This window comes from Variovorax raffinosi (assembly GCF_051216615.1).
In the GTDB taxonomy this organism is placed as follows: domain Bacteria; phylum Pseudomonadota; class Gammaproteobacteria; order Burkholderiales; family Burkholderiaceae_C; genus Variovorax.
The window spans coordinates 1-111,190 of sequence record NZ_JBPJZR010000003.1 but is presented as its reverse complement, the minus strand read 5'-3'; the positions used below and the strand labels follow the sequence as shown (position 1 = coordinate 111,190).

Below are 111,190 nucleotides of genomic sequence, written 5' to 3'. Positions count from 1 at the left end.
AGCGCTGGAACTCGTCAAGCACCAGGATGCCCGGCGTGCCCTCGGCAATGCCCGACTCGGCCAGCATGGCCGAGATCGAACCGCCGCTGTGGTAGCCCGAACCGTGGCTGAAGCCGTCCATCTGCACTTCGATGAAGCGGTCGTAGAAGCCCAGGTGCTGCGCGAGCTTGCGCACCAGTTGCGTCTTGCCGGTGCCGGTCAGGCCCCAGAGGCAGACGATGACGGGGCGGCTGATGAGCTGGGGCAGCACATACCAGGCGCGCAGCGAATCGACCACGCGATCGATGATGTCGTCGATGCCGAACAGCTCGGTCTTCAGCGCCTCGGCGATGGTCTGCAGGTGTCGTGTGCGTTCAGACAGCTGGACATGCAGGTTGGAATGAATGTCTTTGGACATGGTTTTTCTTCTATGAAACGAACAGGTACGAAAAAGCGGCCGCTCCTTCGGGACGAAGGACACGGCGGGCAGACGCTGTGGGATTCAGTTGCGGCGCTTCTGTGCTCGAAGCGCGCACAAGGGCGCGGGCTTCAGGCCGGGCGAGGCAACTTGACCCGTCCATGCGCGGCGAGCGCATGGCTTGCGCAGCGACGGCGCAAGGTGGTGGGGGCAAGGCGATAGGACATGGGACGCGATCGTAGTGGCGGTTTGTGTCGGAGTAAAGACTATTTACACCACCTGTTGCAACGAAGCCGCGCGCTGTGGATGTCGTGCAACAACCGCGGTGGCCGCCGATAATCGACGGTTTGCCTGCCTGCCACCGTGCCACCGGCGCGCGCGACCGACGACTGCCTTCCCTTGACGACCACGACACCCCTTCGCATCGAATTCCCCGAATCGCTCCCTGTCTCGGGCAGGCGCGACGAAATCATGGCCGCCATCCTGGCGAACCAGGTCGTGATCGTTTGCGGCGAAACCGGCTCGGGCAAGACCACGCAGTTGCCGAAGATCGCGCTGGCACTCGGCCGCGGCAAGCTCAATGCCGAGCCGGGCAAGGGCCGGCTGATCGGCCACACGCAGCCGCGCCGCATCGCCGCAAGTTCGGTGGCCAAGCGCATTGCCGAAGAGCTGAAGACGCCGCTGGGCGACGTGGTCGGCTTCAAGGTGCGCTTTCAGGATCGCCTGAGCCGCGACGCCTCGGTCAAGCTGATGACGGACGGCATCCTGCTGGCCGAGACGCAGACCGATCCGCTGCTCAAGGCCTACGACACGCTCATCATCGACGAGGCCCACGAGCGCTCGCTGAACATCGACTTCCTGCTGGGCTACCTGCGCGAGATTCTTCCGCGCCGTCCCGACCTGAAGGTGATCGTGACCTCGGCCACCATCGATGCCGACCGCTTCGCGCAGCACTTCGCCTCGGCCAAGGGGCCGGCGCCGATCATCTACGTGTCGGGCCGCACCTTCCCGGTGGAGCAGCGCTACCGCCCGTTCGAGGAGTCGCGCGAGCACGACATGAACGACGCGATCGCCGACGGTGTCGATGAACTCTGGCGCGATCCGCACAACGCGGGCGACATCCTCGTCTTCCTGCCCGGCGAGCGTGAGATTCGCGAGGCGGCCGACCATCTGCGCCGCCACCTGAGCCACCAGCCGCTGTTTCGCAATGCCGAGGTGCTGCCGTTGTTCGCGCGACTCTCAGGCCCTGAGCAAGACCGCATCTTCGACAGCCACACGGGCCGCCGCATCGTGCTCGCCACCAACGTGGCCGAGACCTCGCTCACCGTGCCGGGCACCCGCTATGTGATCGACACCGGCACGGCGCGCGTCAAGCGCTACAGCTTCCGCAGCAAGGTCGAGCAATTGCTGGTCGAGCCGATCAGCCAGGCCGCGGCCAACCAGCGTGCGGGCCGTTGCGGTCGCGTGGCGAACGGCATCTGCATTCGTCTCTATGACGAGAAAGATTTCGACGGGCGTCCGCGCTTCACCGATCCGGAAATCCTGCGCTCATCGCTCGCGGGCGTGATCCTGCGCATGAAGTCGCTGCGGCTCGGCGATGTCGCGCGCTTTCCGTTCCTGGAAGCACCGTCGCCGCGCGCCATTGCCGACGGCTACCAATTGCTGAACGAACTGGGCGCTGTCGACGACGCCAACGAACTCACGGCCACCGGCGCCGAGCTGGCCAAGCTGCCGCTCGATCCGCGCGTGGGCCGAATGATTCTGGAAGCCCGCACGCGCGGCGCGCTCGAAGAAGTGCTGGTGATCGCCTCCGCCCTCAGTGTGCAGGACGTGCGCGACCGGCCGATGGAAGCCCAGCAACAGGCCGATCAGGCGCATTCGAAGTTCGACGACGAGAAGAGCGAGTTCAGCGGCTACCTGCGGTTGTGGAAATGGATCGGCGACGCGCGCGGCGGCCACGGCGACACGCACAAGCTCAGCAACCGCCAGTACGAGCAGTTGCTGCGCCAGAACTTCATCAACATCCGCCGCGTGCGCGAATGGCGCGACATCCATTCGCAACTGCTCACGGTGGTGACCGAGCACAAGTGGCGCATCAATGCCGAACCTGCCGGCTACGAGCCGTTGCACCTGTCGATGCTCGCGGGGCTGCTGGGCAACGTCGGCTGGAAGCTCGAAGACGACGAGGCCTACCTGGGCGCGCGCGGCATCAAGTTCTACAAGCACCCGGGCGCGCACCTGAAGAAGAAGCCCGGCCGCTGGATCGTGGCCGCCGAGCTGGTCGAGACCACGCGCCTTTTCGGGCGCGGCGTTGCCAACATCGAGCCGCAGTGGCTCGAACAGGTGGCGGGGCATCTGCTGAAGAAGCAGTTGCTCGACCCGCACTGGGAGAAGAAGGGCGCGCAGGTTTCCGCGCTGGAGCGCGCAACGCTCTATGGCCTTGTGGTCTACAGCGGGCGCCGCGTCGATTTCACGAAGGTCGATCCGGTCGCGGCGCGCGAGATCTTCATCCGCGAAGCGCTGGTCGGTGGGCAGTGGGAAAGCAAGTTCCCGTTTCTCACGGCCAACCGCAAGCTGGTGCGCGAGGTCGAAGGACTGGAGCACAAGGCACGCCGGCAGGACGTGCTGGTCGATGACGAACTGATCTTCGCCTTCTACGACGCGCAACTGCCCGCCGATGTGGCGAGCGGCATCACCTTCGAGAACTGGTACCGCCACGCATCGAGAGAGCAGCCGCGCCTGCTGTACCTCACGCGCGACGAGCTGATGCGCCATCAGGCGGCCGGCATCACGACGCAATCGTTCCCGGCCACGCTGCGGCTCGGCGGTGTCGATTGCGCCGCCACCTACCTGCACGAACCCGGCGACGCAAAAGACGGCCTGACGGTCAGCGTGCCGCTGTTCGTGCTCAACCAGGTCAACGAAGAACGCTGCGAATGGCTGGTGACGGGCATGCTCAAGGACAAGATCCAGGCGCTGCTCAAGAGCCTGCCGCAGCGTCCGCGCTCGCGGCTGGTGCCGCTGCCCGAGTCGGCGTCCAAGCTGGCCGAGGCGCTGTCAGTGCCCGAGCTGTTCGGCACCGGTTCGCTGACCGACGTGCTGCTCAAGCGCGTGCGCGACATGACCAGCATCGATGTGAAGCGCGCCGACTTCAAGCTCGACATGCTGCCGCCGCACATGTTCATGAACCTGCGCGTGATCGACGAACACGGCCGGCAGCTCGGCATGGGGCGCAATCTTGGTGCGCTGAAGGCGGAGCTTGGTGCACAGGCGCGTGGCGCGTTCCAGGCGCTGGCAGGGCTCAACGTCAAGGCATCGTCGGAGAAGAAGGCACCGGCAACGGCAACGGCCGATGGACAGCAGCAGGCAGCGGCGAAGAATGGAGCAGTGGCCGAGCCAGCCGTTGCCGCCTTGCCTGCGGGCCAGCGCTACACCGCGTGGACTTTTGGCGAGCTGCCCGAGCTGATGGAAGTGCGCCGCGGCGCGCAGTCGCTGATCGGCTTTCCGGCGCTGCGCGATGAAGGCGACGCCGTGACCATCGAGGTGTTCGACGAGCCGGCCGTGGCCGCCGTCAAGCACCGCGCCGGCCTGCGCCGCCTGTTCGCATTGCAGTTGAAGGACGCGCTCAAGTACCTCGAGAAGAACATCCCCGACCTGCAGAAGATGTCGGTGGCCTACATGCCGCTCGGCACGTCCGAAGAACTGCGCACGCAGGTCATCGACGTGGCGATCGACCGGGCCTTCCTGCAGGAGCCGCTGCCAACGGACGAGTTCGCCTTCAAGAAGCGGCTGGAGGAGGGCCGTGGCCGCCTCACGCTGATCGCCAACGAGGTGGCCCGGCTCGCGTCGACCATCCTCGTGGAGTACGCCGCCGCCGCGCGAAAGATCAAGGACACGAAGATCCAGCCCGACGCCGTCCAGGACGCTGCGCAGCAACTGCAACGCCTGGTCGGCAAGCGCTTCATCGCGGATGCGCCGTGGACGCAACTGCAGCACTTCGCGCGCTACCTCAAGGCCATCGTGCTGCGGCTCGACAAGCTGCGGGCCGACCCGGCACGCGACACCGCCAAGCTGGCCGAGCTGCGTCCACAGGAGCAGCGCTACTGGCGCCTGGTGGCGGAGCGAAAGGGCGTGGTGGACGACCGCATGCTCGAATTCCGCTGGCTGCTCGAAGAGCTGCGCGTGAGCTTCTTCGCGCAGGAACTGCGCACGCCGCAGCCGGTGAGCGTGAAGCGGCTGGACAAGGCCTGGTCCCAGTTGCAGGCATGAAAAAGCCCGCGGCGAGCGGGCTTCTTCATCAGGTGGCGCGTGGCGCTATATGCGACCCATGAGCACCAGGATCACGACGATCACCACCACGAGGCCCAGGCCGCCGCTGGGCCCGTAGCCCCAGGTCCGGCTGTGCCCCCAACTCGGCAATGCGCCGATCAGCAGCAGGATCAGGACGATCAGCAAGATGAACGAGAGGGACATGGTTTTCTCCTGGGGCGTTTGTTGTAACGAGCCTCCATGCTCCGTGCCTCGGCGCGTGCAAAGCGCGGGAGAGCCGCCCCTTCGGCGGTCAGGGCTGTCCTACCGTGTCGTCGGCGCTTTGCCGGTGCGTCTGCAAGCGGGAAGTGCGTGGCCGCGGCGAAGCGCCCTTCAGCTTCGCAACTGCTCGACCAACAAGGTCCCGACGGCTGACAGCACGAGGCCTGCCACCAGGAAGCCCGCGGATTTGAGCGAGGCGCCCAAAGCCTGCCGCCAGGGGCGGGTGCGGAAGAAGTAGATCGGCAGGCCCAACAGGGGAAAGAGGCCGGCGACCAATGCCGAGCGGCCGGGCGGAACGACGCCGCGTGCCAGCCCTTCGGCCCTGCACCACGTGTAGCTCAGAGCCCCGATGAAGAAAGCGTGAACCGCATCCAGCGCGGTGTAGTCCTTGCCCCGCAGCAGGGGAAGGAAGGCGTCCGCCGCGCCCACGACGAAAAAGGACAGGCCCAGAACCAGCAGGATCCAACGCGGACGGTTCATCGTCATGCCGGCGTTGGAACCGTGGGGGCTGATGTCAGAGCTTGGCGAGCCGCTCCAGCGCGGCGAGCAGCGTCTCGTCTTTCTTGGCGAAGCAGAAGCGCACCACGCGCTGGTCGAAGCCGTCGCCGTAGAACGCGGACAGCGGAATCGCCGCCACGCCGATCTCGCTCGTGAGCCAGAGGCAGAAGTCGGCTTCCGAGAGATCGCTCACGGCCGAGATGTCGACGCACTGGAAGTAGCTGCCTTCGCTGCGCAGCAGCTTGAAGCGCGTCTTCTCGGCCAGGCCGGCGGCGAACAGGTCGCGCTTGCGCTGGTAGAAGGCCGGCAGTTCGAGGTACGGCTTCGGGTCGGCCATGTACCGCGCCAGTGCGTGCTGCATCGGCGTGTTGACGGTGAACACGTTGAACTGGTGCACCTTGCGGAACTCGGCCATCAGCGGCGCCGGCGCGGCGACGAAGCCCACCTTCCAGCCGGTGACGTGGTAGGTCTTGCCGAAGCTGCTCACGATGAAGCTGCGTGCCGCGAGACCGGGGTAGCTGGCCACGCTCTCATGCCGTGCCTGGTCGAACACCATGTGTTCGTAGACCTCGTCGGCGATCACGAACACGTCGGTCGGCGCGAGCAGCTCTTCGAGCTTGCGCATCTCGGCTTTGGTCCACACGGTCGCGCTGGGGTTGTGCGGCGTGTTGATGATGATCGCGCGCGTGCGCGGGCTCAGGGCCGCGGCGATCTTGTCGAAGTCGGGGCGGAAGGTGCCGGGCACCAGCGGCACGCGCACCACGCGGCCACCGGCCAGGTCGATGTTGGGCACGTAGCTGTCGTAGCAGGGTTCCAGCACGATCACTTCATCGCCCGGACGCACGATGGCGAGGATGGCGGTGATGATGGCTTGCGTGGCGCCGGCCGTGACGGTGATTTCGGTGGCTGCGTTGTAGCTGCGGCCGTAGAGCGCCGAGATCTTGGCGGCGATGGCGTCGCGCAAGGCCGGGATGCCCGGCATCGGCGGGTACTGGTTGTGGCCGGCGGCCATGGCGGCCGTCACGTCTTCGAGCAGTTTCGGATCGCAGTTGAAATCCGGAAAGCCCTGGCCCAGGTTGACCGCGTTCTTCTCGACGGCCAGCGTCGACATGACCGTGAAGATGGTGGTGCCGACAGCGGGCAGCTTGGTGGTGATTTCGGGCGTGCGTGGGGAAGGCACAGTACTCATAGCTCGTAGTCTTGTTGATGGCCGCTCAGGGCTTTTGCGATCAGGTTGCGGTCGAGCCGGTCGGACAGCAGCTCGGCGAACTTGAAGACGAAGTTGCGCAGATAGGCGCTGCGCTTGAAGGCGACGCGCGCGATATTCTGGCCGAACACATGGCCCATCGGGCGCACCACGAGGTCGGCATTCGACTCGTCGCGCACGGCCATTTCGGCCACGATGCCCACGCCCAGGCCCAGGCGCACGTAGGTCTTGATCACGTCGGAATCAATGGCTTCGAGCGCGATGCGCGGCGAGAGCTTCTTTTGCGCGAAGGCATGGTCGATGCGCGTGCGGCCGGTGAACGACGGGTGGTAGGTGATGATCGGCTCGAGCGCCAGGTCTTCGAGCGAAATGCGCTCCTTGGCCGCCAGCGGATGGTCCTTGGGCAGCACCAGCACGTGCTGCCATTCATAGCAGGGCAGCGTCACCAGTTCGGCATAGCCGTCGAGCGATTCGGTGGCGATGCCGATCTCGGCGATTTCGTCGATCACCATGCGCGCCACCTGGTCGGGCGAGCCCTGGTGCAGGCTCACATTGACCTTGGGGTAGGCCTCGCGCAGGTTGGCCACGGGCACCGGCAGCACGTAGCGCGCCTGGGTGTGGGTGGTGGCGATGGAAAGGGTGCCGCTGTCCTGCGCGCTGAACTGTTCGCCGATGCGCTTGAGGTTGCCGACCTCCCGCATGATCAGCTCGATGCTGGCAATGACATGCTGGCCGGGTTCGGTGACGCGCTTGAGGCGCTTGCCGTGGCGCGCGAAGATCTCGACGCCGAGCTCTTCCTCGAGTTCGATGATCGCCTTGGAGACGCCGGGTTGCGAGGTATGGAGCGCCTTGGCCGCTTCGGTGAGGTTCAGGTTGCGCCGCACGGCCTCCTGAACAAACTTGAACTGATGCAGATTCATATCAAATTCCGTCTTATTGCGGAATTCATTATGCCTTCGGAATCTATCGAAATTGCCGGATGTTCAGGGTTTGATGGCAATTCTGGCCATCAGGTCGACCAGTTCGGGCTCTTCGCCCACGATGCGGGCGAGCGAGAAGTCGATGTCCGGGCGGGATTTCTGCAGCGCTTCGAGCTGCAGCGGCAGGTCTTCGCGGGCGTGCTTGCCCATGCCCAGGAACAGCGGAACCACGCGGATGGCGCGGGCGCCGCTGGCAATCAGCGCGGCCGCCGCCGTCGGCAGGTCGGGCATGGCCAGTTCCATGTAGGCGCAGGTCACGCGGGCGTCGGGCGCGTACTGGCACACGCGCGCGGCGACGGCCTCGATCGGCTCGCGCCAGCGCTCGTCGCGCGAGCCGTGCGCCAGCAGGACGATGCCCAGCACCGATCCGGATGCGGTGGTCATCTTCGCAAGACCAGCCAGCTGAAGGCCGTCAACGACATCACCGAATAGATCATTCCCGGCGCGGCGGCGGTCAGCCATGGCGACCAGTTGCTGAGATTGCCCAGATAACCGAACACGTTGTTCAGCAGGAAGAAGCTGATGCCGATCATCACGCCGCCGAACACATAGGTGGTGATGCCGGCCTGGCGAAAGTGCAGGTAGGCGAAGGGCAGGGCGAGCACCACCATCACCAGACACGAGAGCGGGTAGAACACCTTGCGCCAGAACTCGATTTCGTAGCGCTGCGCGGTCTGTCCGTTGGCGTCGAGGTGGCGGATGTAGTCGAACAGGTCGATGGTGCTCATGCGCTCCGGCCGCAGCAATGCGACCGACACCATTTCGGCGGTCAGCGAGGTGGGCCAGTCCATCTGCGGGACCTTGGTGGTGGTGATGCGGGCCGTGTCGGTCTTGCCGCGCGTGTCGTAGTCCTGTTGCTCGACGTCGGACAGCAACCAGTGCCCGTTGTTGATGCGTGCGGTACTGGCGACCAGTTGCTTGCTCACGTAGCCGTTCTGGTCGAATTCAAAAATGCGTGCGTTCCGGATCTCGCCATTGCGGGAAATCGCCAGCACGTTGACGGCATAGGACACGTCGTCGCGCTTCTCCTTGAGCCAGGCGCCGGTGTTGCCGACGAACGAGTAGGTTCCCTGGTAGCGCGACTTGATCAACTGGGCCGTGCGGCCGGAGTTCGGCGCCACGTAGTCGCCGATGGCGAAGGTCAGGATGACGAAGCCCATGCCCAGGAGCAGCAGCGTGCGCAGCGCACGCCAGGGACCGAGGCCGCTGGTGCGCAGGATGGTGTATTCCGAACTCTGCGCGAGCCGCGCCATCACGAAGATGCAGCCGATCAGCACGGTGATCGGCAGCAACTCGTAGAGGTGGTTCGGAATCATCAACGTGACGTAGATGAGCGCCTGCACGGGCCCATACGCCAGGCTTTCCGGCCTGCCGACCGATTGCAACTCGTCGACGAAGTCGAAGAAGAAGAACAGGCTCAGGAAGCCGAGCGTCACGAAGGCCACGGCCTTCAGTGCCTCGACATAGATCAGTCGTCGGATGGTTTTCACGCGGTGGGGTCGATCTTTGGAGGCGAAAGCGTCTGCAGCGAGGCCGCGCCCTGGGCGGCGCTGAGCGTCTTCTTGCGGCTCCAGTTGTTGTTGCGCAGGGTCAGCCATGCCACGGCGACGAGGAACACGCCACCATGCAGGAGGAACATGAACGAGCCCAGGCCATAGCGGCCGGAGCTGACCCAGCTTTGCCCGAGGTTGAGCATGTTGTAGTAAAGAATGAACGCGAAGAGCGCCAGCACCAGGTTGCCGCTGCGGCCCACGCGCGGGTTGCCGCTCGAGACGGTCAGAGCCAGCAGGACGAAGTTGACGGCGGCCAGCAGCATGCCGATGCGCCAGCCCAGTTCGCCGAGGTTGGCGCTGCTGGGGTCGCGCAGGAGGGCCAGGGTGTTCAGGGCGCGTGGCGGGGTCGAGTCGCCGGTGAGTCCGGGATCGCCGCCGGACCGGGTGCCGTAGGACTTGAACTCGCTGATCTTGAGTCCTGCTGTCGGCAGAAAGGGGCGCTCCAGCCGCTGGCCGTTTTCCAGAATCAGGTAGCGGGAGTTGCCGATGGTGTCGATGTGGCCGCTGCGCGCAGACGTGGTGACTTGCTTGAGGGTTTCCATCGACCAGATGAAAACGTTCGTGGCCATGGCGTCACCGGGCGTTTCCTTGTCGACGAAGAAGACGCGGATGCGTCCGGCCGACTCGCGGAACTCGCCGGGCGAGACCCGCTCGATGTCGCTGCGCTGCTCGTACTGCTGGCGCATGCCGATGGTCTGCGAATTGGCCCAGGGCCAGCCGATCAGCGCCATGGCGGTGATCAGCACCAGCACCGGCCAGGAAAATCGGAACAGCGGCTTCACGAAGTCGACGAGCCCGCGACCACTGGAAAACCAGATGACCATTTCGCTGTCGCGGTACATGCGCGAGAGCGTGCCGACGATGGCGATGAACAGGCTCAGGCTCAGGATGGTCGGCATGTAGCCGAGCACCGTGTAGGCCATCACGAGGAACACCTCCTGCGGATTCACACTGCCCTTGGACGCGAGCCCGAGGGTACGGATGAGCATCATGGTCATCACGATGGTGACCAGAACCACGAGGGTCGCTCCGAAGCTGCGTGACAGCTCCTTGCGTAGGGAAGAATGGAATAACATCGTTCGAGGAAAAAAAGGATTATGGACTTTCAACTCAAGACCCTCACCGTCGCCCAGGCCGCAGCCGAGAAATCCGATGTCCTGATCGTGCTCGTCGGCAGCGCTGCCCTCACCAGCAAGGACCCGCTTTCCGTGCTCGCCGCCAGTGCCCGCAAGGCCGGCGACCTGCCCGACAAGGCCGGCAAGCTGCTCACGCTGTACCGCCCCGACGACGTCGTGGCATCGCGCGTCGTGCTCGCAGCCATCGGCGACGGCAAGCCCGCGTCGGTCCGCAGTGGCGTGACCGCGGCGGTCAATGCGGCCAAGGCCCATGGGCCGAAGCGAGTGGTCGTGGTGTTCGCGCAAGCCGCGGACGGCGCCTCGGTGGCTTGTGCCGTTGTGGCGGCGGCCGACGCCAGCTACGTCTACACCACCACCAAGTCGAAAGCCGAACCGCGCAGCATCCGTCACCTGACCGTCGGCGTGGCCGATGCGTCCGGCGTGAGCGACGCTTTCAACGAGGCCCGCGCCACCGTGTCGGGCATCGAGCTGGCCAAGGAGTGGGGCAACCGTCCCGCCAACCATGCCACGCCCACGCTGCTGGGCGAAGCCGCCAAGGACCTGGCCAAGCTGCCCCGTATCAAGTGCGAGGTGCTGGGCCCGAAGGAAGTCGAGAAGCTCGGCATGGGCTCGTTCGCCGCCGTGGCGCAGGGCTCGGCCGAACCACTGCGCTTCATCGTGCTGCGCTACCAGGGCGCATCGAAAGACCAGGCGCCTGTCGTGCTGGTCGGCAAGGGCATCACCTTCGACACCGGCGGCGTGTCGCTCAAGCCCGCCGCCGAGATGGACGAGATGAAGTTCGACATGTGCGGTGCCGCGAGCGTGCTCGGCACCTTCCGCGCGCTGGGTGACATCCAGCCCGCCATCAATGTCGTCGGTCTCATTCCCTCGTGCGAAAACATGAACGACGGCAAGGCGGTCAAGCCCGGCGACGTGGTGACCAGCATGAGCGGGCAGACCATCGAGGTGCTCAACACCGACGCCGAAGGCCGCCTCATCCTGTGCGATGCGTTGACCTATGCCAAGCGCTTCGATCCGGCCGCCGTGATCGACATCGCCACGCTGACCGGCGCCTGCGTGGTGGCGCTCGGCGGTGTGCGCAGCGGCCTGTTCTCGAGCGACGAGACGCTGGCTGCGGCGCTCGAAGCGGCCGGTGAGGCGTCGCAAGACCGTTGCTGGCGCCTGCCGCTGGACGACGACTATGCCGAAGGCCTCAAGAGCAACTTCGCCGACGTGGCCAACATCGCGGGCCGTGCCGGTGGCGCGATCACCGCCGCCAAGTTCCTGCAGCGTTTTGCCAGCGACTTCCCGTGGGCGCACCTGGACATCGCGGGCACCGCGTGGAAGAGCGGAGCGGCCAAGGGCTCGACCGGCCGTCCGGTGGGCCTGCTGGTGTCCTACCTGACGAACCGCGCGCGCAGCGGTGCGGCCGACAAGGCAGCGAAGTCCGTGCGCAAGGCATCGGAAGCCGCGCCTCGAAAGGCCCGGTCCGCGAAGTGACGGAAATCGGCTTTCACTACAACGCGCCCGACAAGCTGAACTACGCCTGCCGGCTGGTTCGCAAGGCCGTGAATGCGCGCGGCCTGCGCGTGGTGGTCGTGGGCGACCCGCAGATGCTGGACGCGGTGGATGCCGCGCTGTGGCAACTGTCGCCGGTGGACTTCGTCGCGCATTGCCGTGGCGATGCGCCGGCCCATGTGGTCGCCCGCTCGCCGGTCGTTCTTTCCGCGGACGGCGCCGATGCGTCGTTGTTGCCGCACCGCGAGATGCTGGTGAACCTCGGGCTCGAAGTGCCCGCCGGTTTCGAGCGCTACAAGCGCCTCATCGACATCGTGAGCGACGAGTCCAACGATCGGCAGATCGGCCGATCGCGCTGGCGCCACTACGCCGACCGCGGCTACACCATCCAGCCGCACGACTTCGCAAGGAGTTCCTGACATGGCCAGCACGCTGCGCACTCCGCCCCGGTTCGTTCCCACCCTGACCACGGTGCTCGAGATGCCGGCGGAGCCCGCCGCGGCCGAGGCATCGCATGGGGCGTCCACCGCGCCGACGCCCCAGCCCGATCCGGCGAGCGCCGTGGCCTTGCCCCCGGCGGCACAGCTTTCGCAAGCAGAAATCGTCAGCCTCGAAGAGCAGCTTTTGCATCGCGTGCTGCAGCGCGTCGACCTGTCTCTGGAAGAGCGTTTAAGCGACACCGTGTCAGCTGCCATTCAGCATCAACTCGATGCAATGGTGCCGCGTTTGCGCAATGAAATCGAAGCTGTCCTGCGTGCTTTGGTGATCGAGGCGATGGCCGCCGAACTCTCCGAAAACACAGGGTCTACGCCAGCTTCCGGCGCGTAAATCCTCGGCTAAACTGCGCCGCAGGTCGGAAGGGCGTGAGGGTGCCACTGGTCTGCGGCGCGAAACTTGCGAGGTCTGCGCGCCCGGATCAAACGACCGGTTTTTATTCTTTTCATCCAAGTTCTGGAGGTTCCCATGCAATTGAAATGGACTGCGGTCGCACTGGCTGCAATCACGCTTGTGGCTTGCGGCAAGAAAGAAGAAGCTGCTGCACCCGCGGCAACGCCCGCGCCCACGGCTGCGGCTCCCGCACCTGCAGCACCTGCCGGAGACACCCTGGTCGTCAAGATCGGTCACGTGGCACCTACCAGCGGTCCCATCGCCCACTTGGGCAAGGACAACGAGTTCGGCGCCAAGATGGCCATCGAAGACCTGAATGCAAAGGGCCTCAAGATCGGTGACAAGGTCGCCAAGTTCGAACTGGTCGCCGAAGACGACGCAGGCGATCCGAAGCAAGGCACGGCAGTCGCCCAGAAGCTTGTGGACGAAAAGGTCAACGGCGTGGTCGGTCACCTGAACTCGGGCACCACCATCCCCGCCTCGAAGCTGTACAGCGACGCAGGCATTCCGCAGATCTCGCCATCGGCAACCAACCCGAAGTACACGCGTCAAGGCTTCAAGACCACGTTCCGCGTGGTGGCCGACGACACGCAACTCGGCGGCACGCTGGGCAAGTACGCTGTCGAAACGCTCAAGGGCAAGAACATCGCCGTGATCGACGACCGCACGGCCTACGGCCAAGGCGTTGCCGAAGAATTCGAGAAGTCGGCCAAGGCCGCTGGCGCCACCATCGTGGGCCACGAATTCACCACCGACAAGTCGACCGACTTCAACGCCATCCTGACCAAGCTCAAGGCCACCAAGCCCGACGTTCTGTTCTTCGGCGGCATGGACGCTGTCGGCGGCCCGATGCTCAAGCAGGTCAAGCAACTCGGCCTGAACGTCAAGTTCATGGGCGGCGACGGCCTGTGCACCGGCGAACTGCCGAAGCTGGCTGGCGATGCCATCGGCGAAGACATGGTGGTCTGCGCCGAAGCCGGCGGTGTCGACGGTGACTTCAAGCAGCCGCTGGAAGACTTCAAGGCCAAGTTCAAGACCAAGAACGGCGTCGATGTACAGATCTATGCACCGTACGTGTACGACGCGGTCAACGTGCTGGCCCAGGCAATGGTCGCTGCTGGTTCCTCGGACCCGGCAAAGTACCTGCCCGAAGTCGGCAAGATCTCGTACAAGGGCGTGACCGGCCCGATCGCCTTCGACGAAAAGGGCGACATCAAGAATGGTGCACTGACGCTGTACACCTACAAGGGCGGCGTGCGTACGCAGATCGCCGTGGTGCGCTGATCGCATTGGCAACTGCGCGGCCTGGCCGCAAAAGAGAAAAGGGCCTTCGGGCCCTTTTTTTTATGCGCTGCTCTTTGAGCGACCTCAGAGCGTGGCAAGGCCCGAAGGGCGATCGGTGTTGCAGTACTCGATGAAGGCATCGAGGTCGCGCGACTTGTCGAACACGGCGTCGGCACCCAGGGCCTCGCAGCGTGCACGGATGTCCACTGTCACGTAGTTGCTCAGCACCACGACACGCTGGCCCGGCTTGCGCGTCTTGCGTCCGGCCAGCACGCCGAGGCCGGAGCCTTCTTTCAGGAAGAGATCGACGATCAGCAACTGCCAATCGTCCGGATGGTCGGCCAGCCAGGCGAGCGCGTCCGACTCGGTCTCGGCAAAGCCGACCACATGGCCATTGACCAGGTCCTCGAGTGCCGGGACCAGGTTGTCCCTGATGGTCTTGTTGTCCTCGACGAGGAACGTGATGAGGGCCATGCCGTGGTTTCGCTTTGAGAACCAATAGCGTAGCTTGCCTGGCGCTGCCTCAGCGTAGGAGAAGGGAGACGGACCGAAGGATCGGAGGGCGATCTGTGCCGGTCAGCCCTTGCCCTCGGCGCGGATCTTGGCCTTGAGCTTTTCGGCCAGCGCCTGGCTTTCGTCGCGCTCGGCCGTCACTTCGAGCCGCTTCTCGATTTCCTCGCTCAGGGCCGCATTGACCTCGGCCAGCTTCTTGGCCGACTTGGCCAGCTTTTCCTCGAGCTGGCTCGTGTGCTCGATGGCCTGCGCCACTTCGCCGACCTGCACTTCGTCCGGCAACTCCTGTTCGAGCACCGTGCTCACCACGGCGAGGTTGTCCGATGCCCGTTGCACGTCGGCCGCCACCTGTTCGCTTTTGGCGAGGGTCTTGTCGAGCGATGTCGTGCCACGCGGCGAGGTTTCGGATTGTCCAGCCATCGAGGCTCCTTTGCAGGCTTGAAAGTAAAACCTTTGGATCGTACGCCAGACGAAAAAGCCTGTGCCCGAGATCCCCAGTTGTTGCAAAGCAACGCGCCGTCTTGCAGGCCGGACAACAAAAAAGCCCAAGTGCTTGTGGCGACTTGGGCTTCTTGCTGTCTGCATGTTCGCGAACGGTTACGAACAATCAATCTCTGGCGGAGCAGGCGGGATTCGAACCCGCGGAGGGCTATTAACCCTCACACGCTTTCCAGGCGTGCGACTTAAACCGCTCATCCACCGCTCCTGAGCCCACGATTGTAGCGTGGCTTTGGGGCCGTTTCAGGTCGGGCCGGAGCTTTTGCCTGTCTGGATCATGCGCATGGCCGATGAGATCAGCGCAGCCGTCTCGGTCATGTTGCTCGGCACGATCAGCGTGGTCTTGGAGTCCGCGGCGACCTTGCCGTAGGCATCGACGGCGCGCTCGGCCACCTTGAGCTGCACGGCCTGCTCGCCGCCCGGCTTCTGGATGGCGGCTGCCACGCGCTCGATGGCGTCCGCCGTGGCGGTTGCCACGGCGGTGATGGCCGCCGCCTCGCCCTGGGCGTTGTTGATCTGGGCCTGCTTTTCACCCTCGGAGCGGGCGATGAAGGCTTCGCGTTCGCCGGTCGCGATGTTGATCTGTTCCTGGCGACGACCTTCCGATGCCGCGATCAGCGCGCGCTTGCCGCGCTCGGCGGTGATCTGCGCCTGCATGGCCAGCAGAATTTCCTTCGGCGGCGTCAGGTCCTTGATTTCGTAGCGCAGCACCTTCACGCCCCAGTTGAGCGCGGCCTCGTCGATGGCGGCGACCACCTGGGCGTTGATGACATCGCGTTCCTCGAAGGTCTTGTCGAGTTCGAGCTTGCCGATCACGCTGCGCAGCGAAGTTTGTGCGAGCTGGGTCACGGCCACGATGTAGTTCGAAGAGCCGTAGCTCGCGCGCATCGGGTCGGTCACCTGGAAGTACAGGATGCCGTCGACCTGCAGCTGCGTGTTGTCGCGCGTGATGCAGATCTGGCTCGGCACGTCGAGCGGGATTTCCTTCAGGCTGTGCTTGTAGGCCACCCGGTCGATGAACGGAATCAGGAAGTTCGGGCCGGGCGTCATGGTGCCGTGGTACTTGCCCAGGCGCTCGCGCACCCATGCGTTCTGCTGCGGCACGAACTTGACCGACTGGCTGATGAAGATGATCGCGATGACCAGGATGATGAGAGGTACGGAGAATTCCATGGTGCGCTTCCTTTTCTGAGTTCTGTGTTCTGACTGACTAGACTTTGTCGACGACGAGCCGGGAGCCGATCATCTCGACCACGCGGTGCTCGCCGGTCGAGGGCGTATGCCCCGCGCGCTGCACCACGGTCCATTGCGCGCCGCGATAGCGCACGGTGGCGGTGCCATCGGGGTTCCATGCATCGACGAAGACGCTTTCGCCGATGTCGAGGTTCACGTCGCGGTTGGTGCCTGTCGGCGGTGCCGCCGGGCGCTTGCGCTGGATCGAATACCAGACCAGCACGGCGCCCACGCCGATCACTGCCGCCACCAGCAACTGGGTGACGATGCCGAAGCCGAGGTGCGCCGCAATCGCCGCGGCCGCGAAGCCGGCGGCCAGCAGCAGCAGGTAGACCGTGCCGGACAGCAGCTCGACCACGATGGCGGCCCCTGCTATCAGCCACCAGACGGTGGAATTCGCCATGACAACTCCTCTTTGTGCTTGTTCGATCCGCGCCATTCTGAGGCATAGCGTTTCATGCGCTTGTGTTACGTAGGGGTACTGTCTCCACGGAAATGCCCCTTGCCGCCACCGCTGGAATGTCTTGCGCCAGGCTGACCAGATTCTTCATCTGAATTCCGTACACTTCGCGCCTCGCCTTATTGCCTGTCCGGAGCCCCGCTCATGAAATTTCGCTTTCCCATCGTCATCATCGACGAGGACTTCCGTTCCGAAAACACTTCGGGCCTCGGCATTCGCGCGCTCGCGCAGGCCTTCGAAAGCGAGGGCTTCGAGGTGCTGGGCGTCACGAGCTACGGCGACCTGAGCCAGTTCGCCCAGCAGCAAAGCCGCGCCAGCGCGTTCATCCTGTCGATCGACGACGAGGAGTTCACCGTCGGCCCCGACCTCGATCCGGCCGTGCTGAACCTGCGCACCTTCATCGGCGAAGTGCGCCGCAAGAACGCGGACGTGCCGATCTACATCTACGGCGAGACCAAGACCGCGCGCCACATCCCGAACGACATCCTGCGCGAGCTGCACGGCTTCATCCACATGTTCGAGGACACGCCGGAGTTCGTGGCGCGCCACATCATCCGCGAGGCCAAGAGCTACCTGGAAGGCGTGCAGCCGCCGTTCTTCAGGGCGCTGATCGACTATGCGGAAGACGGCTCGTATTCGTGGCACTGCCCGGGCCATTCGGGCGGCGTGGCGTTCCTCAAGAGCCCCGTGGGCCGCATGTTCCACCAGTTCTTCGGCGAGAACATGCTGCGCGCCGACGTCTGCAACGCCGTGGAAGAGCTGGGCCAGTTGCTCGACCACACCGGCCCGGTGGCGGCCAGCGAGCGCAATGCGGCGCGCATCTTCAACGCCGACCATTGCTTCTTCGTGACCAACGGCACCAGCACCAGCAACAAGATGGTCTGGCACCACACGGTGGCGCCCGACGACGTGGTGGTGGTCGACCGCAACTGCCACAAGTCGATCCTGCACGCGATCATCATGACCGGCGCGATTCCGGTGTTCATGAAGCCCACGCGCAACCATTTCGGCATCATCGGCCCGATTCCCCAGAGCGAGTTCGAGCAGAGCGCGATCAAGGCCAAGATCAAGGCCAACCCGCTGCTCGCGCATGTCGATTCCGAGACGGTCAAGCCGCGCGTGATGACGCTCACCCAGTCGACCTATGACGGCGTGATCTACAACACCGAGACCATCAAGAACATGCTCGACGGCTACGTCGACACGCTGCACTTCGACGAAGCGTGGCTGCCGCACGCGGCGTTCCATCCGTTCTACGGCGCCTACCACGCGATGGGCAAGCGTCGCGTGCGCCCCAAGGATTCGCTCGTGTTCGCCACGCAATCCACGCACAAGCTGCTCGCCGGCATCAGCCAGGCCAGCCACGTGCTGGTGCAGGATTCGCAGAACCGTGCGCTCGACCGCGACCTCTTCAATGAGGCCTACCTGATGCACTCGTCGACCAGCCCGCAGTACGCGATCATCGCGAGCTGCGACGTGGCCGCCGCCATGATGGAGCCGCCCGGCGGCACCGCGCTGGTCGAGGAGAGCATTCTCGAAGCGCTCGACTTCCGCCGCGCCATGCGCAAGGTCGAGGAAGAGTTCGGCAAGGATGAGTGGTGGTTCAAGGTCTGGGGCCCCGAAAAGCTCGTCGAGGAAGGCATCGGTCGCGCCGAAGACTGGATCATGAAGGGCGAGAAGGACGGCCCGGCTTCCAAGCGCGGCAAGAACAAGAACTCGCCGCGCAACTGGCACGGCTTCGGCGACCTGGCCGACGGCTTCAACATGCTCGACCCGATCAAGTCGACCATCGTGACGCCGGGTCTGGACCTCGAAGGCAACTTCGCCGAGACCGGTATCCCCGCCAGCGTGGTGACCAAGTTCCTTGCCGAGCACGGCGTGATCGTGGAGAAGACCGGCCTGTACAGCTTCTTCATCATGTTCACCATCGGCATCACCAAGGGCCGCTGGAACACGCTGCTCACGGCGCTGCAGCAGTTCAAGGACGACTACGCGCGCAACCAGCCGATGTGGCGCATCCTGCCCGAGTTCTGCCAGCAGCACCCGGGCTACGAGCGCCTGGGCCTGCGCGACCTGTGCCAGCACATCCACCAGCTGTATGCGCGCTACGACGTGGCGCGCCTCACGACCGAGATGTACCTGAGCGACCTCACGCCGGCCATGAAGCCCAGCGACGCCTTCGCCCACATCGCGCACCGCAAGACCGAGCGCGTGGAAATCGACGAGCTCGAAGGCCGCATCACCACCAGCCTGATCACGCCGTACCCGCCGGGCATTCCGCTGCTGATTCCGGGCGAAGTGTTCAACAAGAAGATCGTCGACTACCTGCGGTTCTCGCGCGAGTTCAACACCCAGTGCCCGGGCTTCGAGACCGACATCCACGGCCTGGTGGCGCGCATCGACGAGACGGGCAAGAAGCGCTACTACGCGGATTGCGTGCGCAAGACCAGCTGACAGTGATAGATGGATAAAGAGGCGCCACCGTGGCGCCTCTTTCACGAACGCGGTGCGTCTTCGCGAATGCGCATGAAGCGCGCGAAGCGGGGCAGGCCGCTCGGGTTGACGCCGTTGTAGCGGTAGGTGACCCAGCTGCCGATGGGCGGCGGGTTTTCCCGTTCGGCATCGGTCAAGCCGGTGCCGAGTTTGAAGCGCTTGCCTTCGGGCGTCTCCACCACCAGCGCGCCGAGCCGGCCGCTGTGCTTGCCCTTGCCGGGCACGTGCTCGATCACGCGTGCTTCGGCATCGTCGAAGGGCTTGACCTTGAGCAGATCGTTGTTGCGGCCACCGAGGTAGAGCGAGCCGCCGCGATGCAGCATCAGGCCTTCGCCGCCCATCTTCACCGTCTTGTCGAGCAGGGCCTGCAGTTCTTCGTGCGTGGTCGCGCGCTCCTGCGGCACGGGCACGACCCAGGGTGCATCCGTGACCGGCAGCAGCTTGCGCAGTGCCGCCAATCGCGCGGTGAAGTTGCCGCCATGCGCCGGCAGGTCGAACACCATGAAGCGCATCTCGTGCCAGGCGACGTCGTTCGGGGTCTGGCTGCGCACGGTGGAGACCGCGTGAGAGAAGCGGCCACGGCCGGCCCACAGCTCTCCGTCCAGCGGCTGCTTCGGCAGCGGGGCGGTGAACCACGCCGGCGCCACCACCTTTTCGCCGCCACGCGTCCAGAGCTGCTTGCCGTCCCAGTAGCCGCGCACGCCATCGAATTTTTCGCTGACCCAGTAGTCGCCCAGCGACATGCCGCGACGGTAGACCTCGGCAAGCATCAGCGACGGCGCGGCGTCGCGCGCGAACGCGTCGCGCAGCAAGGTCGCGCCAAGGCCGGCCAGAAGAAGGGTGCGTCGATTCAGCATGATGATGCTACGAAATGAATAGCGAAAAACGGCCGCTGGGCGGCCGTCTCAAGCCGGTCGATTCGCAGGGTTATTCCGCCATGCCGCCGACCACATTGCTGAAGCCGCCGTCCACGTAGGTGATCTCGGCGGTCACGCCGCTGGCCAGGTCGCTCAGCAGGAAGGCGGCCACGTTGCCGACTTCCTCGATCGTCACGTTGCGCCGGATCGGCGAAGCGTCGGCCACGGCGGCCAGCATCTTGCCGAAGCCCTTGATGCCGCTGGCTGCCAGCGTCTTGATCGGGCCCGCGCTGATGCCGTTCACGCGCATGCCCTTCGGGCCGAGCGACGAAGCGGTGTAGCGCACCGAGGCTTCGAGCGAGGCCTTGGCCAGGCCCATGGTGTTGTAGTTGGGCAGCGCGCGTTCGGCGCCCAGGTAGGTCAGCGTGAGCAGGGCCGACTTGTCGTTGAGGTAGGGCAGGGCTGCCTTGGCCATGGCCGGAAAGCTGTAGGCGCTGATGTCGTGCGCGATCTTGAAGCCTTCGCGCGAGAGGCCTTCGAGGAAGTCGCCTGCGATGGCTTCGCGCGGTGCGAAGCCGATGCTGTGCACGAAGCCGTCGAAGGTGGGCCAGGTCTGGGCGAGATCGGCGAAGAGCTTGTCGATCTGCGCGTCGTCGCCCACGTCGCAGTCAAAAATCAGCTTCGAGCCAAAGTCTGCGGCATATTCGGTGATACGGTCCTTGAATCGCTCGCCGACATAACTGAAGGCGAGTTCGGCGCCCTGTTCATGACAGGCCTTGGCAATGCCATAAGCAATGGAGCGATTGCTCAACACACCGGTGATCAACAGTTTTTTGCCGGAAAGAAAGCCCATGAAGTTGCCTTGTGAAAATCTTGGGCAGAATTCTCGCATGCGAGGTTGGCTGCTCTGGATGTTGGCGTTCCTGGCGCTGCCCTCGTGGGCAGCGCACGGGTTGGGCATGGGTTACGAGCCGAAGTACCCGGCGTCGTTCACGCATTTCGACTACGTGAACCCGAACGCGCCGAAGGGCGGTGACCTGACCCTGTCGGCCCCCGGCAGCTTCGACAAGCTGAACCCCTTTACCTTGCGCGGCGTGCCCCCGGTGGGCATGGGCTACAGCGCCAATGGCTTCGTGTTCTCCGAGTACGGTCTGCTCTTCGATTCGCTGACCACGCCGAGCGAGGACGAGCCCTTCTCACAGTACGGCCTGCTGGCCGAAGACATTCAATTGGCCGCCGACCGTCTCAGTGTCACCTTCCGGCTGAATCCCAAGGCCCGGTTTTCCGACGGTTCGCCGGTGCTGGCGAAGGACGTGAAGTATTCCTTCGACACCTTGCGCAGCAAGCTGGCCGGACCGGCCTTTCGCTCGTACTGGGCCGACATCAAGGAGGCCGTGGTGGTGGGCGAGCGCACCATCCGCTTTGACTTCATGCGCCAGAACGCCGAACTGCACATGATCATTGGCGGGCTGCCGGTGTTTTCGAGCGCCTGGGGCAAGGGCAAGTCGTTCGACCAGATCGTGACCGAGCCGCCGATTGCGAGCGGGCCGTATGTCGTGGACAAGGTCGATTTCGGCAAGTTCATCTCGTACCGTCGACGACCGGACTACTGGGCCGCCGACCTTGCGGTGCGCAAGGGGATGTTCAACTACGACACGGTGTCCTACCAGTATTTCAAGGATGCGCTCGGCGAGGAAGAGTCGCTCAAGGCCGGCGCTCTCGACGCGATGGAAGAGCGCTCGATCATCGCGTGGGTTCGCCGCTACAAGGGGCGTCGCTTCGATTCCGGCGAGCTGATCAAGGAAGAGATCGAGCATCGCCGCTTCACCGGCATGCAAGGCCTGGCGCCCAACTTGCGGCAGCCCCGCTTCGCCGACATGCGCGTGCGCAAGGCCTTGGCACTGGCCTTCGACTTCGACTGGCTCAACGCACACCTGTTCTATGGGCGCCGCGGGCGCACCCAAAGCTACTTCCAGAACAGCGACGACCTCATGGCCCAGCCCGAAGTCAGTCCGGAAGAGCAGGCACTGATCGGTCAACTCAAGAACAAGCGGCGATACATCGACAACACGCAGGGCGAGCTGCCGCGTCCTGACAGCAGCGGTGACACTGCCGATGGCCTACGGCGCAACCTTGTGAAGGCACAGGAACTGCTTAAGGATGCCGGCTGGAATTACCGTGACGGCGCGCTGCGCGACAAGGCCGGCACGCCGTTCGTGATCACCATCGACATCGCTGATCGCAGCTCGGGTGTGGTGTTGGCGCCCTATGCGCGCAACCTCGGCAAGCTGGGCATCCGGTTGGAGTACCGCCTGCGGGACCCGAGCCTGTTGAAAAAGAAGCTGGACGACTTCGATTTCGATATGGCCATCAGCCTTGTGGGCGGGTCGTCGAGCCCTGGCAACGAGCTGTACGACGACTTCAGCTCGAAGTCGGCGAGCGAGAAGGGGAGCCAGAACCTGAGTGGCATCAGCGATCCGGTGGTCGACGAGATTGTCGAAGTGATCGTCAATAGCCACGACCGCGCCTCGCTCGCGGCGGCCGCGAGGCTGCTGGACCGCTACTTGCTCCACCAGCACTACATGACCCCGATGTACTACGGCAAGCAGTATTTCATTGCCCACAAACGAAAGCTGCATCGCCCGGATGCGCCCTTGCCGCAGCGTCTGCTGGCGGGATCAGCTCTGCTGACGATGTGGTGGATTGATTCGACCGCCAAGTAAAAGAAGAAGCAGATATACCGCATGGCCGCCTACCTGATCCGACGCCTCCTGCTGATCATTCCCACGCTGTTCGGCGTGCTGCTGCTCAATTTCGCCATCGTTCAATTCGTGCCCGGAGGTCCGGCCGAGCAACTGCTGTCGCAACTCACCAATAAAGAGAATCGCATCTCGGGTGGCCCTACCGGTCGCACGCTCGATGCGAAGCAGGTGGCCGAGATCAAGGCGCTCTATGGCTTCGACAAGCCTGCCCCCGAGCGCTTCTGGCAGATGCTCAAGCAATTCGCCCGCTTCGACTTGGGCAAGAGCTTCTTCCAGAGCAAGGACGTCTGGCAGCTCATCAAGGAAAAGCTACCGGTGTCAATAAGCCTGGGGTTGTGGACCTTCTTCATCAGCTATCTGATCGCGGTACCGCTGGGAGTGGCCAAGGCGGTGCGCGCGGGCTCGCGCTTTGACTTCCTCACGACGCTGCTGGTGCTCGTCGGCTATGCCATCCCCGGCTTCGTGCTGGGCGTGGCGCTGCTGGTTATCTTCGGCGGCCAATTGCAGTGGTTCCCGCTGCGCGGGCTGACGTCCCCAAACTGGGAGTCGCTGAGCTGGGGCGCTCGCATCGTCGACTACCTGTGGCACATCACTTTGCCGGTGACGGCCATGGTGCTGGGTAGCTTCGCGATCACCGCGATGCTTACCAAGAACTCTTTCCTCGAGGAGATCCGCAAGCAGTACGTGCTGACGGCGCGCGCCAAGGGTCTGGCGGAGCGGCAGGTGTTGTGGAAGCACGTGTTCCGCAACGCGCTGATCCCGATCATCACGGGATTTCCGACGGCCTTCATCGGTGCGTTTTTTTCGGGGGCACTGCTGATAGAGACGCTGTTCTCACTCGATGGGATGGGCTTGCTCAGCTACGAGAGTGTTTTGCGACGCGACTACCCGGTGTTCCTGGGCACGCTCTATCTGTTCACGCTGATCGGTCTGGTGACGAAGCTCATTTCCGATCTTTGCTATGTCTGGGTTGATCCGAGGGTGAAGTTTGACTAAAGCGCCTGCCGTGTCCGTAAGTCCCGGGCGCCGTGCCTGGCGCCGTTTCCGCCGCAATCCGCTGGGCTTCTGGAGCCTCTTGATCTTCTCGGTGCTGGTGGTGCTGAGCCTTTTCGCCGATGTGCTTTCCACCGACAAACCACTCGTAGTGCGCTACGAAGGCAAGACCTATTTCCCGGTACTGCGGGATTATTCCGAGAAGACCTTCGGCGGCGATTTCGAGACCCCGGCTGACTACCTTGATCCATTCGTCGAGCAGCGCATCACGCAGGGCGGCAACTGGGCGCTTTATGCGCCCAACCGCTACGGTCCGAGCACACTCAATTATTTTTCAAAACCTCCGAACCCTGCGGCACCCTCGCGCGAGAACCTGCTCGGCACGGACGAGCGAGGCCGCGATCTGTTGGCCCAACTGATCTACGGCTTTCGCGTGAGCGTGCTGTTTGCACTGGCGCTCACGGTGATCGGGGTGGTCGTGGGTATTGCGACCGGTGCCGTGCAGGGGTTCTTCGGCGGGAAGATCGACCTGACATTCCAGCGCCTGATCGAGATCTGGGGGGCGATGCCCGAGCTTTACCTGCTGATCATCTTCAGCGCGATCTTCACGCCTAGCGTGACGCTTTTGCTGATCCTGCTGAGCTTGTTCGGCTGGATGGGGCTGTCGGACTATGTGCGCGCCGAGTTCCTGCGCAATCGCCAGATGGACTATGTGCGCGCGGCGCGCGCACTCGGTGTGGGCAATCTGCAGATCATGTGGCGCCACATCTTGCCCAACAGCATGGTGCCCGTCGTTACTTTTTTGCCATTCCGCATGAGCGCTGCCATTCTTGCGTTGACCTCCCTCGACTTTCTCGGCCTCGGCGTGCCGCAAGGCACCCCATCGCTCGGCGAACTGCTGAGCCAGGGCAAGGGCAACATCGACGCCTGGTGGATCTCGCTGTCCACCTTCGCCGTGCTGGTCGTCACGCTGATGCTGCTGACTTTCATGGGCGACGCGCTGCGCGATGCGCTCGACCCGCGGAAGGCAGACAAGTAATGATGAGCGACAAGAAAAACCAGCCCCTGCTCGACGTGAAGGGCCTGCGCGTCGCATTCAGCGGCAAGGAGGTGGTGCACGGCATCGACTTCCAGATCGCCGCTGGCGAAAAGCTCGCGCTGGTCGGTGAGTCGGGTTCGGGCAAGACCGTCACGGCGCTGTCGTTGCTGCGCCTGGTGCAGAACGCCGACCTCACCGGTGTTGCGAGGCTTTTCGGCCCGGAACGGACGCAGGACGTACGCGACCTGCTATCGATTCCAGAGCGGGAGCTGCGCGGCATTCGAGGCAAGGAGATCGCGATGATCTTCCAGGAGCCGATGACCGCGCTCAATGCGCTCTACAGCGTCGGCGACCAGATATCCGAGGTGCTGGAGCTGCATGAAGGGCTGTCGGCGCGTGCCGCGCAGGCGGCGGCCGTCCAGTTGCTGGCCGACACCGGCATTCCCGAGCCCGAGCGGCGGGCGAGGGCGTTTCCGCACCAGCTCTCGGGTGGGCAGCGGCAGCGCGCAATGATCGCGATGGCGCTTGCCTGCAAGCCGCGCCTGCTGCTGGCCGACGAGCCGACCACGGCGCTCGATGTCACGGTGCGTGCGCAAATCCTTGAGTTGCTGGCCGACCTGCAGCGCAAGTACGGCATGGCCGTGTTGCTGATCACGCACGACCTGAACCTGGTGCGCCGCTTCGCCGACCGCGTGGTGGTCATGGAGAACGGCCATGTGGTCGAGCACGGCGCGGTGGCGCCCGTGTTCGACGCGCCGCAACATCCCTACACCCGCAAGCTGATCGACAGCCATCCGCAGCGCGATGTGGCCGCCGTGGCGGCGCGGGCCGATGCAATGCCGGTGCTCGAAGCCAGGGCGCTTCGGGTGATCTATCCGGTGCCGCGCCCAGGCTTTGCCGGCTGGTTTCGCAAAGGCGAATTCGTCGCGGTGCAGGGCGCGGACTTCCGCATCGTGCCCGGCGAAACGCTCGGCGTGGTCGGTGAATCGGGGTCGGGCAAATCCACGCTCGCGCTTGCTGCGCTGGGGCTCTTGAAGCACAAGGGCACGCTGACAGTCGATGGCAAGGGCTGGGCTGTCGATCGTGCGTCCGACCTGGGCCTGCGCCGTGTGATGCAGGTGGTGTTCCAGGACCCGTTTTCCTCGTTGTCGCCGCGCATGACGGTGGAGCAGATCGTGGGCGAGGGGCTGCGCGTGCATGCACCCAAGCTCAACACCGAGGCGCGCCGCGCTCGTGCGCTTACGGCGCTGGCCGATGTGGGGTTGACCGAGGCGCAATTTCCTTCACTGCTCGACCGCTATCCGCATGAGTTCTCGGGTGGGCAGCGCCAGCGGCTGGCGATTGCCCGTGCGCTGATCGTCGATCCGCAACTGCTGGTGCTCGACGAGCCCACGAGCGCGCTCGACGTGACGATCCAGAAGCAGGTGCTGAGCCTGCTGCAGCGCCTGCAGCGGGAGCGGGGGCTGAGCTATTTGCTGATCACGCATGACGTCGAGGTGATCCGGGCGATGGCGCACCAGGTCATCGTGATGAAGGACGGGGCCATTCTTGAAACCGGGCCGGTCGAGCGCGTGCTTGACGCGCCAGAGCATCCCTATACAAAAAAGCTGGTGGCCGCCGCGCTGCTGGAATAAACGGAGACTGCAAGAAATGTCGGAAATCGGACGCGACCGGCGTGGAGCCTGGCGCGCGGCACTGGCCTGCATGGTCACCCTGGCGGTGGCGATGGGCCTGGGGCGCTTTGCCTTCACGCCCATGCTGCCCATCATGCTGCACGAGGGAAAGCTGGAACTGGCGGCCGGCGGCGTGCTGGCGTCGCTCAACTACCTGGGTTACTTCTTCGGGGCCGTCAGTTGCGCGGCCATCGGGATCAAGGCGTCGACCATGGTGCGCGGCGGGCTGGTCGCCACGGCGGCGCTGCTGCTCAGCATGGGGCTGCTGCACAGCTTCATCGGATGGGGTGTCCTGCGCACGGCGGCGGGCGTGATGAGCGCCTGGGTCTTCGTCTTCGCTTCGGGCTGGGGCATGCGGCGGCTGGCCGAAACCAATGCACCGACGCTGGCGGGGGTGATCTACACGGGGCCGGGCATCGGGATCGCGATGACCGGATTGCTCGGTGGCGCCCTGGGGCGCTGGGGTTCGGAAGCCGGGTGGATCGGCCTCGGCCTTCTGGCGATCGTGCTGATCGCCACGATCTGGCGGGTGTTCGACGACCGCGAAATGCCTGCGGTCGGCAATGGCGGTGCGCCGGCGCCTGCCGCAGCAGTCGGTGTTGCGGGTTCGGCATCGGCCCGCAGCGACGCGATCTGGCTGGTGGCGCTCTACGGCCTGGCCGGCTTCGGCTACATCATCACCGCGACCTTTCTGCCCGTGATCGCCCGGCAAGCGCTGCCAGGTTCGTCGTGGCCCGATTTCTTCTGGCCCCTGTTCGGGCTGGCCATCATTCCGGGCGCCCTGATCGGCGCGCGCGCGCCGACCCATTGGGACAACCGACTGCTGCTGGCCGTGGCCTATGCGCTGCAGGCGCTTGGCGTGGTGCTGTCGGTGGCCTGGCCGACCATCGGCGGTTTTGCGCTCGGCAGCCTGCTGCTCGGCATGCCGTTCACTGCCATCACGCTTTTTGCGATGCGGGAGGCGCGCCGCCTGCGGGGCAATGCCGCCGCCGGGCTGATCGGCTATGCCACGGCGTCCTATGGGGTGGGGCAGATCATCGGCCCGTTGTTTGCCGCACCGTTGGCGCAGCGGACCGGCTCTTTCGAGCTGCCATTGCTGGTTGCCGCCGCCGCCTTGGCCCTCGGTGCGGTGCTGTTTGCGGTGGTTTGGTCCAAATCTCGTGCGCCCGTGGCTGCTTGAGTGCGAATGCCCCTTCATTTATCACACGAATAGCATATAATTCGAGGCTCACGACCAAACGGGCGGGTACCAACCGCCCGTTTTTTTTGGTCTATTCATTCTTGAGCATTCATTGAGATTGTTGGGATTCGGGCATCCGTGGCGGGCGGATGAAACGAATTCGGCATTTAAAAGGCACTTTCAAACACGTGGCATTGCAGCAAATAGTTGAACAAACCGTGGCCGGTCTTGGCTACGACCTGGTCGAGATCGAACGCTCGGCCGGGGGATTGCTGCGCGTGACGATTGATTTGCCGTGGACGGCCCCCACCTCCGAAGACGTGGCTGCCGGCGTGCCGGAACCCTTCGTGACGGTGGAAGACTGCGAAAAAGTCACGCGCCAATTGCAGTTCGCGCTGGAAGTCGACGGTGTCGAATACAAACGGCTCGAGGTTTCCTCGCCCGGTATCGACCGTCCGCTGCGCAACGAACAGGATTTCGAGCGTTTCGTGGGTGCGGTGATCGACCTCACGCTCAAGGCGCCCATGGGTGCAGCGGCTGCAGGCCAGGTCTCGGCCGCCCGCAAGAAATTTCGCGGCACGCTCGAGCGTGCTGAAAAGGCAGAAGGGGTTGCAGCGGATGCAGCTCCGGTTTGGCAAATCGTGTGGAGCGACGAGCCCAAGACCAAGCCAGGTCAAAAAGTGAGCAAGAAACGCGCGCCTGCACCGTTGCATGCGCTGGGCTTCGTGCTGGGCGAGCTGCGCGATGCGCGGCTTGCGCCCATTGTGGATTTCAAGGGCCGCAAGGCCAAAACCCAACCGGGTTTTTCGGATATTGACGACGGAACGAATGTTCCGGACTGAACAGAGGAGTGGTGGCATGAATCGCGAAATGTTGATGTTGGTGGATGCGATCTCGCGCGAGAAGAACGTCGAGCGTGACGTCGTCTTCGGCGCGGTCGAGTCCGCACTGGCGCAAGCCACCAAGAAGCTCCATCAGGGTGACGTGGACATCCGCGTCTCGGTCGATCGCGACAGCGGCGACTACGAAACCTTCCGCCGCTGGCACGTCGTTCCCGATGAGGCCGGCCTGCAGTTGCCCGACCAGGAAATCCTCCTGTTCGAAGCCAAGGAAGAAATGTCGGACATCGAAGTCGGCGAGTACATCGAGGAATCGGTGGACTCGGTGCCGATCGGCCGCATCGGCGCCATGGCTGCCAAGCAGGTCATCCTGCAGAAGATCCGCGACGCCGAGCGCGAGATGCTGCTCAACGACTTCATGTCGCGCGGCGACAAGATTTTCGTGGGCACCGTCAAGCGCCTGGACAAGGGCGACATCATCGTCGAGGCCGGCCGCGTCGAAGGCCGTCTGCGCCGCAGCGAAATGATCGCCAAGGAAAACCTGCGCAATGGCGACCGTGTGCGCGCCATGATCATGGAAGTCGACCTGACGCTGCGCGGCGCGCCGATCATCCTGTCGCGCTCGGCGCCCGAGTTCATGATCGAGCTGTTCCGCCAGGAAGTGCCGGAAATCGAACAAGGTCTGCTCGAAATCAAGAGCTGCGCCCGTGACCCGGGTTCGCGCGCCAAGATCGCCGTGCTCTCGCATGACAAGCGTGTCGATCCGATCGGCACCTGTGTCGGCGTGCGTGGCACCCGCGTCAATGCCGTGACCAACGAACTCGCCGGTGAGCGCGTCGACATCGTGCTGTGGAGCGAAGACCCGGCCCAATTCGTGATCGGTGCCCTGGCTCCGGCCAACGTGTCGTCGATCGTCGTCGATGAAGAAAAGCACGCCATGGACGTGGTGGTCGACGAGGAAAACCTCGCCATCGCCATCGGCCGCGGCGGCCAGAATGTGCGCCTGGCTTCCGACCTCACCGGTTGGAAGATCAACATCATGGATGCCAACGAGTCTGCGCAAAAGCAGGCCGTCGAGACCGATGCCAGCCGCAAGCTCTTCATGGAAAAGCTCGATGTCGACGAGGAAATCGCCGACATCCTGATCGCCGAAGGTTTCAACAGCCTCGAGGAAGTGGCCTATGTGCCGATCTCCGAATTGCTCGAAATCGAAAGCTTCGACGAAGACACGATCAACGAGCTGCGCACGCGAGCCAAGGACGCGCTGCTCACCATGGAAATCGCCAAGGAAGAGGGTGTCGAGGTGCAGCCGCAGGTGTCTCAGGACCTGCATGACCTCGAGGGCCTGGACCCCGAGCTGATTCCCAAGCTGGTCGAGGCGGGTGTGAACACCCGTGACGACCTCGCCGACCTCGCGGTCGATGAACTCACCGAGATCACCGGCCACAGCGCCGATGACGCCAAAGCCCTCATCTTGAAAGCCCGCGAACATTGGTTCGCCGGCCAAGAGTGACGGTCATGGAGGCACGAAACCAATATGTCCAGTACCACTGTCGCCGAGTTCGCGAACGAGCTCAAGAAGACTCCCGAAACCTTGCTTGACCAGCTCAAGAGCGCAGGCGTGCCCAAAGCGGCCGCCACCGATGCGCTCACGGAGGCGGACAAGCAGCGCTTGCTCGGCCACCTCAAAGCCAGCCATGGCACCGTCGAGCCCGAGCGCAAGAAGATCACGTTGACCAAAAAGTCGACCAGCGAGATCAAGCAGGCCGACGCCACCGGCCGCGCCCGCACCATCCAGGTCGAGGTGCGCAAGAAGCGCACCTTCATCCAGCGCGATGAAGGCCACCCGGCCACGCCCGAACACGCACAGCAATCCGCCGAAGCTCCGGCAGCCGCACCGGCCGCTCCCCAGGTCGACGAGGCTGAACTGGCCCGCCGCGAGGAAGAAGCGCGCCGCCAGGCCGAGCTGATTCGCCGCCAGGAAGAAGAACTGGTCGAAAAGCGCCGTCTGCGTGAAGAAGCCGAAGCCCGCGAACGCGAGCAGGCCGAAAAGGCCGAGCGCGCCGAACAGGCCGAGCAGGAAGCCGCACGCGTCGCCGCCGAAAAGAAGGCTGCCGCTGTCGCCGCTGCTGCAACCGTAGCGGCCAAGGACACGCCTGCCAAGCCGGTCGCCACCCCTGTTCCCGCAGTGACGGCCGCAGCCGCTGCCGCCGAACAGCAGGCCGCCGACACCAAGCTCGCAGCCCAGACCGCCGCGACGCAAGCCAAGGAAGACGCGAAGGCCAAGGCCGCCGCCGAATCGAAGGCCCGCGCCGACGAGGAAGCCGCGCGCGCCAAGGATCTCGACGAGCGTCGCCGCAAGGCCCTCGCCGAAGCCGAAGCAATTCGCGCCATGATGAACGCACCGGCCCGCGTGCTGGTGCCGCACAAGGCGCCCGAGAAGCCGCAGCCTGAAAAGGCCGCGGTCAAGGGCACGCTGCACAAGCCGGCCACTCCCCCGGCCCGCCCCGGCGCGACTGCTGCGCCTGGCGCGCCCGCAGCACCTGGTGCCGCTGGTGCTGGCAAGGAAGTCAAGTCCGCAAAGCTCTCGTCGAGCTGGGCTGGCGATCCTGCCAAGAAGAAGGAAATCAAGACCCGCGGCGATGCCAGCGGTGGTGTCGGTCGCGGCAATTGGCGCGGAGGCCCGCGTGGCCGTCGTGGCAACGACCGTGGCGGTCATGACGAGCAGCACGCACCGGCCGCACCGGTCGAGGCACGCGTGCTCGAAGTGCACGTGCCTGAAACCATCACCGTGGCCGAACTGGCGCACAAGATGGCCGTCAAGGCGCAGGAAGTCATCAAGCAGCTCATGAAGCTCGGCATGATGGCAACCATCAACCAGTCGCTCGACCAGGACACCGCGATGATCATCGTGGAGGACATGGGTCACAACGCGGTGGTTGCCGCGCTGGACGATCCGGAAGCCTTCACCGACGAGGACGTGTCGGCGCAAACCGCCGAAGCACTGCCGCGCGCACCTGTCGTGACCGTCATGGGTCACGTCGACCACGGCAAGACCTCGCTGCTCGACTACATCCGCCGCGCCAAGGTCGCAGCGGGCGAAGCCGGCGGCATCACGCAGCACATCGGCGCGTACCACGTGCAGACCGAACGCGGCATGGTGTCGTTCCTGGACACCCCGGGTCACGAGGCCTTCACGGCCATGCGTGCCCGCGGTGCACAGGCCACCGACATCGTGATCCTGGTGGTGGCGGCCGACGACGGCGTCATGCCCCAGACCAAGGAAGCCATCAAGCACGCGAAAGCGGCCGGTGTGCCGATCGTGGTTGCCATCAACAAGGTGGACAAGCCCGACGCCAACCTGGACCGCGTGAAGCAGGAACTGGTGGCCGAAGAGGTCGTGCCCGAAGAGTACGGCGGCGATGTGCCGTTCGTGCCGGTGTCGGCCAAGACCGGCCAGGGCATCGACGACCTGCTCGAACAGGTGCTGCTGCAAGCCGAAGTGCTGGAACTCAAGGCGCCGGTGGATGCCGCCGCCAAGGGTCTGGTCATCGAAGCCCAGCTCGACAAGGGCCGCGGCCCGGTGGCAACGGTGCTGATTCAATCCGGCACGCTCAAGACCGGCGACGTGGTGCTGGCGGGTTCGACCTATGGCCGCGTGCGCGCCATGCTGGACGAGAACGGCAAGACCATCAAGGCCGCGGGTCCGTCGATCCCGGTCGAGATCCAGGGCCTGACCGAAGTGCCGCAAGCGGGCGACGAGTTCATGGTGATGAGCGACGAGCGCCGTGCGCGCGAAATCGCCACCTACCGTGCCGGCAAGTTCCGCAACACGAAGCTGGCGAAGGCCCAGGCCGCGAACCTGCAGAACATGTTCACCGACCTCTCGGCCGGCGAAGTGCAGACGCTGCGGATCATCATCAAGGCCGACGTGCAGGGCTCGCAGGAAGCGCTGGCCCAGTCGCTGCTCAAGCTGGCGACCGAAGAAGTCAAGGTGCAGATCGTGTACGCCGGTGTCGGCGGCATCAGCGAAAGCGACATCAACCTCGCCATCGCCTCCAAGGCGGTCGTGATCGGTTTCAACGTGCGTGCCGATGCCGGTGCGCGCAAGCTGGCCGAAAACAACGGCGTGCAACTGAACTACTACAGCATCATTTACGACGCTGTGGACGAGATCAAGGTTGCGATGTCGGGCATGCTGGCACCGGAACGCCGCGAAGAGATCATCGGCTCGGCCGAGATCCGCACGGTGTTCGTGGCCTCGAAGATCGGCACCGTGGCTGGCTCGTACGTCACTTCGGGCTCGGTCAACCGCAGCGCGCATTTCCGCCTGCTGCGCGACAACGTGGTGATCTACACCGGCGAAATCGATTCGATCAAGCGCATGAAGGACGATGTCCGCGAAGTCCGCGAAGGTTTTGAGTGCGGTATCAAGCTCAAGAACTACAACGACATCAAAGAAGGCGATCAGCTCGAATTCTTCGAAATCAAGGAAATCGCCCGGACGCTGTAAGCGTTCGATGCGAAAGAGTCCATGCCGAAAAGAAAAGCCGCCGCCCCCAACCGCGCGTTCAAGGTTGCCGACCAGATCCAGCGGGATCTGACGGAGCTGATCGCGCGCGAGTTGAAGGACCCGCGCGTGGGCATGGTCACGATCCAGGCGGTCGAAGTCACGCCCGACTATGCGCACGCGAAGGTCTTCTTCAGCGTGCTCACGGGCGACGTGGCGGAGACCACCGAAGCGCTCAACCAGGCCGCCGGCTTCCTGCGCAACGGCCTGTTCAAGCGCCTTCATATCCACACCGTGCCCACGCTGCACTTCATGTTCGACCGCACCACCGAGCGTGCGGCCGACATGAACGCGCTCATTGCGCAAGCCGTCGCTTCGCGTTCGAAAGACGACTAGCCATGAATGCGCCACGCACAAGGGTGCAGCGGCGCCCTGTGCATGGGGTGTTGTTGCTCGACAAGCCGCTGGGACTCTCCAGCAACCAGGCCTTGCAAAAGGCCAAGTGGTTGCTGCGCGCCGAAAAGGCGGGCCATACCGGCACGCTCGATCCGCTCGCCACGGGGGTTCTGCCGCTTTGCTTTGGCGCGGCCACCAAATTCAGCCAGTTGCATCTGGACGCCGACAAGACCTATGAGGCCACGGCCCGTCTGGGTGTCAAGACCGCGACCGGCGATGCCGAAGGCGACGTGATCGCCGAGCGGCCAGTCGATGTCACGCCACAAGACCTGGCGCGTGTGCAGGCGCAGTTCACCGGCCCGATCCGGCAGGTGCCTCCGATGCACAGCGCGCTCAAGAAGGACGGCAAGGCGCTGTACGAGTACGCCCGCGAAGGCATCGAAGTCGAGCGGGCGCCGCGCGACGTCGTCATCTACAAGCTGGACCTGACCGAGCTGGCCGGGTCGGCCGCACCGCAACAAGGGCAGCGCGCCATCAGGATCGCTGCGACCGTGAGCAAGGGCACCTACATCCGCACCCTTGGTGAAGACATCGGAGAGGCACTCGGCTGCGGTGCGCACCTGACGTCACTGCGCCGCACGGCAACCGGCGACTTCGGCCAAGCGCAATGCATCACGCTCGAAGCGCTCGAAGCCATGGACGAAGACGAGCGCCTGGCGCAGCTCCTGCCAGCGCAGGCGCTGGTGGACGGCCACAGCCGCGTCACGCTCGGCGCGGAAGATGCGGCTCGCTTTCTCTCGGGCCTGCGCCGTCGCGGCGGCTGGGCCGACGCGACAGAGGTGGCCGTGTTCGGCAGCGAACCGCATGCCTTCCTTGGCACGGCCCACGTGGTGGCCGGCGAACTGATCCCGGGGCGCTTGCTGAACCCCATCGAAATTCAGCAAATTCTTTTGAACGCACAACAGACCGAAGCGACACCATGAGTACCAAGCAAATCCGCAATATCGCCATCATTGCCCACGTGGACCATGGCAAGACCACCATGGTCGACCAACTGCTGCGCCAGTCGGGCACCTTCGCCGATCACGAGAAAGTGGTCGACACGGTGATGGACAACAACGCGATCGAAAAAGAACGCGGCATCACCATCCTGGCCAAGAACTGCGCCGTGACCTGGGAAGGCACGCACATCAACATCGTCGACACCCCGGGCCACGCGGACTTCGGCGGTGAAGTGGAACGCGCGCTGTCGATGGTCGACGGCGTGGTGCTGCTGATCGACGCCCAGGAAGGCCCGATGCCGCAGACGCGCTTCGTGACCAAGAAGGCACTGGCCCTGGGCCTGAAGCCGATCCTGGTGGTGAACAAGGTCGACAAGCCCGGTGCGAACCCCGACAAGGTGGTCAACGCCGCCTTCGACCTGTTCGACAAGCTCGGTGCCACCGACGAACAGCTCGACTTCCCCGTGGTGTACGCCTCGGGCATCAACGGCTGGTCGTCGATGGAAGAGGGCGCTGCCGGTGAACAGTGGGGCCCCGACATGTCGGCCCTGTTCAACACCATCCTGAAGCACGTGCCTTCGCAAAAGGGTGACCCGGCGGCACCGCTGCAGCTGCAGATCTCCGCCCTCGACTTCTCGACCTTCGTCGGCCGGATCGGCGTGGGCCGCATCAGCCAGGGCACGCTGCGTCCGATGACGGACGTGGTCGTGATGGAAGGCCCGGACGGCAAGGCCATCAAGGGCCGCGTCAACCAGGTGCTGACCTTCCAGGGCTTGGACCGCGTGCAGTCGACCGAAGCCGGCCCCGGCGAGATCGTGCTGATCAACGGCATCACCGACATCGGCATCGGCGTCACCGTGACCGACCCGGCCAACCCGGCGCCGCTGCCGATGCTCAAGGTCGACGAACCGACCCTGACCATGAACTTCTGCGTGAACACCAGCCCGCTGGCCGGTCGCGAAGGCAAGTTCGTCACCAGCCGCCAGATCTGGGACCGCCTGCAAAAGGAACTGCAGCACAACGTCGCGCTGCGCGTGAACGAGACCGACGAAGAAGGCATCTTCGAAGTGATGGGCCGCGGCGAACTGCACCTGACCATCCTGCTGGAAAACATGCGTCGCGAAGGCTATGAGATGGCCGTGTCGAAGCCGCGCGTGGTGTTCCGCACCGTCAACGGCGAAAAGCACGAGCCCATCGAACTGGTGACGGCCGACATCGAAGACCAGCACCAGGGCGGCGTGATGCAGGCACTGGGCGAGCGCAAGGGCGAGCTGGTCAACATGGAGCCGGACGGCCGTGGCCGCGTGCGCCTCGAATACCGCATTCCGGCGCGTGGCCTGATCGGTTTCACCAACGAATTCCTGAACCTGACGCGCGGCTCTGGCCTCATCAGCAACATCTTCGACAGCTACGAGCCGCACAAGGGCGACATCGGCAGCCGCAAGAACGGCGTGCTGATCTCCATGGACGACGGTGAAATCTTCACCTACGCCCTGGGCAAGCTGGACGACCGCGGCCGCATGTTCGTGCGCGCCAACGACCCGGTGTACGAAGGCATGATCGTCGGCATCCACAGCCGCGACAACGACCTGGTGGTGAACGCCACGCGTACGAAGCAGCTCACCAACTTCCGTGTTTCGGGCAAGGAAGATGCGATCAAGATCACGCCCCCGATCGAACTCACGCTCGAATACGGCGTGGAATTCATCGAGGACGACGAGCTGGTCGAAATCACGCCGAAGAGCGTTCGCCTGCGCAAGCGCTTCCTGAAGGAACACGAGCGCAAGCGCGCCGGCCGCGACACGTCGCAAGGCTGATCGGCTTCTTCGATCGGCCATGCGCCTGACGCACGGCGGCGCCGTTTGGCTGATGGTCGTCGTGACCCTGATGTGGGGCACGGCGGGCGTCGTCACACGGCACCTGGCGCAGGCGCAGAGTTTCGAGATCACCTTCTGGCGCAGCTTCTTCACGATGCTGTCGCTGCTGGTGATCTTGCCGCTTTGGCGGGGACGGGCGGTGTTCTCTCAACTGCGCAGCGGCGGGCGCGAGCTCTGGATTTCAGGCGTCTGCTGGGCCGTGATGTTCACGGCCTTCATGGTCGCGCTCACGATGGCTTCCACGGCCAGCGTGCTGGTCACGATGTCGCTGGGCCCGCTGCTCACTGCGCTCGCGGCCCGTTTCTTCATTGGGCACAAGCTGCCCGCGCGCACCTGGCTGGCGATCGTGGTCGCCGGCCTGGGCATCGGCTGGATGTACGGCTCGCAGCTTTTGAATGGCGGCGGTGCCTCCGTGATCGGGACGCTGCTTGCACTGTGCGTGCCGCTGGCCGGTGCTGCCAACTGGACCGTGGTTCAGCATGCCCAGGCGAAGGGGCATGACATCGACCTGGTGCCTGCGGTGCTGATCGGTGCGGTGCTTACCGCGCTGTTCACGCTGCCGTTCGCATGGCCGTTCCGCGCGAGCGCGCATGACCTCGGCCTGCTGGCCTTTCTCGGCGTGTTCCAGCTCGCCATTCCCTGTGTTCTCTCGGTTCTCTGTGCCCAGGTGCTGAAGGCGCCCGAGGTCGCATTGCTGGCCTTGCTCGAAGTCATCTTCGGCATCGCGCTGGCCTGGATCGGTGCGGGCGAGGAGCCTGCGGCCAGCGTGCTGACCGGCGGCGCACTGGTCATCGGTGCGCTGGTGTTCAACGAACTGCTCGCACTGCGCGGCCGGCGAACCACGGTCGCCGACACGGCGCTGCCGGGCGCGCACTGAGCGAAGCGCTTCGGCGCGGCGCTAACGCGATGCAGGAGCCGGCGGCGGAAGGGGCCGCGTCTCCGGCATGGCGGCGTCCATGACGCCCAGGCTGGTCATCCGCGCCTCGACCACCTTGCGCATGAAGGTCTGTGCGAAGTCATCGCTCATGCGCCAGCCGCCGTTGTCCCGCACGAAAGTGAATTCTCCGGTGACCGGGATCGAGTTGTCGCCGCTGCCGGACAGGGCGCCCAGCAGGCGGTCGTTGTATTCGATGACCAGCGGGCAGACGTGGCCCGCGCCGCCTTCGAGTGCCTTGCAAGGGCCGGTCAGTTCGATCTCGGCAATCTCGCGTGAACGATCGGGGTCGCGCGTCAGCAGGCCGGAGTCAGCGCGCTGGCGCATGCGCTCCCTGGCCGGGGACGAACGCATGCTCAGCGGGGCCGCGCCTTCGCGAAACGCCTTTTCCATCGCCTCGCGGCCGATCGGCTCGGCGTTGTAGAGCGGCTTGCCATCGGCATCGAGATGCCCGAAACGGGCTTCGACGATGGCGACATCCGCGCCCCGCACCACCATCTCGTCGCCTTTCGGCGATGACGGACCGATGGTGTAGGCCATCGACTCGGTGCTGTCGCCTTGCTTCATGAGCGCGATGCAACCGCGCACGCGCTCCGGCTTGCGGTAGCCGACCTCGCGCATGCTGCTGACCGAGGGCGTCTGGATGGAAGAACGGCTGCTGGGGTCGAGGTTGCGCATGCGCACGTCCATGGCTGCGCGAACCATCAGGCTGTTCAAGGTCTTGCGCGTGGAGCTGGCGTCGCAGGCGGGCACGCTGGCCGGCGCGAAGATGTACCAGCCGAGCCCGCCCGCCACCACCAGCGTGCTCAGGATGAACTTCCATGCGCCAACCCGCCGGGTGCGTTGCGCCTGGCTCTTCCAGGCGCGAACGGCCTGCTCGTCGGCGTCGATGAGGACTTGCGCTTCGGCAACGATGCGCTGGCGCTCGGCGGTCATTGCGAAGGCCGGCTCAGCAGCGACCTGGGCGCGGGTGGCGTCGAAGCGTTCTTTTTCGAGAAGCCCCTCGGTCACCAGCCAGGCCAGCGCGATGGCGGGCGCCGCCGGCACGCTGCCCACGATGGGCGTTTGCTGCAACGCCTCGTCGCGCATCCCGGCGTCGATGAGACCGTCTCTGTAGAGCGATTCGACGGCTTCGTGCGTGATGCCACGCCCGGCCAGTTCGACCAGATCGTCGGCGTCGAAGGCCGTGCTTTCCGCGTCGCCCAGATTGGGGGCAGGGGGCGTGACGGCTTCGAGCTTTTCGAGCGCTGCATCCTGCTGCTCTTCGGTGACCAAGCCCCGCACGCGCATCCAGGCCAGCGCATGGGCCGGGCCCGGAAGCGGGGGCAGGGTGGCGGTCTCGGGATGGGCCAGCACGGCATCGTGCTGCGCGTCGGTGATGAGGCTCTGCGTCAACAGGGCCAGGAACGCATCCGGATTGGCGTCAGAAGTCATTCGGGGATTCTGCCGTGGGCGGCAGCGGCCTCCGTGCCAGGAAAAGCGGACAAAAAAACGCCGGCAGATGCCGGCGCTTCTTTTGAGATCCTCAGCAGGGGATCAGGGGCGGGCGACCTTCCAGGCGCCGTTGGCCACGCCGTCACCGGTCTTGTCGCCAGCCTTGGCGTCCTTGGCCCAGTAGTACAGCGGCCAGCCCTTGTAGGCCCACTGGCGCTTGCCATCTTCGCGAATGATGATGGTGTAGCCGCCCATGGGCTTGGCGGTGTCGGCCACGCCGAGCGCGGGCCAGTTGGCGGCGCACTGCGCGTTGCAGGCGGAGGTGCCGGCGCCGGCCGTGTCCTTGGCGAAGGTGTAGAGCGTCATGCCGTTCGGTCCGACCAGCACGCCGTCGGCGGTGCGGGTGGGCGCGTCGGGAGCGCTGGCGGTCTTGTTGGACATGCCGCCGCAGCCGGCGAGCAGGGCCGCCGCGAGGATCGAGGCGCTGAGCAATTTCATGCAGTTTCTCCTTCAGTTGAAAAATCGCGAAAACAAGCCAGGTGATTGCGCGAGCCGGCAGTTTATGCGGTTGCTAAGACAAATCGCGGTAGGCCAGCGTCGCCAGTTTGAGCAAAACTTCTCGCGGCAGCTTGCCCGCGAGAGCGTAGCCGAAGCCCTGGTCGACCCAGTAGAAGCTGGGCACGGGGCCTTCGGAGGCGAAGCGGAAGGCCGTCTCGCGCGATGCGGTGGCATCCGCGGCGCGGGCGTCGAGGGTGCCGATGTACAGCGTCACGCGCTCGCCGCTGGCGTTCTCGAACATGAACTGGGCGCGCGCGCCGGTTTCTCCGGGCAGCAGGCGTCCGCCAACCAGGGTGTAGCCCTGGGTCGACAGGTCGGGCACCTTGAGCGGCCTGTCGAGGCGCCTGGAGAGCCACTGCACCAGATGCTGCTGCTCGGTGGCGGCCACCTCGACGGGGTGGCGTTTCTCGGGGGCATAGACGGCGTGCGCGACGGATGCGTCGTGCACGAACTCGCGCACGGCGGGGGCACGTGCCAACTGGGCGCCGGCATGCGAGGCGCCGGACCACTGGACATTGCCGAGCCAGCCGGCGGCAAAGGCGACCAGCAGGCCGGCCGCCATGCCGCCCCAGCGCAGCCAGGCGCCGCGCCGGGTGTGCCGAGGCAACTGGCGGTCGAGCGCGCTCATCAGGGCGGGGGGAATGGGTTCGTCGAGCAATTCGCCGTGCAGCCGCCGCAAGGCATCGCGCTGCGTGTGCCACGCCGCCACCTTGGCGGCCACTGCCGGATCGCGCGCCAGCGCCTCTTCGACCGCGCCGTGGCGATCGGGGGCCAACTGGCCATCGACCCAGGCGTGCAGCTCGTCGTCGTTAGGGGGCGGGGCGGGGCGGTTCATGGTGGTGCGGCGGCGGTTGTCATTTGAGGCGGCGCAGGCCGGGGCGAACGGGCGCGGACGCGCCATCCATCAGCTCCTGCAACCGGACGCGGGCTCGCGAGAGGCGCGACATCACGGTGCCGGCCGGAATGCCCAGCACCTTGGCCACCTCGGCATACGACAGGTCTTCGAGCGTGACGAGGAGCAGCACGGCGCGCTGCTCCTCGGGAAGCTGCATCAGGCAGCGCTGCAGGTCGATGCCCGTGCCCTGGTCGCGGCCCGGATCGACGCCGCCGTGCAGCTCGTGCGGCACGTCGTCGAGCGACACCACGCTGTGCGGCGGCGGCGTGCGCCGCACCTGGCTCGCGAAGATGTTGTGCATGACGGTGAAGAGCCACGCGCGCAGGTCGCTGCCCACCACCCAGAGCCGCCACTTGCTGCAGGCGCGTTCGAGCGTGTCCTGCACCAGGTCGTCGGCCGCCCACGCGTTGCCCGTGAGCGCCCGCGCATAGCGGCGCAGGCTCGGGATGTGCTCGACCAGCAGGCGTGCGTCCATGGGCGGGCGGGGTGGGTGCGAAAGATCGGCCGATCAGGGCTTGGCGGTTTTCCAGGTGCCGTTGACGCCGTCGCCGGTCTTGTCGCCCGGCTTGCTGTCCTTGGCCCAGTAGTAGAGCGGCCAGCCCTTGGCGGCCCATTGCTTCTTGCCGTCGTCGCGCGTGACGACGGTGAAGTCGCCGGCAGGCTTGTCGCTGTCGGCGGCCATGAAGGGCGGCCAGTTGGTCGCGCAGCCTCCGTTGCAGACCGACTTGCCGTTGCCGGCCGTGTCCTTGTCGAAGGTGTAGAGCGTCATGCCGTTCGGGCCGACCAGTGCGCCGTCAGCCGGCTTGGGCTGGGCGATTGCCGGGAGGGCGAGAACGCCGCCCAGCAGGAGGGTGGCGAGGCCGAGGGAAGAGGCGCGAAAAGGCGACATGGAAAGACTCCTGTGTGGGTGTTGGCATCGGCGATCCGATGACAACTGCACAAACGCCCGCAGCCGGCCTTTTATTCCATGGCCTGCAAAAAAAGATCTAGCGGTTGCGGCTCTTCATCGCGCGTTCGACCTCGCGCTTGCCTTCGCGGTCCTTGATGGTGTCGCGCTTGTCGTGCTCGGCCTTGCCCTTGGCCAGGGCGATGTCGCATTTGACCTTGCCGGCCTTCCAGTGCAGGTTGAGCGGCACCAGCGTGTAGCCTTTTTGCTCGACCTTGCCGACCAGCCGCTTGATCTCTTCCTTGTGCAGCAGCAGCTTCTTGGTGCGGATCGAATCGGGACTGACGTGGGTCGACGCGCTCTTGAGCGGGTTGATCTGCAAGCCCACGACGTACAGCTCGCCGTCGCGGATCACCACGTAGCCGTCGGTGAGCTGCACCTTGCCTTCGCGCAGGGACTTGACCTCCCAGCCTTCGAGGACCATGCCGGCCTCGAAGCGTTCTTCGAAGAAATAGTTGTAGGCGGCCTTCTTGTTGTCGGCGATGCGGGAAGAGGTATCTTGTTTCTTTGTGGCCATGACTCAGGAATGTTGGGGCTGCATGGCTTCAATACAATCCGTCGCGCACGCTGCACCGATTCTATGAAAACAGTCAACAAGTCCGTCCTCATCTGGTACAGCGCCGAAGAGATGTATGCGCTCGTCACCGATGTGGCGAAGTATCCGCAGTTTCTTCCGTGGTGCGACAAGTCGCGAATCATCGAAGAAGACGAGGCCGGCATGACCGCTGAAGTCGGCCTGTCCTTCGGTGGTTTCCACCAGAGCTTCACCACCCGCAACACCCACGTCCCGGGGCGCGAGGTGCAATTGAAATTGGTCGATGGGCCGTTCTCCAACCTCGATGGCACGTGGAAGTTCGTGCCCGTGGGTGAGCAGGGCGAGCGCGCCTGCCGTGTCGAGCTGCACATGAGCTACGGCTTCAGCAATTTCGCCTTGCAGGCGCTGGTGGGGCCGGTGTTCGACACCATTGCTTCCAGTCTTGTCGAGGCCTTCGTCAAGCGCGCCGAGCAGGTCTACGGCGCGACCTGATCGATGATCGAGGTCACGCTGAGTTGCTCGCCCGCGGCGCGCGAGGTGTTCGAGCAGGTCCTGCAACTCGCGTCTGGAACAACGCTGGTGAACGCAGTGCAGGCCAGCGGCCTCGCATCACGTTTCCCCGACCTGGACTGGCGGCATGCCATGACGCCGGGCATCTGGGGCAGGGCGGTCGAGTGGGATCAGGCCTTGAAGGAAGGCGATCGCATCGAGCTGTGCCGGCCCCTCAAGGTCGATCCGAAAGTGGCGCGCCGCGAGCGCTTTCAGCGGCAGGGCGCGCGGGGCACGGGTCTTTTTGCGAATCGCCGCAAGGGCGGCAAAGCCGGCTACTGACCGAGCCTGTCGGCGATGCTTATTTGCAGTCGCTGTTGATCACGGTCTGCAGGCGCTTCTGCTCTGCGGCACGGGCCGTGTCGTCCATGATTTCTCGCTCGCCTTGCGCATTGACCTTCGCGATGCGGATACCGCTGTCGACCGTGGCCTTGCCCTGTCGCGCGAGTGCGCAGTTGTCCGCCTTGGCCTTGGCGATCTTGGCGGCCTCCGCGGCTTCCTTGGCCTTTTGCTCGGCCTCAGCCTTCTTCGTCCTCTCTTCGAGTTCCTTGTCGACGCCCGTGGGCTTAGGAGCCTTCGGTGCCGCGCCGCCGGCGGCATCGGCTGCCGGTGCCTCGGCGTTCGACGTGTCGACAGTCACGCGTGCCGGCGGTGGCGAACCGGAGCGGCGCAGGATGTTCTTCTCGGGAACGTCAGGCGGCGGCGCCTGGTCGCTGAAGACTTTCTTTCCGTTCTTGTCGATCCATTGCCATTGCGCGCTCGCACAGAGCGGCATCGCGGCAATACATCCCAGTAGCAGCCAGTGTGCGAATTTCATCCCCGAAGTTTAGCTGTGCCTTACTTTTTGCAACATCCGGATTGGGTGCTTTTGCAACGGTCCTGAAAGTCCTGCGCCAGCGAACTGCCCGGCCCCCTCGTTACAATCCGTCTTTTGGAGCTTCACCCATGCGCCTTCTCGGCAAAGCGCTCACCTTCGACGACGTGTTGTTGGTGCCAGCGTTCTCCCAGGTCCTGCCCAAGGACACCTCTCTCGCCACCAAGTTCTCCCGCAACATCACGCTGAACCTGCCGCTCGTCTCTGCGGCCATGGACACCGTGACTGAAGCCCGCCTCGCAATTGCCATTGCGCAAGAGGGCGGTATCGGGATCGTGCACAAGAACCTCACCGCGCAACAGCAGGCCGCCGAAGTGGCCCGCGTGAAGCGCTATGAGTCGGGCGTGCTGCGCGACCCGGTGGTGATCACGCCGACGCATTCTGTGCGCCAGGTGATGGCACTGTCCGACCAGCTCGGCATCTCGGGTTTCCCGGTGGTCGACGGCGGCAAGGTCGTCGGTATCGTGACGGGGCGCGACCTGCGCTTCGAAACGCGCTACGACGTGCCGGTCAGCGAAATCATGACCCAGCGCGACAAGCTCATCACCGTGCCCGACGGCACCACGCTTGCCGATGCCAAGGCGCTGCTGAACAAGTACAAGCTCGAACGGCTGCTGGTCATCAACAGCGACTGGGAGCTCAAGGGCCTGATCACCGTCAAGGACATCACCAAGCAGACCAGCTTCCCCAACGCAGCACGCGACGCCAGCGGCCGCCTGCGCGTGGGCGCCGCTGTTGGCGTGGGTGATGGCACCGAAGAGCGCGTCGAAGCACTGGTGAAAGCCGGCGTCGATGCCATCGTGGTTGACACCGCGCACGGCCACAGCGCCGGCGTGATCGAGCGCGTGCGCTGGGTCAAGCGCAACTATCCGCAGGTCGACGTCATCGGCGGCAACATCGCCACCGGCGACGCTGCGCGTGCGTTGGCCGACGTCGGTGCCGATGCGGTCAAGGTCGGCATCGGCCCCGGCTCGATCTGCACCACCCGCATCGTGGCCGGCGTGGGCGTGCCGCAGATCATGGCGGTCGACAGCGTCGCCACCGCGCTGCAGGGCACGGGCGTTCCGCTGATCTCCGACGGCGGCGTGCGCTACTCGGGCGACATCGCCAAGGCGATTGCCGCCGGTGCCAGCACCGTGATGATGGGCAGCATGTTCGCCGGCACCGAAGAGGCCCCCGGCGAAATCGTGCTGTACCAGGGCCGCAGCTACAAGAGCTACCGCGGTATGGGTTCCATCGGCGCGATGCAGCAGGGCAGTGCCGACCGGTACTTCCAGGAGTCGACGACCGGCAACCCCAACACCGACAAGCTGGTGCCCGAAGGCATTGAAGGCCGCGTGCCCTACAAGGGCTCGATCGTCTCCATCGTCTACCAGATGGCCGGCGGCGTGCGTGCCAGCATGGGCTACTGCGGCTGCGCGACCATCGAGGACATGCAGAACAGGGCCGAGTTCGTCGAGATCACCACGGCCGGCATCCGTGAAAGCCACGTGCACGACGTGCAGATCACCAAAGAAGCGCCGAACTACCGCGCTGAATAAGCCTGTTCTGGCCAGATCTTGAAAGTCAGGCCAGACTAGGTTTAAAATTTGGGCCAGATTCAAATTTTCTGGCCCAAATGCAATCCATCGGCATCGCTGAAGCCAAGAACAACTTCTCCGCCTTGATCGACTCGGTCGAAAAGGGCGAGGAGGTTCGCATCACCCGCCACGGCAAGGAAGTCGTGCGCATGCTGCCGGTGCGGCGCAAGCCGGTCATCACCGACGAGCAGATCGAGCGCGAACTCGGCCAGATCGACGCACTGCACGCCACCATCCAGCCGGGCCTTTCGGTGCGTGCATTGCTCGACGAAGGGCGCCAATCGTGACAGCCTTCGTCATGGACGCTTCCGTCACCGCCGCCTGGCTCCTGCCCGACCAGGCCAGCGAACACACCCGCAAGCTCTACGCCGCCATCCGCCGCGACGAGGTCGAGCCGCAGGCGCCCAACGCCTGGCAATGGGAGTGCGCCAACATCCTCGCCAACGGCGTGCGCAGCGGCCGCATTCCGTCGTCCGCGGTCGAAGGGCTGTGGAGCGTGCTCGATGCCATCCGTCACCGCGTCGAACTGCACGAGCTTGCACCGGCGCAGCACAAGGCCGTGCTGGCCGTGGCCATCGACGCCGGCGTGTCGCTCTACGACGCAGGCTACCTCTGGCTCGCCAAGTCGCTCAATCTCCCGCTCGCCACTTTCGACGAGCACCTCATCAAGGCGGCGCCCCAAGCGGGCGTCAAGCTGTTCGACATTTCAACGCTCTGAGTCAACGCCCATGCAACACGACAAGATCCTCATCCTCGATTTCGGCTCGCAAGTCACCCAGCTCATCGCACGCCGCGTGCGCGAAGCGAATGTGCTGAGCGAAGTGCATCCCTGCGACGTCACCGACGAATGGGTGCGCGAATACGCTGCCGATGGCCACCTGAAAGGCGTGATCCTTTCGGGCAGCCATGCGAGCGTCTATGAAGAAACCACCGACAAGTGCCCGCAGGCCGTGTTCGACCTCGGCATTCCGGTGCTGGGTATCTGCTACGGCATGCAGACCATGGCGCATCAGCTCGGCGGCAAGGTCGAAGGCGGCCACAAGCGCGAGTTCGGCTTCGCGGCTGTGCGCGCCCATGGCCACACTGCGTTGCTGAAAGACATTGCCGACTTCACCACGCCTGAAGGCCACGGCATGCTCAACGTGTGGATGAGCCACGGCGACAAGGTCACCGAACTGCCGCCGGGCTTCAAGCTCATGGCCAGCACCGACAGCTGTCCCATCGCCGGCATGGCCGACGAGGCGCGCCGCTACTACGCGCTGCAGTTCCATCCCGAAGTCACGCACACGGTGCAAGGCAAGGCGATCATCGATCGCTTCGTGCTCGGCATCTGCAACGCCAAGCCCGACTGGGTCATGCGCGACCACATCGCCGAAGCTGTGCAGAAGATCCGCGAGCAGGTGGGCGATGAAGAAGTCATCCTCGGCCTGTCGGGCGGTGTCGATTCGAGCGTGGCTGCCGCGCTGATCCACCGCGCCATCGGCGACCAGCTCACTTGCGTGTTCGTCGACCACGGCCTGCTGCGCCTGAACGAAGGCGACATGGTCATGGAGATGTTCGAAGGCAAGCTGCATGCGAAGGTGATTCGCGTCGATGCCAGCGACCTGTTCCTCGGCAAGCTCGCCGGTGTGAGCGACCCTGAAGCCAAGCGCAAGATCATCGGCGGCGAGTTCGTCACCGTGTTCAAGCAGGAGGCCGCGAAGCTCAAGGCCGGCGACGGTGGCCACAAGGGCGCGACCTTCCTGGCGCAAGGCACGATCTACCCCGACGTCATCGAATCGGGCGGCGCCAAGAGCAAGAAGGCCGTCACCATCAAGAGCCACCACAACGTGGGCGGCCTGCCTGAGCAACTGGGCCTCAAGCTGCTCGAACCGCTGCGCGACCTGTTCAAGGACGAAGTGCGCGAACTGGGCGTGGCGCTCGGCCTGCCGCCCGAGATGGTGTATCGCCATCCGTTCCCCGGCCCGGGCCTGGGCGTGCGCATCCTCGGCGAAGTGAAGAAGGAATACGCCGACCTGCTGCGCCGCGCCGACGCGATCTTTATCGAAGAGCTGCGCAACTTCACCGACGCCGAAACCGGCAAGACCTGGTACGACCTCACGAGCCAGGCCTTCACCGTGTTCCTGCCCGTGAAGAGCGTGGGCGTGATGGGCGACGGCCGCACGTACGACTACGTCGTCGCGCTGCGCGCCGTGCAGACCAGCGACTTCATGACCGCCGATTGGGCCGAGCTGCCCTACGCACTGCTCAAGAAGGTGTCGGGCCGCATCATCAACGAAGTGCGTGGCATCAACCGCGTGACCTACGACGTGTCGAGCAAGCCGCCCGCAACGATCGAGTGGGAGTGAGCTTGCCGCCCGCGTGACCCGGCCCTGCGTTAACACGCACCGGGTACGTGGGCAATGCACCATCGCTACGATGGCCGCCTGTTCGTCGCCCTGTCGAACGATGGTGCAACGGCTTCGCCTTTCGCTTCCTTTTCAGCGAAACGCGCGAAGCACCGGATGCCAGCTACCTCGCACCAGCGAGCCAGCCCGCCACTGAAGCCTTTCCAGCGCCTGCCATCGGCCATGGGGCGGCCTTCTCATTTCGATTGAAGGACGCTGACATGCACCCGGATACTTCTTCCAAGCTTCGCTCCGACCGGCGCCATGCGCTGGACCTCTTGCTCGAACGTCATTCGCCCTGGCCATTGACCGAGCCTGCGCCGTCCGCCGAAGAACTGGACCTCGTGTTCCAGTCCGCGCTGCGCGCCCCCGACCACGGGCAACTTCGGCCCTGGCGTTTCGTCATCATCCGTGGCGATGCGCGGGTGGCCCTGGGCAACGTCTTCGCGAACGCCGCGCGCCTGCGTGACCCTCTGGACGACGGCGAACGCTTTCGCAGCAAGGCCATGGCTGCGCCCGTGCTCATCGCGATCTGCGCCCGGGTCCAGTCGCCGCACAAGGTGCCCGAATCCGAGCAGGTCCTGGCCGTGGGCGCCGCCGCGATGAACATGCTCAACGCGCTGCACCTGTTGGGCTATGGCGGTTTCTGGGCCACGGGGCTCAACAGCTACGACCGTCACGTGCAGCAGGCGTTGGGCCTGCAGGATTCGGAGCGGCTGCTGGGCTTCCTCTACGTGGGAACGCCGAAGGAGGCACTGACGCAGGCGCCCGCGCGAGAAGCGCCGGATGCGTTCGTGCGCGAATGGACGGGCGAGGCGACCCGCCACACTGCCGCCGACCCGGCGCCCGTTCGCTGAGTTGCAGACGCGACAGTGCGCCGTCGCCAGCCGGCGACGGCGCACTGTTGTTATTGCTAGGTCGAGGCTTAGAAGCTCGCCTTCAGACCCACTGAGAGCATGCCGCCCTTGGCCTGCTTCGACACCTTGCCGAAGTAGTCGTAGTCCGCCGTGATCGACAGGTTCTGCGTCACACGGTATTCGGCGCCGAAGCCCACCATGACACCGGTGGAGTTGCCCGAGATGCGCTGGTAGCTCGGCGCCCACTTGTCACCGCCGGAGACGCTGCCGCGCGCAAGGCCCAGGCGGCCGTTGAGTGCGAAGGAATCGCCGAGCGGCAGGCGGGCAGTGGCGGCCGCATAGAAGGCGCTGCCGGTGCCGCTCTGGAGGCTGGAGATGCCGTTCATCGCGGTCCACTGGCTCACGCGGCCCAGGCGCGCATAGCCTGCTTCCACGCCGAAGTTTTCCGTCAGGCGATAGCCGCCGTACATCTTGTAGGCGGTGCCGGACTTGCTGCTCTTCTCGCCGCCCCACGGTGCGGGGACGCTGTTGGAGCCCGACAGGCTGTAGCTCGAGCGGCCGATGGCGCCGCCCGCGTAGAAGCCGGTGTCCTGGGTGGGGCCGGCAGCAGAAGCGCTCATGGATGCGGTGCCGAGCAAAAGGGCTGCGAGGACGGTGCAGGCTTGCGTTTTCGTCAAGATGAAATTCCTTGTGGGATGGGTTGAAATCGATCGACAGGTGGCAGGCAGTTGCCTTGCCATCAGCGTGCATCGATTCTCAAATTTCAAGCTGAAGACGAGCTTGTCGCATGCTGAAGATCGGATGAAGAGCATCGGCCATGCGCGATGATCGAGGCATGTCTGAACAGTTTCTTCTTCCCGGTATCGATCCCCCGCCGCGGCCTCTGCCGCGCAGCCGAAAAAACAACAAGCCGCAGCGCAAGGAAGCGCTGCCCCACGCACTCTTCTTCGCCATCCTTCCGAGCCCGCAAGACGCCGCATCCATCACCGAATTGGGCGTGCTGATGAACTCGCGGCATGTGCTGAAAGCCACGCTGGTCGATGCGCCGCGCCTGCACGTCACGCTGCACGATCTGGGCGAGTACGCGGCGGTGCCGCAAGACAAGGTGGCGCTTGCACGAGCTGCCGCCGCGACGCTGGAAGCACCGTCCTTCGACGTCGTGTTCGACCGGGCCATGAGCTATGCGAAGGGTGCGCTCGTGTTGTGCGGCAATGAAGGGGCGGGCGCGCTTGCGCAGTACAGGCAGCGGCTGGGCGAAGCACTGGCGGACGCAGGCTTCAAGCCGACGCGCGCCTTCACGCCGCACATGACGCTGGCCTATGCGCGCCGCAAGCTCGAACAGCACGCGACCGACGAACCGGTCCGCTGGCGCGCCGGGTCATTGGCGCTGATCGACAGCCACGTGGGCGAGGGCGTTCACGAGATCCTGGCGCAGTGGCCGACGGCGCAGAACTCCGTGGAGGCCTGAAGTGACCGAGCCGCTGCTGGTTTGCCTCGACGTGGACTACCGCGCCGACACCGCAGTGGCCGCCGGCGTCTGGTTCCGTGGATGGACCGCGGCGCATGAAGAAACGCAGGCCGTCGCCGGCTTCGGCGAGGTGGCCGCGTACGAACCCGGCGAGTTCTATCGCCGCGAATTGCCGTGCCTGCTCGGCGTGTTGCGCGAAGGGCCGCCGGCCGACATCGTCATCGTCGACGGCTACGCGACGCTCGAGCAAGGCCATGCGGGGCTGGGCGCGCATCTGCACGAGGCGCTGGGGCGCAAGGTGCCTGTCGTCGGTGTCGCCAAGACGGCATACCGCAGCGCGAGCGATGCCATCGAGGTGCGGCGCGGCGGGAGCGGATCGCCGTTGTTCGTGACCGCCGTCGGAATCGACGTGGCGCTCGCCGCGCAGGAGGTGCGCCGCATGCACGGCCCGTACCGCGTGCCGACGCTGCTGCGCGCGGTCGACCAGCTCGCGCGCAACTCGGCGATGCCGGACCACGCCCGGCCTGCGGACTAACCGCCGTCCGCGAAGTTGTCGAACAGCAACCCGCGCATCCACTGGTTGCCCGGATCGCGGTGCACCTTCGCATGCCAGAACAGGTTGATCGCAATCTGCGGCAGCGCCACCGGGTGAGGGCGCCACACCAGCCCGAAGGGCTCGGCAATGCTCTGCGCCAGCCGCTCGGGCACCGTCGCGATCATTTCGCTCGAACGCAGGATGTGGCCGATGGCCACGAAGTGCGGCACGCGCAGCCGGATGCGGCGATGGATGCCTTGCGCCGCCATCACGTCGTCGGCCTTGCCGTGGCCCGTGCCGGCCGCCTGCACCAGCACATGGTCGGCCGCGCTGAAGTCCTTCAGTGACACGCTGCGCTTGCGCGCCAGCGGATGCGTGCCCGAGAACAGGCACACGTAGCGCTGCAGGAACAGCCGCCGCTGGAACACGCCCGCCTTGAGCTGCGGCAACAGGCCGATGGCGATGTCGACGTGGCCGGCTTCCAGCTCGTCGCGCAGGTTGGTCGCGGTGTTGTTGCGCAGCGTGCTGATCGTCACGCCCGGTGCGGTGAGCGACAGCGCTTCCATCAGCTTGGGCGTGAAGTAGATCTCGCCGATGTCCGTCATGGCGAGCGTGAAGCTGCGCGTGCTGGTGGCGGGGTCGAACACCACCTGCTGGTTGAGGGCCGTGTGCAGCGCACCCATCGCATAGGCCACCGGCTCCGCCAGCTGCAGTGCGAAGGGCGTGGGCTCCATGCCGCGCGCGGTGCGCAGGAACAACTCGTCGCCCAGCAGCTTGCGCAGGCGCGCCAGCGCATTGCTGATGGCGGGTTGCGAAAGCCCGAGCGATTCGGCCACCGCCGACACGCGCTTCTCGGCCAGCATGCGGTCGAACACCAGCAGCAGGTTGAGGTCGATGTCCTTCAGTTGCATGGCAGACCTTTATTCATGCCAGTGATGGGGATGATTCACCGGATTCTATTGGTCAATCTCCATCGGCCGCGCATCATCCAGCCACAGAGACAAGCCGGCCACGACGCCGGCGCAAAGAGAGCCCGACGATGGACCTGCACATTCACCCCCTTGCCCGCACCCTCGAGGTCCGCCCCGGCGCGAACCTGCTCGAAGTGCTGCGCGAGCACCATGTGCCGGTGTCGTACAGCTGCATGTCGGGGCGCTGCGGCACCTGCCGCTGCAAGGTGGTGTCGGGCCAGGTGCTCGACGGCGGGCAGGACGCGATCCGCCCGGACGGGCAGGGCGAGCGCTACGTGCTGGCCTGCCAGAGCACGCTGACCGAAAGCTGCGTCATCGAGATTCCCGAGCCCGATGAGGTGGTGGTGCATCCGGCGCGGATCCTGAAGGCGACGGTCACCGGCATCGATGTGCTCACGTATGACATCCGTCGCCTGCGGCTCAAGCCGAACAAGCCGCTGGAGTTTTCTCCGGGCCAGTACGCGCAACTGCAGTTCGCACCCGATCTGGCGCGGCCGTATTCGATGGCCGGGCTGAGCCGAGATGCGGAGCTTGAATTTCATGTCCGCAGGGTGCCGGGCGGCCGGGTGACGGCGCACATCTTCGAGCAACTGCGCGTGGGCGATTCGGTTCGGGTGAGCGGTCCACTGGGCACGGCCTATCTGCGAACGAAGCATCGCGGCCCGATGCTCTGCGCCGCAGGTGGCACCGGGCTCGCGCCGATTCTTTCCATCGTGCGCGGCGCCATCGCGGCGGGGCTCACGCAGCCGATTCACCTGTACCTGGGCGTGCGCTCCGATGCGGACGTCTACGGCCTGCAGGAACTGCGCGAGCTGCAGGCGCAGCACCCCGGCCTCGATGTGCACGTGGTGGTCGTCACCGGCCCCGCGCGCGACAACCAGCGGCTGGGCCTCATCACCGATGCGATCCGCGCCGACTGGCCCGGCAAGCTCGACGGGTGGCGCGCCTACCTCTGCGGCTCGCCGCCGATGGTCGAGGCCGTGACCCAGTTGGTGCGTGCCCGAGGCCTTGCACCCGAGCAGACCCATGCCGATGCCTTCTACCTGCAAGGCACCTGAAGAACAAACAGAAGAGACCGACCGACAAGAAAAGGAGACCCGCGATGACCACGCAAGCCGTGTTCCCCATCGAGTTGCGATGGGAGAGCGACAAGACCAGCCGCATTCCCTTCATGGCCTACACCGACGAGGCGCTGCACAAGAAGGAGCTGCAGCGCTTCTTCTACGAGAAGCACTGGTGCTACGTCGGCCTCGAAGCCGAGATTCCGAATCCGGGCGATTTCAAGCGCACGACCATCGGCGAGCGCTCGGTCATCCTGTCGCGCGACGAAGCGGGCGAGATTCATGTCTTCGAGAACGTCTGCGCGCATCGCGGCATGCAGTTCTGCCGCGAGCGCCACGGCAACAAGAAAGAGTTCGTCTGCCCCTACCACCAGTGGAACTACACGCTCAAGGGTGATCTGCAGGGCGTGCCGTTCCGCCGTGGCGTCAAGCAGGACGGCAAGGTGCACGGCGGCATGCCGGCCGACTTCAAGACCGAGGACCACGGCCTGAACAAGCTCAAGGTCGCGTCGCGCGGCGGCGTGGTGTTCGCGTCGTTCGACCACGGGATCGAATCGCTCGAAGACTTCCTCGGCCCCGACATCCTTCATTACTTCGACCGCCTGTTCGACGGCCGCAAGCTCACCATCCTCGGCTACAGCCGCCAGCGCATTCCGGGCAACTGGAAACTGATGCAGGAGAACATCAAGGACCCATACCACCCGGGCCTGCTGCACACCTGGTTCGTGACCTTCGGGCTCTGGCGCGCCGACAACAAGTCGGAGCTGAAGATGGATGCACGCGGCCGCCACGCCGCCATGATTTCCACGCGCGGCAATGCGGGCAAGGCCGCGCAGGTGACGCAGGTGTCGAGCTTCAAGGAAAGCATGCAGCTCAAGGACCCGCGCTTTCTCGACATCGTGCCCGAGCCCTGGTGGGACGGACCGACGGCGGTGATGATGACGCTGTTCCCCAGCCTGATCCTGCAGCAGCAGGTCAACAGCGTGTCGACGCGGCACATCCAGCCGGTGGGCCACGACGCCTTCGATTTCGTCTGGACGCATTTCGGCTTCGAGGACGACACCGCGGAGATGACGCAGCGCCGCCTGCGTCAGGCCAATCTGTTCGGGCCGGCCGGCTTCGTGTCGGCCGACGACGGCGAGGTGATCGAGTTCTCGCAGGAAGGCTTCGAGCAGAAGCCCTATCACCGCACGCTGGCCGAGCTGGGCGGGCGCGAGGTCGAGAACACCGACCACATGGTGACCGAGACGCTGATTCGCGGCATGTACCGCTATTGGCGCGAAGTGATGGAGGCGGCATGAAGCTCGACGCCAACACCTATCTCGAACTGGCCGCGCTGTACGCGGCCTATGCCCACGCGGTGGATTCCGGCAAGTGGGACTTGTGGCCCGCGTTCTTCATCGAGCAATGCAGCTACCGCCTGCAGCCGCGCGAGAACCACGAGCGCAACCTGCCGCTGGCCACGCTGTCCTTCGAGAGCCGGGGCATGCTCGAAGACCGCGTCTACGGCATCCAGGAGACGCTGTTCCACGACCCGTACTACCAGCGCCATGTGATCGGCCTGCCGGTGGTGCATTCGGTGGACGCCGACGGCGCGATCCACAGCGAAGCCAACTACGCGGTGTTCCGCACCAAGCTCGACGGGCCTTCCACCGTGTTCAATGTCGGCCGCTACATCGACAAGGTCGTGCCGACGCCCGAAGGCCTGAAGTTCGCTTCGCGCCTGTGCGTGTTCGACAGCGAAATGATCCCGAACTCCATCATCTACCCCATCTGAGCCATGCAAGAAAAAGAACCAGAGACCCACGGTGCGCCATTGAGGCGCTTTGTCGACCCGGCCTACCAGCCGCTGTGCAACAACCTCGCCGAGGTGCGCGAGAACATCGATGCGCTCGACCGCAAGATCGTCGCGCTGCTGGCCGAGCGCGGCCGCTATGTGAAAGACGCCGCGCGCTTCAAGCGCGATGCCTTCCAGGTGTCGGCGCCGCAGCGCCAGCAGGAAGTGATCGACAAGGTGTGCGCGCTGGCCGAGAAAGAGGGCGCGTACCCGGAGGTGGTTGAAGCGGCGTATCGGGCACTCATCGCGGGCTTCATCGCACGCGAGCAGCAGGACCACCTGGGCATGGTCGATGTGGAGGCCAGGCCATGAGCGTGGTCCGAATGCTGCCGCTTGCCGTCGCTGCGCTCCTCACGGTGGCTGGCGCGCACGCACAACAGGAATGGCCGCAGCGCCCCGTGCGCATCGTCGTGCCGTTCGCGGCCGGCTCGTCGCCCGACATCCTTGCGCGCATCGTCAACGACAAGCTCTCGGCCCGGATCGGCCAGCCGCTGATCGTGGACAACAAGCCCGGCGCCGGCGGCAACACCGGCACCGACCAGGTCTCGAAGGCCGCGCCCGATGGCTACACCTTCCTGCTGTCGGTGAACGCGCCGCTGGTCTACAACACCATCCTCTACAAGAACCTGCCCTACGACCCGTTCAAGGACCTGGTGCCGGTGTCGCTCGCCGCGACCACGCCCAATGTCTGCGTGGTCTCGAATTCGATGAACGTCGATTCGGTCAAGGGCTGGCTCGCCGCGATGAAGCAGAACCCCGGCAAGTTCAACTTCGCATCGACCGGCAACGGATCGATCTCGCACCTGGGCGTGGAGCTGATCAAGCTCAAGACCCAGTCGTTCGCGGTGCACATTCCGTATGCGTCGTCGGGGCAGGCGGTCACGGCCATCATCCAGGGCGATGTGCAGTACGCCTGCCTGCCGCCCGTCACGGTGATGCCGCAGGCCAAGGCCGGGCGCCTGAAGGCACTGGCCGTGACTTCGGCCGAGCGCTCGGCGCTGCTGCCCGAGCTGCCCACGCTGCGCGAGTCGGGCCTGCCCGACATCCAGGCCGTGCCGTGGTTCGCCTACATGGCACCCAAGGGCACGTCGCCCGAGATCGTGCAGCGCATGAGCCGCGAGATCGCGGCGGTGCTGAAGGACCCCGAAACCCAGAAGCGCCTGCAGACCGCGTACTTCGATGGCGTGGGCAGCACGCCCGAGGCGCTGGGCAAGTTCATGGGCGAGGAACTGCGCCGCTGGAAGCCGGTGATCGAACGCGCGGGCATCAAGGCCGACAACTGAGCGAAGGACAAAAGAACATGAGCACGATGACCTGGGTCGACGCCGCGGCGGTCGACGACGTTCCCGCCGACGACGTGGTCGGCATCGAGGTGCAGGGCAGGGACATCGCCCTGTACGGCACCGAAGACGGTATTCACGCGACCGACAACATCTGCACGCACGGCCATGCCCGGTTGTGCGACGGCTTTCTGGAGGGCCACGAGATCGAATGCCCGCTGCACCAGGGGCGCTTCGACGTGCGCAATGGCAAGGCGATGTGCGCGCCGCTGACCGAAGACCTGCGCAGCTATCCGGTGAAGATCGAGGGCGGCCGGGTCTTCCTCGCGTTCGAGGCCTGAAGGGCGGGGCCTGCTCGATCTGTTCCGTATCGGGCCAGCACGATCTGTATCTGTTTTCCCGCGAAGCCGGTAGCGACAATGGCGCTCCTTTTCATGGAAGCCATATGACAGAGCAAAGCCGCGACCAGATTGCCGACCTCATCGCCTCGGAGCTGGGCCACAGTTTCGAAGGCGACATCATTGCGGGCGGGCACTACGTGCCCCTCGTGCGCGATGGCCGCACGGTCTACCTGAGCGGACAGGTGCCGCGCGTGGGCACCACGGTGGTGGTCACCGGCCGTGTGGGCGATCAGGTGTCGCTGGCCAAGGCGCAAGAGGGCGCGCAGATCTGCGCGCTGCGCAGCCTGGCGCTGCTGCGTCGCGCGCTGGGTTCGCTCGATGCGGTCGAGAAGGTGCTGCGCGTCGGCGTGTTCGTGCAGTGCACGGCGGACTTCACGCAGCAGAGCGAAGTGGCCGATGCCGCATCCGACCTGCTGCACCGCGTGTTCGGCGATGCCGGCGTGCATGTGCGCACGGCGGTCGGTGTCTATGCGCTGCCGAAGAACGCCACGGTCGAGGTCGAGATGACGGTGGCCGCCAAGGCCTGAAGCACCGGGCGCCTATGCCGCCTGTTCCGCCTGCGCCGTCTCCGCCCCTTGCAGGCGGCGCGACGGCTCGGCCTGGTGCAGGTACACCGCGAAGGTGTCATATGGCAGTTCGCGCGACTCCTGCCTCAAGAGGCGACCGACTTCACCCCGGTGATAGCCACCGTGGGTGACCACATGGGTCAGCATTTCTTCGCGTGACATGAAGCCCTTGTCTCCATCGGTGAAGACGAAGGGGACGCGCTCGGCCAGCAGCACCGGCGTCATCGTTTCCAGATAGTCGAGGTACCAGCGGTCCAGCGTGGCCACGGCGGCGCGAAGGTCCTTCAGCGTCGGCGTGTGTTCGGTGTTGTCCGTGGAAAAGTCGTGCGCCTTGCCCACGAGATGCGCCGCGAAGATCTGGTTCACCACGAGGCAGTGATTGACGAGCCGGATGGCGGCGTGCCGCGCATCCTTGTGCAATTGCGGATCGAAGCCTTCCATTCGATCCAGCAGCTCGTCGTGGGCCCATGCCTGGTAGTTGAAGAGGGTGCGAAGCAATGCCGGCGCGCTCATGACGGGGTGTCCTTTGGATCGGGGGGAAGGTCATGCTACGTGAATAGGATTCCCTGTCTACCCCTGTCCGAGACCGACTAACGCGTTGGCAGGTTCACGATGTCGCGCGCCAGCGATGCGATCGTCAGCGGCGCGCAACCTTCGGCGTTGTTGCTCACGGTGACGAAGGCGTTCTGCCCCGCGCGCGTGGTGCCGGCGATCACCTTGGCCAATGCCGCGCGCGTTTCCGGATCGGGATCGATCACCTTGTCGAAGGGGCCGTAGAGCTTCTCCGCATCTTCATAGCCGAAGCGGCCGTGGCGGCGGTGCAGGTTCCAGCGGCACACCAGCGGACCGGGCCAGAGCGCGCGCAGCATCGGCAACTGGTCTTCGATCGGCGGCATCTTGGCGTGCAGGCCCATGCAGAAGGTGGCGCGCACGCTGCGCAGCATGTCGGCGAAGGCGGGGCACAGCAATTGCGGATCGCGCACTTCGACGGCAATCACCGCGTCGGGCGCCACCGATGTCAGGTCGGGCAGCGATTCGAGCATGGCGGCGATGCGCCCGAGCAGCGCGGGCTGGTCGGCCAGCAGGTGTCCGGGGATCGGGCTCAACTGGAACACCAGCACGCCGATGCGATGGCCCAGCCCTTCGAGGGCGGGCAGCACGAATTCCTGCCGCGCGATCTCGCTGCTCAGGAACACGGGGTTGGCCTGCATGCCGCGACCGCTTTCGTCGCGCACCGTGGCATCGGTCACAAGGCTCGGCGCCTTGACCACGAAGCGAAAGTCGTCGGGCACCATGGCCGCGTAGCGCGCGTACTGGCTGGCGGTGAGGGCGCGATAGAAGTTGCGGTCCAGGCTCACGGTGCGAAACAGCGGGTGCTTCGCCAGCGCCGACAGGCCGTTCTTCGACAGCACGGTCTCTGCGTATTCGCCGTCCCACACGAGATTGGCCCAGCCGGGATAGCTCCACGACGAGGTGCCGAGCCGCAACTGGGGCGGCAACGCGGCGGCCAGCTCGACCAGCGCCGGATCGGTTGGCGCGGGCTCGACCGTGCCGGTGCGCGATTTCTTCTTCGCGGGCGCTTCGGCGTCGGCCTGTGCCTTGGGCGGCGGCGATGCCGCGGGCTCCTCTTGCGGGCGCGGAAGATCGGGGAAAAGGGAGTCCTGCACTTCACTCATGTCTGGGGCCGCATTCTCGGCCAACATCGAATCGGCCCGCAGCGGCGGGCACAATCCGCGCCATGAAACAGTGGTTGCGTACGCAGGGTGGTTGGTGGCTGGCGTGGCTGGTCCTCACGGCCGTGGGCGCGGTGTGGCTGGCGCGGGCCCAACTCGCGCAGATGCATCAGGACTTCGAGACCGACGTGCGCATCGCCCACCGCCTCATGAGCCAGCAGGTGGTGCAGTACGACGCCGTGCTGGCCACGCTCGCATTGCTGGAGCCCAGCAACGGGGCGGACCACCCCGAGCAGCGCCTGCCGTCCGTGTACTCGTCGATCCTGCGGGTGCAGCGGCGCGATCGCGACGAGCCCTGGCCCGACGCAAAACAGGCCGGCGTATTGGCCGCGGCCGAAGCGCGGTCGCGCAGCCAGCATCGCGCCGACCTGGCCACGCTCGACCTGACGCACGGCCGCTACCAGCTCGTGATGGGCGCCACGCCGTTCAGCTATGCGCTTGAAATCGACCTGGTCGGCTCGGTGCCGTGGCGCGACTGGCCGATGAATCCGCAGCAAAGCCCCGTGCGCCTGAGCCTGCAGCGCGATGGCCAGCAACTGGTGCTGCAGCCGGGCCGGCCTTCCGCGAGCGGCTGGCGCTTCGACCTGACCAAGGCGCTGGCGTCGCCGAGCCAGCCCTTCGACCTCGTGGCAGAGCGCCATGTGGGTTGGGGCGAGTTGCCGTGGCGCAGCATCGGCGGCTGGGCGGTGGCCATGGCCTTGCTGCTGGCCGGCCTGTGGGCCGCGCAGCGCCAGCGCGTTGCGCGTCGCAGGGCCGAAGAGTTGTTGCGGCTCGGCCAGGTCGCGCGGCTCAACGCGCTGGGTGAACTGTCGGCAGGTTTGGCGCACGAACTCAACCAGCCGCTCACGGCCGTGTTGGCCAATGCGCAGGCCGCGCGCCGCCTGCTCGACGACGATCCACCCGACCTGGCCACCGCCCGCGACGCGATGGGCCAGGCCGTCGAGCAGGCGCGCCGCGCGGCCGGCGTGGTGGGGCGCCTGCGCCGCGTGATCGAGCGACCCGAGGCAGGCGGCGAAGTGAAGCCATTGGTGCTGCAAGAAGTAGTGCGCAGCGCGATGCACCTGCTGGCGCCGGAGTTTTCCCGTCACGCGATCACGGCGCAGTTCGATGCCACCGCGCAGGCACCGGTGCGCGTGCAGGCCGAAGCGGTGGCACTGGAGCAGATCGTGCACAACCTGCTGATGAATGCGCTGCAGGCGCTCGACCTCGTGCCGGCCGCCGAGCGGCGCCTCGTGGTCTCCGTCGGCCGCAACGGGCAAGAGGGCGTGCTGACCGTGGCCGACAACGGACGCGGCATTGCACCCGAGGCACTGCCGCGTCTCTTCGAGCCCTTCTTCAGCACCCGCGAAGGCGGCCTGGGTCTCGGCCTGAGCCTCAGCGAGACATTGGCCAGTGGCATGGGCGGCAGCCTGAGCGCGGCCAATGCCACACCGCGCGGCGCGCGCTTCACCTTGCTGTTGCCGCTGGTGGCGTCGGCCACCGCCACGGAGCGCCCGTCGTGAGCACGCCCGGAACCCATCAGCCCCTGTCGCCGCTCATCCACCTGATCGACGACGACCAGGCGGTGCGCGAAAGCCTGTCGCTGCTGATCGGCACGGTCGGCCTGCGGGTGCAGGACTGGGCCGATCCGCAAGCCTTCATCGACGGCTTCGACCGCGCGAGCGTGGGCGCCATCGTGCTCGATGTGCGCATGCCCGGCATCAGCGGGCTCACGGTGCTCGACCGCCTGATGGCGCAGGGTGTCGACCAGCCCGTCATCATGCTGACCGGCCACGGCACCGTCGAGATGTGCCGCCGCGCCTTCAAGGCCGGCGCGGCCGAGTTCCTCGAAAAACCGGTGGACGACGAGCAACTGCTCGAAGCCTTGCAGCAGGCCGTGCGCCAGCATGTGCGCACGCGCGAACGCTCGCAGGCCGACAACGCCGCGCGCGAGCAGGTTGCGCAACTGTCGGAGCGCGAGCGCGAGGTGCTGGCCTTCATCGTGCAGGGCCTGACCAACAAGGAGATCGCACGCACGCTGGCGCTGTCGCCGCGCACGGTCGAGACGCACCGCGCCAACCTGTTCGCCAAGCTCGATTGCGATTCACTGGCGCAACTGATCCGGCGCTACGCGGTGCTGGTCGACAGCAAGGCCTGAACGGCGGGGCAGGGCGCGCTCCGTAGAACTACGGAGCGCCGCGCGTAACCGTACGAATGGCCTTCGTGCGCGGCGTTTTCTACAGTGGCGCAGCGGTCGGCAACAGCCGGCGCACTCACCCTGCATCCACTGGAGAAACCAAACAATGCACTCGATCCTTCGCCTCGGCGGCCTCGCCGTTCTGCTCGCCGCATCCGCCGCCCAGGCCCAGTCGCCCGCGCCGGCCGTTCGCACCGAAAAGAACATTTCGCTCGCACTGGCCAACCAGGTCGCGGCCGAAGCCGTGGCGGCCTGCGCAGCCAATGGCTACAACGTGGCGGCCACCGTGGTCGACCGCGCTGGCACCGTGCGTGCCGTGCAGCGCGCCGACAACGCCGGCCCGCACACGCTGGCATCGAGCGAGCGCAAGGCCTGGACCTCGGCCTCGGCCAAGAGCCCGACGCAAGCCATGATGGAAGGCGCGCAGAAGAACCCGGGCGCGGCGAACCTCGTGTACCTGCCGGGCTTCCTGCTGCTGGGCGGCGGCGTGCCGATCAAGTCGGGCAATGAAGTGATCGGTGCCGTGGGCGTGGGCGGCGCACCGGGCGGCAACCTCGACGAGCAGTGCGCCAACGCGGCCATCGACAAGGTCAAGGGCCAGCTCTGATGAAGGCGCGCGGTGCCTGGACGGCGGTGCTGGCGGTGGCGCTCGGGCTGGGCGCATCGGCCGGCGCGTCCGCGCAGGTGCCGCCGCTGGCGGCCGAGGTGCTGGCCTATGAAGGACTGCACCGGGCCGCATGGCATGGCGACCTGCCGAAGCTGAAGAGCCTGATTGCGTCGGGCGCCAGCCTCGACGCGCGCGACCCGCGCGGCCGCACGCCCTTGCATGTCGCGACCTATGCGCGGCAACGCGACGCGGTGAAGCTGCTGGCCAAGGCCGGCGCCAACCTCGACCTGCTCGAAGACGAGCGCTACGACGCCGTGACCATCGCGTCAGTGGCCGACGACGTGGCCACGCTCTCGTTGCTGCTCTCGCTCGGCGCCAAGGCCGGGCAGACCACGAGCCGCTACGACGGCACCGCGCTCATCGCTGCCGCGCACCTGGGCCACGACGAAGTGGTGCGCCGCCTGATCGCGGCGGGCGCGCCGCTCGACCATGTCAACAACCTGCACTGGACCGCGACCATCGAGTCCATCGTGCTCGGCGACGGCGGACCGCGCCACCAGCGCACGCTGGCCGCGCTCATCGACGCGGGTGCCAACCTGAAGCTGACCGACCGGCAGGGCAACACGCCGCTGCAACTGGCCAGGGCCCGGGGCTACACGGCCATGGTCAGGCAACTGGAGGCCGCGCACGCAAAGTAGCGCGGCTCGGGGACAATCGGGCCTCGCCCACGAGGAACCCGTCCCATGTACATGCCCCCGCAGTTCAATGCCAAGGACCCGGCCATCGCGCTGGAGCTGATCCGCTCGCACCCGTTCGCGAGCCTGATCTCGAACGATGACGACGGCCTGCCGTACGTCTCTCACCTGCCGCTGGTGGCCGAGCCGCGAGAGGGCGGCGAGCTGGTGTTGTGGGGCCATTGCGCCAAGCCCAATCCGCACTGGCGCTATCTGCAGGCGCGGCCGAAGGCGGTCGCCACTTTCCTCGGGCCGCATTCGTACCTGTCGCCCTCGGTCTATCCCGACTTGGCGCGCGTGCCGACCTGGAACTACCTGGCGGTGCATTGCACCGTCGAGGCCCGGTTGATCGAAGAACCGGCCGCCAAGGACGCCCTGCTCAAGAAACTCATCGGCGATCACGAGCCCGGCTACGCGCAGCAATGGCGCGACCTGGGCGAGGAGTTCCAGCTCAAGATGCTGGCCGGCATCGTCGGCTTCGAGCTGCGCGTGACGGCGCTGCAATGCAAGATCAAGCTCAACCAGCACCGCCGCGAATCGCATGCCGCGATGCACGCCGTCTACAGCGCAGGCACTCCGGACGAAAAAGCACTGGCCGTGTGGATGGACCGCCTCGGCATGAATGCCCGGGCCCCCGTGGCAGAGGACCGCTGAAATGCGCGTGCTCGGATTGATCGGTTTGGTGCTGGCGTTGTTGATCGTCGGATTGATCGCGAAGAAGCAGATGGGGAGCGGTGTTTCATCCGCACTGCCGGCTGTGCCGGGCGTGGTCGCACCGGCCGCCGGCGAGCCACCCGCCACGGTGCGCGACCAGTCGCAACAGGTCCAGAAGCAGGTCAAGGACGCGCTCGAAGCGGCCGCCCAGGCGCGCAAGATGCCGGATGACAACTGAGCCCGCATTGCCTTCGCCGATGAACGACGACGACGCGCGCTGGATGACGCTGGCGCTGGCCGAGGCCCGCCTTGCCGCCGAAGCGGGCGAGGTGCCGGTAGGCGCAGTGCTGGTCAAGGACGGCCAGGTCATTGCCACCGGCCGCAACACGCCCGTGGCAAACCACGACCCGAGCGCGCACGCGGAGATCAATGCACTGCGTGCCGGTGCCGCCGCGCTCGGCAACTACCGGCTGGATGGCTGCGAGTTGTTCGTCACGCTGGAGCCTTGCGCGATGTGCGCGGGTGCCATGCTGCATTCGCGCCTGGCGCGCGTGGTGTTCGGCGCGACCGACCCGAAGACCGGCGCGGCCGGTTCCGTGCTCGACCTCTTTGCCGAACCGCGCCTGAACCATCGCACGCAGGTGCAGGGCGGCGTGCTGGCGCAGGAATGCGCGGCAGTGTTGCAAGCTTTTTTCCAGCAGCGCCGCAGTGTCGCGCGCGAACAGGCCGAGCCCTTGCGCGACGATGCGCTGCGCACGCCGGCAGAGCGCTTTGCCGCGCTGGGCGACTACGCCTTCGCCGCGCATCACGTGCACGACCTGCCGGGCCTGCAAGGCTGGCGCATGCACTACGTGGACGAAAGCGGCGAGGGCGATCCACTCGCTGGCTGCCTGTGCCTGCACGGCCCCGGCGAATGGGGCTACTTCTTCCGGCACCTCGTCGGCGCGCCCGGCCTGCGCACGCTCGTGCCCGACCTGATCGGATTCGGCAAGAGCGACAAGCCCAAGCGCGAAACGACGCACACGCTCGAATGGCATCGCGATGTGCTGCTCGAATGGCTCGACCGTTTGCACCCAACGCCGTTGGTGCTGCTGCACAGCGCATCCGCCGCCAACCTGGCCGCGCTACTGCAGGCTGCGGCGGGCGACCGCTTCGCAGCGACGTTCGTGGCGCCCGAAGGCGGCGAGCGCATCAAGGACGCATGGCGCGCGCCTTTTCCCGATCGGGGCTACGAAGCCGCATTGCGCGCGCTCGGGCCCATCGCTTCTTCTTCGGGACCGACACCCGCGCAGGCCAAGGCGCTCGCCCTGCAAGCGCGCAACGCAATGGGATACTCGACCTCGTGACCAAACACATCTACATCTACTCTCCCTCCAGCGCGATCCGTGACAAGGCTGCTTTTCGGCGCGGCGTGAAGCGGCTCACCGCGCTGGGCCATGAAGTCGAAGTCGACGACGCGGCGCTGTCGGTGCACCAGCGTTTTGCGGGCGACGACGCCACGCGGCTCGCCGCCATTTCGCGCGCGGCCGCCAGCGGCGCCGATGTTGCGCTCATCGCGCGCGGCGGCTACGGCCTCACGCGCATCCTCGACGCGATTCCGTACAAGGCCGTTGCGAAGGCGATCCAAAAGGGCACCCAATTCGTCGGCTGCAGCGACTTCACCGCGCTGCAGAACGCGCTGCTCGTCAAGACCGGCGCGATCACCTGGTCAGGCCCCGCGGTCGGCGAAGACTTCGGCGCCGAGGACGGCCCCGACGACATCATGGAAGCCTGCTTCGACGACCTGTTGAGCGGGCAGGGCGAAGGCACCGGCTGGCGCATGCCGGCACGCGATGCCGAACTGAAGTTCAAGCCCGTGCAAGACGCCGTGCTGTGGGGCGGCAACCTGTGCGTGCTCACCAGCCTGCTCGGCACGCCGTACTTTCCGATGGTGGACAAGGGCGTGCTGTTCATCGAGGACACCAACGAGCATCCGTACCGCATCGAACGCATGCTCGACCAGCTGAAGCTGGCCGGCGTGCTCGCGCGCCAGCGCGCCATCGTGTTCGGCCAGTTCACCGGCATCCGCAAGGTGGCGGGCTACGACCGTGGGTTCGGTTTGAACACGGTCATCGACCGCCTGCGCGCCACGCTCAAGGTGCCCGTGCTGGCGGGCCTGCCGTTCGGGCATGTGCCGACGAAGGTTTTGCTGCCCGTGGGCGCGAAGGTGGCGATGGCGGCCGAAGGGCGCGACGTGTTCCTGGTGTGGGGTCATCAGCATGACCATTCACACGAGCACCACCATCATCACCACGACGACCACGCCCATTGAACAGGGCACGGGCCGCGCGGCGGCTTCAACCGTTGTTGGTGAAGCGCTGGTGAGCGCGCGGGCCCATCGAGCCGGGCAGTCCGCCCTTGAACATGCTGTTGATGGCTTTCATCTGGCGGCGCGCGGCGGATTCGCCGTCGATGTCGCTGAGCGCGACCATCACGTCCTGCCGCAGATACCAGAGGGCTTCCATGTCGACCGCAAAGCGCACGCGCTGGCTGACGCGCTGGATCGAATGGCCGCCACGTCCCTGAAGGGCCGACAGCATGGCTGTGCGGATGCGCCCCAACTGGCTTTCTGCCACCTGGCGGGAACCGAAGCCGGGCACGTTCAGCAGACGAAGAATTCGGCGGAAAAGCATGAGGCGAGAAGCGTATTGCGGGAAGCAAGGACGGTCGCTACCTTAAGCCGCAGTTCACGGTTGCACAAGATCACAAACAGTGTTTCTTGTTTGTAAAACAACACGCTTTACTTGTCGTTTTCACTGCTATTTTCAATTTGTTTTCCAAAGTACTACATATGCTCAATGTCCCCTGGGCATCCGCCTTGCTGTTACGAGCGTATACATATGGTCAACAGAGAGATCGGGCGGATCGTTTCTTGTATGTCTGGTCGCACGCCAAGGAAACCGCTCGCAAGTGAATGCGAGGAGCCTTGACCATAATCAACCAGAGATCGCAATAGAGAATCACAACAGTATGGGTGTCAATTCCACAGTCGTATTCGCGGACTTGACGGGGAGTACCAGGGTCTTCGAGGCCATGGGGAATGCACGGGCCACCGAAACCGTCACGCGGCTTACTCAATGGATCGGCGGCGTCTGCCAGGCGCACGGTGGCCGGGTGGTGAAGTCGCTGGGAGACGGCGTCTTTGCGATCTTTTCCAGCGGGGCCGCGGCCACGCACGCGGTCATCGAGTTGCAGCGCTACCACCAGAAGCGCCTGCTGGTCTGGCCGGCGCCATTGCGCATGGCATTGCAGATCGGCGTGGCGAGTGGTGACGTGGTGGAAGTGGAGGGCGATTGCTACGGCGACGCCGTCAACCTGGCTTCGCGCTTGAGCGACCTGGCCGGGCCCGGCCAGATCTGGGTGACCGACGCCGTGATCTCGCAGTTGCGCGAAGGCGGCGTGCAGCATCGCGACCTGGGCCTCATCAATATCCGGGGCCGCAGCGAAATGTCGGTGGTGCATCGCATCGACTGGCAGGAAGACGTGACCTCCTTTCTCACCGTGCCGGCCGCGCTCGCGCCGTTGCGGATGCCGGACTCTTCGTTCGGCCAAATCGAACTCGCATGGCTCGACGTTCGCTCGATGTTCAGCACCGAGCAGTTGCCGATTCATCTCGGGCGCGTCGACGACGCGCAGTTCGTGGTGAACGATCCGCGCGTCTCGCGGCTGCATGCGCGCATCGAGGTGCGGCAGGGCAGTTGCGTGCTGATCGACGTCAGCACCTACGGCACCTGGGTCCGCTTCCACGGCAACGGCGGCCCGAGCACCGAGATCGCCTTGCGGCGCGAAGAGTGCGTGCTCCATGGCCGCGGCGAGATCGGCCTTGGCGCGCCGCTGAGCGACTTCAGCGCACCCACCATCTCCTTCAGCACCACCGGCGGCGACGTGATGCTGTCGCGCCGCGAGATCGCGCGTTGAGCCTTTCTTTCGCGGCGCGCGCTGCCGGTGACGTTTGGCAACCACCCGGCAGCGCCGCGGGTGCACCGCATGCATGCATCGGGCGTTGCGTATCCACATGGGCGCTGTCCGCCCTTGGCCCTGGAGCCAATGTGAACTTCAAAAATCATTCTTCTGTTTTCAAATGGGTTGCCATCGGCACGATTGCCGCGGGCGCCTTGCTGGCCGTGGGATCGGCCAGCGCGCGCGGAAGCTGGTCGGTGGAAATCGGCACGCCCGGCCTGGCCATCGGCGCCTACCCGGCGCCGTACTACGCGCCGCCGCCGGTTTATTCATATCCGGCTCCGATCTATTACGAACCCCCGCCGCCGGTGTATTACCGGCCGCCACCGCCGGTGTACTACCGCCCGGCACCCATCTACAGCCCGCCGCCGGGACGCATCTATTACGGCCCCGGCTATCCCTACCGTCCGCCGAACGACGACTGGTACGACGAGCACGACTGAGCGTCGCCACACGCAGCGCGCAGCTGAAGACTTGCTGAACCGCGCCAGTTTTCTGGCATGCCATTTTTGTTTCTGGGAGTGACTAAAAAGTCACAATAAGTCACATTTGTGGATTGACTCGCCTTGTTTTCGGGCGACCCACCATGCGATTTCCGCAGGGCATGCCACTTGCCTTGAACAGCTCGACCGGCGTTGGAGCGCCGCAGGAGCGAGGAACATGGTGGAACAGAACGAAGCCGGCTGCGCATGCGTGGCCGACGAAGCCGCGCCGGATGCGTCGCGGCCCCTGAAGACATTGGCGGCGTTTTCCCTCTCGGCGGCGCTGGCCGCATGCGGTGGTGGAGGCGGAGGTGGGGGCGGCGGTGGCTTTCCCTTTCCACCGGTCGGCGGAGGCGGCGCCCCCGGCCCGGATGCGGTGCCCGACACCGGCCCCTACCACTACCTGCAGGCAAAGAACGACGAGGAGGCCGCGCGCTTCCTGCTCCAGGCGCAGTTCTCCGCTTCGGACGCCGAGATCGCCGACGTCCGCGCCAAGGGCTACCTGCCATGGCTCAGCGCGCAGTTCGGCGCACCGCGCGCGCCGACGGCCTGGGAATGGATGAGCCCCCGAACAGGCGTCCCCACCGAGGTCGACGCCATGATCTGGCGCCAGCTCATGACCTCGGCCGATACGCTGCGCAAGCGCCTGGCCCTGGCGTTCAGCGAGATCTTCGTGGTCTCGGCCACCGAGATCGGATCGAGCTGGCCGGTGATCATGATGGCGCAGTACTGGGACATGCTGGTGAATGGCGTCACCGGCAACTTCCGCCAGTTGCTGGAAGACGTGACGCTGAACCCCGCGATGGGCTTCTACCTGAACACCCGCGACAACCGGAAGGAAGACGCGAACGGCCGGCAGCCCGACGAGAACTACGCACGCGAGGTCATGCAGCTCATGTCCATCGGCCTGTACCAGCTCAACCCCGATGGCACGCTGAAGACCGGCGCCGATGGCCAGCCGATAGAGACCTATGTGCAGGACGAGGTGTCGAACCTTGCGCGCGTCTTCACCGGCTACGACCTGGACATCCGGGCCGGCGAGTACGGCGCCGTCACGCAACCGGGCGGGGGCACGGTCGAGTCCAACCAGTGGACCACGCGCCCGATGAAGTTCGACCCCGCCCGGCACTCGATGCGCGAGGCGCGCTTTCTCGGCGCCACCGTGCCGGCTGGCACGCCCGGCCCGGCGGCGCTGAAGATCGCGCTCGACACGCTCTTCAACCACCCGAACGTCGGCCCCTTCATCGGCCGGCAACTGATCCAGCAGCTGGTCACCAGCAACCCCAGCCCGGCCTACGTCAAGCGCGTGGCCGACATCTTTGCCAACAACGGTTCGGGCGTGCGCGGCGACATGAAGAGCGTGTTCACGGCCGTGCTGATCGACGACGAGGCGCGTGCGCCAACGGGCCTTGCCGACCCGAACTTCGGCCGCCTGCGCGAGCCGATGCTGCGCTTCGTGCAATGGGGCCGCACCTTCGGCATCGGCTCGGCCAAGGACACCTGGAAGATCAGCAACACCTCGGACCCGAGCCAGAGCCTGGGCCAGAGCCCGCTGCGTTCGCCCTCGGTGTTCAACTTCTTCCGGCCCGGCTACGTGCCGCCATCGACCGCCATCGCCAGCAGCAAGATGGTGGCGCCCGAGTTCCAGCTGGTCACCGAGACCAGCGTGGGCGGCTATCTGAACTTCATGCAGGACGCGCTGCAGAACGGCTTCGACAGCAAGGACGTGGTGGCCAGCTACGCGGCAGAGAAAGCGCTCGTGCTCGACCCCGCGGCGCTTGTGCAGCGGCTCAACCTGCTGCTGACCGGCAACCAGTTGTCGGCCGCCACGGTGGCGCTCATCACCAATGCGCTGGCCACGCCCGGCCTGAATGCATCGAGCAACGACACGGCCCGGCTCAACCGCATCTGCGCGGCGGTGCTGCTGGTGATGGGCTCGCCCGAATACCTCGTCCAGAAATAAATAAACGCGGAGTCCTTCGCACATGTACCTCATCGACCCCGCCGGGCATTCGCGCCGCGCCTTCCTGCGTCGCACAGGCCAGCTCGCCATGGCCGGCACCGCGCTGCCCTTTGCAATCAATCTCGCCGCCATGGGCGAAGCCGCCGCGCAGGCCGCACCCGGCGACGACTACAAGGCGCTGGTCTGCGTCTTTCTCTTCGGCGGCAACGACTACGCCAACACCGTCGTCAACTACGACACCGCCAGCTACGCGAAGTACAGCGCCATCCGCGGCAGCATTGCCGTGCCCTATGGAGCGCTCACCGCGCTGAACCCCACGCTGCCGCTCGACGGTGGCCGCCAATACGCCGTGAACACGAAGATGGCGAAGCTGGCCACCCTGTTCGACGAAGGCAGCGTGGCGGTGCAGCTCAACGTCGGCCCGCTGATCAAGCCGCTCACGCGCGCGCAGTTCAACGGTTCCAACCGCAAGGACTTCCCGATCCCGCCCAAGCTGTTCTCGCACAACGACCAGCAGTCGATCTGGCAATCGTCCTCGCCCGAGGGCTCCGTCATCGGCTGGGGCGGCAACATCGGCGACCTGGCGCTGAGGCAGAACCCGTCGGCGTCGTCGCTCTTCACCTGCATCTCGGTGTCGGGCAACACCGTGTTCCTGTCGGGCGACGAGGCGCTGCAATACCAGGTCGGCACGGGGGGCGCCGTGCGCATCAAGGGCGTGAGCGCGGCCACGGGCAACATCTACAACTCGGCCACGGTCAAGGCGGCCCTGCAGCAACTGGCACAGCAGCCGCGCAGCCATACGCTGGAGAACGAATACAACAAGGTCACGAAGCGCGCGGTCGATGCCGAAGGCAAGATCACCGACGCCATCCAGTCGGACGACCTTGCGGTCAGCTTCCCGGGCGGCAACTATCTGGCCAGCCAGCTCAAGATGGTCGCGCGCCTGATCCGCGGGCGCACCGCGCTGGGCGTGAAGCGGCAGGTGTTCTTCGTTTCGATGGGCGGCTTCGACCTGCATGACGACATCGACACCCGGCAGCCGCTGCTGCTGGGCGCGCTGTCGGAGGCCATGGCCGCATTCCAGCGGCAGATGGAAGACTTCAAGATCGCCAACAAGGTCACGGCCTTCACGGTTTCGGACTTCGGCCGAACGCTGTCGAGCAACGGCAACGGTGCCGACCACGGCTGGGGCAGCCATCACTTCGTGGTGGGCGGTGCGGTGAAGGGCAAGGCGTTCTACGGCACGCCGCCGCCGGTGAGTGTGACCAACACCAGCGCCGACGACGACCAGTGGCACGTCGGCCAGGGCCGCCTGTTGCCCACCACCTCGGTCGACCAGTACGCCGCCACGCTGGCGCGCTGGTTCGGCGTGCCCGATGTGGACCTCAACGGCATCCTGCCGAACCTGAAGAACTTCGGCATGACGGCCCCCAGCGGCATCGTCTATCCGCGCGACATCGGGTTCATGAAATGACATCGATGAGCATCGGCGGCCTGAATGGCATGGAGGGCGGCGCCATCGTCAACTTCGGCGCGGAGCCCGTGGTTCCGCACAGCCTGGCGCGAAGCAGCAGCAGCCCGCTGACCCCGCGTGTGCGCCCCTTCGGCAAGGTGGAGGACGCCATCGCGGCGATCGAGGCGCTGGACCGCGACCTGCGCAAGTTCGAGATCGCGGTGGCCGACAACCTGCAGGACTACCTGGGCCTGCAGATGGCGCTGATCACCGACAGCGCACTGGCGCGCGGCTGGGAGCCCATCAGCTTCGTGCAGAAGGACGGCTTTCGTCTCTACCGCTACAAGGCGATGCGCTAGCAGCCGGCGAGCGCGTTACGCGGGCTCTGGCCACTGCGCCTGCGCCGGCCGCACGGATTCGTAGAACGAAGCCATCTGCAGCACGCCCAGGTCGTCGAAGCGGCGACCTGCAATCTGCAGGCCGATGGGCAGGCCACTTCGGGAATAGCCGCAGTTGATCGATGCCGCGGGCTGCTCCGACTGGTTGAACACCGAGGTGAAGTGCGAGTCCTTCAGCGGGTTCTCGGGCCCGCTGTTGATGGCTTCCGCCGCGAACGGCAGCACCGGCGACACGGGTGACAGCACGTAGTCGTAGGGCTGCGTGGCGGCCACGGTTGCCGCGCGCAGCGTCTGCATGCGCGTGAAGGCACGGAAGGTGTCCTCGGGCGAGAGCGATCCCGCGAACTCGCCAGCGGCATGGATGTAGTCGGCCGCCAGCTTGGCGCGCTCGATCGGCATGGCCGCCAGCTCGACGCGGCAGCGCATGGTGAAGAAATGCGCCATGCCCATGCGCATGTCCAGCGTGGTCCAGTCGGGCAGCGGCTCCACGATGGCACCGGCCTGCTCGAAGACGCGTGCCGCAGCCAGCACGGCTTCTTCCACTTCGGGATCGATCGGCCAGCCGCCCGTGGTGTCGGTCCACAGGCCGATGCGCAGGCCGCGCACGTCGCAGCTCAGGCTTTGCCATGCGATATCTTGTGCCGGCAGGCTCATGTAGTCGCGTGGATCGGGACGCGAGACCACCTTCATCAGCAGCGCTGCATCGGCGACCGTGCGGGTCATCGGGCCGATCACGCGTGCTGCCGCCGGTGGATCGACCGGAATGCGCCCATGGCTGGGCTTGAGCCCGAACACGCCGCAGAAGTTGGCGGGAATGCGCACCGAGCCTCCGATGTCGGTGCCCAGGTGCAAGGGGCCATAGCCCGCGGCGGCGGCAGCGCCGGCACCGGAGCTGGAGCCGCCCGTGTTCTTGCTCAGGTCCCACGGGTTGCGCGTGAGCGCATGAAAGCTCGATGGCGCCGCGCCCAGGAAACCGAAGTCCGGCATCGTGGTCTTGGTGACGATGACCACGCCCGCTTCGCGCAGGCGTGCGGCAGCAGGCGCGTCCGCCGCTGCGGGCGACAGCACCGTGGCGGCGCTGCCGATCGGCGACGGCGTGCCGCGCGTGGCGATGTTTTCCTTCAGCGTGACCGGCACGCCGTCGAGATCGCCTTGCGGCGCGCCTTGGGCCCATCGCGCTTCGGATGCCTTGGCCGAGGCCAGGGCGGCTTCGGCGTCCAGCCCGTAGGTGGCCTTGATGCTCGGCTCCCAGCGTTCGATGCGCGCCAGCACGGCTTTCGTCACGTCGACAGGAGAGAGCGTGCGGGCGCGGTAGTGCGCCAGCAGTTGAACGGCACTGAGTGCGTACAGGGGTGTTTCCATGGTGTGTTGCTTTTGGGGGTCGAAGATGTTGATCGGGGCAGGGTGCTGGTGCGTGCGCATCAGCCCTGCCCGAATGCGTAGCCCTGACCAGGGGCTGCTGCCAACAGGGAACGGGTGTAGGCCTCTTGCGGCGACAGCAGCACGTCGTGCGCCGTGCCTTGCTCGACGATGCGGCCCTTGTGCATGACGATCAGCCGGTCGCAGATCTGGCTGGCCACGCGCAGGTCGTGCGTGATGAAGAGGATGCCGATGGACAGGCGCTGCTGGATCTCCGCGAGCAGCTTGAGGATCTGGTCCTGCACCGAGACGTCGAGCGCAGAAACGGCCTCGTCGGCAATCAGCACCTGGGGCTCGCAGGCCAGTGCGCGCGCAATGCACAGGCGCTGCCGCTGGCCGCCGGAGAACTCGCTCGGATAACGGTGCAGCACTTCGGGCTTGAGCCGCACGAGGTCCATCAGTTCTTCGGCGCGCTTCCAGGCCTTCTCGGGCGAAAGACCGAAGTTGACCGGTCCTTCGATGATCGATTGCCCGACGGTGCGGCGCGGATTCAGCGAACGGTTCGGGTCCTGGAACACCACCTGCACCATGCGCCGGAAGGCCGAGAGCCGTGCACGCGGCGCGTGCTGTGCCTCGATGTGCGGCACCCACACTTCACCGCCGGTGGGCTCGATCAGCCGCGCGATGCAGCGCGCCACCGTCGATTTGCCCGAGCCCGATTCGCCCACGATGCCCACGGTTTCGCCGGCATGCAGCTTGAGCGACACATCGGTTGCCGCGTGCACCGTGCGCCGCTTGCCCGGCCACGAGCCGGAGCGATAAGTCTTGGTCACGCCGCGTGCATCGAGCAGCGGCGCGGCATCCGCGAGGGGCGGGCGCCGTGCGGGCTCCAGGCGCGGCACCGCGTCGAGCAGCATGCGCGTGTAGGGCTCTTTCGGCCGGCGCAGCACGTCGTCCTTCGGGCCGCTCTCGATCTGGCGGCCGAGTTGCAGCACCACGACATGGTCCGCGATGTCCGCGACCACGCCGAAGTCGTGCGTGATGAACAGCACCGCCGTGCCGTTCTCCTGCTGCATCTCGCGGATGAGCGAGAGGATCTCGGCCTGCGTGGTCACGTCCAGCGCGGTGGTCGGCTCATCGCAGATCAGCAGCGCGGGCCGCAGGATCAACGCAATGGCAATCACGATGCGCTGCCGCTGCCCGCCCGAGAGCTGGTGCGGGTAGGCGTCGTAGATGCGTTCGGGCTCGGGCAGCTTGACCCGCGCGAAGATGGCCAGCACCTTCTGCTTGCGCTCGGCGGCGCTGAGCGTGGTGTGTTCGGCCAGCATTTCATCGACCTGCATGCCGCATCGCATCACCGGGTTCAGGGCCGTCATGGGTTCCTGGAACACCATCGCCATGCGGGCGCCGCGCCATGCGCGCAGGTGCGCCGCGTCGGCCGTGAGGATGTTCTCGCCCAGGACCTCGATGCTCCCGCCCGAGGGCATCAGTAAATCGGGCAGCAGCCCCATCACCGCCTGGGCGATCACCGATTTGCCGGAGCCCGATTCACCCAGCAGGCACACGACCTGGCCGGGCATCACGTCGAAGGACACGGCGTGAACGGCATGCGGCCGGTCGGCGCCCTTGGGCAGGTCGATGCTCAGGTTGCGCACCACGAGGCATGGCGAATCGACGGCGGGTGCGTTGGAAGGCGTGTGTGCCATGGTCAGCTCCCGCGCTTGTTGAACTTCGGATCGAGCGCATCACGCAGGCCGTCGCCGAGCATGTTCACCGCCAGCACCGTGAGCGCGAGGAAGGTGCCCGGCAGCAGCACCGTCGAAGGATGCGAAGTGAAATACGCGCGGCCTTCGGACATGATGTTTCCCCAGGTCGGCACGTCCGACGGCAGGCCGATGCCCAGGAAGGACATCACCGCTTCCGCCAGCATCGCCGCCGCGCAGACGAAGGTGCCCTGAACGATCAGCGGCGCCACCGTGTTCGGCAGGATGTGGCGCAGCATCAGCTTCCAGGCGGGCGTGTCCAGTGCAATGGCCGCCTCGACATACGGCTCTTCGCGAACCGACAGCACGACCGAGCGCACCAGCCGCGCCACGCGCGGTGTTTCGGGAACGACGATGGCCAGGATCACCGTCCACAGGCTGGGTCGCCAGACCGCGACCAGCACGATGGCGAAGAGGATGCCGGGGATGGCCATCATCCCGTCCATCACACGCATGATCACGCCGTCGAGGCGGCGAAAGTAGCCCGCGACCATGCCCACCAGCATCCCGAGCGCGATCGAGCCCAGCGCCACCGCCACGCCGACCGACAGCGAGATGCGCGCACCGTAGGCCGTGCGGCTCCAGATGTCGCGGCCCATGCTGTCCGTGCCCATCGGGAAGAAGCGCTCGAAGCTGTCGCCCGCCAGCGTCGTGAATTCGGCATGCGCGCCCGGCGACAGGTGCGAGCTGGCCGGGTCCATGGCGTTGGGGTCGATGGTGTACGGCCACGGCGCTGCGACCGCCAGCACCACCATCAGGCACAGGATCAGGCTGCCCGCGCGCACGGCACCGTTCGCGAAGACGCGGCGCAGCAGCGAGGGCTTGCGATGGATGCGCGTTGCCGTCGTCGTGTCCACCGGTATGGAAATCGAAGTCATGGAAAGGGTCTCCGGAAAAAGATGGCCGCGCGCGTCAGTAGCGGATGCGGGGGTCGAGCAGCAGGTAGCTCAGGTCCACCAGCAGGTTGACGACGACATAGACGAGCGAGAAGAACAGGGTGATGCCCTGGATGAGCGGGTAGTCGCGCGAGAGCACCGCGTCCACCGTCAGTTGACCCAGGCCCGGTATGGCGTAGATGGTTTCGGTGACCACCACGCCGCCGATGAGGCCGGCCACGCTCAGGCCGATGATGGTGGCGATGGGCACGGCCGCATTGGCGAGCGCATGGCGCGTCAACATGCGCCACTCCGGAATGCCCTTGGCGCGTGCGGTGCGCACATAGTCTTCGGTCAAGGCTTCGGAAACCGCCGCGCGGGTCACCCGTGCAATGAGTGCCGCGTACATCACGGCCAGCGTGATGCAGGGCAGCACCAGGTTGCGCAGCCACGGGCCGACGCCTGCTGCAATGCGGTTGTAGCCCTGCGACGGCAGCCAGCCCAGTTGCATCGAGAACAACCAGATCATCAGGTAGCCCGCCACGAACACCGGCACGGAAAAGCCGAGGACCGACGCGCTCATGATGAAGCGGTCGAGCGCGCCGCCGCGCCGCGAGGCCGCCAGCACGCCCAGCGGCACGGCGATCAGCACGGTGAGCACGACCGTCACGGCGGCCACGGACAGCGTGGGCTCCAGCCGCTGGCCGATCAGCTCGGTCACGCTCATCTTGTAGAAGTACGAATAGCCCAGGTCGCCGCGCAGCACGTGGCCCAGCCAGCCGAAGAACTGGCTGACGATGGGCGCGTCCAGGCCGAGCTGTGCACGGATGCGCTCGATGTCCTGCACATTCGCCGCGTCGCCCGCGATGGCGGCAGCCGGATCGCCGGGCGTCATGCGCAGCAGGAGGAACACGATGACGGCCACGATCAGGAGCACGGGCACGGTGGCCAGGCCGCGCCGCAACAGAAAGTTGAGCATGTGAGAAGGTCTCGTTCGAGCGGTTGAACAGCCGGCGCGGGCAAAGGAAATCCCCGACCGGTTGCAACGGATGCAACCGGCCTGACGCCTCGGTGAAAGAGCGGGAGGGGGCTTGCCTACTTCTTGCGCACGTTCCAGTACAGAACGGCGGGCGATGGCAGCAGCCCGCTGACCACGCCACGGCGCACGGCGGTGGGCGCCTTGCCTTCGCCCAGCGGGGCGATCACGCCGCCTTCGAGCACGCGCAGCTGGATCTGCGTCGCGATGTCCTTGCGCTGCGCGAGGTCGGCGGTTTCGATGAAGCGCGTCTTCAGCGCTTCCAGCTCCGGATCGGTCGGCCAGCCGAAGAAGCCCTTGTCGCCGTTGCCGGTCAGCGGGCCGTAGCTGATGGGGTTGCTGGCGTCCACGCCACCCCAGAAGGTGATGAAGACATTCCAGCCGCCGTTTTCCGGCAGGTCCTTCTTGGTGCGGCGCGTCACCAGCGTGGCCCAGTCGGTGGTCTGCACGTCGACGTTGAAGCCCACCTGCTTGAGCAGTTGTCCGTAGATCGCGGGCATCTTGTTCAGCGCCGGCGCATCACCCGGCAGCAGGATGACCACGGGCTTGCCGTCGTAGCCCGATTCCTTGAGCAGCTTGCGGGCTTCCTCGAACTGCGGCTTGCCGGTGAAGAAACCGGTCTTGTCGCTCGCATACACCGAGCCGCACAGGTAGATGGAAGCGCAAGGCTTGTAGAAGTCACGGTAGGTGGCCTGGGCCCGCAGCATGGCTTCCTGGTTGATGGCGAGCATGGCCGCCTTCAACGCCTTCGGGTTGTTGAAGGGCGGAACCTTGTGGTTGTAGATCGCCGTGAAAGGGCCCGCGGGCATCACGTCCACCAGCTCGATCTTCGGGTTGGTGCGCATGTCGACAAAGCCGGAAGAGGGCACGGTCTCGACCATGTCGACCTCGCCGTTGAGCAGGGCGTTCACCTGCGTCTGCGGGTCGCGCAGCAGCACCCATTCCACGCGGTCCACGTTCACCACCTTGCCGCCCGCAAGGCCCGAGGGAGCTTCCTTGCGCGGCACGTAGGCGGCGTTCTTGCGGTAGATCACGCGGTCGCCGGGGCGAAAGTCTTCCTTGGCGAGCGTGAAGGGGCCGGAGCCGATCATCTCGTCGATCTGCTTGTCGGCGGGCGTGTCGGCCACGCGCTTGGGCATGATGAAAGGCACCAGCGGATTGGGCTTGCCCAGCGCGTCGAGCACCACGCCGAAGGGCTGCTTGAAGTTCATGCGAAAGCCGTTCGGGCCTTCCGCGGTGATGCTGTCCATGGCCTCGTACATCTTCTGGCCGAGCGTGTCGCGCTTGGCCCAGCGCGCGAGCGAAGCGATCACGTCCTGCGAGGTGACGGGCGCGCCGTCGTGGAACTTCAGGCCCGGGCGCAGCGTGAAGGTCCAGACCTTGTTGTCGGGGCTGGCGGTGTACTTGTCCACCATCTGCGGCCTGATCACGCCCTTTTCGTCCATGCCGAAAAGGGTGTCGTAGATCATCAGGCCGTGGTTGCGCGTGATGTTGGCGGTGGTCCAGATCGGGTCGAGGATCTTCAGGTCCGACGAAGGCACGGTGCGCAGCACGTTGTCGGCAAAGGCGCCGGCCGGGAGCGTCAGCGCCAGTGCCGACAGGGAGACCGCGAACGCGCGGCGCAGCGAGAGTGGAGTTGCCATGAAGCCTTACTTCTTTCGGGGAGTGCCAGAGGGAGGTGGGGGAGGTGGTGGAGAGGAGGAGGAATCCGCAGCCTTGCTTTCCCGCAACTGGGCCAGCAGAAACTCGAAGATGTCGCGCGAGCCTTCTTCGGCATCCATGATCTTGTGAAGGATGCGGCGCAGCGTGTCGACCTCGGACACGCTGAGGCAGTCGAGAAAGCGCGCTTCCATCTCCTGCCCGATGGGCTCGGCCTGCAGCACGAGGTCGATGCCGGCGGGGGTCAGGCACAGATGGATCTGCCGGGCGTCCTCGTTGCCGATATGGCGCTGCACCAGCTCGCGCTGCACCAGCGACGCCACGAGCTTGGACACCAGCGTCTTCTCGATGGCGCAGGTCTGCACCAGCTGGCCCATCGTGATGCCGGGTGCGCCGCCGATCATGCGAAGCAGCCGCACGTCGCGGATCGACAGGCCGAGTTCGATTTCGTACACGCGCGAGCCGCGATCCCGCGTGCGCGAGGACGCCTGGTCGAGCAGGACGTTGATGTAGTCGGTCTTGAGTTGGAGCGGTGCGTGCATGGCCAGATAGAAGAAATCTTCAATAGTTGAAATGTTCAACTATCTTGCGAACCTACGCAAGCTCTGGGCCAGGCAGCGAGGGAAATCCCCTACGAAGGGCACTGCCCTGGGGAAACTCCTCTGTAGCGGGATGGAAAGTGGCCTTGCCGAACGGCAAGGCGGTCACCGGACCGGTGCGATGCGTGCACCAGGATGCGCGTCAGCGCACCGAAGATCGGCCAGGTCGGCTAGCTTGGCGACTGCGCCAGGATGCGTTCGAGCTGCGCGATGTCGATCGGCTTTTGCAGGTGGTGGTCGAACAGCCCATCGGCCGATTGGCCGCCCGTGTCCTTCGCCGAAAACCCCGAGATCGCGATCAGCAGCTTGGGAGCACCTTCGGCCGCGCTGGCTCGCAGGCGCCGTGCCACTTCGGTGCCCGGCAAGTCGGGCAGCGTGAGGTCGATCAGTGCGGCATCGAAGCGCTCGGCGGCTACCGCATCCAGCGCCTGTTGCGCGGTGTAGGTGCAGCGCGCCGTGTGGTCCTGCAGTGTCAGCAGTTCCTGCAGCAGGTCGGCCCCGGCTTCGTTGTCGTCGACGATCAGCACGTTCACAGAGTGTTTTCTTTCCGGTTAATTCTCGAAGGGAACAGTATCGCGGGCCGCGGCCGGCCGCGCGGTAGGAGCAGGCCTACGTTCTCAGGCCTTGGCCGGTTGCAGCGGCAGGTCGACCACGAAGCGCGAGCCCTGGCCCGGCGTGCTCTCCACGCCGATGTGGCCGCCATGCAGGTCCACGATCTTTCGCGTGATGTAGAGCCCCAGGCCCAGGCCGGCCGCGTGCTTGCGGCTGTCGTCGGTGCGCTCGAACTGCTCGAAGATGCGCTCGTGGTCTTCGGGCGCAATGCCGATGCCCTGGTCGCGCACGCTCACGCGCGCCGTGCCGTCGGCCTGCTGCTGCACCACCATCTCGACCGGCTTGCCGCCGCCGTAGCGCAGCGCGTTGGTCAGCAGGTTGGTCAGCACCTGTTCGATGCGGAACTCGTCCCACACGCCGCGCAATTCGGGCGGCGCCTGCAGCGTGATGACGCAGCCCGCGGCCTCGGCCTGCTGGTGCAGGTTCTCAACCACCGCGCGGGCCAGCACCGCCAGGTCCACCGGCTTGGTCTGGATCGACAGCGCATCGCGCCGCATGCGCGTCACGTCGAGCATGTCGTCGATCAGCCGCACCATGTTGCGGATCTGCCGCTGATCGCGCTCGATCATCGCGGGCAGCCGGTCTGCCGCGAAGATCGCGAGGTTGCCCTTGGACAGATGAAGCTGCCGCAACTGGGCTTCGAGGTAGAGCGTGTTGAGCGGCGTGCGCAGTTCGTGCGAGACCATCGACATGAAGTCGTCGCGCATGCGCACCGCGCGCTCCAGCTCGCGCTGCGTGTGCTGCAGTTGCTGCACCAGTTCTTCCTGCTTGCGATGGGCCGCCGCAAGCGACTCCATCTCGTGCCGCAGCGCCTTGCGGTGCTGGTACAGGTCGACGAACACATTCACCTTGCTGACCACCGCGTGCGGATCGAGCGGCTTGTGCAGGAAGTCGACCGCGCCGCTCTCGTAGCCCTGGAAGGCGTAGTTCAGCTCGCGCCCGGCGGCGCTCACGAAGATGATCGGTATGTGCCGCGTGCGCTCGGTGCCGCGCATGAGTTCGGCCAGCTCGAAACCGTTCATGCCGGGCATCTGCACGTCGACGATGGCGAGTGCGAATTCATGCTCCAGCAGCAGCGTGAGCGCGGCTTCCGCCGACAGCGCGCGGTACACGGTGCGCCCCGGCGCACGGATCAGCGCTTCGAGCGCCAGCAGGTTTTCAGGCAGGTCATCGACGATCAGCAGCTTGCTTTCGATGTCAATGTTCATGGGCGGCCTCGAGTTGAAGAAGCAGGGCGCGCAGTTCGCGCAAGGGGAGCACGTAGTCGGGAGCGTGGCGCGCAATGGCGGCTTGGGGCATGGTGGGAATCAGTGCTTCTTTCGGTTCCTGGACGGCGGTGAGCCCGCCGGCCAGATGGATGCGGTGCAGGCCTTCGGCGCCGTCGTCGTTGGCGCCCGTCAGCAAAAAGCCGGCGAGCGCGGGGCCGTAGGCGTCGGCGGCGGAGGCCATCAACACGTCGATGGACGGGCGCGAGAACAGCACCGGGGGCTCGCAGCTGAGCGAAAAATTGCGCTCGCGCTCGATCGACAGGTGATAGCCCGGCGGCGCGAAGTACAGGCTGCCGCTGGCCAGCGGCATCTTGTCGTTGGCTTCGTGCACGGCAATCGCCAGCCGCTGCGCGAAGATTTCCGCGAGATGGCTTTCGTGTTCTTCGGGCAGGTGCAGCACCACCGCCATCGGGATGTGCCAGGTGGCGGGCAGCTCGTGCAGCAGCACGGTCAGCGCGTCGATGCCGCCGGCCGAAGCGCCGAGCACCACAGCGTCCACGTGCTTGCGGATGGAGGAACGAAGCTGCCTTCTCATGCGAGCTTGCGGTAGATGCGCTCGGCGCGGGCGTGGGTATCGAAGCGGTCCGCATAGCCCGAAAAATCGATGCTTTCCTTCGAGCCCAGGCCCAGGAAGCCGCGGTGCGACAGCGATTCATGGAACAGCCCGAGCGCCCGGTCCTGCAACTCGCGGTTGAAGTAAATGAGCACGTTGCGGCACGACACCAGTTGCGTTTCAGCGAACACGCTGTCGGTGGCCAGGCTGTGGTCGGCAAAGATCACGTCGGCGCACAGCGAGGGGTCGAAGCGCGCGGCATCGTAGGCGGCGGTGTAGTAGTCGGAGAACTCGCCGCGCCCGCCCGCGCGCTGGTAGTTGACCGTGTAGCCGCGAATGGCTTCGAGCGGAAAGATGCCTTGCCGCGCCTTCTCCAGCGAGGCCGGGTTGATGTCGGTCGCGTAGATCTGCGTGCGCGCGAGCAGGCCTTCTTCGCGCAGCAGGATCGCGAGCGAGAACACTTCCTCGCCCGTGCTGCAGCCCGCCACCCACACCTTGACCGAAGGGTAGGTGTGCAGAATCGGCACCACATGCTGGCGCAGCGCCAGAAAGTACGACGGGTCGCGGAACATCTCGCTCACCGGAATCGTCAGGAACTGCAGGAGCCGTCCGAACAGCGCCGGCTCGCGCAGCACCCGCTCCTGCAGCGCCGAGATGCTCGGCAGCCCGAGCTGGTCGAGCGCATGCAGCACGCGGCGCTTTTGCGAAGCCACGGTGTAGTTGCGAAAGTCGTAGCTGTACTTCAGGTAGATCGCCTCCATCAGCAGGCGCAGCTCGATCTCGGTGTCGCTCAGCGGATGCAGCGGCGCAATGGCCGCGCCAGGCGCTGGTTCAATGGGCGGGCGGTTGCGGGTCACAGTCTCTCCATCCGTGGCATCCATACGCGCAGCAGCGAGAACAGGCGTTCGAGGTCGACGGGCTTGGCAAGGTAGTCGTTGGCACCGGCGGCCAGGCATTGCTCGCGGTCGTCCTTCATGGCCTTGGCGGTGATGGCGATCACCGGCATCTTCTGGAAGCGCGGGTCGGCACGCATGCGGCGCGTGGCTTCCAGGCCGTCCATCTCCGGCATCATCACGTCCATCAGCACGAGGTCGATCTCTCGCACCTGGTCGAGTTTTTCCAGCGCCTCGCGGCCGTTGCGGCCGATCTCCACGGCCGCGCCGCGTTGCTCCAGCGCGCTGGTCAGGGCGAAGATGTTGCGCACGTCGTCGTCCACCAGCAGGATGGTGCGGCCCTCGAAGATGCGGTCGCGCCCGCGCGCCGTCTTCAGCATGCCCTGGCGCTCGCTCGACAGCTCGGCTTCCACCTTGTGCAGGAACAGCGTCACTTCGTCGAGCAGCCGCTCGGGCGAGCGGGCGCCCTTGATGATGATGGAGCGCGAGTAGCGCTGCAGCTCGGCCTCTTCGTCGCGCGTGAGGTTGCGCCCGGTGTAGACGATGACCGGCGGAAACGACACGATTTCTTCCGCCGCCATCTGCTTGAGCAGCTCGCTGCCCTGCATGTCGGGCAGCCGCAGGTCGGTGATCATGCAGTCGAAGACGCGGGTGCGCAGCAGCTCCAGCGCCTCTTCGCCCGAGCCGACCGCCACGATCTCGATGTCGTCGTCTTCAATGAGCCGCATCACGCTTTCGCGCTGCAGCGCATCGTCTTCCACCAGCAGCACGACCTTGACCTTCTGCGTGAGCTTTTCTTCGAGCCGGCCGAACACCTTCATCAGCTCGTCGCGCGTGGCCGGCTTCAGCGCGTAGCCGATGGCGCCCATGTGCAAGGCCGCGGCCTGTGCGTTGTCGGCGGCCGAGACCACGTGGATGGGAATGTGGCGCGTGTGCGCCGAATCCTTCAGCCGCTGCAGCAGGTCCAGGCCGGTGCTGTCGGGCAGGCGCATGTCGAGCAGGATCGCGTCGGGCACGAACTGCGTGGCCAGCTCGAAGCCGTCGGCCCCGCCGTGCGCCACCAGGCAGCGGTAGCCCAGCTCGTGCGCCAGGTCGTAGAGGATGTGCGCGAACTGCGGCTCGTCCTCGATCACCAGCACGCGGCGCACCTGGTCGCGCGGCAGCGAGCGGTCGTCGGCGAACTGCGGCGCCGGCACCACGGCCTTGGGCGAAGGCGCGGCCAACACCGGAGCGGCGGGCGCGACATAGGAATGCGCGCCGCGCATCGGTGCCGGCGCGGGCGCTGCCTGCTGTTGTGGCGAAGCCTGCGGTGCCTTCGCCGGCAGTTGCAGCACGAAGGTGCTGCCCTGGCCCGGTTCGCTCTGCACCGCGAGCGTGCCGCCCAGCAATTGCGTGAGGTCGCGCGAGATCGACAGGCCCAGGCCGGTGCCGCCATAGCGGCGGCTGGTGGTGCCGTCGGCCTGGCGGAAGGCCTCGAAGATCAGCTCGTGCTGCTGCGGGTCGATGCCGATGCCCGAGTCGGACACCGCGAAGGCCGCGCCGCCGTCCGCCGCGGCCGATACCGTCAGCGCCACTTCGCCCCGGTCGGTGAACTTCAGTGCGTTCGACAACAGGTTCTTCAGGATCTGCTCGACCCGCTGCCGGTCGGTGACCAGCGAGGCCGGCGCGCCGGGCCGGATCTCCAGCCGGAAGCCCAGGTTCTTCTGCATCGCCAGCGGCCGGAAGGTCGTCTCCAGGCTCTGCGCCAGCTTGTCGAGCGCTACGTCTTCCGGCACCACTTCGAGCTTGCCGGCCTCGACCTTGGCGATGTCGAGGATGTCGTTGATCAGCACTAGCAGGTCGTTGCCCGACGAATAGATGGAGTCGGCGAACTTCACTTGCTCGGCGCTCAGGTTGCCCTGCGGGTTGTCGCCCAGCAGCTTGGCCAGGATCAGCGCGCTGTTGAGCGGCGTGCGCAGTTCGTGCGACATGTTCGCGAGGAATTCGGACTTGTAGCGGCTGGCGCGCTGCAGCTCGTCGGCGCGGTCTTCCAGGTCGCGCTGCACGCGGCGCAGGGCGGTGTTGCGCTGGTCCAGCGCCTCGGTGCGTTCGGACAGTTGGCTGTTGGTCTGCTCCAGCTCCGCCTGCTGGTTCTCCAGCATGGCCTGCGAGGCGCGCAGGGCTCGCGACTGTTCTTCCAGCTCTTCGTTGGCGGTGCGCAGTTCTTCCTGCTGCACCTGCAGCTCTTCGTTGAGCTGCTGCGTTTCAGAGAGCACGTCCTGCAGTTGCTCGCGATAGCGCGCCGCCGCGAGCGAGGTGCCGATGTCGTCGGCCACCACGTCCAGCAACTGGCTGCCGCGCTCGTCGAGCGGTCCGGCCAGGCCGAGCTCGATCACGCCGTTGACCAGGCCGTCGCTTGCCACCGGCAGCAGCAGCACGGCCTTGGGCGCCATCTCGCCCAGGCCCGAGTTGACCCTCAGGTAGTCGGCATTGACCGGGTCGACCAGCATGCGGCGCCGCTCGGCCGCCGCCTGGCCCACCAGGCTTTCCGTGGGGGAAAAGACCTGCGGCGTGGCTTCGGCCTCGCTCGAAAAACCGTAGCTCGCCGCGCGCCGCAGCGGGCCGTGCCGCTCGCGCACGTACAGGGCGCCGACCGCGCTGCCCAGGTGCCGCGAGAAAAAGGCCAGGATCTTGCGGCCCATGTCCGGCGCGCTCAGCTCGCCGACCAGCTCGCCCACCAGCTCGGTCTGCGCGCCGCGCAGCCAGGCCTCGTGCGAGAGGCGGTCGGTGTGCGCCGCCTGTTCCTTGAGCACCACGTCGTAGCTGTCGGACAGCCGCATCAGTTGCCGCCGGCCGAAGTACGCCACCAGCCCGGTCAGCACCAGCGTGAACAGCAGGAACAGGCCCACCGTCCACCAGGCCGTGCGGTTGGCGTCGTTGTTGCGCTGGAAGCGTAGCGCCTGCTCGGTGCTGATGAAGGCGGCGAACTCGGCGCGCATGTCGTCGGTCAGCCGCTTGCCTCGGCCCAGGCGCACGGCGGCGTGCGTGTCTTCGCCGGCACGGCGCCCGGCGATCAGGCTGCGTGCAAATTCATTCCAGCTTTCCTGGAACGCGGCGATGCGGTCGAGCCGCTCGACCTGCTGCCGGTTGTCGGACACCAGCTCGCGCAAGATGGCGGTGTCGCCCTTGATGCGGGGCAGGGCGCTCTGGTAGGGCTCCAGGAAGGTTTCGTCACCGGTGATCAGGAAGCCGCGCATGCCGGTTTCCATGTCGATGCTCTGGCGCTGCAGCTCGGTGGCCGCGCGCGTCACGCGGTCGGTGTGCTCGACCCAGCCGATGCTGTTGAGCAGGAACAGGATCAGCCCGACGAACACCACGGCGCCGATGACGCCGCCGATCAGCGGGAGCTTGAGATTGCGGCTCAGCAGACGCTCGAATTGGTCGGGGTCGATCGCGGTGGGAGTGTTCATCGGTTGGATCTGTAAGCAAAACTCGTCGAGTCTTGCCGAAAAAGGATGCTTTCCCTGTCGGAAAACACCCCGAGACGGCACAGCACCTGGAAGCTGGGGGAGAAGGGCCTCGAAGGGTACTCTGGCTATACTGTGATTTCATACAGTAAAAGCAAAATGGCTTCCGACGCTTCCAGGCCGCCACTCGGGGCTCCCTTGGCGCACGTTGTTTCCGTCAAGGCGCTGTGCGCCTTCGGCGCGAAGGCGGGCGACCTCGACCTGCGCTTCGTGCCCGCGCCCAGCGCGCTCGAAGGCATCGCCGGCCATGCGCTGGTGCAGAGCCGCCGGGGCGGCGGCTACCAGAGCGAAGTCGGCCTTGAAGCGAGCTGCGGCGCGCTGCGCGTGCGCGGCCGGGCCGATGGCTACGAGGCCCGCAAGGCCAGGGTGGAAGAAATCAAGACCTTCCGCGGCGACTTCGACGCCATCCGCGGCAACCACCGCGCGCTGCACTGGGCGCAGGCCCGCACCTACGGCTGGATGCTGTGCGAGCAGCACGACCACGAAGACATGACGGTCGCGCTCGTGTACCTCGACCTTGCCAGCGGCGACGAGACCGTGCTCGAAGAAAACCACACGCGCGACTCGCTGCGCGAGCACTTCGAGCTGCTGTGCGGCCGCTACAGCGACTGGGCGCACAGCGAGGCCGGCCACCGCGCCGCGCTCGACGCAACCCTTTCGCAACTCGAATTTCCCCATCGCGCCTTTCGCACCGGCCAGCGCGAACTGGCCGAAGCCGTCTACCGCGCGGCCGTGGGCGGGCGCTGCCTGATGACGCAGGCGCCCACCGGCATCGGCAAGACGCTCGCCACCATCTTCCCGCTGCTGAAGGCGCGTGCCGCGCAGAAGATCGACAAGGTCTTCTTCCTCACCGCCAAGACCTCCGGCCGGCCGGTCGCGCTCGATGCCTTGCGCGTGCTCGACAAGGGCCGCGCGCAGGGCAGGGTGCGCGTGCTCGAACTCGCGGCCCGCGAAAAGGTGTGCGAGTACCCCGACCGCGCCTGCCATGGCGATGCATGTCCGCTGGCCAAGGGCTTCTACGACCGCCTGCCCGCCGCGCGCGAGCAGGCCGCGCAGGCCGCCTGGCTCGACCGCGAGGCGCTGCGCGGCATTGCGCTCGCGCACGAGGTGTGCCCCTATTTCCTGGCGCAGGAAATGGCGCACTGGAGCGACGCGATCGTCGGCGACTACAACTACTACTTCGACGGCAGCGCCTTTCTGTACGCCACCATGCGCGACGCCGACTGGCGCGTGGCCGTGCTGGTGGACGAAGCCCACAACCTGCTGGAGCGGGCGCGCGGCATGTACACCGCGCAGCTCGATGGCGCCGCGCTCGAAGAGGCGCACCGCGTGGCGCCGTCGGCACTGCGCGGCCCGCTGTCCCGGCTGTTCCGCGAATGGGACACGCTGCAGCAGTCGCAGCAGGCCGACTACGAAACCGGCGACGAAATTCCCGAGCGCTTCACGCGCACGCTGCAGGCCGCCAACACCGCCATGGCCGAATACTTCGCGGCCACGCCCGACGCATCGCAAGGGCCGCTGCAGCGCTTCTTTTTCGATGCGCTGCACTTCGCGCGGATGTCCGAAGCCTTCGGCGACCACTCGGTGTTCGAGCGCACGCTGGGCGCCACGCAGGAGCAGCGCAGCCTGGCCATCCGCAACCTCGTGCCCGCGCCGTTTCTCGAAGCCCGCTTCGCGGAGGCGGTGTCGGTCACCTGTTTTTCGGGCACGCTGTCGCCCTTCGAGTTCTATCGCGATGCGCTCGGGCTGCCCGAAGACACGGCGCTGCTCGACGTGGCCTCGCCATTCAGCAGCCGGCAGTTGCGCGTGGAGGTGGCGATGGACGTGTCGACCCGCTTTCGCGACCGCGCGGGTTCGCTGCGCCATGTGGCGGACATCATCGGCGCGCAGTTCGAGCGCCTGCCCGGCAACTACCTGGCCTTCTTCAGCAGCTTCGACTACCTCGACAAAGCCTGCGCCGCCTTTTCCGCCCGCCACCCCGGCGTGCCGGTGTGGACGCAGACGCGCGGCATGCGCGAGGCCGATCGCCACGGCTTCATCGCGCGTTTTGAAGAAGGCGGCCGGGGCGTCGGCTTCGCCGTGCTGGGCGGCGCGTTCGGCGAGGGCATCGACCTGCCGGGCAGCCGGCTCATCGGCGCCTTCGTCGCGAGCCTGGGCCTGCCGCAATACAACGAACTCAACGAGATCACGCGCGAGCGCATGCAGTCGCGCTTCGGCAAGGGCTACGAGTACACCTACCTCTATCCGGGCCTGCAGAAGGTGGTGCAGGCGGCCGGCCGCGTGATCCGCACCGAGGAAGACCGGGGTGTGCTGCACCTGCTGGACGACCGCTTCGCGCGGGCCGAGATCCGCGAGCTGCTGCCGCGCTGGTGGCATGTGCAATTGAGCGGGGACGAAGACGGTGCGCGCCGCTAGACGCCTCGAACACGCCGGCCAGCCCGACCTGTTCGGCGAAGCGCCCGTGGCCGCCATCGAGGGCTTGCGCTACGAACGCGGTTTTCTCTCGCGCGACGAAGAGGCCGGGTTGATACGCATCGTGCAGGGCTTGCCGCTCAAGGAGATGCGCTACAAGGAATACACCGCGCGCCGCCGTGGCACCAGCTTCGGCGGCAGCTACGACTTCGACACGAACCGCCTGAAACCCGGCGCGCCGCTGCCCGAGGTGCTGCATCCGCTGCGGGCGAAGGTGGCGGCATGGGCCGGCGTGGCGCCCGAAGACCTGGCCCACATGCTGATCGCCGAGTACCGGCCTGGCACGCCGCTGGGCTGGCACCGCGACGTGCCCGACTTCGAGGACATCATCGGCGTCTCGCTGAACAACGATGCTGTGATGCAGTTCAGGCCCTATGTGCCGGGCGCGCCCGCATCGGGGCCGGCCGCGCTCGAATTCCTGATCGAGCCGCGCTCGGTGTACCTGCTGCATGGCCCCGCGCGGTGGGCGTGGCAACATGCCATTGCCCCGACCGAGGCGCTGCGCTATTCGATCACCTTGCGCACACGGAGAATCCGCACCCCATGAATCGCACCACCTTCCTCAAGCTGCTTGGGCAAAGACTCTTTCCTGTCCTGAGGGCTCAAGGCTTCCAGGGTTCAGGGCAAACGCTGCGGCGCATCGACGGGCCGTTGATCCACGTGTTCAACGTGCAGGGCGCGAGCGGCGGCCATGCGTGCTACCTGAACCTTGGCGCACACCTGGCGTTTCTGCCGACCGAAGGTGGCGGCGCCGTGGCGCCCGATGCGGTGGAAGAATCGCACTGCGTGTTTCGCGACCGGATGGAACCGCCGCCCGGCGCCGCGTTCGGATGGGCCTATGGCGCGACGAAAGAGCAGGCAGAAGAAAACGTCGAGTTCATCGTGAGCGAGTGGGAAGGGCCGGGGCGTGCGTTCTTTGCGCGGTACAGCCACTACCCGCAAAGCTTCGAGCAGTTGCTGCGTGAGACCGACCCGGCGCAGATCCACGCCAGAACGGCATTGCATCTCGCGCGAATCGCGGTGCACCTGGGCGATCGGGCGCGGGCGCAGGCCCTGGTCGATGCGGGACTGGCGCGGGCGCCCGAGCGGGCCACGTCATTGAAGGCCGACCTTGCGCAGGTCCTGACGGCCTAAGGGCTGTTTACACGACGCAATAGGCCGCGAAGCCCGCCCTTACCTGAAGACCGGGCAGTGCGCCAGCAGCTTCTTCTCGAACAGCACCGCCACGCCGCAGTCGGACGTGAACATGCCCAGGTTGTCGTGCCCGATGCCCGGCACTTCGACGATGTGCTGGTTGAAGTTCCTGGCGTGGCGGCCCTTCAGGTAGTCGAAGTACGGATGGCCCCGGGCCAAGCGGTTCGGCCCCTGCGCCATGCCGCCGCAGGAGCGGTCGAAGAAGTGCAGGTACGGGTCGGTGTCGGCACCGCCGAGCAGGTAGACGACGTTGCGCGATGCGTAGCGGGCTTCGAGCGACTTCACATCCTGCTTCGTCACATAGGGCGGCGCCTTGTCCAGGCCGTAGGGCCAGTCGTTGACGGCAGGGCAGGCCTGCAGGTCGGCCGGCTGCAGCTTGCCGTTGGCCGAGGGCCGGTCGCGGTCGAAGTAGAGGTAGTTGCTGGGGTTGGCGATCACGTAGCGGATGCCGATGCTGGTGCGGCGCAGCACCGCCTCGCCGTCGCTGGTGGCCACATAGCGGTTGAGGATGCGTCCGCCGGCCGAATGGCCGATCAGCAGTACCTCTTTCAATGCCGGATAGAGATCGCGGTTCGCGAAATGCGCCAGCACCGCATCGAGCGCCGAGAACGAGCTGACCGGCGCGGCGCCGGCCGCCCCGTCGCCGCGCGCCCAACTGGAGCGGACCCAGCCCAGCACATCGGGCGACAGGTTGAAGGCCTTCGCATCGTTGGTGGTGAGGAACTGCGGCGCCACGACCATCGTGCCAGTGGCCGCGTCGCCCGCGTTCTGCACGATCTTCTTGCCGGTGGCGAAGTACACGTCGGCGTTGCGCAGGATGCCGTGGACGATCACGACCACGCGCCGCACATCGGGCGCGGGTGCGTTGATCGGGCGGTCGGCGTAGAGCGGAATCGTGCCCGTGCCTTCCGCCGTCTTCACGACGATGCGCTGGTCGCCGACCTGCTTCACAGGCTCGTCGACACGCCGGCTGTTGCGGGTCGCCAGGTCGCCTTCGCCCTGCGTCTGGGCGGGAACGTTGGAGCCGATGAGAAGAAGTGCTAGAAACGCCGCGCGCATGAAGCCTGCCGACTTGCCGATGGACATGAAGAGAACTCCAGGAAAAAGGTGCAACCGTTCGAGAGCCTACTGACGGACCGACTGACGGGCGGCACCGACCTTAACTGCCTTTGGCCGCGCCCGCCGCATTCACCGAAACACCCCACATGCGCGGCTTGCCTTCCCACACCGCAAAGCCGCTGATGCGCTTGCGCACGGCCCAGGCGTCGAGGCCGTTGAACAGCATCACCATGGGCACCTGCTGGATCATCAGCGCGTGGATCTGGTCGAACAGCGCCTGGCGCTTCTTCGGGTCCGATTCGGCAAAGCTGTCGTCGATGAGCTTGAGCGCCTGCGGGTCTTCCCACACCTTGCGCGCCTGCTTGTCCTTGGGGCCCGCGAACTGTTCGTAGCTCAGCGCCGGATCGAGCCGCGACGAATAGCTGAACGAGCTGATCTGGTAGTTGCCGCTGTTGTAGCGGTCGAGCTGCGTGGCCCATTCGAGCACTTCCAACTGCGCGTTGATGCCCACCGACTGCATCATGGCCTGCGCCAGCACCGCCACCGTGTAGCTGGGCACATGGGCGCGCTTGTTGGTCTGGATGGTGATCTTCTCGCCCTTGTAGCCGGCCTCGCGCAGCAGCTTCGCGGCCTGTGCGGGGTCGTAGTGCCAGCCCTTCTTTTGCGCGGGGCTGTAGAAGGCCGAGCCCTTGTGGATGGCCGAGTTGTTGACCGAGCCCAGGCCTTCGGAAGCCGCCGCCACGATCTGCTCGATGTCCAGCGATGCGGCGATGGCCTGGCGCAGCTTCTGGTTTTTCAGCAGCGGGTCGCGCGTCTGGATCAGCAGCACGTTCTTGATGGCCTCGGGCGGTGCCTGCACCGTGAGGTTGCGGTCGTTCTTGAGTTCCTGCGCGTCGCTCGAGGTGATCTGACCTGCATCGATGGCGCCGGACTTCAGGCCCGCCGCCGCGGTGGCCGCGTCGGGCACGACGAGGAACTTCACCGTGTCCACCAGCGGCGCCTTCAGGCCGATGTAGCCATCGGACCTGGTGGCACCGGCGGCCGAGGTGTAGCCCTTGAAGGCCGTCACCGTGACGTATTCGCCGCGCTTCCACTCCGCGAGCTTGAACGGGCCGGTGCCCACGGGCTTGTCCCAGCTGCCGTCGGCTTTGACCGAACTCTTGTGCAGGATGGCCGTCATGCCGCAGTCGGTGCGCGCGAGCGTGTCGAGGAACACGGCCGAGGGCTTGTTGATCTTCATCACGAAGGTGCTGTCGTCGGGCGTGGTGGTCTCGACCACCTTCAGGCCGTTGCGGCCGTCGTACTCGCTGGTGCAGCGCCAGTCGGTCTTCGGGTCCATGTAGCGCTTCCAGTTCCAGGCCACGTCGGCCGAGGTCATCGGCGCGTCGTTGTGGAACTTCACCCCCTTGCGCAGCTTGAAGGTGTAGGTCAGGCCGTCCTTCGACATGTCGACCGACTGCGCCAGCAGCGGGCCCACGCTGCCGTCCATGCGGTAGCCGACCAGCCCTTCGACGATGTTCAGCACCACGCCGTCGGTGGTGTTGTCGCGGTTCACGCCGGGGTTAGTGGAGCGGATGTCGGCGGGTTGCGCGACCGTCACCGTGGTCTGCGCGAAGGCGCCCGAAGCGGCCAGGCAGGCGCTGGCGATGGCGGCGTGGCGGAAGAAAGAGCGGGGCATCAGGAACTCCTGCGGGGCAAGTACAAAAGAAAGGATCAGGCGAAGGCCGGCGCTTCGGCGCCGAAGCGCCAGCGCAGCCGCACGCCGCCGGCATCGGTCGGCTCCAGCGCCGGAATGGCCGACAGCAGCTTGCGCGTGTAGTCCTGCTGCGGCGCATCGAACACGGTGTCGCGCGAGCCTTGCTCGACGATGCGACCGTCCTGCATCACGATCACGCGGTCGGCCACCTGTTCGACCACGCCGAGGTCATGACTGATGAACAGGCATGAGAAGCCGTGGCGCTTCTGCAGCTCGGCGAAGAGTTCGAGCACCTGCGCGCGCACCGTCACGTCGAGCGCGGAGACCGGCTCGTCGGCGATCACGAAGGCGGGCCGGCGCACGAGCGCACGCGCGATCGCCACGCGCTGACGCTGGCCACCGGAGAGTTCGTGCGCATAGCGCGGCGAATAGGCCGTGCCGAGGCCGACTTCATCGAGCACTTGGGCCACGCGCTTTGTCTTGTCGGCCGACGACATGCCCTTGACCAGCCGCAGCCCTTCGCCGACCAGTTGGCCGATGGTCATGCGCGGGTCGAGCGAGGCATACGGATCTTGAAACACCATCTGGCACTGCAGCCGGTAGTCGAACCAGCCCGCGTCCGAGCGCGCGATGGAGCGACCACGAAAAAGAATTTCGCCGCGGCTGGGCTTGAGCAGTCCGGCGATGGTGCGGCCCAGCGTGGTCTTGCCCGAGCCCGAACCGCCGACCACCGCGACCACTTCGCGTGGGCGCACCACGAGGTCGATGCCATGCAGCGCGCGCTTGGGCACCGCCTTGGCGAACAACCGGCGATGGCCGGGGTAGTCGACCACGAGGTTGCGTACCTCGATGACGGGCGCCTCGTCCACCACCTGCCGCGCGGGCAGCCGGCGCGGCATGGCCTGCAGCAGCTCGCGGGTGTATTCGTGCTTCGGGTGTTCGAGCATGTCGTCGGTGTTGCCGACCTCTTTCACCTCGCCATGCCGCATCACGACCATGCGCTGCGTGAAGCGCGCGACCATCGGCAGGTCGTGGCTGATCATCAGCACGGCCGTCTGGTGTTCGCGCGTGAGGCCGACCATCAGCTCCAGCACGTCGCGCTGCACCACGGCGTCGAGCGCGGTGGTCGGCTCGTCGGCGATCAGCAGGGCGGGCTCCAGCAGCATCACCGAGGCCAGCATCATCCGCTGGCGCATGCCACCCGAGAACTCGTGCGGCCACGCCGCCAGCGCCCCCTTCGGATCGCGGATGCCGACGCGCGCCAGCATGTCGAGAATGCGCGCCTGCCGTGCGGCGGGCGACAGGTCGCGGCGGTGCAGCGCGAGCGCTTCGCCGAGCTGCTTGCCGATGGTCATCGACGGGTTCAGCGAGGTCATCGGCTCCTGGAACACCATGCCGACGCGCGCGCCGCGCAACGCGCGCAGCCGTGCCGGCTTGGCGAGCGCCAAGTCTTCGCCCTCGAAGAGGATGCGGCCCGCGGTGCGCACCAGCGGCGGCGGCGTGAGGCCCATGAGGGCGCGCGCGGCCTGCGTCTTGCCGCTGCCCGATTCGCCGACGATGCCGACCATCTCGCCCGGCGCGATGTCGAAGGACACGTTGCGCACGATCTCGCGTCCGCCCATGCCGACGGCGAGCGTCAGGCCTTCCACGCTGACCAGTGGCGTGTTTGTCATGGCTGTCATTGCACGCCCTTCATGCGCGGATCGAGCCAGTCGCGCACCGCGTCGCCCAGCAGGTTGATGCCCAGCAGCGTCAGCGCGATGCACAGGCCCGGAAGAATCGACAGGTAGCTGGCCTGCGCCATGAACGGGCGGGCCGACGCGAGCATGTTGCCCCAGGTGGGTGCCGGTGGCGGCACGCCCAGGCCCAGGAACGACAGCGCGCTCTCGGCCAATATGACCCAGCCGAACATCGAGGTGGCCAGCACCGTCAGCGGCGCGGTGCAGTTGGGCAGCACATGGCGCAGCATCGTGTACAGCTCGGAGTTGCCGAGCACGCGCGACGATTCGATGAACTCCTTTTCGCGCAGCGACAGCACCGTGCCGCGCACGATGCGCGTCACCGACGGCGTGTAGGCCAGCCCGAGCGCCAGGATGATGCCGTACTGGTTGGCCCCCACCACCGCAAGCAGCCCCAGCGCCAGCAGCAGGCCCGGAAAGGCCAGCAGCGCATTGTTGAAGGCCATCACGATGCGGTCGGTCCAGCCGCGCAGAAAGCCCGTCAGCACGCCGACGATGCTGCCCACCACGATGGAGAAGCCCACGGTGAGCACGGCAATCCACACGCTGGTGGCAGCGCCGGCCATGAGGCGCGACAGCTCGTCGCGGCCAAACTCGTCGGTGCCCAGCAGGTAGGCGCCGCCGGGCAGCTTCAGGCGCGAGCCGAAGTTGATGCGCAGCGGATCGTGCGGCGTCCACACGAGGCTGATGAGCGCCGCCGCGGCGATCAGGCCGACGATGACGATGCCGGCCAGGGCGTTGAGGGGAATGCGCTTCTTGCGCTTCATCGTTGTCATTCGACGGCGACGCGAGGGTCGAAGAGGGGGTAGCAAAGATCGATCACGAGGTTCACCACCACGTAGATCACGGCCACGAACAGCAGGCAGCCCTGGATCACCGGGTAGTCGCGCGCAAAGATCGCATCGACCAGCAAGCGGCCCAGGCCCGGAATGGTGAACACCGTCTCGACCACCGCGATGCCGCCGAGCAGGTTGCCCAGCACCAGGCCGATCAGGGTCCAGGTCGGGCCGAAGGCGTTCTTGAAAGCATGGCGCATCAGCACCGCGCGCTCCGACAGACCCTTGGCGCGCGCATGCGTGATGTAGTCCAGCCGCAGCACTTCGAGCGTGCTGGCGCGCGCCATGCGCATGAGCACGCCGATCTCGTGCAGGAAGAGCGTGAGGATCGGCAGCACCAGGTACAGCAGGCCGTTCTTCCAGTCCTCGGTGATGCCCACGTAGCCCACCACCGGCAGCCAGCCCAGCTTCAGGCCGAACAGCAGCAGCAACAGCAGGCCGAGCCAGAAGGTCGGGATCGACACCAGCAGCGTGGCCGAGCCGACCAGCAGCAGGTCGGGCGCGCGGTTCTGCTTCCACGCGGCGATCATGCCGGCGGGCACCGCGACCATGGCGGCCAGCGCCACGGCCACCAGCACGATGCGGCCGCTGATCAGAAAGCGCTCGGCCACCAGCGGCAGCACTTCCTGGCCGCTGTTGATCGACGTGCCCAGGTCGCCCTGCAGCACGTGGCCGAACCAGATGCCGAACTGCGCCATCACCGAGCGGTCGAGGCCCAGGCGCGCGCGCAGTTCCGCAAGGCTGGCGGGCGTGGCGAGGTCGCCCAGCAGCAACTGCGCCGGGTCGCCGGGAATCAGCCGTATCAGCACGAACACCGACACCGCCACGATGAGCAGTGTGGGAATCGCCATCGCGATGCGGGCGGCTGCAAAACGGAACATGCCTTGTTCTTCCTTGTGGGTGGTGGGCGTCAGGCCGGCGAGGGCACGGTGGCGCGCAGCGCGTGCAGGGCCTTCGCGAAGAAGTCTTGCACATGCCCCACGCAGGCCAGCCCGTTGTGCGGCACGTTGTCGAGCAGGTCGAACGCAACCTTCACGCCAGCCGCCTCGAAGGAGCGGCGCAGGGTTTCGAGGCGCTCGGGCCGCGTGCGGCCGGCGTCGTTCGCGCCCGGCATGAAGAACTTGCCGCCTTCGCGGTGCGTGATCTCCCAGGTCTCGATGTCGGCCTTGCCGGCAATCATGTGCACCGGCACGCGGCGCAGGGCGTCGAGGTTCATCGGCTTGCCGAAGCGGGCCTCGAAGTCTTGCGTGCCCACCCACCAGCCTTGCTGCGGGTCGATGAGCGTGACCGAGCCCGGCGCGCCGATGGACGCGGCCCACAGGTGCTCGGGGTGCAGCATGGCGAAGCGGTTGACGAACTGCCCGCCGCCCGAATAGCCGAAGAGCGCGAAGCGGCTGAAGTCGCAGCCGAACTTTTCGCCGACCTCGGCCGCCATGTCGAGCAGGATCTGGTCGTAGCGGATGTCGGCTTCGACGAGATGCTTGAAGCCGTCGCGGTTGCCGTCGCCGCGCACACCGGCCGGGAACAGCGGGCACAGCACGATGCAGTCGTTCCACTTGGCAAAGCCGCTGAAGGCCTCGCGGTAGTTGACGAAGGCGCGGCCGGTGCCGTGCACCACCACCACCAGTTGCATCGGGCGCGTGCCGGGCTGGCCGATGTGCTCGGGCACGTAGGTGCAGTACGAAAAGCGCGAATCGCTGCGCGAGGCGTAGATGGTGCTGGGGCCCAGGTCGTAGATGGCGCGGGCGCGTCGCTCGGCCAGGGCGGTGGTGGCTTCGGTGGTGTCGGTCATGAAGAAGGCTGCGGATGAAGAGAGAGAAGGGCGGCAGGAACTACAGCGTGTATTCCTGGAAGTTGCGCGCCTCGTAAGGCTTGCGTGCCACCCACATCACGCGGTTGGCCGCATCCATGAGCGTGGTGGCCACGGTGGCCGAGATGCTGCTGAAGTCGGCCGGCTTGGGCGTGCGCAACACGCCGTCGGGCTTGCCGAATTCATCGGCCAGCGCGGCCTTCACGTGGGTCCAGTCGATGCGGCCCTCGACGCGGCCGAGCGCGTTTTCCACGCGGTGCTGGCGGTAGATGCTGTCGGGGCGCTGCGGCAGGCCGGGGTCGCGCAGCTTCATCACGGCGGACGGCGACATCCAGTGGTTGGCATGCACCAGCAGGTCGTTGTCGGGCAGGGTCCAGAAGATTTCGCCCGGCGAGGTCTCCAGGCTGATGCCCGAGCCGTCGTTGCCGCTGGCCTGCGCCAGGATCATGTTGTTGGCGCAATAGCGCTTGGACGCCCACACCGACTTCATCGCGGTGGCGAGGTTGGCGGCTTCCAGGATGCGGCGGCGCAGCAGCACCAGCGGCACGCCCGGGCCCTTGCGGAAGTCTTCGTCGCAGGTCAGCGAATTGCCGGTGAGCGACACGCCGTGGGTGTTGAAGCCGTGGCGTGCGAGTGCGCCGGCTTCGGTGAAGGTGAGCATGTCGGGGCCGCTTGCGCTGCGGATGCGCAGCACGATGCCGGTGTCCACGCATTCCTGGCGCCAGTCCCAGTTGTGGGCGTGCATGAGCCGGCCGCTGGCCGAGCGCGTGGGCAGCACGAGCAGGCCGGTGCAGTCGCCGTCTTCGGACGGGGCCGCGTCGGCTGCAGGGGCGGTTGCGGCATCGGCCTTGCCCTTGAGGTCGGCATAGCCGAACAGCATCTCGGTGCGGCAATTGATCATCACCACGTCTTCGAGCGACACGCCCGCGCCCTCGGCAATGCCGCGCATCTCTTCGAGGTAGCTGGCGTCGTAGGCCTCGATGATCGGCAGCATCGACTGCGCGAGGTGGCGGATGGTCGCTTCGTCGAGCCCGCGCCGGCCGAGCTGGGCACGGTAGAGCGCAACGCCGCCCGCCACGCGCTCTGGCACGGCACGGCCGTGCTGCACGCCGCGCGCATGCGGCGTACCGGAAACATCGACAAGGGGAAAGTATTGAGGAGTGGTCATGGGGTGCTGCAAGGTGTCATCTGCCTGCCGCGCAAAGGCGGTAGTGCGGTGGCGATGGCACGCATTGTTTTGCAGGTACAGGAAAAATAAAATTTAAAAATCATTTAGAGTTGATAAAGGATTTATTTACTTTCCGTCGCCTGCCCGCCCGTGAGCACCATCCGTTTTCTTCGCACCTTCGTGGCCGCTGCGCGCGGTGGCTCCTTCGCCGCCGCGGCCGATCAGGTGGCTTTGACGCAGGCCGCCGTCGGCCAGCAGATGCGCGCGCTCGAAGCGGAAATGAAGAAGACGCTGTTCGACAAGACCGGCCGCACCATGGTGCTGAGCCCCGCCGGCCACCTGTTGCTGCCGCGCGCCGAAGAGCTGCTGGCGCAGTACGAATCGATGCGGCGCGACCTGCAGGACCAGCGGCAGATTGCCGGCAACATCAAGCTCGGCTCGCTGATCTCTGCCATGGGCTTGCTGTCGAGCACGCTGGCGGTGCTCAAGTCGCTGCATCCGAATCTCGAAGTCGAGCTGCGCGTGCGCGAGCAATCGCAACTGATGCAGGACGTGGTGAGCGGCGAGCTTGACGCGGCCGTGGTGGTCGAGCGCCAATGGCCCGAGGTGCCGGGCCTGCTGTGGACGCCTTGCTACGACGAGACGCTGACCGTCATCGCCAACTCGGGCATCGCTTCGCCCGACACGAACATCGCGAGCCTGTTCGCCACCCATCCCTTCATTCGCTTCGACCGGCGCACGCCGACGGGGGCGCGCATCGATCGCATCCTGCGGCGGTTGCAGCTCGTGCCGAAGGAGTTTCTCGAACTCAACTCGCTGCTGGCCATTGCGGAGCTGGTGCGCAAGAACGTCGGCTTCACCATGGCGCCGCTGCTGAAGAATTTCGACTGGGAGAGCGATCCCGCGCTGTGCGTGCTGCAACTGCCGGGCCGGCCGATTGCGCGCCGGCTGGGCATGTTGGAGAACGGGCGGCGCAGCCACATCACGGGCGTGGTGCGCGAGGAAATGCTGGCGCATCTGCGCCGCATGAAGCCGGGCCCCTGAGGCGCCCCCGGCGGCACCGCGCGCCAGACACGGCTGACGCGCAGCACGCGCGTCTTCTTACCCGCGGCAGGCGCGAGCCGCCCAGCATGGAGCCTTCTCAACCCGCAGGGACCACGCCATGCTAAGAGGCGACAAGTCGTCCTACACGGACAAGCAGAAGCGACAGGCCGAACATGTCGAGGCAGGCTACGAGCAGCGTGGCGTCGGCAAGGGCGAGGCCGAGCGCCGCGCCTGGGCCACGGTGAACGCCGAAACCGGCGGCGGCAAGAAGAGCGGCTCGGGTCGCGGCAAGGCCGAGAACCATGCGCCGGCGCGCAAGGGCGGTCGCCTCGGTGGTGCCGCTGCCGCGCACCGCACCGCCGCCGAACGATCGGCCTCGGCGAAGAAGGGCGCCGCCACACGCAAGCGCAACGCTGAAAAGCGTGGCTGAACAAAGGGCGTTATCCCATGCACATCATTCTTGGCGCGACGGGTCACGTCGGCGCGGCGCTTGCGCAAACCCTGCTGGCCCAGAACCAGCCGGTCACCGTGGTCACGCGCGATGCCCGCAAGACCCAGGCACTGCAGAACAAGGGCGCGCGCGTCGCCCAGGTCGACGTGTTCGACACGCTCGCCCTGAACCGCGTGATCCGGGGCGGCACACGGCTCTTCGTGCTCAACCCGCCGGCCGCGCCGTCGACCGACACCGTGGCAGAGGAACGCAAGAGCCTGCGCGCCATCGTCGCCGCGCTCGACGGCTGCGCGCTGGAGAAGATCGTGGGCGAGTCCACCTACGGCGCGCAACCCGGCAGCGCCGTGGGCGACCTGGGCGTGCTGTACGACATGGAGCAGGCACTCGGCGCCGGCCCCGTGCCGTTCAGCGCCTTGCGCGCGGCCTACTACATGAGCAACTGGGACACCTCGCTGAAGACCGCGCGCGAAGAAGGCAAGGTCTACAGCATGTACCCGCCCGACTTCAAGCTGCCGATGGTCGCGCCGCACGACCTGGGCGAGTTCGCGGCGAAGCTCATGCTCGGACCGCCCGCGCCCTCGGGGCCGCACTACGTCGAGGGGCCGCAGCGCTATTCGGTGGCCGATGTCGCGGCGGCTTTCTCGGCCGCGCTGAAGCGCCCGGTGGCGGTGGTGGAAACGCCGCCCGCGCAGTGGGAGCAGGCATTCAGGTCGCTGGGTTTCTCGGACGCGGCTGCAAAGTCCTATGTCGCCATGACCCGCATCACACTCGAAGAGAAGTACGAGATGCCCGACAAACCGCAGCGTGGCGTCATCTCGCTGAATGAATACATTGCCGCGCTGGTGAGCAAGAGCAGCGCCTGAGCCTGCGTTTGCTGATCGTTGAAATCGGCCACAACGTGTGTCCGAAAGGCGCGGCCAAGGCTGTGAACCCGCGAGAACCGGACATTCGCAGACCATCTTTGGTGGCAGCCGGACAACTTGCATGTGCGCCTGCCGAGGCGCCGAGCGCATGAAGCGGTCGCGTTGCGCGACATTGCGCCGAACGCACCTTCTATGCGGCTGAACGTCGCTCAACCGCCATGCATCCCGCGCACGAAAAGCGGGTTTGCCGGGCAGCTTCGCCGTCGATACGATCCCGCGCCTTGCCTCCTGTTCCTTTCGACGGACGGAGCTTTTTCCGAACAAGAAAGGAATGCGCGGGTGCCTTCGACGACTGTCTTGCCTTCCCCATCTTCCATGTCCCTTGCACACGGCAACGCCGCCTTGCAGCAGCGCAGCCGGCGCCATGTCTGGCATCCGTGCACGCAGAGCATCCGCCTCGACGCGGTGCCGCCTTTGCCCATCGCGCGTGGCGAGGGTGTCTGGCTCATCGACCATGAAGGCCGTCGTTATCTCGACGCCACCAGCTCATGGTGGGTCAATCTTTTCGGCCACGCGCATCCGGCCATCAACGCGGCGCTGAAGGACCAGCTCGACACCTTCGCGCACGTGATGCTCGCGGGCTGCACGCATGCGCCGGCAGTGGAGCTGGCCGAGCGCCTGTCCGCGCTGACGGGGCACGCGCTGGGCCATTGCTTCTACGCATCCGACGGCGCCTCGGCCGTGGAGATCGGGCTGAAGATGAGCTTCCACGCGTGGCGCAACGCCGGCCGAAGCGGCAAGCAGCGTTTCGTGGCGCTGAAGCAGGGCTACCACGGCGAGACGCTGGGCGCCTTGCACGTGACCGACGTGCCGGTGTTCCGCGATGCCTATGCGCCCTTGCTCGCGAACGCGCACCTCGTGGCCTCGCCCGACGCGCGCAACGCCCGGCCGGATGAAGACGCAGCCGCCGTCGCCCGCCGCGCCGCCGCCGAACTCGAAGCCCTGCTGGCCGAACAGCACGACACCATCGCCGCCGTGATCGTCGAGCCGCTGGTGCAATGCGCCACCGGCATGGCGATGCACGACCCCGAGTACCTGCGCCTTGTGCGCGGGCTGTGCGATCGCTACGGCGTGCACCTCATCGCCGACGAGATCGCAGTCGGTTGCGGGCGCACCGGCACTTTCTTCGCCTGCGAACAGGCCGGCATCTGGCCCGACTTCCTGTGCCTGTCCAAAGGCATCAGCGGCGGCTATCTGCCACTGGCGCTGGTGATGACGCGCGACGCCATCTACGACAGCTTCGTGGACGACGACGTGGCACGCAGCTTCCTGCATTCGCATTCGTACACCGGCAACGCGCTGGCCTGCCGGGCCGCGCTTGCCACGCTGGACCTGTTCGAGCGCGAAGACGCATTGCGCCGCAACCGCGAGCGCGCCGACCGGCTGCTGCAGCGGCTGCGCGAAGGGTTGGCCGGCCAACCGGTCGATCACCTGCGACAACGCGGAATGATCACGGCCTTCGACGTGCGCGAGCCCGGTACGCGTTTTGCCGAGCGCTTTCACCTCGCGGCCCGTGCCAACGGATTGCTGATGCGCCCGATCGGCGCCACCGTCTACCTGATGCCGCCCTATGTGATCGGCGACAGCGAGATCGACCGGCTGGTCGATGGCACGCTCGCCACGCTGGCCGATGTTGCGTCCGTCAGCCCGACAGAAGAAGGGGCCCGCGATGTCGCGCTTGCTTGAACGCCTGCAGGAAGAGATCAGCGCGCTCGACACGCAGTCGCTGCGCCGCCGCCGCCAGATCGCCGAAACAGCCTGTGCGCCCGAACAGTCGCTCACCCTGGCCGGCACCACCGCGCCGCGCACCATGCTCGGCTTCAGCAGCAACGACTACCTCGGCTTGGCCGCGCACCCCGCGCTGGCAGCCGCCTGGGCTGAAGGCGCGGCGCGTTATGGCACGGGCAGCGGTGGTTCGCACCTGATCCTTGGCCACTCGCGCGCGCATGCGCAGCTCGAAGAAAGGCTGGCCGACTGGATGGCGCCCTTCATTCCCGAGGCGCAGAGCCTGTTCTTCTGCACCGGCTACATGGCCAACCTGGCGGTCTTGTCGGCGCTGGGTGGTGCCGAGGCGGTGATCTTTTCTGAAGCGCTCAACCATGCCTCGCTGATCGACGGCGCGCGGCTGGCGAAGGCGCGTGTCGAGCGCTACCCGCATTGCGACATCGACACGCTCGACGCCATGCTTGGCGCCTGCGATGCACCGGTCAAGCTCATCGTGAGCGATACGGTGTTCAGCATGGACGGCCACCTCGCGCCCGTGCTTCAACTGCTGGCACTGGCCGAGCGGCACGACGCCTGGCTGGTGATCGACGACGCGCACGGCTTCGGCGTGCTGGGCGATACCGGCCGTGGCGTGGTGCAGGCCCTGGGCCTGCATTCCGAGCGGCTGGTGCTGATCGGCACGCTGGGCAAGGCAGCGGGTGTGTCGGGTGCTTTCGTGGCGGCGCACCGCACCGTCATCGATTACCTCGTGCAGCGCGCGCGGCCCTACATCTTCACCACGGCCGCGCCGCCTGCGGTGGCGCATGCGCTGCTCGCCAGCCTGACGTTGATCGAGGGCGAGGAGGGCACCGAGCGCCGCGCCGCGTTGCAGTCCCGCATCGCCCAGTTGCGCGAGGGCGTGAAGGCCGTGTTGCCCACGGACGGCAGCGCATGGCTGCCCGAATCGCCTACCGCGATCCAGCCGCTGATCGTGGGCGACAACGCACGCGCGATGCGGACGATGGCGCAGCTCGATGCGCGCGGCCTGCGCGTCGGCGCGATCCGTCCGCCGACGGTGCCGGCCGGCACGGCGCGGCTGCGCATCGCGCTGTCGGCCAGCCACAGCGAAGCCGACGTCGAACGGTTGATCGACGCGCTGGGCGCAGCGCTCGCACAGCCTTGTCAGGAGGCTGCATGACACGCCGCCACTGGTTCGTTACCGGCACCGACACCGGCATCGGCAAGACGCTGGTCAGCAGCGCGATGCTGCATCTGCTGGCGTCTTCGGGGTTGCGCGCGGTCGGCATGAAGCCCGTCGCGGCCGGCGTCGAAATGATCGATGGCGCGTGGCAGAACGAAGATGTTGTGCAACTGCAAGCGGCCGGCAATGTCGATGCACCGCTGGCCCTGCGTTGCCCCTACGTGCTGCGTGCACCGATGTCGCCGCACCTCGCCGCGCGGGAAGAGGGCGTGCGGATCGAGCTGCCGGTGCTGACAACAGCCTTCGAGGCACTGGCACAACGCGCCGATGCCGTCGTGGTCGAAGGCGTCGGCGGCTTCTGCGTGCCCTTCGGCGACGACATCGACAGCGCCGACCTCGCCACCGCACTGGGCCTGCCCGTGATCCTCGTGGTCGGGTTGCGGCTCGGTTGCCTCAGCCACGCGCTGCTCAGCGCGGAAGCGATCCGCGCGCGCGGCCTCACGCTGGCAGGCTGGGTCGCAAGCACCGTCGACCCATCGATGCTCGCGCCCGAAGCCAATCTGCAGACCCTGCGCGCACGCCTCGGTGCGCCGCTGCTGGGCGTGGTGCCGCATCTCGCATCGCCCGATGCGGCGGCTGCAGCCCGCCACATCGACCTGCGTGCGCTGCGCGCGACGGCGGCCCACGCCGCACGGCGATCCGCAACGCGGCAGTACGAAGACGAAGAAGCCTCAGCCGCGCTGGCCTGATTCGGCCAGGCGCTTGCCACGAACGCCGCCCTGGCGCTCCAGCATCCAGCCCGGGTACTCGGCCGGCAGCGCGCTCGCCTTGTCGAGCGTAGCCAGTTCGTCGGCGCTCAGCTTGATGGCTGTGGCCGCGATGTTGTCGTCGAGCTGCTCGACGCGTTTGGCGCCGATGATCACGCTGGTCACCACCTGCTGGTGCAGCAGCCACGCCAGCGCGATCTGCGCCACCGACACCTTGCGCGCATCGGCCAGCACGCGCATCGCGTCGATGCAGTCGTAGGCGCGTTCGACGTTCACCGGCGGAAAGTCGAAGCTGGCGCGGCGGCTGCCCTTTTCCACTTCGGTGTCGCGGCCGAACTTGCCGCTCAGCAGGCCACCGGCCAGCGGGCTCCAGACCATCAGGCCGACCTCCTCGCTGCGCATCATCGGCGCCAGTTCGCGTTCGAGGTCGCGCCCGGCGATGGTGTAGTAGGCCTGCAGCGACTCGAAGCGCGCGAGGCCGTGGCGCTCGGCAATGCCCAGCGCCTTGGTGATCTGCCAGGCGGCCCAGTTCGACACGCCCACGTAGCGCACATGGCCTTGCTGCACCAGGTTGTCGAGCGCGCGCACGGTTTCTTCGATAGGCGTGACCGGGTCGAAGCCGTGGATCTGGTACAGGTCGATGTGGTCGAGCTGCAGGCGCTTCAGGCTGGCCTTGACGCCATCCATGATGTGAAAGCGCGACGCGCCGGCCGAGTTGACGCCCTTGCTGCCGGTCTCGCCCAGCACCTTGGTGGCCAGCACGAAGCTGTCGCGCGGCAGCTTGAGGTTTTTCAGCGCCTGGCCGGTGATGACTTCGGACTGGCCTTCGGAGTACACGTCCGCCGTGTCGATGAAGTTGATGCCGGCGTCCACCGCGCGGCCAATCAGGCTTTCGGCTTCGCTCTGCTGCAGGTTGCCGATCTGGCCCCAGATGCCGGAGGAGCCGCCGAAGGTCATGGTGCCCAGGCACAGTTCGGACACCAGGAGGCCGGTACGGCCGAATTTGCGGTATTGCATGGAGAAATCCTTTGCGTTGGAGGCGCCCCGACGTGCTGAAGGGCCGGATGGCCCGGGGGCGACAGCAAAAAGTATCCGGCCGCCGGCCCCGGCGTGGCGAGCGCGTTCCTGCAAAGTCTTTGCCTATTTCTCCAGACCACCCCGCCGGGGCGTGCCATTTCGCGGGTGTGGCGCTAAGCTGCAAACCACTCGATCCTCCATGGTGGCCATTCCGTGGCCCCTTTCGTGACAAGGCCCTCAACATGTCCGACGAAACACCTCAAATCGCTTCCGTCATCGCCGAACCGATGCCGCTGGAGCCTGAACTCGACGAAGCCAGGAAGGAACTGGTGCAGTTGATCAACCACATCACGCGCGGACAAGACGGCACCATCATCACCGCCGTGCCCGGCCTGCAGGTGTACTGCATCACCAAGCCCGACGGCCCCAAGCACGGCTTTGCCAGCCCCGCGCTCGGCCTGATTGCCCAAGGCTCCAAGCGCATCATCGTGGGCGACGACATCTACGTGTACGACCCCATGCACTACCTGGTGACCTCGGTCGACCTGCCGGTGTGCGGCCACGTGCGGCTGACCAGCGACAACCAGCCCTACCTGGGCTTGCGGCTGGAGCTGGCGGTCGATGAAATCGGCGAGCTGATCGGCGACGAGAAGCTGCCCGCCAAGGCCAACGCACCGGCCTCGCGCGGCATGTACGTCAACCGCATCGCGATGCCGGTGCTGGAGCCGGTGCTGCGCCTGCTGCGGCTGCTCGACACGCCCGAAGACGTGCCGATCGTCGCGCCGCTCATCAAGCGCGAGATCATGTACCGCCTGCTGGTCAACGGCGAGGGCGCGCGGCTGCGGCAGATCGCGCTGCAGGACAGCCACACGCAGCGCATCACCAAGGCCATCAGCGCGCTGCGCGTCAACTATGCGCAATCGCTGCGGGTGGAAGACATGGCGCGCGCGGTGCACATGAGCGTGTCGTCGTTCCATCACCACTTCAAGGCCGTCACCGCGATGAGCCCGCTGCAGTACCAGAAGCAGCTGCGCCTGCAGGAAGCGCGCCGCCAGATGCTGCTGACCGGCGCCGACGTGGCCTCGGCCGCGCACAGCGTGGGCTACGAAAGCCCGTCGCAGTTCGCACGCGAGTACGGCCGCATGTTCGGCGCGCCGCCGCTGCGCGACAAGCGCCGCTGGCTCGGCGAGGCCGGCAACGACGCGTTGGGTGCGGAGTCGATGGAAGCGGCCTGAGCGGCAACAAAGCGGCCGCCGCGCATGGCTGAATCGAAGATCGCCATCTACGGCGCCATTGGCGCCAACGTGGCGATCGCGGCCACCAAGTTCGTGGTGGCGGGCGTCACGGGCAGCTCTGCGATGCTGTCCGAGGGCATCCACTCGGCGGTCGATACCTTCAACGGCATTCTTCTGCTGGTCGGCCTGCGCCTGAGCAAGCGGCCCGCCACCGTCGAGCATCCGTTCGGCCATGGCAAGGAGCTGTACTTCTGGAGCCTGATCGTCGCGGTGCTGATCTTCGGGTTGGGCGGCGGCGTGTCTTTCTACGAAGGCATCCAGCACATCCGCCATCCGGAGCCGATGCGCGACCCCACCTGGAACTACATCGTGCTCGCGGCGGCTGCGCTGTTCGAGGGCGTGAGCTTCTCCATCGCGCTCAGGGAGTTCCGCGCGCAGTCACGCGGCATGCCGTTCTGGCAGGCGCTGGACCGCAGCAAGGACCCGACCACCTACACCGTGCTGGCCGAAGATTCGGCCGCGCTGGTCGGGCTGGCGGTGGCCGCGCTGGGCATCTACTTCAGCCACAGCCTCGACATGCCGGTGCTCGACGGCGTGGCCTCGGTGGTCATCGGCGTGCTGCTGGCCGGCGTGGCCGTGTTCCTCATCAGCCAGGCGCGCGGCTTGCTGATCGGGGAGGGCATTCGCCCCGAGACGGCGCGCGCCATCCGCAGCATGGCGATGGAGCAACCCAGCGTGGAGAACGTGGGCCATGTGCTGTCGATGTACATCGGCCCCGACGAAGTGTTGGTGATCGTGGATGTGAACTTCAAGGACGACACGCCCACCGGCGATGCATCCGATGCCATCGCGGCCATCGAGAAACAGGTGCGCGCGCGTTTTCCGATGATCAAGCGGATCTTCATCGAGGCGAGCGACGCGCCGGCCGCCGACACGCCCTCCGTGCCCTGATGAACGACGGCAGGTTCAGCAGAGCGAGCGGTACTGCGAAGGCGTGAGGCCGCAGGATTGCTTCCACGCGTGCACCAGGTGCGCCGAATCGAAGAAGCCCGAGGCATGCGCGATGGCGGTGAGCGATTCACCGCCCGTGCTGCTGCTGTTGCACATCGCATGGCTTGCGAGGGTCAGGCGCACGGCCTGGCGCAGCAGGCGAAAGCTCAGGCCGGCCTGCGTGAAGGCGCGTTGCAGCGTGCGGCGTGAAGTGCCCACCGCGTCGACACATTGGTCCAGTTCGGCAAAGGGGTCGGCGTACAGGCTGTCGACGCTGTCTCGCAACGCGGCGTTTGCATAGCCGAGTTCGCCGAAGTGCCGTGCGAGCGGCCTCGTCTCGTCGCTGCGTTGGCGCAGCGGGCTGTTTTCGGCCATGAGGTGCGACACGCAGATCGCGCCCGCCTGCTCGCGCATTTCGTCCTGCAGCCCGGCGGCGCGCGTTTCGCGTTGCAGGCGCAGGCCGGCATCGCAGGAGACCAGCGTTTCCACGCCCAGCGGCGCCATGCGGTTGAAGCCGTTCCATCGCAGCTGGAAGGCGGATGCATCGCGGGCCGTGCGCATCAGCTCTGCGACCGGGTTCGCATCGAGGGCCATGAGCTGCAGCATGCGCCGCTCCGCGCGCTGCATGGCGCCTTGCCGCGTGGCGGCTTGTGCGACGGCCTGCGAATAGACATCGTGATCGGTGAGGCCATCAACCACGCGCTCGACCGACCAGCGGAACAGCAAGGCCGGCGCATCGTCCGTGTCGGCAAAGGATTCGCCGAGCAGGTGATAGCTTTTCCAGTGCGTCATGGTCTTGGGGGAGGTGGGCGGAATTCTAGTGACGGCCCGTGGCGCACAGATACAAGCCTTGTGCGCAGGCCACGAAAAACAATGCGGCTCCATTCATCAGGAGCGCATTCACCGTGGACAGACGACAACTTCTTCTAGGCGCCGGCGCCAGCCTCGGCGGCATCACCCTGGCCGGCTGCGCAGCCATCGAGCGCCCGACGGCCGCGCGCCGCGACGACTTCGCAGGCCTGGACGCCACCGCGCAGGCCGAGCTGGTGCAGCGCCGCGAGGTCACGCCCGGCGAACTGCTCGAAGCGGCTATCACGCGCATCGAGACGCTGAACCCTCGGCTCAATGCCATCGTGACGCCGCTGTACGAGCGTGCGCGCGGAGAGCTTCGTTCGCCGCTGCCGGCAGGGCCTTTCCAGGGCGTGCCCTATGCCATGAAGGATATGGTGGACTTGCAGGGCACGCGCCGCACATCAGGCTCGCGGCTGCTGGCACGCAACATCTCGCAGGACACCAGCGAGATCGTCGCGCGCTCCATGGCGGCGGGCCTCGTGATCCTGGGCAAGACGAACACGCCGGAGTTCGCGCTCAACGGCTCCACCGAGCCGGTGCTGTTCGGGCCTTCGCGCAATCCGTGGGACACGGCGCGTTCTTCCGGCGGCTCGTCGGGCGGTGCCGCTGTCGCGGTGGCCTCGGGCATGGTGCCGATTGCGCATGCGAGCGACGGTGGCGGCTCGATCCGCATTCCCGCATCGTGCTGCGGCCTCTTCGGGCTCAAGCCCAGCCGCAATCGGATGGTCGGTTCGCGCGCCACCGATTCGGGTGTGGAGCATTGCGTGAGCCGCACGGTGCGCGACAGTGCGCGCCTGTTCGCCTGGAACCAGCGACAGGATGCGCAGGCACCGCTGAAACCCGCACCGGTGTTCGATGCGCTGGGTGCACGGCGGCTGAAGATCGGCTTCTCGACCGCCAACGTGTTCGGGCAGCAGGCGGCGCCTTCCGTGCGCTCGGCGCTCGAAGAAAGCGCAAGGCTCTGCGCGCGCATCGGCCACCATGTCGAACCCGCGCGCCTGCCCGTGGAAGGCGAAGAGTTCTTCACGCATTTCATGGTGGCATGGAGCAGCGGCGCCGATCGCATGCGGCGCATGGCCGAGACGCAGGGCCTGCGCGCCGAAGACGTGCTGGAGCCCTGGACGCTGTACCTCAGCGCGCATTTCCGCAGGCAACCCGCCGATGCCGGCGCAAAGGCCGGTGTGTACTTTGAGGAACTCTCGCGGCGCTTCGATGCCTTCTTCCAGTCCTTCGATGTGATGCTGACACCGGTGCTTCACGAAGAGCCGCCACCATTGGGTTTTCTCGGGCCGGACGTGCCCGGTGCGCAGATGTACGAGCGGCTCATGACCTACGTGTCGTACACGCCGATGCATAACGTGGCGGGCACGCCCGCGATGTCGGTGCCGCTCGGCCAGAGTGCATCGGGCTTGCCCATCGGCAGCCAGTTCGCCGCGCGAGTGGGCAACGAAGCCACGCTGTTCGGCCTGGCCTTCGAGTTGGAGCGCGCCGCGCCGTGGGTGCAACGCAAGCCGGCCGCCTTGTAGCACTTACTGCAATTTCTTGCGTTGTCCACACCATGCAAGTTTTACAAAATTTCGCTATTGTTTTGGTCGCTGCAGCAACCCGGCCCATTCGACCGGGAGAACCTAACAACATGGAGAAATTGCATGCTCTGGGAAAAGAAGCTGGCGCAGTGGTGCGCCGCAGTCCGCGCACGTGCCAACCTGCCTGCGCGACTGACCTTGTGGGACGGCCAGTCCTATGACTTCGGCACCTTCAGCGGGCCTTCGGTCACGCTGCATGTCAAGTCCCCGGCCGCGCTGTCGCTGATGCTGCAGCCCACGCTCGACAACCTGGGCGAGGCCTACGTCAAGAGCAAGATCGACATCGAGGGCAAGCTCAGCGACGTCATCGACATCGCCTACGGCCTGGCCAAGACCTCGATCGACAAGCCGAGCGGCGCACTGCAGAACGTGGCGCGCTACTTCACGCACACCAAGTCGTCGGACAAGAAGTCCATCGAGTACCACTACGACGTGTCGAACGCGTTCTACCAACTGTGGCTCGACGCGAACATGGTCTATTCATGCGCCTACTTCGAGAACGGCGACGAAGACCTTGCCACCGCGCAACTGAAGAAAATAGACCACATCCTCACCAAGATCGAACTCAAGCCGGGCCAGACCCTGCTCGACATCGGTTGCGGCTGGGGCGCGCTGGTGATCCGCGCGGCGCAGAAGTTCGGCGCGCGCTGCGTGGGCGTCACGCTGTCGCAGAACCAGTTCGAGCTGGCGACCGAGCGCGTGCGCGCGGCCGGCCTGCAGGACCGCATCGAGATCCGCCTGCAGGACTACCGCGACGTGACCGGCCAGTTCGACCGCATCACCAGCGTGGGCATGTTCGAGCACGTGGGCCGCAAGAACCTGCCCGCGTACTTCAAGCGCGTGCAAGAGCTGCTGGCCGACGATGGCGTGGTGATGAACCACGGCATCACCTCGTCCGACCCCGAAGGCGGTGGCGTGTCGTATGGCGGTGGCGACTTCATCGACCGCTATGTGTTCCCGAACGGCGAACTGCCGCACATCAGCCTGGCGCTGCAGGCCATGCAGCAGGGCGGCCTCGAAGCCTTCGACGTGGAGAACCTGCGCCGCCACTATGCGCAGACCCTGCGGCTGTGGAGCGACAACTACGAGGCCAACAGCGACAAGGCCCACGCGCTGGTCGATGAAGAGAAGTTCCGCATCTGGCGCATCTACCTCGCGGGCTGCGCCTATGCCTTCGAGAACGACGACGTGGCGATCTACCAGATCGTCGGCCGCAAGGCGGGCCGTTCCGCGAAGACGCTGCCGTGGTCGCGGCGCTACATCTACGAAGGCACGTCGGCGTTGAACGCGGGCTGAGCGAGCGGGGGAAGGGCGAACGGGTCAGCGAGAGCCTGAGCGCAAGCGCGGAATCGCGCACCTCGCTAGCATCGGGGCCTCGCGGCCAACAACACCTCGGCGCCTGCCGGACACCGTCGTCCGCGGGCCGCTTCCGGCCCCGAAGAAGCCCCCCATGAGCGCCAGCAGCACCAAAACAACAAACCGCCCCCTGGTCATCGCATCGATCATGGCTTCCATGGCCATGGTCGCCATCGAAGCCACGATCGTCTCGACCGTCATGCCGCAGATCGCCTCCGAGCTTGGCGGCCTGCATCTCTACAGTTGGGTGTTCGCATCCTTCCTGCTCGCGCAGACCGCCATGACGGTGGTGTTCGGCAAGCTGTCCGACCTGTACGGGCGCAAGCCCATCATGTTCGTGGGCATCGCCGTCTTCATCATCGGCTCGGTGCTGGCCGGCTTCTCGTGGTCGATGCCGGCCATGATCTGCTTCCGGCTGATCCAGGGCATCGGCGCGGGCGCGATACAGCCGGTGTCGCTCACCATCGTCGGCGACCTGTATCCGGCGCGCGAGCGCGGCAAGGTGCAGGGCTATCTGGCCAGCGTCTGGGCGGTGTCGGCGGTGGTCGGCCCGATGATCGGCGCGCTGATCGTGCAGAAGCTGTCGTGGGGCTGGATCTTCTGGATCAACGTGCCCATCGGATTGGCTGCGGCAGCCGGCTTCTGGTTCTACCTGCACGAAGCGCCGACCGTGCGGCGTTCGTCGATCGACATGGTGGGCGCGGTGCTGTTCACCGTCGGCATTGCGGCGCTGATGATCGCGCTGACCGAGTTCGGCGTCGGCAACTCGGGCGTTGCGCTCGCGTGGGGCGTGCTGTTCGTTGTCACGCTGGCGCTGTTCATCGCGCAGGAGCGCCGCGCAGCCGATCCGATGGTGTCGCTGAAGCTCTGGGGAGCGCGGATGATCGCGACGGTCAATGGTGCGGCGATGTTGGCCGGCATGGTGCTGATCGGCATCACGACCTTCTTGCCGATGTACGTGCAGGTGGTGCTGCAGCGTTCGTCGGTCACGGCGGGGCTCACGCTCACGATGGTGATGCTCGGCTGGCCCATCGGTGCGACGTTGACCTCACGCACCTTTCATCGCATCGGGTTGTGGCGCATGGTGGTGGTCGGCGGGGCGCTGATTCCGCTTGGCACATCGACCTTTGCATTGCTCGGCGCCGGCAGCTCGCCGGTGCTGCCCGCCGTGGGCTCGTTCATCATCGGCCTGGGCATGGGGGTGATGAGCCTAGCTTCGCTGATCCTGATCCAGGAGGGGGTGGAGCTGTCGCAGCGTGGCATCGCCACGGCCTCGAATGTGTTCTCGCGCAACCTCGGCAGTGCGTTGGGCGCTGCGTTCTTCGGTGCGGTCTTCAACTTCGGCCTGACGCGTGGCGACGGCACGATGATGTTCACCGACGATCAGTTGCGTCTGCTGCTGCAGGGGGTGCACGGCTCTGCTGCAGGGGATGCGGGCATTCGGCTGGCGCTGAGTAACTCGCTGCACCTGACCTTCCTGATGATGCTGGTCGTGAGCCTGGGCGTGGTGGCGCTGGCGTTGCTGTTGCCCAAGGAAGGGCTGGAGAAGCACGCGGTCAAGGGCAGTGACGAGGCTACGCAGAAATAGACCGGGCTTCCTGGGTCTGTTGCATGGGGCGGGTTCATTCGGGGCGAGTGCGAATGACACCAGGAGCTCCCCTCCGCGAATGTCCCCCGCTTCGCTCCTCCTTTATTTTCCATCAGAGGGTTAAAACCACCGGCTTTCAGCCGGTCAGCTTTAGCACCAAGATGTGGTGCTGGAGGTGGCTGGTATGGACTACAGGTACGGAAGTCATACGGTTTTTC

Annotated in this window: 108 protein-coding genes and 1 tRNA gene (1 of these 109 cut by a window edge); 62 read left to right on the top strand and 47 right to left on the bottom strand. The window is 66.1% G+C overall.

Annotated elements, in window-relative coordinates:
• Positions 1–397, bottom strand: the start of a protein-coding gene (locus ACSFB7_RS11660) for an AAA family ATPase (RefSeq protein WP_435470179.1). The gene continues 1,574 nt to the left of window position 1, outside the view; only the first 397 of its 1,971 coding nucleotides appear in the window; it begins with the start codon at positions 395–397; the stop codon falls past the left edge of the window.
• 399 nt (positions 398–796) lie between these two features.
• On the opposite strand from ACSFB7_RS11660, the gene hrpA reads away from it, so the two are divergent.
• A complete protein-coding gene (hrpA, locus tag ACSFB7_RS11655; RefSeq protein WP_435470177.1) occupies positions 797–4,666 on the top strand; it encodes an ATP-dependent RNA helicase HrpA in 3,870 nt (1,289 codons plus the stop codon).
• A 45-nt stretch (positions 4,667–4,711) separates the two neighbouring features.
• On the opposite strand, the gene ACSFB7_RS11650 is transcribed toward hrpA, so the two are convergent.
• The 7 genes from ACSFB7_RS11650 to lptF form a co-directional block, all read right to left on the bottom strand.
• Positions 4,712–4,870 (bottom strand): DUF3309 family protein, encoded by a 159-nt coding sequence (locus ACSFB7_RS11650; RefSeq protein ID WP_435470175.1) that lies wholly within the window; start codon positions 4,868–4,870, stop codon positions 4,712–4,714.
• A 168-nt stretch (positions 4,871–5,038) separates the two neighbouring features.
• Entirely contained in the window at positions 5,039–5,413 is a 375-nt protein-coding gene (locus ACSFB7_RS11645; RefSeq protein ID WP_435470173.1) for a rard protein, read from the bottom strand.
• A gap of 28 nt (positions 5,414–5,441) precedes the next feature.
• Complete coding sequence (locus tag ACSFB7_RS11640; protein ID WP_435470171.1) at positions 5,442–6,614, bottom strand: pyridoxal phosphate-dependent aminotransferase; 1,173 nt, start codon at positions 6,612–6,614, stop codon at positions 5,442–5,444.
• Entirely contained in the window at positions 6,611–7,552 is a 942-nt protein-coding gene (locus tag ACSFB7_RS11635; RefSeq protein WP_187110449.1) for a CysB family HTH-type transcriptional regulator, read from the bottom strand. The genes ACSFB7_RS11640 and ACSFB7_RS11635 overlap by 4 nt, the downstream gene beginning before the upstream one ends.
• 63 nt (positions 7,553–7,615) lie before the next feature.
• Entirely contained in the window at positions 7,616–7,996 is a 381-nt protein-coding gene (locus ACSFB7_RS11630) for a sirohydrochlorin chelatase (RefSeq protein WP_435470168.1), read from the bottom strand.
• Entirely contained in the window at positions 7,993–9,102 is a 1,110-nt protein-coding gene (gene lptG, locus ACSFB7_RS11625) for an LPS export ABC transporter permease LptG (RefSeq protein ID WP_435470166.1), read from the bottom strand. Before lptG ends, ACSFB7_RS11630 begins: the two co-directional genes overlap by 4 nt.
• Positions 9,099–10,241, bottom strand: coding sequence for an LPS export ABC transporter permease LptF (gene lptF / locus ACSFB7_RS11620; RefSeq protein WP_435470164.1), 1,143 nt, complete (start codon positions 10,239–10,241; stop codon positions 9,099–9,101). Before lptF ends, lptG begins: the two co-directional genes overlap by 4 nt.
• Positions 10,242–10,262: 21 nt before the next feature.
• On the opposite strand from lptF, the gene ACSFB7_RS11615 reads away from it, so the two are divergent.
• The 4 genes from ACSFB7_RS11615 (at position 10,263) to ACSFB7_RS11600 (ending at position 13,970) form a co-directional block, all read left to right on the top strand.
• Entirely contained in the window at positions 10,263–11,780 is a 1,518-nt protein-coding gene (locus tag ACSFB7_RS11615; protein WP_435470162.1) for a leucyl aminopeptidase, read from the top strand.
• Positions 11,777–12,217, top strand: a complete 441-nt coding sequence (locus ACSFB7_RS11610) for a DNA polymerase III subunit chi (protein WP_435470160.1) — start codon at positions 11,777–11,779, stop codon at positions 12,215–12,217. Before ACSFB7_RS11615 ends, ACSFB7_RS11610 begins: the two co-directional genes overlap by 4 nt.
• A 1-nt stretch (position 12,218) precedes the next feature.
• Entirely contained in the window at positions 12,219–12,626 is a 408-nt protein-coding gene (locus ACSFB7_RS11605; RefSeq protein WP_435470158.1) for a hypothetical protein, read from the top strand.
• Between the two features lie 135 nt (positions 12,627–12,761).
• Positions 12,762–13,970, top strand: a complete 1,209-nt coding sequence (locus ACSFB7_RS11600) for a branched-chain amino acid ABC transporter substrate-binding protein (protein ID WP_435470156.1) — start codon at positions 12,762–12,764, stop codon at positions 13,968–13,970.
• Positions 13,971–14,054: 84 nt separating this feature from the next.
• Here the strand turns inward: ACSFB7_RS11600 and ACSFB7_RS11595 are convergent, their stop codons facing one another.
• The 5 genes from ACSFB7_RS11595 to ACSFB7_RS11575 form a co-directional block, all read right to left on the bottom strand.
• Positions 14,055–14,444, bottom strand: coding sequence for a response regulator (locus ACSFB7_RS11595; RefSeq protein WP_435470154.1), 390 nt, complete (start codon positions 14,442–14,444; stop codon positions 14,055–14,057).
• A 102-nt stretch (positions 14,445–14,546) separates the two neighbouring features.
• Entirely contained in the window at positions 14,547–14,903 is a 357-nt protein-coding gene (locus ACSFB7_RS11590; protein WP_435470152.1) for a hypothetical protein, read from the bottom strand.
• Between the two features lie 195 nt (positions 14,904–15,098).
• Positions 15,099–15,189 (bottom strand) — tRNA-Ser (locus ACSFB7_RS11585).
• Positions 15,190–15,224: 35 nt separating this feature from the next.
• Positions 15,225–16,154, bottom strand: a complete 930-nt coding sequence (locus ACSFB7_RS11580) for an SPFH domain-containing protein (RefSeq protein WP_099789315.1) — start codon at positions 16,152–16,154, stop codon at positions 15,225–15,227.
• 37 nt (positions 16,155–16,191) lie between these two features.
• A complete protein-coding gene (locus ACSFB7_RS11575) occupies positions 16,192–16,617 on the bottom strand; it encodes an NfeD family protein (RefSeq protein ID WP_435470149.1) in 426 nt (141 codons plus the stop codon).
• 201 nt (positions 16,618–16,818) lie between these two features.
• Between ACSFB7_RS11575 and ACSFB7_RS11570 the strand changes: the two genes are divergently transcribed.
• Entirely contained in the window at positions 16,819–19,128 is a 2,310-nt protein-coding gene (locus ACSFB7_RS11570) for an Orn/Lys/Arg family decarboxylase (RefSeq protein ID WP_435470147.1), read from the top strand.
• Positions 19,129–19,169: 41 nt separating this feature from the next.
• Here the strand turns inward: ACSFB7_RS11570 and ACSFB7_RS11565 are convergent, their stop codons facing one another.
• Both ACSFB7_RS11565 and fabI read right to left on the bottom strand, forming a co-directional pair.
• Complete coding sequence (locus ACSFB7_RS11565; RefSeq protein ID WP_435470145.1) at positions 19,170–20,024, bottom strand: DNA ligase; 855 nt, start codon at positions 20,022–20,024, stop codon at positions 19,170–19,172.
• 70 nt (positions 20,025–20,094) lie between these two features.
• A complete protein-coding gene (gene fabI, locus ACSFB7_RS11560) occupies positions 20,095–20,877 on the bottom strand; it encodes an enoyl-ACP reductase FabI (protein WP_435470144.1) in 783 nt (260 codons plus the stop codon).
• A 37-nt stretch (positions 20,878–20,914) separates the two neighbouring features.
• On the opposite strand from fabI, the gene ACSFB7_RS11555 reads away from it, so the two are divergent.
• From ACSFB7_RS11555 to ACSFB7_RS11500, 12 genes are all read left to right on the top strand, one after another.
• Positions 20,915–22,747, top strand: a complete 1,833-nt coding sequence (locus ACSFB7_RS11555) for an extracellular solute-binding protein (RefSeq protein ID WP_435470142.1) — start codon at positions 20,915–20,917, stop codon at positions 22,745–22,747.
• Between the two features lie 21 nt (positions 22,748–22,768).
• A complete protein-coding gene (locus ACSFB7_RS11550; protein WP_435470140.1) occupies positions 22,769–23,782 on the top strand; it encodes a microcin C ABC transporter permease YejB in 1,014 nt (337 codons plus the stop codon).
• Positions 23,775–24,818, top strand: coding sequence for an ABC transporter permease (locus tag ACSFB7_RS11545; protein ID WP_435470138.1), 1,044 nt, complete (start codon positions 23,775–23,777; stop codon positions 24,816–24,818). Before ACSFB7_RS11550 ends, ACSFB7_RS11545 begins: the two co-directional genes overlap by 8 nt.
• 2 nt (positions 24,819–24,820) lie before the next feature.
• Positions 24,821–26,452 (top strand): ABC transporter ATP-binding protein, encoded by a 1,632-nt coding sequence (locus tag ACSFB7_RS11540; protein WP_435470137.1) that lies wholly within the window; start codon positions 24,821–24,823, stop codon positions 26,450–26,452.
• A gap of 16 nt (positions 26,453–26,468) precedes the next feature.
• Positions 26,469–27,671 (top strand): YbfB/YjiJ family MFS transporter, encoded by a 1,203-nt coding sequence (locus ACSFB7_RS11535; RefSeq protein WP_435470135.1) that lies wholly within the window; start codon positions 26,469–26,471, stop codon positions 27,669–27,671.
• Between the two features lie 188 nt (positions 27,672–27,859).
• A complete protein-coding gene (gene rimP, locus ACSFB7_RS11530; RefSeq protein ID WP_435470133.1) occupies positions 27,860–28,513 on the top strand; it encodes a ribosome maturation factor RimP in 654 nt (217 codons plus the stop codon).
• A gap of 16 nt (positions 28,514–28,529) precedes the next feature.
• The gene (nusA, locus tag ACSFB7_RS11525) at positions 28,530–30,023 is read left to right on the top strand and encodes a transcription termination factor NusA (RefSeq protein WP_187110395.1); all 1,494 of its coding nucleotides are present in this window, start codon (positions 28,530–28,532) and stop codon (positions 30,021–30,023) included.
• 24 nt (positions 30,024–30,047) lie between these two features.
• Positions 30,048–33,023, top strand: coding sequence for a translation initiation factor IF-2 (infB, locus tag ACSFB7_RS11520; protein WP_435470130.1), 2,976 nt, complete (start codon positions 30,048–30,050; stop codon positions 33,021–33,023).
• Positions 33,024–33,044: 21 nt separating this feature from the next.
• Positions 33,045–33,416, top strand: coding sequence for a 30S ribosome-binding factor RbfA (rbfA, locus tag ACSFB7_RS11515; RefSeq protein ID WP_435470128.1), 372 nt, complete (start codon positions 33,045–33,047; stop codon positions 33,414–33,416).
• Between the two features lie 2 nt (positions 33,417–33,418).
• Positions 33,419–34,399 carry a tRNA pseudouridine(55) synthase TruB gene (gene truB / locus ACSFB7_RS11510; RefSeq protein WP_435470126.1) on the top strand — a complete coding sequence of 327 codons (981 nt, stop codon included), beginning with the start codon at positions 33,419–33,421 and terminating at the stop codon, positions 34,397–34,399.
• Positions 34,396–36,234, top strand: coding sequence for a translational GTPase TypA (gene typA / locus ACSFB7_RS11505; RefSeq protein WP_435470124.1), 1,839 nt, complete (start codon positions 34,396–34,398; stop codon positions 36,232–36,234). Before truB ends, typA begins: the two co-directional genes overlap by 4 nt.
• A 19-nt stretch (positions 36,235–36,253) precedes the next feature.
• Complete coding sequence (locus ACSFB7_RS11500) at positions 36,254–37,171, top strand: DMT family transporter (RefSeq protein ID WP_435470122.1); 918 nt, start codon at positions 36,254–36,256, stop codon at positions 37,169–37,171.
• A 21-nt stretch (positions 37,172–37,192) separates the two neighbouring features.
• Here ACSFB7_RS11500 and ACSFB7_RS11495 read toward each other — a convergent pair whose 3' ends face one another.
• From ACSFB7_RS11495 to smpB, 6 genes are all read right to left on the bottom strand, one after another.
• Entirely contained in the window at positions 37,193–38,662 is a 1,470-nt protein-coding gene (locus ACSFB7_RS11495) for a hypothetical protein (RefSeq protein ID WP_435470120.1), read from the bottom strand.
• Positions 38,663–38,764: 102 nt separating this feature from the next.
• Positions 38,765–39,160: a COG4315 family predicted lipoprotein gene (locus tag ACSFB7_RS11490; protein ID WP_187110389.1), complete on the bottom strand. Its 396-nt coding sequence runs from the start codon at positions 39,158–39,160 to the stop codon at positions 38,765–38,767.
• A 73-nt stretch (positions 39,161–39,233) separates the two neighbouring features.
• Positions 39,234–40,055 (bottom strand): anti-sigma factor family protein, encoded by an 822-nt coding sequence (locus ACSFB7_RS11485; RefSeq protein WP_435470118.1) that lies wholly within the window; start codon positions 40,053–40,055, stop codon positions 39,234–39,236.
• A gap of 19 nt (positions 40,056–40,074) precedes the next feature.
• Complete coding sequence (locus tag ACSFB7_RS11480) at positions 40,075–40,590, bottom strand: RNA polymerase sigma factor (RefSeq protein WP_435470116.1); 516 nt, start codon at positions 40,588–40,590, stop codon at positions 40,075–40,077.
• Positions 40,591–40,623: 33 nt separating this feature from the next.
• Positions 40,624–41,004: a COG4315 family predicted lipoprotein gene (locus ACSFB7_RS11475; RefSeq protein ID WP_435470114.1), complete on the bottom strand. Its 381-nt coding sequence runs from the start codon at positions 41,002–41,004 to the stop codon at positions 40,624–40,626.
• A gap of 97 nt (positions 41,005–41,101) precedes the next feature.
• Positions 41,102–41,578 (bottom strand): SsrA-binding protein SmpB, encoded by a 477-nt coding sequence (gene smpB, locus ACSFB7_RS11470; RefSeq protein WP_435470112.1) that lies wholly within the window; start codon positions 41,576–41,578, stop codon positions 41,102–41,104.
• A gap of 63 nt (positions 41,579–41,641) precedes the next feature.
• Here smpB and ACSFB7_RS11465 point away from each other — a divergent pair, with 63 nt between their 5' ends.
• Both ACSFB7_RS11465 and ACSFB7_RS11460 read left to right on the top strand, forming a co-directional pair.
• Complete coding sequence (locus ACSFB7_RS11465) at positions 41,642–42,088, top strand: type II toxin-antitoxin system RatA family toxin (protein WP_187110385.1); 447 nt, start codon at positions 41,642–41,644, stop codon at positions 42,086–42,088.
• A gap of 3 nt (positions 42,089–42,091) precedes the next feature.
• Positions 42,092–42,427: an RnfH family protein gene (locus ACSFB7_RS11460; RefSeq protein ID WP_435470110.1), complete on the top strand. Its 336-nt coding sequence runs from the start codon at positions 42,092–42,094 to the stop codon at positions 42,425–42,427.
• A gap of 19 nt (positions 42,428–42,446) precedes the next feature.
• Here ACSFB7_RS11460 and ACSFB7_RS11455 read toward each other — a convergent pair whose 3' ends face one another.
• Positions 42,447–42,962, bottom strand: a complete 516-nt coding sequence (locus ACSFB7_RS11455; RefSeq protein ID WP_435470108.1) for a DUF4124 domain-containing protein — start codon at positions 42,960–42,962, stop codon at positions 42,447–42,449.
• Positions 42,963–43,090: 128 nt separating this feature from the next.
• Here ACSFB7_RS11455 and guaB point away from each other — a divergent pair, with 128 nt between their 5' ends.
• The 5 genes from guaB to ACSFB7_RS11430 all read left to right on the top strand — a co-directional run bounded on the left by guaB (position 43,091) and on the right by ACSFB7_RS11430 (position 47,843).
• A complete protein-coding gene (gene guaB / locus ACSFB7_RS11450; RefSeq protein ID WP_435470106.1) occupies positions 43,091–44,560 on the top strand; it encodes an IMP dehydrogenase in 1,470 nt (489 codons plus the stop codon).
• 77 nt (positions 44,561–44,637) lie between these two features.
• The gene (locus tag ACSFB7_RS11445) at positions 44,638–44,886 is read left to right on the top strand and encodes a type II toxin-antitoxin system Phd/YefM family antitoxin (protein WP_435470104.1); all 249 of its coding nucleotides are present in this window, start codon (positions 44,638–44,640) and stop codon (positions 44,884–44,886) included.
• A gap of 11 nt (positions 44,887–44,897) precedes the next feature.
• Positions 44,898–45,317 (top strand): type II toxin-antitoxin system VapC family toxin, encoded by a 420-nt coding sequence (locus tag ACSFB7_RS11440; RefSeq protein WP_093239586.1) that lies wholly within the window; start codon positions 44,898–44,900, stop codon positions 45,315–45,317.
• A gap of 10 nt (positions 45,318–45,327) precedes the next feature.
• A complete protein-coding gene (gene guaA / locus ACSFB7_RS11435) occupies positions 45,328–46,947 on the top strand; it encodes a glutamine-hydrolyzing GMP synthase (protein ID WP_435470102.1) in 1,620 nt (539 codons plus the stop codon).
• Between the two features lie 260 nt (positions 46,948–47,207).
• Positions 47,208–47,843 carry a nitroreductase family protein gene (locus tag ACSFB7_RS11430; protein ID WP_435470100.1) on the top strand — a complete coding sequence of 212 codons (636 nt, stop codon included), beginning with the start codon at positions 47,208–47,210 and terminating at the stop codon, positions 47,841–47,843.
• A gap of 68 nt (positions 47,844–47,911) precedes the next feature.
• On the opposite strand, the gene ACSFB7_RS11425 is transcribed toward ACSFB7_RS11430, so the two are convergent.
• Positions 47,912–48,463, bottom strand: coding sequence for an outer membrane beta-barrel protein (locus ACSFB7_RS11425; RefSeq protein ID WP_435470098.1), 552 nt, complete (start codon positions 48,461–48,463; stop codon positions 47,912–47,914).
• Between ACSFB7_RS11425 and ACSFB7_RS11420 the strand changes: the two genes are divergently transcribed.
• The 3 genes from ACSFB7_RS11420 to ACSFB7_RS11410 are packed head-to-tail and all read left to right on the top strand — an operon-like array spanning position 48,462 to position 49,846.
• The gene (locus ACSFB7_RS11420) at positions 48,462–48,671 is read left to right on the top strand and encodes a hypothetical protein (protein ID WP_435470096.1); all 210 of its coding nucleotides are present in this window, start codon (positions 48,462–48,464) and stop codon (positions 48,669–48,671) included. The genes ACSFB7_RS11425 and ACSFB7_RS11420 overlap by 2 nt on opposite strands.
• Before the next feature lie 7 nt (positions 48,672–48,678).
• Positions 48,679–49,311: a 2'-5' RNA ligase family protein gene (locus ACSFB7_RS11415; protein WP_435470094.1), complete on the top strand. Its 633-nt coding sequence runs from the start codon at positions 48,679–48,681 to the stop codon at positions 49,309–49,311.
• Position 49,312: 1 nt separating this feature from the next.
• Complete coding sequence (locus ACSFB7_RS11410; protein WP_435470092.1) at positions 49,313–49,846, top strand: endonuclease V; 534 nt, start codon at positions 49,313–49,315, stop codon at positions 49,844–49,846.
• Here ACSFB7_RS11410 and ACSFB7_RS11405 read toward each other — a convergent pair.
• Positions 49,843–50,757, bottom strand: coding sequence for a LysR family transcriptional regulator (locus ACSFB7_RS11405; RefSeq protein ID WP_435470090.1), 915 nt, complete (start codon positions 50,755–50,757; stop codon positions 49,843–49,845). The genes ACSFB7_RS11410 and ACSFB7_RS11405 overlap by 4 nt on opposite strands.
• A gap of 128 nt (positions 50,758–50,885) precedes the next feature.
• Between ACSFB7_RS11405 and ACSFB7_RS11400 the strand changes: the two genes are divergently transcribed.
• The 7 genes from ACSFB7_RS11400 to ACSFB7_RS11370 all read left to right on the top strand — a co-directional run bounded on the left by ACSFB7_RS11400 (position 50,886) and on the right by ACSFB7_RS11370 (position 55,923).
• On the top strand, positions 50,886–51,875 hold the full coding sequence (locus ACSFB7_RS11400; protein ID WP_435470088.1) for a 2Fe-2S iron-sulfur cluster-binding protein: 990 nt from the start codon (positions 50,886–50,888) through the stop codon (positions 51,873–51,875).
• Between the two features lie 44 nt (positions 51,876–51,919).
• Complete coding sequence (locus tag ACSFB7_RS11395) at positions 51,920–53,179, top strand: aromatic ring-hydroxylating dioxygenase subunit alpha (protein ID WP_435470086.1); 1,260 nt, start codon at positions 51,920–51,922, stop codon at positions 53,177–53,179.
• Positions 53,176–53,655, top strand: coding sequence for an aromatic-ring-hydroxylating dioxygenase subunit beta (locus tag ACSFB7_RS11390; RefSeq protein WP_435470084.1), 480 nt, complete (start codon positions 53,176–53,178; stop codon positions 53,653–53,655). The genes ACSFB7_RS11395 and ACSFB7_RS11390 overlap by 4 nt, the downstream gene beginning before the upstream one ends.
• A gap of 3 nt (positions 53,656–53,658) precedes the next feature.
• Entirely contained in the window at positions 53,659–54,027 is a 369-nt protein-coding gene (locus tag ACSFB7_RS11385; RefSeq protein WP_435470082.1) for a chorismate mutase, read from the top strand.
• A complete protein-coding gene (locus ACSFB7_RS11380; protein WP_435470080.1) occupies positions 54,024–54,998 on the top strand; it encodes a Bug family tripartite tricarboxylate transporter substrate binding protein in 975 nt (324 codons plus the stop codon). The genes ACSFB7_RS11385 and ACSFB7_RS11380 overlap by 4 nt, the downstream gene beginning before the upstream one ends.
• A 17-nt stretch (positions 54,999–55,015) precedes the next feature.
• Entirely contained in the window at positions 55,016–55,336 is a 321-nt protein-coding gene (locus tag ACSFB7_RS11375) for a non-heme iron oxygenase ferredoxin subunit (protein ID WP_093239606.1), read from the top strand.
• Positions 55,337–55,440: 104 nt separating this feature from the next.
• Positions 55,441–55,923, top strand: a complete 483-nt coding sequence (locus tag ACSFB7_RS11370) for a RidA family protein (protein ID WP_435470079.1) — start codon at positions 55,441–55,443, stop codon at positions 55,921–55,923.
• Positions 55,924–55,935: 12 nt separating this feature from the next.
• On the opposite strand, the gene ACSFB7_RS11365 is transcribed toward ACSFB7_RS11370, so the two are convergent.
• Together ACSFB7_RS11365 and ACSFB7_RS11360 are read right to left on the bottom strand one after the other, a co-directional pair.
• Entirely contained in the window at positions 55,936–56,475 is a 540-nt protein-coding gene (locus ACSFB7_RS11365; protein ID WP_435470078.1) for a DinB family protein, read from the bottom strand.
• 77 nt (positions 56,476–56,552) lie between these two features.
• Positions 56,553–57,638: a DUF72 domain-containing protein gene (locus tag ACSFB7_RS11360; RefSeq protein ID WP_435470076.1), complete on the bottom strand. Its 1,086-nt coding sequence runs from the start codon at positions 57,636–57,638 to the stop codon at positions 56,553–56,555.
• 62 nt (positions 57,639–57,700) lie between these two features.
• On the opposite strand from ACSFB7_RS11360, the gene ACSFB7_RS11355 reads away from it, so the two are divergent.
• From ACSFB7_RS11355 to ACSFB7_RS11320, 8 genes are all read left to right on the top strand, one after another.
• Positions 57,701–59,197: a sensor histidine kinase gene (locus ACSFB7_RS11355; RefSeq protein WP_435470074.1), complete on the top strand. Its 1,497-nt coding sequence runs from the start codon at positions 57,701–57,703 to the stop codon at positions 59,195–59,197.
• Positions 59,194–59,832, top strand: coding sequence for a response regulator transcription factor (locus ACSFB7_RS11350; RefSeq protein ID WP_435470072.1), 639 nt, complete (start codon positions 59,194–59,196; stop codon positions 59,830–59,832). The genes ACSFB7_RS11355 and ACSFB7_RS11350 overlap by 4 nt, the downstream gene beginning before the upstream one ends.
• A 145-nt stretch (positions 59,833–59,977) precedes the next feature.
• Positions 59,978–60,478 (top strand): GlcG/HbpS family heme-binding protein, encoded by a 501-nt coding sequence (locus ACSFB7_RS11345; RefSeq protein WP_435470070.1) that lies wholly within the window; start codon positions 59,978–59,980, stop codon positions 60,476–60,478.
• Positions 60,478–61,176, top strand: coding sequence for an ankyrin repeat domain-containing protein (locus tag ACSFB7_RS11340; protein ID WP_435470068.1), 699 nt, complete (start codon positions 60,478–60,480; stop codon positions 61,174–61,176). The genes ACSFB7_RS11345 and ACSFB7_RS11340 overlap by 1 nt, the downstream gene beginning before the upstream one ends.
• A 45-nt stretch (positions 61,177–61,221) precedes the next feature.
• Positions 61,222–61,866: an FMN-binding negative transcriptional regulator gene (locus ACSFB7_RS11335; RefSeq protein ID WP_435470066.1), complete on the top strand. Its 645-nt coding sequence runs from the start codon at positions 61,222–61,224 to the stop codon at positions 61,864–61,866.
• A 1-nt stretch (position 61,867) separates the two neighbouring features.
• Entirely contained in the window at positions 61,868–62,104 is a 237-nt protein-coding gene (locus ACSFB7_RS11330) for a hypothetical protein (RefSeq protein ID WP_435470064.1), read from the top strand.
• Positions 62,094–63,212, top strand: a complete 1,119-nt coding sequence (gene tadA / locus ACSFB7_RS11325) for a tRNA adenosine(34) deaminase TadA (RefSeq protein WP_435470062.1) — start codon at positions 62,094–62,096, stop codon at positions 63,210–63,212. Before ACSFB7_RS11330 ends, tadA begins: the two co-directional genes overlap by 11 nt.
• Positions 63,209–64,177: an LD-carboxypeptidase gene (locus ACSFB7_RS11320; RefSeq protein WP_435470060.1), complete on the top strand. Its 969-nt coding sequence runs from the start codon at positions 63,209–63,211 to the stop codon at positions 64,175–64,177. Before tadA ends, ACSFB7_RS11320 begins: the two co-directional genes overlap by 4 nt.
• Before the next feature lie 25 nt (positions 64,178–64,202).
• On the opposite strand, the gene ACSFB7_RS11315 is transcribed toward ACSFB7_RS11320, so the two are convergent.
• Entirely contained in the window at positions 64,203–64,538 is a 336-nt protein-coding gene (locus ACSFB7_RS11315; RefSeq protein WP_435470058.1) for a hypothetical protein, read from the bottom strand.
• 337 nt (positions 64,539–64,875) lie between these two features.
• Here ACSFB7_RS11315 and ACSFB7_RS11310 point away from each other — a divergent pair, with 337 nt between their 5' ends.
• From ACSFB7_RS11310 to ACSFB7_RS11290, 5 genes are all read left to right on the top strand, one after another.
• Positions 64,876–65,823 carry an adenylate/guanylate cyclase domain-containing protein gene (locus tag ACSFB7_RS11310; protein WP_435470056.1) on the top strand — a complete coding sequence of 316 codons (948 nt, stop codon included), beginning with the start codon at positions 64,876–64,878 and terminating at the stop codon, positions 65,821–65,823.
• A gap of 131 nt (positions 65,824–65,954) precedes the next feature.
• Positions 65,955–66,308 carry a hypothetical protein gene (locus ACSFB7_RS11305; protein WP_435470054.1) on the top strand — a complete coding sequence of 118 codons (354 nt, stop codon included), beginning with the start codon at positions 65,955–65,957 and terminating at the stop codon, positions 66,306–66,308.
• Between the two features lie 217 nt (positions 66,309–66,525).
• Positions 66,526–68,310 (top strand): DUF1800 domain-containing protein, encoded by a 1,785-nt coding sequence (locus ACSFB7_RS11300; RefSeq protein ID WP_435470052.1) that lies wholly within the window; start codon positions 66,526–66,528, stop codon positions 68,308–68,310.
• Between the two features lie 22 nt (positions 68,311–68,332).
• Positions 68,333–69,784 (top strand): DUF1501 domain-containing protein, encoded by a 1,452-nt coding sequence (locus ACSFB7_RS11295; protein ID WP_435470050.1) that lies wholly within the window; start codon positions 68,333–68,335, stop codon positions 69,782–69,784.
• On the top strand, positions 69,781–70,122 hold the full coding sequence (locus ACSFB7_RS11290; RefSeq protein ID WP_435470048.1) for a hypothetical protein: 342 nt from the start codon (positions 69,781–69,783) through the stop codon (positions 70,120–70,122). Before ACSFB7_RS11295 ends, ACSFB7_RS11290 begins: the two co-directional genes overlap by 4 nt.
• Before the next feature lie 15 nt (positions 70,123–70,137).
• Here ACSFB7_RS11290 and ACSFB7_RS11285 read toward each other — a convergent pair whose 3' ends face one another.
• The 11 genes from ACSFB7_RS11285 to ACSFB7_RS11235 form a co-directional block, all read right to left on the bottom strand.
• The gene (locus ACSFB7_RS11285; protein WP_435470046.1) at positions 70,138–71,523 is read right to left on the bottom strand and encodes an amidase; all 1,386 of its coding nucleotides are present in this window, start codon (positions 71,521–71,523) and stop codon (positions 70,138–70,140) included.
• 59 nt (positions 71,524–71,582) lie between these two features.
• On the bottom strand, positions 71,583–73,226 hold the full coding sequence (locus tag ACSFB7_RS11280) for a dipeptide ABC transporter ATP-binding protein (protein ID WP_435470044.1): 1,644 nt from the start codon (positions 73,224–73,226) through the stop codon (positions 71,583–71,585).
• A 2-nt stretch (positions 73,227–73,228) separates the two neighbouring features.
• The gene (locus tag ACSFB7_RS11275; RefSeq protein ID WP_435470042.1) at positions 73,229–74,161 is read right to left on the bottom strand and encodes an ABC transporter permease; all 933 of its coding nucleotides are present in this window, start codon (positions 74,159–74,161) and stop codon (positions 73,229–73,231) included.
• A 34-nt stretch (positions 74,162–74,195) separates the two neighbouring features.
• Positions 74,196–75,137, bottom strand: a complete 942-nt coding sequence (locus tag ACSFB7_RS11270; RefSeq protein WP_435470040.1) for an ABC transporter permease — start codon at positions 75,135–75,137, stop codon at positions 74,196–74,198.
• 116 nt (positions 75,138–75,253) lie between these two features.
• A complete protein-coding gene (locus tag ACSFB7_RS11265) occupies positions 75,254–76,837 on the bottom strand; it encodes an ABC transporter substrate-binding protein (protein ID WP_435470038.1) in 1,584 nt (527 codons plus the stop codon).
• A 6-nt stretch (positions 76,838–76,843) separates the two neighbouring features.
• On the bottom strand, positions 76,844–77,395 hold the full coding sequence (locus ACSFB7_RS11260) for a MarR family winged helix-turn-helix transcriptional regulator (RefSeq protein ID WP_435470036.1): 552 nt from the start codon (positions 77,393–77,395) through the stop codon (positions 76,844–76,846).
• A gap of 227 nt (positions 77,396–77,622) precedes the next feature.
• Complete coding sequence (locus tag ACSFB7_RS11255) at positions 77,623–77,985, bottom strand: response regulator (RefSeq protein ID WP_435470034.1); 363 nt, start codon at positions 77,983–77,985, stop codon at positions 77,623–77,625.
• Positions 77,986–78,069: 84 nt separating this feature from the next.
• On the bottom strand, positions 78,070–79,272 hold the full coding sequence (locus tag ACSFB7_RS11250) for a hybrid sensor histidine kinase/response regulator (RefSeq protein WP_435470032.1): 1,203 nt from the start codon (positions 79,270–79,272) through the stop codon (positions 78,070–78,072).
• A complete protein-coding gene (locus ACSFB7_RS11245; protein ID WP_435470030.1) occupies positions 79,262–79,867 on the bottom strand; it encodes a chemotaxis protein CheB in 606 nt (201 codons plus the stop codon). The genes ACSFB7_RS11250 and ACSFB7_RS11245 overlap by 11 nt, the downstream gene beginning before the upstream one ends.
• The gene (locus ACSFB7_RS11240; protein ID WP_435470028.1) at positions 79,864–80,742 is read right to left on the bottom strand and encodes a CheR family methyltransferase; all 879 of its coding nucleotides are present in this window, start codon (positions 80,740–80,742) and stop codon (positions 79,864–79,866) included. Before ACSFB7_RS11240 ends, ACSFB7_RS11245 begins: the two co-directional genes overlap by 4 nt.
• Entirely contained in the window at positions 80,739–84,227 is a 3,489-nt protein-coding gene (locus ACSFB7_RS11235; RefSeq protein WP_435470026.1) for a response regulator, read from the bottom strand. Before ACSFB7_RS11235 ends, ACSFB7_RS11240 begins: the two co-directional genes overlap by 4 nt.
• Positions 84,228–84,383: 156 nt before the next feature.
• Between ACSFB7_RS11235 and ACSFB7_RS11230 the strand changes: the two genes are divergently transcribed.
• The 3 genes from ACSFB7_RS11230 to ACSFB7_RS11220 are packed head-to-tail and all read left to right on the top strand — an operon-like array spanning position 84,384 to position 87,890.
• Entirely contained in the window at positions 84,384–86,699 is a 2,316-nt protein-coding gene (locus ACSFB7_RS11230; RefSeq protein ID WP_435470024.1) for an ATP-dependent DNA helicase, read from the top strand.
• Positions 86,686–87,303: an alpha-ketoglutarate-dependent dioxygenase AlkB gene (locus tag ACSFB7_RS11225; RefSeq protein ID WP_435470022.1), complete on the top strand. Its 618-nt coding sequence runs from the start codon at positions 86,686–86,688 to the stop codon at positions 87,301–87,303. The genes ACSFB7_RS11230 and ACSFB7_RS11225 overlap by 14 nt, the downstream gene beginning before the upstream one ends.
• Positions 87,300–87,890, top strand: a complete 591-nt coding sequence (locus tag ACSFB7_RS11220) for a DUF4304 domain-containing protein (RefSeq protein ID WP_435470020.1) — start codon at positions 87,300–87,302, stop codon at positions 87,888–87,890. Before ACSFB7_RS11225 ends, ACSFB7_RS11220 begins: the two co-directional genes overlap by 4 nt.
• Before the next feature lie 39 nt (positions 87,891–87,929).
• On the opposite strand, the gene ACSFB7_RS11215 is transcribed toward ACSFB7_RS11220, so the two are convergent.
• From ACSFB7_RS11215 to ACSFB7_RS11185, 7 genes are all read right to left on the bottom strand, one after another.
• Positions 87,930–89,036 (bottom strand): lipase family protein, encoded by a 1,107-nt coding sequence (locus ACSFB7_RS11215; RefSeq protein ID WP_435470018.1) that lies wholly within the window; start codon positions 89,034–89,036, stop codon positions 87,930–87,932.
• Positions 89,037–89,109: 73 nt separating this feature from the next.
• Complete coding sequence (locus tag ACSFB7_RS11210) at positions 89,110–90,687, bottom strand: ABC transporter substrate-binding protein (RefSeq protein ID WP_435470016.1); 1,578 nt, start codon at positions 90,685–90,687, stop codon at positions 89,110–89,112.
• Positions 90,688–90,722: 35 nt separating this feature from the next.
• Positions 90,723–92,378, bottom strand: coding sequence for an ABC transporter ATP-binding protein (locus ACSFB7_RS11205; RefSeq protein ID WP_435471026.1), 1,656 nt, complete (start codon positions 92,376–92,378; stop codon positions 90,723–90,725).
• A 5-nt stretch (positions 92,379–92,383) separates the two neighbouring features.
• On the bottom strand, positions 92,384–93,211 hold the full coding sequence (locus tag ACSFB7_RS11200) for an ABC transporter permease (RefSeq protein ID WP_435470014.1): 828 nt from the start codon (positions 93,209–93,211) through the stop codon (positions 92,384–92,386).
• 5 nt (positions 93,212–93,216) lie between these two features.
• Entirely contained in the window at positions 93,217–94,161 is a 945-nt protein-coding gene (locus tag ACSFB7_RS11195; RefSeq protein ID WP_187110331.1) for an ABC transporter permease, read from the bottom strand.
• Positions 94,162–94,190: 29 nt separating this feature from the next.
• Positions 94,191–95,072 carry an alpha/beta hydrolase family protein gene (locus ACSFB7_RS11190; protein ID WP_435470012.1) on the bottom strand — a complete coding sequence of 294 codons (882 nt, stop codon included), beginning with the start codon at positions 95,070–95,072 and terminating at the stop codon, positions 94,191–94,193.
• Positions 95,073–95,112: 40 nt separating this feature from the next.
• Complete coding sequence (locus ACSFB7_RS11185) at positions 95,113–96,258, bottom strand: C45 family autoproteolytic acyltransferase/hydrolase (protein ID WP_435470010.1); 1,146 nt, start codon at positions 96,256–96,258, stop codon at positions 95,113–95,115.
• Positions 96,259–96,408: 150 nt separating this feature from the next.
• Here ACSFB7_RS11185 and ACSFB7_RS11180 point away from each other — a divergent pair, with 150 nt between their 5' ends.
• The 6 genes from ACSFB7_RS11180 to bioD all read left to right on the top strand — a co-directional run bounded on the left by ACSFB7_RS11180 (position 96,409) and on the right by bioD (position 102,330).
• A complete protein-coding gene (locus ACSFB7_RS11180) occupies positions 96,409–97,302 on the top strand; it encodes a LysR substrate-binding domain-containing protein (RefSeq protein WP_435470008.1) in 894 nt (297 codons plus the stop codon).
• A 118-nt stretch (positions 97,303–97,420) separates the two neighbouring features.
• A complete protein-coding gene (locus ACSFB7_RS11175; RefSeq protein ID WP_435470006.1) occupies positions 97,421–97,732 on the top strand; it encodes a plasmid stabilization protein in 312 nt (103 codons plus the stop codon).
• 17 nt (positions 97,733–97,749) lie between these two features.
• Entirely contained in the window at positions 97,750–98,616 is an 867-nt protein-coding gene (locus ACSFB7_RS11170; protein ID WP_435470004.1) for an NmrA family NAD(P)-binding protein, read from the top strand.
• A gap of 375 nt (positions 98,617–98,991) precedes the next feature.
• Positions 98,992–100,362: an adenosylmethionine--8-amino-7-oxononanoate transaminase gene (bioA, locus tag ACSFB7_RS11165; protein WP_435470002.1), complete on the top strand. Its 1,371-nt coding sequence runs from the start codon at positions 98,992–98,994 to the stop codon at positions 100,360–100,362.
• Positions 100,346–101,578 carry an 8-amino-7-oxononanoate synthase gene (bioF, locus tag ACSFB7_RS11160; protein WP_435470000.1) on the top strand — a complete coding sequence of 411 codons (1,233 nt, stop codon included), beginning with the start codon at positions 100,346–100,348 and terminating at the stop codon, positions 101,576–101,578. The genes bioA and bioF overlap by 17 nt, the downstream gene beginning before the upstream one ends.
• Positions 101,575–102,330: a dethiobiotin synthase gene (gene bioD, locus ACSFB7_RS11155; protein ID WP_435469998.1), complete on the top strand. Its 756-nt coding sequence runs from the start codon at positions 101,575–101,577 to the stop codon at positions 102,328–102,330. Before bioF ends, bioD begins: the two co-directional genes overlap by 4 nt.
• On the opposite strand, the gene ACSFB7_RS11150 is transcribed toward bioD, so the two are convergent.
• A complete protein-coding gene (locus ACSFB7_RS11150; RefSeq protein ID WP_435469996.1) occupies positions 102,313–103,365 on the bottom strand; it encodes an aldo/keto reductase in 1,053 nt (350 codons plus the stop codon). The two genes, bioD and ACSFB7_RS11150, sit on opposite strands and share 18 nt — an antisense overlap.
• 242 nt (positions 103,366–103,607) lie before the next feature.
• Between ACSFB7_RS11150 and ACSFB7_RS11145 the strand changes: the two genes are divergently transcribed.
• Together ACSFB7_RS11145 and ACSFB7_RS11140 are read left to right on the top strand one after the other, a co-directional pair.
• Positions 103,608–104,600 carry an AraC family transcriptional regulator gene (locus ACSFB7_RS11145; protein ID WP_435469994.1) on the top strand — a complete coding sequence of 331 codons (993 nt, stop codon included), beginning with the start codon at positions 103,608–103,610 and terminating at the stop codon, positions 104,598–104,600.
• 24 nt (positions 104,601–104,624) lie between these two features.
• On the top strand, positions 104,625–105,551 hold the full coding sequence (locus ACSFB7_RS11140; protein ID WP_435469992.1) for a cation diffusion facilitator family transporter: 927 nt from the start codon (positions 104,625–104,627) through the stop codon (positions 105,549–105,551).
• Positions 105,552–105,566: 15 nt separating this feature from the next.
• On the opposite strand, the gene ACSFB7_RS11135 is transcribed toward ACSFB7_RS11140, so the two are convergent.
• Positions 105,567–106,382 carry a helix-turn-helix domain-containing protein gene (locus tag ACSFB7_RS11135; protein ID WP_435469990.1) on the bottom strand — a complete coding sequence of 272 codons (816 nt, stop codon included), beginning with the start codon at positions 106,380–106,382 and terminating at the stop codon, positions 105,567–105,569.
• 113 nt (positions 106,383–106,495) lie between these two features.
• Between ACSFB7_RS11135 and ACSFB7_RS11130 the strand changes: the two genes are divergently transcribed.
• The 3 genes from ACSFB7_RS11130 to ACSFB7_RS11120 all read left to right on the top strand — a co-directional run bounded on the left by ACSFB7_RS11130 (position 106,496) and on the right by ACSFB7_RS11120 (position 110,972).
• The gene (locus ACSFB7_RS11130; protein ID WP_435469988.1) at positions 106,496–107,968 is read left to right on the top strand and encodes an amidase family protein; all 1,473 of its coding nucleotides are present in this window, start codon (positions 106,496–106,498) and stop codon (positions 107,966–107,968) included.
• A 123-nt stretch (positions 107,969–108,091) separates the two neighbouring features.
• Positions 108,092–109,324 (top strand): class I SAM-dependent methyltransferase, encoded by a 1,233-nt coding sequence (locus ACSFB7_RS11125; protein WP_435469986.1) that lies wholly within the window; start codon positions 108,092–108,094, stop codon positions 109,322–109,324.
• Between the two features lie 154 nt (positions 109,325–109,478).
• Positions 109,479–110,972 (top strand): MFS transporter, encoded by a 1,494-nt coding sequence (locus tag ACSFB7_RS11120; protein ID WP_435469984.1) that lies wholly within the window; start codon positions 109,479–109,481, stop codon positions 110,970–110,972.
• The last annotated feature ends 218 nt before the right edge of the window (positions 110,973–111,190 follow it).

Excerpts from the sequence above, each read along its gene's own strand:
- ACSFB7_RS11650 (WP_435470175.1), bottom strand. The coding sequence starts at position 4,870 with ATGTCCCTCTCGTTCATCTTGCTGATCGTCCTGATCCTGCTGCTGATC.
- ACSFB7_RS11645 (WP_435470173.1), bottom strand. The coding sequence starts at position 5,413 with ATGACGATGAACCGTCCGCGTTGGATCCTGCTGGTTCTGGGCCTGTCC.
- ACSFB7_RS11640 (WP_435470171.1), bottom strand. The coding sequence starts at position 6,614 with ATGAGTACTGTGCCTTCCCCACGCACGCCCGAAATCACCACCAAGCTG.
- ACSFB7_RS11635 (WP_187110449.1), bottom strand. The coding sequence starts at position 7,552 with ATGAATCTGCATCAGTTCAAGTTTGTTCAGGAGGCCGTGCGGCGCAAC.
- ACSFB7_RS11630 (WP_435470168.1), bottom strand. The coding sequence starts at position 7,996 with ATGACCACCGCATCCGGATCGGTGCTGGGCATCGTCCTGCTGGCGCAC.
- lptF (WP_435470164.1), bottom strand. The coding sequence starts at position 10,241 with ATGTTATTCCATTCTTCCCTACGCAAGGAGCTGTCACGCAGCTTCGGA.
- ACSFB7_RS11615 (WP_435470162.1), top strand. The coding sequence starts at position 10,263 with ATGGACTTTCAACTCAAGACCCTCACCGTCGCCCAGGCCGCAGCCGAG.
- ACSFB7_RS11605 (WP_435470158.1), top strand. The coding sequence starts at position 12,219 with ATGGCCAGCACGCTGCGCACTCCGCCCCGGTTCGTTCCCACCCTGACC.
- ACSFB7_RS11600 (WP_435470156.1), top strand. The coding sequence starts at position 12,762 with ATGCAATTGAAATGGACTGCGGTCGCACTGGCTGCAATCACGCTTGTG.
- ACSFB7_RS11595 (WP_435470154.1), bottom strand. The coding sequence starts at position 14,444 with ATGGCCCTCATCACGTTCCTCGTCGAGGACAACAAGACCATCAGGGAC.
- ACSFB7_RS11590 (WP_435470152.1), bottom strand. The coding sequence starts at position 14,903 with ATGGCTGGACAATCCGAAACCTCGCCGCGTGGCACGACATCGCTCGAC.
- ACSFB7_RS11580 (WP_099789315.1), bottom strand. The coding sequence starts at position 16,154 with ATGGAATTCTCCGTACCTCTCATCATCCTGGTCATCGCGATCATCTTC.
- ACSFB7_RS11575 (WP_435470149.1), bottom strand. The coding sequence starts at position 16,617 with ATGGCGAATTCCACCGTCTGGTGGCTGATAGCAGGGGCCGCCATCGTG.
- ACSFB7_RS11570 (WP_435470147.1), top strand. The coding sequence starts at position 16,819 with ATGAAATTTCGCTTTCCCATCGTCATCATCGACGAGGACTTCCGTTCC.
- ACSFB7_RS11565 (WP_435470145.1), bottom strand. The coding sequence starts at position 20,024 with ATGCTGAATCGACGCACCCTTCTTCTGGCCGGCCTTGGCGCGACCTTG.
- fabI (WP_435470144.1), bottom strand. The coding sequence starts at position 20,877 with ATGGGCTTTCTTTCCGGCAAAAAACTGTTGATCACCGGTGTGTTGAGC.
- ACSFB7_RS11555 (WP_435470142.1), top strand. The coding sequence starts at position 20,915 with ATGCGAGGTTGGCTGCTCTGGATGTTGGCGTTCCTGGCGCTGCCCTCG.
- ACSFB7_RS11550 (WP_435470140.1), top strand. The coding sequence starts at position 22,769 with ATGGCCGCCTACCTGATCCGACGCCTCCTGCTGATCATTCCCACGCTG.
- ACSFB7_RS11540 (WP_435470137.1), top strand. The coding sequence starts at position 24,821 with ATGAGCGACAAGAAAAACCAGCCCCTGCTCGACGTGAAGGGCCTGCGC.
- ACSFB7_RS11535 (WP_435470135.1), top strand. The coding sequence starts at position 26,469 with ATGTCGGAAATCGGACGCGACCGGCGTGGAGCCTGGCGCGCGGCACTG.
- nusA (WP_187110395.1), top strand. The coding sequence starts at position 28,530 with ATGAATCGCGAAATGTTGATGTTGGTGGATGCGATCTCGCGCGAGAAG.
- infB (WP_435470130.1), top strand. The coding sequence starts at position 30,048 with ATGTCCAGTACCACTGTCGCCGAGTTCGCGAACGAGCTCAAGAAGACT.
- rbfA (WP_435470128.1), top strand. The coding sequence starts at position 33,045 with ATGCCGAAAAGAAAAGCCGCCGCCCCCAACCGCGCGTTCAAGGTTGCC.
- truB (WP_435470126.1), top strand. The coding sequence starts at position 33,419 with ATGAATGCGCCACGCACAAGGGTGCAGCGGCGCCCTGTGCATGGGGTG.
- typA (WP_435470124.1), top strand. The coding sequence starts at position 34,396 with ATGAGTACCAAGCAAATCCGCAATATCGCCATCATTGCCCACGTGGAC.
- ACSFB7_RS11500 (WP_435470122.1), top strand. The coding sequence starts at position 36,254 with ATGCGCCTGACGCACGGCGGCGCCGTTTGGCTGATGGTCGTCGTGACC.
- ACSFB7_RS11495 (WP_435470120.1), bottom strand. The coding sequence starts at position 38,662 with ATGACTTCTGACGCCAATCCGGATGCGTTCCTGGCCCTGTTGACGCAG.
- ACSFB7_RS11490 (WP_187110389.1), bottom strand. The coding sequence starts at position 39,160 with ATGAAATTGCTCAGCGCCTCGATCCTCGCGGCGGCCCTGCTCGCCGGC.
- ACSFB7_RS11485 (WP_435470118.1), bottom strand. The coding sequence starts at position 40,055 with ATGAACCGCCCCGCCCCGCCCCCTAACGACGACGAGCTGCACGCCTGG.
- ACSFB7_RS11480 (WP_435470116.1), bottom strand. The coding sequence starts at position 40,590 with ATGGACGCACGCCTGCTGGTCGAGCACATCCCGAGCCTGCGCCGCTAT.
- ACSFB7_RS11475 (WP_435470114.1), bottom strand. The coding sequence starts at position 41,004 with ATGTCGCCTTTTCGCGCCTCTTCCCTCGGCCTCGCCACCCTCCTGCTG.
- smpB (WP_435470112.1), bottom strand. The coding sequence starts at position 41,578 with ATGGCCACAAAGAAACAAGATACCTCTTCCCGCATCGCCGACAACAAG.
- ACSFB7_RS11465 (WP_187110385.1), top strand. The coding sequence starts at position 41,642 with ATGAAAACAGTCAACAAGTCCGTCCTCATCTGGTACAGCGCCGAAGAG.
- ACSFB7_RS11460 (WP_435470110.1), top strand. The coding sequence starts at position 42,092 with ATGATCGAGGTCACGCTGAGTTGCTCGCCCGCGGCGCGCGAGGTGTTC.
- ACSFB7_RS11455 (WP_435470108.1), bottom strand. The coding sequence starts at position 42,962 with ATGAAATTCGCACACTGGCTGCTACTGGGATGTATTGCCGCGATGCCG.
- guaB (WP_435470106.1), top strand. The coding sequence starts at position 43,091 with ATGCGCCTTCTCGGCAAAGCGCTCACCTTCGACGACGTGTTGTTGGTG.
- ACSFB7_RS11445 (WP_435470104.1), top strand. The coding sequence starts at position 44,638 with ATGCAATCCATCGGCATCGCTGAAGCCAAGAACAACTTCTCCGCCTTG.
- ACSFB7_RS11440 (WP_093239586.1), top strand. The coding sequence starts at position 44,898 with ATGGACGCTTCCGTCACCGCCGCCTGGCTCCTGCCCGACCAGGCCAGC.
- guaA (WP_435470102.1), top strand. The coding sequence starts at position 45,328 with ATGCAACACGACAAGATCCTCATCCTCGATTTCGGCTCGCAAGTCACC.
- ACSFB7_RS11430 (WP_435470100.1), top strand. The coding sequence starts at position 47,208 with ATGCACCCGGATACTTCTTCCAAGCTTCGCTCCGACCGGCGCCATGCG.
- ACSFB7_RS11420 (WP_435470096.1), top strand. The coding sequence starts at position 48,462 with ATGGATGCGGTGCCGAGCAAAAGGGCTGCGAGGACGGTGCAGGCTTGC.
- ACSFB7_RS11425 (WP_435470098.1), bottom strand. The coding sequence starts at position 48,463 with ATGAGCGCTTCTGCTGCCGGCCCCACCCAGGACACCGGCTTCTACGCG.
- ACSFB7_RS11415 (WP_435470094.1), top strand. The coding sequence starts at position 48,679 with ATGTCTGAACAGTTTCTTCTTCCCGGTATCGATCCCCCGCCGCGGCCT.
- ACSFB7_RS11405 (WP_435470090.1), bottom strand. The coding sequence starts at position 50,757 with ATGCAACTGAAGGACATCGACCTCAACCTGCTGCTGGTGTTCGACCGC.
- ACSFB7_RS11400 (WP_435470088.1), top strand. The coding sequence starts at position 50,886 with ATGGACCTGCACATTCACCCCCTTGCCCGCACCCTCGAGGTCCGCCCC.
- ACSFB7_RS11395 (WP_435470086.1), top strand. The coding sequence starts at position 51,920 with ATGACCACGCAAGCCGTGTTCCCCATCGAGTTGCGATGGGAGAGCGAC.
- ACSFB7_RS11390 (WP_435470084.1), top strand. The coding sequence starts at position 53,176 with ATGAAGCTCGACGCCAACACCTATCTCGAACTGGCCGCGCTGTACGCG.
- ACSFB7_RS11385 (WP_435470082.1), top strand. The coding sequence starts at position 53,659 with ATGCAAGAAAAAGAACCAGAGACCCACGGTGCGCCATTGAGGCGCTTT.
- ACSFB7_RS11380 (WP_435470080.1), top strand. The coding sequence starts at position 54,024 with ATGAGCGTGGTCCGAATGCTGCCGCTTGCCGTCGCTGCGCTCCTCACG.
- ACSFB7_RS11375 (WP_093239606.1), top strand. The coding sequence starts at position 55,016 with ATGAGCACGATGACCTGGGTCGACGCCGCGGCGGTCGACGACGTTCCC.
- ACSFB7_RS11370 (WP_435470079.1), top strand. The coding sequence starts at position 55,441 with ATGACAGAGCAAAGCCGCGACCAGATTGCCGACCTCATCGCCTCGGAG.
- ACSFB7_RS11365 (WP_435470078.1), bottom strand. The coding sequence starts at position 56,475 with ATGAGCGCGCCGGCATTGCTTCGCACCCTCTTCAACTACCAGGCATGG.
- ACSFB7_RS11360 (WP_435470076.1), bottom strand. The coding sequence starts at position 57,638 with ATGAGTGAAGTGCAGGACTCCCTTTTCCCCGATCTTCCGCGCCCGCAA.
- ACSFB7_RS11355 (WP_435470074.1), top strand. The coding sequence starts at position 57,701 with ATGAAACAGTGGTTGCGTACGCAGGGTGGTTGGTGGCTGGCGTGGCTG.
- ACSFB7_RS11345 (WP_435470070.1), top strand. The coding sequence starts at position 59,978 with ATGCACTCGATCCTTCGCCTCGGCGGCCTCGCCGTTCTGCTCGCCGCA.
- ACSFB7_RS11340 (WP_435470068.1), top strand. The coding sequence starts at position 60,478 with ATGAAGGCGCGCGGTGCCTGGACGGCGGTGCTGGCGGTGGCGCTCGGG.
- ACSFB7_RS11335 (WP_435470066.1), top strand. The coding sequence starts at position 61,222 with ATGTACATGCCCCCGCAGTTCAATGCCAAGGACCCGGCCATCGCGCTG.
- ACSFB7_RS11330 (WP_435470064.1), top strand. The coding sequence starts at position 61,868 with ATGCGCGTGCTCGGATTGATCGGTTTGGTGCTGGCGTTGTTGATCGTC.
- tadA (WP_435470062.1), top strand. The coding sequence starts at position 62,094 with ATGACAACTGAGCCCGCATTGCCTTCGCCGATGAACGACGACGACGCG.
- ACSFB7_RS11315 (WP_435470058.1), bottom strand. The coding sequence starts at position 64,538 with ATGCTTTTCCGCCGAATTCTTCGTCTGCTGAACGTGCCCGGCTTCGGT.
- ACSFB7_RS11310 (WP_435470056.1), top strand. The coding sequence starts at position 64,876 with ATGGGTGTCAATTCCACAGTCGTATTCGCGGACTTGACGGGGAGTACC.
- ACSFB7_RS11300 (WP_435470052.1), top strand. The coding sequence starts at position 66,526 with ATGGTGGAACAGAACGAAGCCGGCTGCGCATGCGTGGCCGACGAAGCC.
- ACSFB7_RS11295 (WP_435470050.1), top strand. The coding sequence starts at position 68,333 with ATGTACCTCATCGACCCCGCCGGGCATTCGCGCCGCGCCTTCCTGCGT.
- ACSFB7_RS11290 (WP_435470048.1), top strand. The coding sequence starts at position 69,781 with ATGACATCGATGAGCATCGGCGGCCTGAATGGCATGGAGGGCGGCGCC.
- ACSFB7_RS11285 (WP_435470046.1), bottom strand. The coding sequence starts at position 71,523 with ATGGAAACACCCCTGTACGCACTCAGTGCCGTTCAACTGCTGGCGCAC.
- ACSFB7_RS11280 (WP_435470044.1), bottom strand. The coding sequence starts at position 73,226 with ATGGCACACACGCCTTCCAACGCACCCGCCGTCGATTCGCCATGCCTC.
- ACSFB7_RS11275 (WP_435470042.1), bottom strand. The coding sequence starts at position 74,161 with ATGACTTCGATTTCCATACCGGTGGACACGACGACGGCAACGCGCATC.
- ACSFB7_RS11270 (WP_435470040.1), bottom strand. The coding sequence starts at position 75,137 with ATGCTCAACTTTCTGTTGCGGCGCGGCCTGGCCACCGTGCCCGTGCTC.
- ACSFB7_RS11265 (WP_435470038.1), bottom strand. The coding sequence starts at position 76,837 with ATGGCAACTCCACTCTCGCTGCGCCGCGCGTTCGCGGTCTCCCTGTCG.
- ACSFB7_RS11260 (WP_435470036.1), bottom strand. The coding sequence starts at position 77,395 with ATGCACGCACCGCTCCAACTCAAGACCGACTACATCAACGTCCTGCTC.
- ACSFB7_RS11250 (WP_435470032.1), bottom strand. The coding sequence starts at position 79,272 with ATGAACATTGACATCGAAAGCAAGCTGCTGATCGTCGATGACCTGCCT.
- ACSFB7_RS11245 (WP_435470030.1), bottom strand. The coding sequence starts at position 79,867 with ATGAGAAGGCAGCTTCGTTCCTCCATCCGCAAGCACGTGGACGCTGTG.
- ACSFB7_RS11235 (WP_435470026.1), bottom strand. The coding sequence starts at position 84,227 with ATGAACACTCCCACCGCGATCGACCCCGACCAATTCGAGCGTCTGCTG.
- ACSFB7_RS11230 (WP_435470024.1), top strand. The coding sequence starts at position 84,384 with ATGGCTTCCGACGCTTCCAGGCCGCCACTCGGGGCTCCCTTGGCGCAC.
- ACSFB7_RS11220 (WP_435470020.1), top strand. The coding sequence starts at position 87,300 with ATGAATCGCACCACCTTCCTCAAGCTGCTTGGGCAAAGACTCTTTCCT.
- ACSFB7_RS11215 (WP_435470018.1), bottom strand. The coding sequence starts at position 89,036 with ATGTCCATCGGCAAGTCGGCAGGCTTCATGCGCGCGGCGTTTCTAGCA.
- ACSFB7_RS11210 (WP_435470016.1), bottom strand. The coding sequence starts at position 90,687 with ATGCCCCGCTCTTTCTTCCGCCACGCCGCCATCGCCAGCGCCTGCCTG.
- ACSFB7_RS11205 (WP_435471026.1), bottom strand. The coding sequence starts at position 92,378 with ATGACAAACACGCCACTGGTCAGCGTGGAAGGCCTGACGCTCGCCGTC.
- ACSFB7_RS11200 (WP_435470014.1), bottom strand. The coding sequence starts at position 93,211 with ATGAAGCGCAAGAAGCGCATTCCCCTCAACGCCCTGGCCGGCATCGTC.
- ACSFB7_RS11195 (WP_187110331.1), bottom strand. The coding sequence starts at position 94,161 with ATGTTCCGTTTTGCAGCCGCCCGCATCGCGATGGCGATTCCCACACTG.
- ACSFB7_RS11190 (WP_435470012.1), bottom strand. The coding sequence starts at position 95,072 with ATGACCGACACCACCGAAGCCACCACCGCCCTGGCCGAGCGACGCGCC.
- ACSFB7_RS11185 (WP_435470010.1), bottom strand. The coding sequence starts at position 96,258 with ATGACCACTCCTCAATACTTTCCCCTTGTCGATGTTTCCGGTACGCCG.
- ACSFB7_RS11175 (WP_435470006.1), top strand. The coding sequence starts at position 97,421 with ATGCTAAGAGGCGACAAGTCGTCCTACACGGACAAGCAGAAGCGACAG.
- ACSFB7_RS11170 (WP_435470004.1), top strand. The coding sequence starts at position 97,750 with ATGCACATCATTCTTGGCGCGACGGGTCACGTCGGCGCGGCGCTTGCG.
- bioA (WP_435470002.1), top strand. The coding sequence starts at position 98,992 with ATGTCCCTTGCACACGGCAACGCCGCCTTGCAGCAGCGCAGCCGGCGC.
- bioF (WP_435470000.1), top strand. The coding sequence starts at position 100,346 with ATGTCGCGCTTGCTTGAACGCCTGCAGGAAGAGATCAGCGCGCTCGAC.
- bioD (WP_435469998.1), top strand. The coding sequence starts at position 101,575 with ATGACACGCCGCCACTGGTTCGTTACCGGCACCGACACCGGCATCGGC.
- ACSFB7_RS11150 (WP_435469996.1), bottom strand. The coding sequence starts at position 103,365 with ATGCAATACCGCAAATTCGGCCGTACCGGCCTCCTGGTGTCCGAACTG.
- ACSFB7_RS11145 (WP_435469994.1), top strand. The coding sequence starts at position 103,608 with ATGTCCGACGAAACACCTCAAATCGCTTCCGTCATCGCCGAACCGATG.
- ACSFB7_RS11140 (WP_435469992.1), top strand. The coding sequence starts at position 104,625 with ATGGCTGAATCGAAGATCGCCATCTACGGCGCCATTGGCGCCAACGTG.
- ACSFB7_RS11135 (WP_435469990.1), bottom strand. The coding sequence starts at position 106,382 with ATGACGCACTGGAAAAGCTATCACCTGCTCGGCGAATCCTTTGCCGAC.
- ACSFB7_RS11125 (WP_435469986.1), top strand. The coding sequence starts at position 108,092 with ATGCTCTGGGAAAAGAAGCTGGCGCAGTGGTGCGCCGCAGTCCGCGCA.
- ACSFB7_RS11120 (WP_435469984.1), top strand. The coding sequence starts at position 109,479 with ATGAGCGCCAGCAGCACCAAAACAACAAACCGCCCCCTGGTCATCGCA.